The sequence below is a fragment of the Amycolatopsis sp. NPDC114504 genome, assembly GCF_055633595.1.
Genome location: NZ_JBVKDU010000004.1, coordinates 168,731 through 284,073, shown reverse-complemented (window position 1 = coordinate 284,073; position 115,343 = coordinate 168,731). Strand labels below are relative to the sequence as shown.

The window sequence follows — 115,343 nt, the reverse complement described above, 5'->3', positions numbered from 1 at the left end:
GGTGGCGGCCGGCAGCTGCAGCAGCTGCGGCAGCACCAGCGACATCGCGAACATCGCGAAGCCGAAGACCGCCGACGCGATGTTCGTCAGCAGCACCTGGCGCCGCACGCTCGTCCGCAGGTCGACCAGCGGCCGCGGGGTGCGCAGCTCCCACCGGCCCCACAGGCCCAGGACGACGACCGCCGCGGCGAGCAGGCCGAGCGTGGCCGCGCTGCCCCAGCCCCAGTCGGCACCCTTCGAGATCGCCAGCAGCAGGCAGACCAGGGCGATCGAAAGCCCGGCCGCGCCGAGGACGTCGAACCGGCCGCCGGTGCGCACCGGAGACTCCGGCACGAGCGCGACGACCAGCGCGGTGACCACCAGGCCGAGGCCGGCCGAGGTCCAGAAGAGCACGTGCCAGTCGGCGTTTTCGGCCAGCAGCGCCGCCGCGGGCAGACCGAGCGCGCCGCCGACGCCGAGGGACGCGCTCATCAGCGCCGTCGCCGAGCCGAGCCGTTCGGCGGGGAGCTCGTCGCGCATGATGCTGATCCCGAGCGGGATCACGCCGGCGGCCAGGCCCTGCAGCGTCCGCCCGGCGACCATCGGCACGAGGGAGTCGGAGAGCGCGCCGATCGCCGAGCCGACGACGAGTGCGCCGAGGCTGACCAGCAGCATCCGCCGCTTGCCGTACATGTCGCCGAGGCGGCCCATGGTCGGCGTCGCCACCGCCGCGGCGAGCAGGGTGGCGGTGATGGCCCAGGTGGCGTCGGCCGCGGAGGCGTGCAGCAGTCCGGGCAGGGCGGGGATCAGCGGGATGATCAGCGTCTGCATCAGCGAGACGGTGATGCCCGCGAGGGCGAGGACCGCGACGACGAGGTTCGCGCGCGGCGAGGCCTCTCTGGCGGGGGTGGCTGGGTCGAGCACGGGGCGGTCCTCCGGAGGTCCGAATTAAATCAGTCGCTTGACTTAGCGTAGCAGTCTTCGGTTGACTGCCGACGAACCGACGGCCACCGTGGAGGAACGATGACGGCCACCGAGATTCCCGAGTTCCCGATGCCCCGGGCCGCGGGCTGCCCGTTCGACCCGCCGCCCGCCGCCCGCGCGCTGCAGGAGGAGACCCCGCTCGCCCGGGTCCGGCTGTGGGACGGCAGCACGCCGTGGCTGGTGACCCGCTACGCCGACCAGCGGGCGCTGCTGGCGGATCCCCGGGTCAGCGCCGACATCACCCGGCCCGGGTACCCGAGCCCCGCGCCGTTGCCGAAGAACGGCACCGGATTCGGCTTCATCCTCATGGACAACCCGGAGCACGCGCGGCTGCGCAAGATGGTGACGGCGCCGTTCACGATCCGCCGGGTCGCCGCCATGCGCCCGGCCGTGCAGCGGATCGTCGACGACCTGATCGACGAGCTGCTGGCCGGCCCGAAGCCGGTGGACCTCGTCGAGGCGTTCGCGCTGCCGGTGCCGTCACTGGTGATCTGCGAGCTGCTCGGCGTCCCGTACGCCGACCACGGCTTCTTCCAGGAGAACAGCAAGGTCATCGTCCGCCGCGACGCGCATCCCGAGGAGCGGACGGCCGGGCTCCAGGCGCTGATCGGCTACCTCGACCGGCTGGTGGGGGCGAAGCTCGACAATCCGGCCGGCGACCTGCTTTCCGGGCTCGCCGCCCGGGTCGCGGCGGGCGAGCTGACCCGGGTCGAAGCGGCGCAGATGGGCTTCCTGCTGCTCGTCGCCGGCCACGAGACGACGGCGAACATGATCGCGCTCGGCACGCTGGCCCTGCTGGAGCACCCGGACCAGCTGGCGTTGCTGCGCGAGGGCGACGATCCGGCGCTGGTCGCGTCGGCGGTCGAAGAGCTGTTGCGCTACTTGAACATCACCCACAACGGGCGCCGGCGCGTCGCGCTGGAGGACATCGAAATCGCCGGGGAGACGATCCGCGCGGGCGAGGGCCTGATCATGGCGAGCGACATCGCCAACCGCGATCCGGCGGTCTTCCCCGACGGCGACCGGCTCGACCTCACCCGTGACGCGCACCGGCAGGTCGCGTTCGGCTTCGGCGTCCACCAGTGCCTCGGGCAGCCGCTGGCCCGGCTCGAGCTGCAGGTCGTCTACAGCACGCTGTACCGGCGGATCCCGACGCTGGCGCTGGCCACCGACCTCGAGCGGGTCCCGTTCAAGCACGACGGGTCCGTGTACGGCGTGTACGAGCTGCCGGTCACCTGGTGAAGCGGGTCAGACGCTCCGCAGCACCGACACGACCACGCCCAGGATCGCCGCCCGGTCGCCGTCGATGACGTCGTAGGCCGGGTTGCGCGGCTCGAGGTAGACGTGGCCGTCGCGGCGACGGTAGACCTTGACCGTCGCCTCCTCGTCGATCATCGCCGCGACGATCTGGCCCGAGTGCGCCTCGGTCTGCTGCTTGACCACGACGATGTCGCCGTCGCAGATGGCGGCGTCGATCATGGAGTCACCGCGCACGCGCAGGCCGAAGACGGTGCCCCGCCCGGTGAGGTCGCGCGGGAGCTTGAGGACGTCGTCGACGTGCTCCACGGCCGAGATCGGCGTGCCGGCGGCGATGTCGCCGACGACCGGCACCGGGACCGAGTCGGCGTCCTCCCGCGCTTCGCCGCCCTGCAGGAACGCGCGCACGTCCATCGGGCGCGACACCGTGGTGCCGCGGCGCAGGAAACCCTTGTCCTCCAGGCTCGCCAGGTGCTTCGACACCGACGACGTCGACTGCAGGCCGACGGCCTCGCCGATCTCGCGGGTGCTGGGGGAGTAGCCGTGGCGAACCACCGAGTCGCGGATCGCGACCAGGATCTTCTGCTGCCGCTCCGGCAGGGCCGAGGCGTCGAGGTGCTCGAACGTGTCGTCGTAGGTGGTCACCGACGGAATCCTAGAGGCAGGCGCCTCGCGGGGCGCGTCCTGGTCGCCCCGGCGGGTCCCGCTGACCGGAACATCGGGTGACGGTTGGCGTCTTACCAACATGCGTTCCGAGTTTGCCATCTCTTGACCTGTGTCCTGACCCGACGTATGGTCTAGACCACAATTTTCCTTCGCTCGAACCCCCTTCCCGACGCGGTGGGCGTGCCCGCCGCGACTTCGCCGTACCCGGCGGCGGGAAGCGAGCCTGTCCCCGAAGGAGCTGGTATGAACCGCAAACTGGCCGCGGCCGCGGCGGGTGCTCTCCTGGCCCCGGTCCTGGTGGTGGTGAGCCCCGCCGGCATCGCGAGCGCGCACGGCTACGTCAACGCCCCGGCGAGCCGCCAGGCGCAGTGCGCGCAGGGAACGGTGTCCTGCGGCGACATCAAGTACGAACCGCAGAGCGTCGAGGGGCCGAAGGGCCTGAAGTCCTGCGACGGCGGCAACGCGAAGTACGCCGAGCTCGACGACAACGGCAAGGGCTGGCAGGCGTCCCCGGTCGGCACGACGGCGACGTTCACGTGGACCTTCACCGCCCGCCACCGCACGACGAACTACGAGTACTGGATCGGCGGCGACAAGGTCGCGGACATCGGCGGCAACAACGAGCAGCCGCCGGAAACCGTTTCACACCAGGTGAACCTGAGTGGCCACCCCGGACGCCAGACGGTGCTGGCGGTGTGGAACATCGCCGACACGGCGAACGCGTTCTACTCCTGCATCGACCTGCAGGTGGGCTGAGCTCCGTCCACCCGGGAGCGCGCGGCTCCCGGGTGGACGGTCTCGCCCCGCACTCAACGCCAGTGTCCCGGCATCCCACCCGGCCAGCGCTCCGCCGCGGGATCGAACCGCGGGATCGGGTCGCGGCCGGCCCACCAGCCGGCCGCGACGACCGCCAGCAGGCTTCCGGCCGCGAGGATCAGGCCGAGGTCGACGGCGGAGTCGCGGTCCTGCGGATAGCCCACCGTCCAGCCCAGTACGGGGCCGGCGAACGCCAGTCCGGCCAGCACGGCCGCGGCGACGACCACCGCCGTGCGCGCCGGGCGCAGTACCTGCTGGGTGAACGCGAGACCGGCACCGGTGCCGACGAGGGACACCGCGATCGCCAGCCAGAGCCCGGTCGACCCCGAGCTGTCCGACAGGAAGGCCGCCACGCCGATGACCGGCAAGGCCACCACGACGAGAAGGGCCAGCAGCGCCACCGCCGTGAGCCCGTTCCCGCGCCGGACGCGGGCCCGGCCCGCCGCCACCGACATCCCGATCAGCAGCGCGAACAGGGTGATCAGGGTGGCGTCGGTGATGTCGTCGCCGATCGCCCGGCCGAACCCGGTGAGCGGGACCGGCCGGATGTCCAGCCCGGACGCGGTGACCACGACCGGCACCCGCCGCCACGTGCCGTCGGCACCGCGGACCGCCAGCCCCTCCACGCCGTTGGCCACGATCACCTCGTGTCCACCCGGGACGGCGCGGACCAGGACCGCCACACTGGCCACCTTGGACAGGCGCTTCACCCCGCCGGGGAACGGGTGCTGGCGCACCACGAACGGCCACCGGGCGGCCGGCACTTCCCAAGCGGTGCGCCAGGTCCGGCCGGCGTCGGTCGTTTCGTCGACGCCGAGCAGGCGGCCACCGCGCGGCAGCGTCTCGACCGGGTCGAGCGCACCACCGCCGCGCACCTTGTAGCAGTGCGCGGCGGCGCCGGGTTCGCAGGCTTCGGTCCGGCGCTCCGGTAGCGGCCCGGACGGCGGGACCTCCGCCAGGATCTTCCAGTCGTCGACGCCCGACGGCGAGCCGTAAAGCCGCCCGCCCACCTCGATCACCACCTGCGCGCCGGTCTCGCCCTCGTCCGGGCCGCGCACGGAGTCGACCGACGGGACGCTGTCGTCGGGCGCCGACGTCGCGGTGATCGCCAGGACCACGAACGGCACCGTCACCAGCGCCCGCAGCCGGAACGCCAGGCCGTCCGGCAGCGGCGGTGCCGTCGCCACCCGGCGCCAGGCCCACCAGGCGAGGCCCAGCGCGGGCAGGGCGACCAGGTCGCTCGGATCGGCCAGGATGACCGACGGCCCGTTGACCACCGACCACGCGGACGACGCGATCCCGGCACCCGCGGAGGTCAGCTTGACCACCGCGAACCCGGCGCCGGTCAGCACTACCGCGGCCGCGGCGGCGACCCGGCCGGTCAGGACCAGGCCGAGCAGCAGCCCGAGGGCCGGCGGGGCTGCCACCAGGCCGGCCACGTCACTGAGCTTGCCGGTGACGAGTCCCGGCCACGCCTGTTTGAGGACGTGGTCGTTGAGCAGCAGCACCGCCGTGGCCCCGACGGTCAGCGGATGCGCAAGCCAGCGCAGGAACACCCCAGTTCGCATGCGGTACAGCCTGGGGTGCGGTGATCACGGCCGTGACACGGTCCAGCCCCGGATCGATACGGCGTCGGTCAGGCGCAGGAAGCTCCGTTCAGGGTCGCCGACCGGAAGGGTGGTGTGCCGCCGGTGTAGTTCGCGTTGTAGCCGATCGTGGCGGTGGCGCCGGTGCCGAGGGTGCCGTTCCACGCCGCGTTGCCGACCTCGACGACGTCACCGGTGTCGGTCCAGCTTCCGTTCCAGCCCTGGGTGACGGTCACGCCGGGGGCCGAGAAGGCGAGCGTCCAGTGGTCGACCGGCGCTCCGCGGTTCTCGATGACGACTTCGCCGGTGTACCCGGTCGACCAGGTGCTGACCACGCGGTGCGTGACCTTGCAGCCGCCGGAGGGCTGCGTGGTCGTGCTGGTGGTGGGCGTCGTCGGAGTGGTGGTCGGCACCGGGCCCGCCGCGACGGCGAGGTCGTAGGCCCGTTGCGGCACGAACTGGCCGGCGCCGGCGATGCAGCCGTCCGCCTCGCCCGGCGGTTTGACCCAGAGGAAGGCGGCGATCCGGTCGTCCCCGGTCTGGTCGGTGCTCGGGGTGCCGATCGCGCGGCCGGCGGGGTCGCACCACTCGCTGCCCTGCGGGCCGTTGCCGTTGCGGCTGGTGTCGACCACGGCCTTCAGCCGCGAGTCGCCGAGCTGGCCGAGGACCGCTTTGTCGTAGGCGACTTCGTCGCCGGTCGCGCGGTAGTTGGACACGTTGGTGGAGATGCCGTCGGCGCTGTTCGAGACGTCCGCCGCTCGTAGCCGCGAGGCGGCGTCGCCGGGGGAGAGCCACGCGGAGTGGCCGATGTCGAAGTACACCTTCGCCTGGGACGAGGCGGCCCTGAGCCGTTTGCCCGCGTACGCGATCGACGCGGTGGTCTGCCCCTGCTGGTCGCCGCTCTGGCAGTTGGTCATGAGCGCGAGGACGTCGGGCTCGAGCACGATGGCCGCGGGCCGGCCGGCCAGGCCGGCCGCGACCTGGTCGATCCACGCCCGGTAGGCGTCGTGGGACGGCGCGCCGCCGCTGCTCGCGCCGCCGCAGTCGCGGTTGGGGATGTCGTAGACGACCAGGATCGGGATCTTCCCCGCGGCCGCTGCGGCCCCGGTGTAGGCGTCCACTTCGCCGCGCACGGTGGAGGTGTTCGTGGTGGTGAACCACCTCGCCTGCGGTACCGCGGCGACGCGGTCGCGGATGACCGCGGCGCGCGAGTCGCCGGGGTTCGCCGCGACCCACTTGGCCGCGTTGGTGCCGGGATCGGTGTAGAACGCCGATTCCGCGGCCTGCGCGCCCGTCCACGTGGTCGCGGCGACGACCCCGCTCACGGCCAGCGCTCCGGCTGCCACTGTCCTGCTTCGCATGCACCTTCTCCTTCGAACATCGCCGAACCGAAAGTGCTGGGAGCGCTCCCAATGGTTCAGCACTGTAGCCGGGCGGACTGAATCGGGAAAGGGCCACGGGTCTCGCGAACGGTGCTGTTGTCCGGGCGGACAACGCGAGGCCGCGTTCCGGGTGACCGGGAACATCGCGCGAGCGCGCACCCTGCAGCACCGTGAGACGGCAGCTCCCCCAACGGAAACGAGGCAGTCATGACCGCTCCCACCGTCGTCCTGGTCCACGGCGCGTTCGCCGACGCTTCCGGCTGGCAGGCCGTGGCCGCCGGCCTGCGTGACCGCGGATATCCGGTCCTGGCCCCGGCCAACCCGCTGCGCGGGGTCGTCGCCGACGCCGGGTACCTGAGGGACTTCGTGTCGACGATCGAGGGCGACGTCGTGCTCGTCGGCCACTCCTACGGCGGCTGCGTGATCACCAACGCGAGCACGGGCGCCCCGAACGTGCGAGCGCTGGTCTACGTCGCCGCGTTCGCACCGGACGAGGGCGAGACGTTGCTCGAGTCCATCGCGCTCGGCGACGGGACGACCGAGCTCGGCCAGCGCCTGGTTCAGCGTCCCTACCCGGGCGCGCCCGACGGTGACTTCGACGGCTACCTGGACCTCGAGTTCTTCCACCGGTTGTTCTGCGCCGACCTGGACGCCGAGCTCGCCGCCTTCATGGCCGTCGCCCAGCGTGGGTTCGCGCTTTCGTGCCTCTCCACGCCGTCCGGGGTGCCCGGCTGGCGGGCCATCCCGAGCTGGTACCTCGTGGCGGCCGACGACGCCACGATCCCGCCGGAAGCGGAGCGGGCCATGGCGAAGCGCGCCGGGGCGCACACGGTCGAGGTCACCAGCTCGCACGTCGCGATGATCAGCAAGCCGTCGGAGACGATCGAGCTGATCGTCGCCGCGGCGGGTGGCTGACGCGGACTAAGGTGACCGGGTGACGCGACGCGGGGCCACGGGCGGGCCGGATCCGGAGCTCGTGGCCCTCGCCGGGCGGCTGCTGGGCACCATCGACGAGTTCGCCGACGAAATCGCATCCGCGATCGAGGCGCGCGTCGCGTTCTACGCCACCCACGACGTCGTGCCGGCCGACGACCTGAGGCTGTCCGTGCGCGGCAACCTCGAGTACGTCCTCCGGTCGTTGCGCGACGACCGGTTCGCCGACGTCGCCGCCGCCCGGACGACCGGCGCCCTGCGGGCCGAGCAGGGGGTGCCGCTGTCGGTCGTCATGGCGGCGTTCCGCGTCCTGTTCAGCCGGATCTGGCACAGCCTCGTGCTGCATTCCCGTGCGCGGGAACAGGTTTCCGACCAGGCACTCGTGGACGCGGCCTCCGACCTCTGGTCCGCCCACGACACCTTCGCCGAGGAGATGGCCGCCGCGCACCGCGAGGCGACCATGGCGCTGGTGCTGCGGAACGAGGGGGAGCGGTCGGCCCTGGTCGGTGCGCTCCTGGAGGGACGGCCGCTGCACGAGACGTCCGTCTGGGACGTCGCGGACGTGCTGCGCCTGCCCAAGCGCGGGCCCTTCGTCGTGATCGCGGCCGAATCGGTGCAGCTGGCCCAGGAAGCGTTGCCCGGTATCGAAAACCGCTTGCGGGTGCAGCGCATCGGCTCGGCCTGGCGGCTGCTGCCGGACGCCCAGATCGGGATCGTGCGCTTCGAGGACGACGCCGACTTGGGTCCGCTCACGTCGACCCTGACGGCGTCGGCGCGCAGCCGGATCGGCATCAGCCCGCCGTACGCCGCGCTGACGGAGACGGCGGCCGCGCTGCGTTTCGCGCGCATCGCCATGGCGAGCACAGTCGCCGGCGTCCCGCACGTCACGATGTTCGACGACTTTCCCCTCGCCGTCGCGGCGGTCAGCGCGCCCGACGCGATGCGGCGGGTCCGGCAGGCCGTCCTCGGGCCGATCCTCGACCTGCCCGCCGAGCAGTCCAAGATCCTGCTCGAAACCCTGGCGGCGTGGCGGGACAGCGGCGGGTCGGCGGCGGACGCGGCCGGCGTATTGTTCTGCCACCCCAACACGGTTCGCCACCGCCTGCGCCGGATCGAGTCGGCGACCGGTCGTTCCCTCGGCGACCCGAAGGCCACCGCGGAGATCCTGGTCGCGCTCGAGGCCGCGCTGCTCGACGTCACGCACTGACGGACGGCCGCCGGGCCCGTGCTCGCCCCTAAGGAGACGGCTAGGGGTGGAGTTCTTACCGTACCGATCGGTATGTTTCCGGCGGATTCGGACTACACCACCCGGGGGTATGGGCATGGGGATTTCCGATGGTGTCGCGGTGGTCGGGATGTCCTGCCGGTTTCCGGGGGCACCCGATCCGGACGCGTTCTGGCGGTTGCTGCGGACCGGCACCGACGCGGTGACCGCGGTACCCGCCGATCGGGTGGATCCGGGCCTGGGCCGCGGTGGGTTCCTGGACCGCATCGGGGACTTCGATCCGGCGTTCTTCGGCATCTCGCCCCGCGAGGCGGCGGCGATGGACCCGCAGCAGCGGCTGATGCTGGAGCTGGGCTGGGAGGCCCTGGAAGACGCGGGCCTGCCGCCGGGCGGGAACGTGGGCGTCTTCGTCGGCGCGATCCGTGAGGACTACACGGATCTGCGCCGAACGCCGGACATCAGCGCGCATTCGATGACCGGCGTGCAGCGCGGGATGATCGCCAACCGTGTCTCCTACGCCTTGAGGCTGCGCGGGCCCAGCTTCGTGATCGACGCGGCACAGTCCTCTTCGCTGGTCGCCGTGCACACGGCCTGCGCGAACCTGCTGGCGGGCGAGTGCACGGTGGCTCTCGCGGGCGGCGTCACCCTCAACCTGAGCGCGGACAGCGCCCTGACCGCCGTGCGGTTCGGGGGGCTTTCCCCGGACAGCCGGTGTCAGGTGTTCGACGCGCGCGCCAACGGTTACGTCCGCGGCGAGGGCGGCGGGCTGGTCGTCCTCAAGCGGCTGGCCGACGCGGTCGCCGACGGCGACCTGATCCACTGCGTGATCCGCGGCAGCGCCGTGACCAACGACGGCGGCGGCAAGACCCTGACCGCGCCGGAGCGCGCCGCGCAGGAGGAATGCCTGCGGCTGGCCTACGAACGGGCCGGCGTCGACCCGGCCGCCGTGCGGTACGTCGAGCTGCACGGCACCGGCACCAAGCTCGGCGATCCGATCGAGGCCGCCGCCCTCGGCGCGGTGCTCGGCGAAGGCCGCGACGTCGGCCGGCCGCTGCTGGTGGGCTCGGTCAAGACCAACATCGGCCACCTGGAAGGCGCCGCCGGCGTCGCCGGTCTGCTCAAGACCGTCCTCAGCCTCAAGCACGGCGAGCTGCCGGCGAGCCTGCACTTCAGGACCCCGAACCCGGAAATTCCGTTGGACGCGCTGAAGATCCGCGTCCAGGACCGCACCGGTGCCTGGCCGGGGGACGGGCTCGCCGGCGTCAGCTCGTTCGGCATGGGTGGCACCAACTGTCACGTCGTGCTGGCGAAGTGGACCGGCGACACGGCGTCACGTGGGTCGGCTATTGCGCCGTGGGTGCTTTCGGCCAAGACCGGCCCGGCGTTGCGGGAGCAGGCTTCGCGGCTGCGGGAGCACCTCGAGACGCACCCGGAACTGGATCTGGCGGCCGCGGCGCGGTCGTCGGCCACGACCCGGTCGGCCTTCGACCACCGCGCGGTGCTGATCGCGCCGGACCTCGACCGGGTGCTCCCCGGGCTGACCGCGCTGGCCGACGGCCTGCCGTTTCCCGGGCTGACCACGGGAGTCGCGCGGCGCACGGGCAAGGTCGCCTTCGTCTTCCCCGGGCAAGGCACGCAATGGCCCGGAATGGCCGCGGCGTTGCTGGAGTCGTCGCCGGTCTTCGCCGGCCGGATGGACGAATGCGCCGACGCGCTGGCGCCGCACGTGGACTTCTCGCTCCTCGACGCGGTGCGCGGGGAAGTGCACGACATCGAGGTCATCCAGCCGACGTTGTTCGCCATGATGGTCTCGCTGGCCGCGCTGTGGCGGTCCCTCGGGATCGAGCCGGACGCCGTGGTGGGCCATTCCCAGGGGGAGATCGCGGCCGCGTGCGTGGCGGGCGCGTTGTCGCTCGAGGACGCGGCGAAGACCGTGGCGCTGCGCAGCCAGGCCTTCCGCGACCTGCTCGGCGAGGGGGCGATGGCCTCGGTGACCCTCCCGGAGCGGGAGGTGACACCCCGGTTGCCCGAGGGCGTGTGGATCTCCGCGGTGAACGGGCCGGACTCGACCGTGGTCGGCGGCGACGTCGCGGCGGTGGCGGAGTTCGTCGCCGCGTGCGAACGCGACGGGGTCCGGGTCCGCCGGGTGAACGTCCGGCACGCGTCGCACTCACCGATGATGGCGCCCCTGCGCGAACCGCTGCTCACGGCTCTGCACGACATCCGGCCGGTGGCCACGGACGTCACGTTCGTCTCGACGGTGACCGGCGGCGTGCTGGCCGGCTCGGAGCTGGACGCGTCGTACTGGTACCGGAACCTCTCGCAGCGCGTCGAGTTCGAGCGGGCGACCCGCTCGCTGACCGCGCTGGGCTGCGACATCTTCGTCGAGTCCAGCCCGCACCCCGTGCTCACCGCCCCGGTCCAGCAGGTCGCCGAGGGCGCGCTGGTGGTCGGCTCGCTGCGCCGGAAGGCGGGCGGGCTGGAGGAGGTCCTGGGGTCGGCCGCCCAGCTCCACGTGCGCGGGCGGGCCCCGGACTGGGGACGGGCGTTCGACGGCGGCCGGGTCCGGCTGCCCACCTACCCGTTCCAGCGCTCGCGGTACTGGTTCGGCGAGACCGCGCCCGAACCCGAGGCGCGCGAGGCGCCGCGGGACGTGCTGGGGCTCGTGCGGGCGCACACCGCGGCGGTGCTGGGACACCCGGCGCCGGACGCCGTCGCGGCCGACGCGGCGTTCCGGGACCTGGGGATCGACTCCCACCTCGCGGTCGAGCTGCGCAACCGGCTCGCCGCGGACACCGGCGAGGACCTGTCCGCCACGATCCTGTTCGACCACCCCACCTGCGCCGACCTGGCGGCCCACCTGACCGGCGTCCGCGGCGACAACGCGCCCGCGATCCGGTCGGCGCCGGACGACGACCCGGTGGTCGTGGTGGGAATGGCGTGCCGCTTCCCGGGTGGCGTCGCTTCGCCGGAGGACCTGTGGGACGTCGTGCTGGAAGGCCGGGACGTGGTGTCCTCGTTCCCGGCGGACCGGGGCTGGGGCACGGGCTCCGGCGGGTTCCTCGACGACGTCGCCGGGTTCGACGCGGACTTCTTCGGGATTTCGCCGCGCGAGGCATTGGGCATGGATCCTCAGCAGCGGCTGGTTTTGGAGTGCTCTTGGGAGGCGCTGGAACGGGCCGGGGTCGACCCGTCGACGGTGCGCGGCAGCGATCTCGGCGTCTTCGTCGGCGTGATGGGCGGGGAAGGCGCCGGGGTCACCGGCCGGGCCGCGAGCGTCGTGTCCGGGCGGGTCGCGTACGTGCTCGGCTCCGAAGGCCCGGCGCTGTCGGTGGACACGGCTTGCTCGTCCTCGCTGGTGGCGCTGCACCTCGCGGCCCGGTCCGTGCGCGACGGCGAGTGTGTGATGGCGCTGGCCGGCGGGGTGACCGTGGTGTCGTCGCCGGAGGTGTTCGAGGAGTTCGAGCGCAACGGCGGCTTGGCGGCCGACGGCCGGTGCAAGTCGTTCGCGGACGCCGCCGACGGCACCGGGTGGGCCGAGGGCGTGGGTCTGGTGGTGGTGGAGCGGCTGTCCGACGCCCGCCGCCACGGGCATCGGGTGCTGGCGGTGCTGCGGGGGAGCGCGGTCAACCAGGACGGCGCGTCCAACGGGCTGACCGCGCCGAGTGGTCGGGCGCAGCGGCGGGTGATCCGGCAGGCGCTGGCCAACGCGGGTCTCCAGCCCGCCGATGTGGATGTCGTGGAGGCGCACGGGACCGGGACGCGGCTGGGTGATCCGATCGAGGCGCAGGCGGTGCTGGCGACGTATGGCCAGGACCGGGTCCAGCCGGTGCTGTTGGGGTCGGTGAAGTCGAACATCGGGCACACGCAGGCGGCCGCGGGGGTGGCCGGTGTGGTGAAGATGATCTTGGCGATGCGGCACGGCGTGGTGCCGGCGAGCCTGCACCTCGACCGGCCGTCGTCCTTTGTGGACTGGGAGTCGGGCGCGGTGTCGCTGGCGCGGGAGTCGCGTTCGTGGCCCGAGGTGGGACGGCCACGGCGGGCGGGCGTGTCGTCCTTCGGGATCAGCGGGACGAACGCGCACGTGATCATCGAGCAGGCGCCGGACGTCGAGGTCGTTGATCGGCCGGAGAGTGGTCTGGTGCCGTGGGTGGTGTCCGCTCGGTCGGATGTCGCTTTGCGGGACCAGCTCCGGCGGCTGCCCGAGTGCCCGGAGACGGCGATCGATGTCGGCTACTCGCTGGTGACCGGTCGTGCCGCCTTCGAGCATCGCGCAGTGGTCCTGGGGGATCGGATCGTCGAGGGTGTTGCGCGGCCTTCGGGGAAGACGGTGTTCGTTTTCCCGGGTCAGGGTTCACAGTGGGTCGGGATGGCGGCGGAGTTGTGGGAGTCGTCGCCGGTGTTCGCGGAGTGGATGGATCGGTGTGCCGCCGCGCTGTCACCCCTCAATTTGCTGGACGCGCTGAATAGCGACCGGGTTGAGGTGGTTCAGCCGGCTTTGTGGGCGGTGATGGTGTCGCTGGCGGGCTTGTGGCGGTCGTTCGGTGTCGAGCCCGATGCGGTGGTGGGCCACTCGCAGGGTGAGATCGCCGCGGCTTGTGTGGCGGGTGCACTGTCGCTTGAGGACGGTGCTCGAATCGTAGTGGCTCGGAGCCGCATCATCGCGGAGAGGCTGTCGGGCTGGGGTGCGATGGCGTCAGTGACGCTTCCCGAGGGCCACGTGCTGGACGACCGGCTGTCGATTGCCGTGGTGAACAGCCCGACGTCGGTGGTGGTGTCCGGGGATCCCGAGGCCATCGAAGAGCTTCTGCGGATCGTTCCCGGTAAGCGGATCGCCGTGGACTATGCGTCGCATTCGGTGCACGTGGAGTCGGTGCGGGACGAGCTTCTCGCGGCGCTGGACGGGATCACGCCGAGTCGGCCGACGATCCCGTTCTGCTCGACGGTATTCGACGAGGCGACCTTCGATGCGGAGTACTGGTACCAGAACCTCCGTCAGACCGTGCAGTTCGAGCGGGCCGTCGAGTCGCTCGGTGATGGTGTGTTCCTGGAGATGAGCCCTCACCCGGTGCTGACGATGCACCTGCCCGGGATCGCCGTCGGGTCACTGCGCCGCGACGATGGTGGGCTCGAGCGGTTCCTGACCTCGCTGGCCGAGGCGTACGTGCAGGGCGTCGACGTCGACTGGACGCCCCTCGTGGCTGGCGGACGGCTGGTGGACCTGCCGACCTACCCCTTCCAGCACCGCCAGTACTGGCTCGACGCCCGGCCGACGACCGGTTCGGCACACCCGATCCTGGCGGCCACGGTCGAGCTGGCCGACGGCGCCGGATCACTGTCCACCGGCCGGATCTCGCTGCGCGCGCAACCCTGGCTCGCCGACCACGTCGTGGCGGGCAAGGTCCTGTTCCCCGGCACCGGCTTCCTCGAACTGGCGGGTCACGCGAGCGCCGGGCTTGTTCGGGAGCTCACGGTCGAGACGCCGCTCGAACTGTCCACTCAGGACGTCGTGGACGTGCAGGTGCTGGTGGGTGCGGTCGACGACACGGGGTGCCGGTCGGTGAGCGTGCACGCACGGTCGGCCGGCTCCGAGTGGTGCAGGCACGCCAGCGGATCGCTGGCCGCGGCCGAGCCGCCGGCCGGGTTCGACCAGGCGGTGTGGCCGCCGGAAGACGCGGTCCCGCTGGACGTCCGGTACGACGTGCTGGCCGAGACCGGCTTCGAGTACGGGCCCGCGTTCCGAGGTCTGCGTTCGGCCTGGCGGCGCGGCGAGGAGCTGTTCGCCGAGGTCGACCTCCTCCCCGAGTCGGACGGGTTCGCCCTGCACCCGGCGTTGCTCGACGCGGCGCTCCACCCGCTGCTGCTCGACGGTAGTGACCTGCGGGTGCCGTTCGCGTGGGCCGGAGTGCGTTACGCACTAACGGATGCGACTACCTTGCGGGTCCGGCTGACGCCGACGGGTGAAGGCGCCTTCGCCGTGGCCGCGACTGATGTCGACGGCAAGCCCGTGGCCACGATCGAATCCTTGACACTCCGCCCGGTGGGCCAGGTCCGCCGCACTCTGTACGAAGTGGACTGGAAGCCCGTCCCTCCGGCCGGGAAACCGGCGACGGCCACCGTTTTCGTGTGCCCGCAACCGGACAACGCCATCGGCTCGGCGGTCCGCGAGGTGCTGGCGCAGGTCCTCGACGTGACCCGGGACTGGCTGGCGAACGAGCACGCGCCGGACGAGCGGCTGGTCCTCGTGACCCGGAACGCGACGGGCACCGACCCCAACTTGGCCCACGCCCCGGTGTGGGGGCTGGTCCGCTCGGCGCAGGCTGAGCACCCCGGCCGGTTCGTCCTCGTCGACCTGGACGAGGACAGCTCCCTGCCGGACGTCGTGGGCCTGGACGAACCCCAGCTGGCTGTCCGCGACGGTGCGGTCCTGGTCCCGCGGCTCCGCAAGCTGACCGCCGAGCCTGGTCCCGCGCTGCACGGAACGGTGCTGGTGACCGGCGCGACCGGGACGCTGGGTCGCCTGCTGGCCCGGCACCTCGTGACCACGCACGGCGTCAAGCGGTTGCTGCTGGTGAGCCGGACCGCGACAGCCGAGCTGGGCGCCGACCTCGAGGCGACGGTCGACGTGGCCGCCTGCGACCTCACCGATCGCGACCAGGTGCGCCGGTTGCTCGCGGACCATCCGGTCGACGTCGTCGTCCACGCGGCGGGCGTCCTCGACGACGGCCTGATCGAGGCGATGACGCCGGAGCGGCTGGACGCGGTGCTGGCACCGAAGGTCGACGCCGCCTGGCACCTGCACGACCTGACGAAGGACGTGGCGCAGTTCGTGCTGTTCTCGTCGATGGCCGGCGTCGTCGGCACGGCGGGACAGGGCAACTACGCGGCGGCGAACGCGTTCCTCGACGCACTGGCGGCCCACCGGCGGGCCCGTGGCCTGCCCGCGGTGTCGATGGCGTGGGGCCTGTGGGACGAGCAGAGCGGCATGACCAGCGGCGTCGGCGAGCTCGAACGCCGGAGGCTGGCGGGCGACGGGATGGCGCCGCTGCCCACCGCGCAGGCACTGGAGCTGTTCGACGCCGCACTGGGCGCCGATCGGGCCGTGGTGGTCGCGACCAGGATCGATCCGCGCGCCGTGCGGGCCGACTCCACCCTGCTGCGCGACCTGGCCCAGCCCGCGACGGTGGACCGGGGCCGGGCGCTCGCGGACCTCCCCGAGGCCGAGCGGTACCCGGCCGCGCTCGACCTGGTCCGCACCCACGCGGCCGCGGTCCTCGGGCACGCGTCGGCGGCGGCGTTGGCCCCCGGACGTCCGTTCCGTGAGCTGGGCTTCGACTCGCTGACCGCGGTCGAGCTGCGGAACCGCATCGCGGCGGCCTGCGGGGTCGCGCTGCCCAGCACGCTGGTCTTCGACTGCCCGACGCCCGAGGCGATCGCCGACCGGCTGCTGGAACGGGCGCCGGCCGAGAAGCCCGCGGCCCGCCGGGTGTCCGATGAGGACCCGGTGGTGCTGGTGGGGATGGCGTGCCGGTTCCCGGGTGGCGTGGCTTCGCCGGAGGATCTGTGGGACGTCGTGGCCGGCGGCCGGGACGCGGTGTCGTCGTTCCCGGTGGACCGCGGCTGGGGGACCGGCTTCGGCGGGTTCGTCGACGACGTGGCGGGGTTCGACGCGGAGTTCTTCGGGATCTCGCCGCGGGAAGCACTGGGCATGGATCCTCAGCAGCGGCTGGTCCTGGAGTGCTCGTGGGAGGCGCTGGAACGAGCGGGTGTCGATCCGTCGTCCGTGCGGGGCAGCGATCTCGGCGTCTTCATCGGCGTGATGCGGGGCGACTACCGGATAGACGGCGACTACGGCTTGACGGGTAGCGCCGGGAGCGTGGTGTCCGGCCGGGTGGCGTACGCGCTGGGGACCGAGGGCCCGGCGATCTCGGTCGACACGGCGTGCTCGTCGTCGCTGGTCGCACTGCACCTGGCGGCCGAGTCGGTCCGGCGGGGCGAGAGCACGATGGCGCTGGCCGGCGGGGTGACCGCGATGGCGTCGCCGGTGCTGTTCGAGGAGTTCGCCCGGCAGGGCGGCCTGGCCGCGGACGGGCGCTGCAAGTCGTTCGCCGGTGCCGCCGACGGCACCGGGTGGGCCGAGGGCGTGGGTCTGGTGGTGGTGGAGCGGCTGTCGGACGCCACCCGCCACGGTCACCGCGTGCTGGCGGTCCTGCGCGGCAGCGCGGTCAACCAGGACGGCGCGTCCAACGGGCTGACCGCACCGCACGGACCGAGCCAGCAGTGGGTGATCCGGCGGGCCCTGGCCGACGCCGGTCTCCGGCCGGCCGACGTGGACGTCGTCGAAGGCCACGGCACCGGGACCCGGCTGGGTGATCCGATCGAGGCGCAGGCGGTGCTGGCGACGTACGGCCAGGACCGGACCGAGCCGCTGTGGCTGGGGTCGGTGAAGTCCAACATCGGGCACACGCAGGCCGCGTCCGGAATGGCCGGCTTGATGAAGATGGTCCTGGCGATGCGGCACGGAGTTGTCCCGTCCACCTTGCACGTGGACGAGCCGTCGCCGGTGGTGGACTGGGAGTCGGGCGCGGTGACGCTGGCGCGGGAGCCGGTGGCGTGGCCCGAGACCGACCGGCCGCGACGCGCGGGCGTGTCGTCCTTCGGGATCAGCGGGACGAACGCGCACGTGATCATCGAGCAGGGTCCTTCTCCCGAGTTGAGCGATCGGCCGGAGGGTGGTCTGGTGCCGTGGGTGGTGTCCGCTCGGTCGGAAGTTGCTTTGCGGGAGCAGGTTTCGCGGGTGCGGATGCATTCCGGATCGGCCGTTGATGTCGGGTATTCGCTGATGCGCGGTCGTGCCGCTTTGGAGCATCGAGCGGTGCTGCTGGGCGATCGGGTGGTCGACGGTGCTGTTCGGCCCTTGGGGAAGACGGTGTTCGTCTTTCCGGGCCAGGGTTCGCAGTGGGTCGGTATGGCGGCGGAGTTGTGGGAGTCGTCGCCGGTGTTCGCCGAATGGATGGATCGGTGTGCTGCCGCCTTGGCGCCTCTGGATTTGCGGGAGGCGCTGAATAGCGACCGGGTTGAGGTGGTTCAGCCGGCTTTGTGGGCGGTGATGGTGTCGCTGGCCGGGTTGTGGCGGTCTTTCGGTGTGGAGCCGGACGCGGTGGTGGGTCATTCGCAGGGTGAGATCGCGGCGGCCTGTGTGGCGGGTGCACTGTCGCTTGAGGACGGTGCTCGGGTCGTGGTGGCCCGGAGTCGAGTGATCGCGGAGAGGCTGTCCGGCCGGGGTGCGATGGCGTCGGTGACGCTTCCCGAAGGCCACGTGCTGGATGACCGGTTGTCGGTGGCGGTGGTGAACAGCCCGACGTCCGTGGTGGTGTCCGGGGATCCCGAGGCCATCGACGAGCTGACTTTTCCGAGTAAGCGGATAGCGGTGGATTATGCGTCGCATTCGGTGCACGTGGAGTCGGTGCGGGATGAGCTGCTGGCGGCGTTGGGTGAGATCACGCCGAGTCGGCCGAGCATTCCGTTCTGCTCGACGGTGTTCGATGAGGCGACTTTCGATGCGGAGTATTGGTATCAGAACCTCCGTCAGACCGTGCAGTTCGAGAAAGCCGTTCAGTCCCTGGGAGATGCGGTGTTCCTCGAAATGAGCCCGCATCCGGTGCTGACCATGCACCTGCCGGGGATCGCCGTCGGGTCACTGCGTCGCGGCGACGGTGGGCTCGAGCGTTTCCTGACCTCTCTCGCCGAGGCGTACGTGCAGGGCGTCGAGGTCGACTGGATGCCTCTGATGGCCGGCGGACGGCTCGTGGACCTGCCCACCTACGCCTTCCAGCACAAGCGGTACTGGCACCGGACGGAAGCGTCCACAATGGACGACTGGCGGTACCGGATCGCCTGGCGGCAGCTGCCCGAGACACAGCGGGCCCTGACCGGACACTGGCTCGCCGTGGTACCCGACGGCGGCACCGCAGACCTGGGCCCGGATGTGGAAGTCGTCGCGTTGAGTCAGCTGTCCGAGCGTCTGGGCGAGGCCGTCGGCGTGCTGTCGTTGCTCACGGTGGACGACACCCTGACGCTGGTCCGGCTGCTGGAGGACGCGGGGAGCGACGCGCCGCTGTGGCTGGTGACGTCCGGCGCCGTCGCGGCGGCACCGGGAGACGTCGTGCGCCGGCCGGACCAGGCCCAGATCTGGGGCCTCGGACTGACGATCGGGCTCGAACACCCACGACGCTGGGGTGGCCTGGTCGACCTGCCCGAGAACGTGGACGACCGGGTGCTCGGCAGGCTGGCCGCCGCGCTCGACGGCGACGAGGACCAGGTCGCGGTCCGGGCCGACGGGACCTACGCGCGACGTCTCGTCCGCGCACCGCGCACCCGGCCGGGGCGCGTCTGGCGGCCGCGGGGGACCGTCCTGGTCACCGGGGGAACCGGCGGACTCGGCGCGCACGTCGCCCGATGGCTGCTCCGGAACGACGCCGAGCACGTGGTGCTGGCCGGACGCCGGGGTCCCGACACCCCCGGCGCGGCCGAACTCGCGGCCGAACTGGGTGACCAGGTCACCTTCGTCGCCTGCGACGTCGCTGACTGGGACGCGGTCCGGGAGCTGCTCGCGTCGCTGCCGGATCTCACGGCCGTGGTGCACGCCGCCGGCGCGGGCCAGCACAGCACCCCCGTGACCGAGATCGACGACGCCGCCGAGGTCATGCGGGCGAAGGTCGCGGGTGCGGCGAACCTCGACGCCCTGCTCGACCACGACACCCTGGACGCCTTCGTGCTGTTCTCGTCCGGCGCGGGGGTGTGGGGCGGCGGCGGGCAAGGCGCCTACGCGGCGGCGAACGCCTACCTGGACGCGCTCGCCGAGCAACGCCGGGCCGCGGGCGGCAACGCGACCTCGATCGCCTGGGGCACCTGGGCGGGCGACGGCATGGCACGCGGCGGCGTCGGCGAGCGGTTCCGGCGGCTCGGACTGCGCGAAATGGACCCCCAGCTGGCCGTGCGCGCGCTCCAGGAGCTGGATGAGCCGGGCCTGGTCGTCGCCGACATCGACTGGCCGGTGTTCGGACCCGCCTACTCCGTCGCGCGCGAGCGGCCGTTGCTGGCCGAGGTGTTCGACGAGCCCGGCCTGGTCGTCGCCGGCATCGACGAGCCCGAACGGCCGCGCCCGGTCGTCGGCGATGCCCTCCCGCTGGTCCGTGCGCAGGTGGCCGCGGTGCTGGGGATGGACTCCGGGGACGCCGTCGACGTCCGGCGGGCGTTCCGGGAGCTGGGCTTCGACTCGGTCACCGCCGTCGAACTGCGCAACCGGCTGAACCGCGCCACCGGCGCGAACCTGCCGCCGACCGTCGTGTTCGACCACCCGAACTGCGCCGCGCTCGCCGCCTCCCTGACCGGGCCCGCGCCGGAGCCGGTGGTGGCCGCCGCGCCCGTCGGCGAGCCGATCGCGATCGTCGCGATGAGCTGCCGGTTCCCCGGCGGGGTCACCTCGCCCGAGGACCTGTGGCGGCTGGTCGCCGACGAGGCCGACGCCATCTCCGGGTTCCCGGCCGACCGCGGCTGGACCGTCACCGGCAGCGGCGGGTTCCTCTACGACGCCGCCGAGTTCGACGCGGGCTTCTTCGGGATCTCCCCGCGCGAGGCGACCGCGATGGACCCGCAGCAGCGGCTGATGCTGGAGTGCTCGTGGGAGGCCTTCGAACGGGCGGGCATCGATCCGACGTCGCTGCGCGGCAGCCGGACCGGCGTGTTCGTCGGCGCGCTGGCCCAGGACTACGGCCCGCGGATGCACCAGGCGCCGGCCGACTTCGCGGGATACCTGGCCACCGGCAGCACCGGCAGCGTGCTCTCGGGCCGGATCGCCTACACCTTCGGGCTGGAGGGTCAGGCCGTCACCATCGACACCGGCTGCTCGTCGGCGCTGGTGGCGTTGCACAACGCGTGCCAGTCGCTGCGGCAGGGCGAGTGCTCGATGGCGCTGGTCGGCGGCGTCACGGTGATGTCCAGCCCCGGCGCGTTCGCGGAGTTCGAACGGCTCGGCGGGATCGCCGCCGACGGCCGCTGCAAGCCGTTCGCGGACGCCGCTGACGGCACCGGCTGGAGCGAAGGCGCGGGCATGCTGCTCGTCGAGCCGTTGTCCGAGGCCCGCCGCAACGGCCACCCGGTACTCGCGGTGATCCGCGGCAGCGCGGTCAACCAGGACGGCGCGTCGAACGGCCTGACCGCGCCGAGCGGGTCCGCGCAGCAGCGCGTGATCCGGCAGAGCCTGGCCAACGCGGGCCTGGCACCGTCCGATGTGGACGTCGTGGAGGCGCACGGCACCGGGACGCGGCTGGGTGATCCGATCGAGGCGCAGGCGGTGCTGGCGACCTACGGCCAGGACCGGACCGAGCCGCTGTGGCTCGGGTCGGTCAAGTCCAACATCGGGCACACGCAGGCGGCCGCGGGGGTGGCCGGCGTGCTGAAGATGGTGCTGGCGATGCGGCACGGCGTGGTGCCGGCGAGCCTGCACATCGACGAGCCGTCGTCCTTTGTGGACTGGACGGCCGGCTCGGTGTCGCTCGCCAAGGAGTCGGTGGGGTGGCCCGAGGCCGACCGGCCGCGACGGGCCGGCGTCTCGTCGTTCGGGGTCGGCGGCACCAACGCGCACGTGATCATCGAGCAGGTCCCGGTGGCGGAGGTCGCCGACCGTCCGGACGGCGGTCTGGTGCCGTGGGTCGTGTCCGCTCATTCCGCGGAAGCGCTGCGGGAGCAGGTCCGACGGCTGCCCGAGGGCCCGGAGGCGGCGATCGACGTCGGCTACTCGCTGGTGCGTTCTCGTGCCGTCTTCGACCATCGCGCGGTGGTCCTGGGGGATCGGACGGTCGACGGTGTCGCCGGACCGGTGGCCAAGACGGTGTTCGTTTTCCCAGGGCAGGGTTCGCAGTGGGTGGGGATGGCGGCGGAGTTGTGGGAGTCGTCGCCGGTGTTCGCGGAGTGGATGGATCGGTGTGCGGCCGTGCTGGCGCCTCTCGACCTGCGGGACGCTCTGAATAGCGATCGCGTCGAGGTGGTTCAGCCTGCTTTGTGGGCGGTGATGGTGTCGCTGGCCGGGTTGTGGCGGTCGTTCGGTGTCGAGCCGGATGCGGTGGTGGGGCATTCGCAGGGCGAGATAGCCGCGGCCTGCGTCGCGGGCGCACTGTCGCTTGAGGACGGCGCGAAGGTTGTGGTGGAGCGCAGCCAGCTCATCGCGGAGAAGCTGTCCGGCCGAGGTGCGATGGCATCGGTGACGCTTCCGGACGGCTATGTGCTGGACGACCGGCTGTCGGTGGCGGTGGTCAACGGCCCGGCGTCCGTGGTCGTTTCCGGGGATCTCGAGGCAATTGATGAACTTTTGCTGACTGTTCCGGGCAAACGGATCGCGGTGGATTACGCGTCGCATTCGGCCCATGTGGAGTCGGTGCGACATGAGCTGCTGGCGGCGCTCAGTGAGATCACCCCGAAACCGCCGACGATTCCTTTCTGTTCCACGGTGTTCGACGAGGCGACCTTCGACGCGGAGTACTGGTACCAGAACCTCCGTCAGACCGTGCAGTTCGAGAAGGCCGTCCAGTCCCTGGGCGATGCGGTCTTCCTGGAGATGAGCCCGCACCCCGTGCTGACCATGCACATCGAGGGCACCGCCATCGGCTCGCTGCGTCGCGGGGACGGCGGACTCGAGCGGTTCCTGACGTCGCTGGCCGAGGCGTACGTCCAGGGCGTCGAGGTCGACTGGATGCCCCTGCTCGAGGGCGGCGGGTCCGTAGACCTGCCCACTTACCCCTTCCAGCGGCAGCGTTACTGGCTCAACGCCGACGACACGGACGCGACCCTGCACGACCACCCGTTCATCACCACGGTGACCACACTGGCGGACTCGGCCACGACGGTGTTCACCGGCCGGCTCGACCCGGACCGGATGCCCTGGCTCGCCGAGCACGCCGTCGGGGACACGGTCCTGTTGCCCGGCACGGCCTTCCTCGACCTCGCGCTGTGGGCCGGCGACCAGGTCGGCTCCCCGAGGGTGGCCGAGCTGACGCTCGAGTCCCCGCTGGCGCTGCCGGGTTCCGTCACGGTCCAGCTCACGGTCGACGCCCCGGACCAGTCCGGTCACCGGCCGGTGCGGGTGCACTCCCAGACGGCGGACGCGTCCTGGACCAGACACGCGTCCGGCGTCCTCGCCGCCGACGTCTACACGTCCGGCGAACCGGTGCCGTGGCCGCCCGCGGACGCGGAACCCATCGACGTGCCCGCCCTCTACGACAAGCTGGCCGACCTCGGCTACCGCTACGGGCCCGCGTTCGGCGGCCTGCGGTCGGCGTTCCGGGCAGGGACGGACCTCTATGCCGAAGTGGCGCTTCCCGAGCGGCTTCGGCCGGAAGCGCGCCGGTTCCGGCTGCACCCCGCGCTGCTCGACGCGGCCCTGCACGTCATCGGGTCCGACCGGACCAAGCCCGCCCTGCCGTTCTCGTGGAGCGGGGTCTCGCTCACCGCTCCCGGGGCGTCCGCGCTCCGGGTCCGGATCTCGCTGCGCGACCACGACGTCGTCTCGATGCGGCTCTCCGACGACCACGGCACCGAGATCGCGACGGTGGACGCGCTGGCGTTCCGCTCGGCCACCCCGCACGACCGGCTGTTCCGGGTGGACTGGAGCCCGGCCCCCGAAGGCGCGCCCGAGGGGTCGTACACGGTCGTCACGGACCTGGCCGAACTGCGGGACGTCCCCGCGACCGTCTTCCTGAACGTCCGGTACACCGGCGAAACCGTGCGGGAAGCCACCGTCGGGATGCTGGCGGTGGTGCAGGAGTGGCTGGACGACGGCCGGTTCAGCGCGTCGCGGCTGGCGGTCGTGACCCAGGGCGCGGATCTCGCCCGCGCGGCGGTCCAGGGCCTGGTGCGGTCGGCCTGCTCGGAGAACCCGGACCGGTTCGCCCTCGTCGACCTGCCCGACGGCGACCTCCCGGTGCACGCGGTCCTGGCGGCGCTGGCCGCCGGCGAGACGGAGTGCGGCGTCCGCGACGGGAGCGTCCGCGTTCCGCGGCTGACCCGGGTGACCGGCGAGCCCGGGATTCCGGTCTGGGACACCACGGGCACGGTGCTGATCACCGGCGGCACCGGCGTGCTGGGCGGGCTGGTGGCCCGGCACCTCGTCGCCGAGCACGGCGTCCGCAGCCTGGTCCTGGTCAGCCGGCAGGGGCACGCCGCCGGCCTGGTGGCGGACCTCGAGGCCGCCGGTGCGCTGGTGACGGTGGCCGCCTGCGACGTGTCCGACCGGGACGCGCTCGCTCGCGTCCTCGACGCCATTCCGGCCGGGTTCCCCCTGCGCGGGGTGGTGCACGCCGCCGGCGTCGTGGCCGACGGGATCATCGATTCCCTGACCCCGCAACGGATGGACGCCGTCCTGGCGCCCAAGGCCGACGCGGCGTGGCACCTGCACGAGCTGACGAAGGACCTCTCGCAGTTCGTGCTGTTCTCCTCGGCGGCCGGCGTGTTCGGCACGCCGGGACAGGGCAACTACGCGGCGGCGAACGGGTTCCTGGACGCGCTCGCGCGCCACCGCCGGGCCGCCGGACTGCCCGCGGTGTCCCTCGCGTGGGGCATGTGGGAGCAGCGCAGCGGGCTGACCGGCGGGCTGGGCGACACCGACGTGGCACGCATGGCCCACTGGGGCGTGCGCCCGCTGCCGGCGGCAGAAGGGCTCGCCTTGTTCGACGCCGCCTGCGCCCGGGACGAGCCGGTGCTGGTCCCGGTCCGGCTGGACGTCACCGCGGTCGGGGAGGTGCCCGGCCTGCTGCGGGGACTGGTCGCCGCGAAGGCACCGGTCCAGGTCGACGCCGGGCTCGCCCAGCGCCTGGCGTCGCTGCCGGAAGCCGGTCAGCACCGCGCGCTGCTCGACCTGGTGCGGGGACACGCGGCGGCGGTGCTCGGCCATCCCGCGCCGGACCTGGTCGAGACGACCCGCGGGTTCATGGACGCGGGTTTCGACTCGCTGACCGCGTTGGAGCTGCGCAACCGGCTGGCGGCGGCGACCGGCGTGCGGCTGCCCACCACGGCGCTGTTCGACCATCCGACGCCGGTCGCGCTGGCCCGGTGCCTGCACGGCGAGCTGGTGGGCGGCCCGTGGTCGCCGCTCGACGAACTGGACCGCCTGGAGGCCCGGTTGCGGGAGTCGGCCGACGACGACACGCGCCTGGCGGTGGCGGGCCGCCTGCGGTCACTGCTGGCGGGCCTCGGCGGCGGCGCGGACACCGCGCGCCTCGACTCCGCCACCGACGACGAACTGTTCGAGCTGGTCGACGACGATCTGGGGATCCTCTAGATGGACAACGAACAGAAACTGCGCGACTACCTCAAGCGGACCATCGCCGACCTGCAGCAGACCCGGAGCCAGCTGCGCGAGGCCCGATCGGAGGCGGCCGAGCCGATCGCGATCGTCGGCATGGGCTGCCGGCTGCCCGGCGGGGTGATGAGCCCGGCCGACCTGTGGAGGCTGGTCTCCCAGGGCGTGGACGCCGTCTCGGAGTTCCCCGCCGACCGCGGCTGGGACCTCGACGCCCTCTACGACGCCGATCCCGGTCACACCGGCACGAGCTACACGCGTCACGGCGGTTTCCTGCACGACGCCGCGCTGTTCGACCCCGGCCTGTTCGGCGTGTCCCCGCGCGAGGCGCTGGCGATGGACCCGCAGCAGCGGCTGATGCTGGAGACCACCTGGGAGGCCCTGGAAAACGCCGGGATCGACCCGCTTTCGGTGCGGGGCAGCGACACCGGCGTCTTCACCGGCGTGATGTACCAGGACTACGCCAGCCGCCTGCACCGGATCCCGGACGGCTTCGAGGGACAGCTCAGCATCGGCAGCTCGCCCAGCGTCGTCTCCGGCCGGGTGTCCTACACGTTCGGCCTCGAAGGCCCGGCCGTCACCGTGGACACCGCGTGCTCGTCGTCCCTGGTCGCCCTGCACCTGGCGAGCCAGTCGCTGCGACGCCGGGAGTGCTCGCTCGCCCTGACCGGCGGCGTCGCGGTGATGGCCACGCCCGGCACGTTCATCGACTTCAGCCGGCAGGGCGGGCTGGCCCCGGACGGCCGGTGCAAGGCGTTCGCGGCCGCGGCCGACGGCGCCGGGTTCGCCGAAGGCGCCGGCGTGCTGGTGCTCGAACGGCTGGCCGACGCCCGGCGCCACGGCCACCTGGTGCTCGCGCTGGTACGGGGGAGTGCCGTCAACCAGGACGGCGCGAGCAGCCGGCTGACCGCGCCGAGCGGGCCGGCGCAGCAACGCGTGATCCGGCAGGCCCTGGCCGACGCGCGGCTCACGCCCGCCGACGTCCACGCCGTCGAGGCGCACGGGACCGGCACCACCCTCGGCGACCCCATCGAGGCGCACGCCCTGCTGGCGACCTACGGCCAGGATCGCGCCGAGCCGCTGTGGCTGGGCTCGGTCAAGTCCAACATCGGGCACACGCAGGCCGCCGCCGGGGTGGCGGGCGTGATCAAGATGGTCTTGGCCATGCGGCACGGCACGCTGCCGAAGACCCTGCACGTGGACTCGCCGTCGGCGCAGATCGACTGGTCGGCGGGTGCGGTGGAGCTGCTGACCGACCAGCGCCCGTGGCCGGATCCGGTGCGCCGCGCCGCGGTCTCGTCGTTCGGCGCCAGCGGGACCAACGCGCACGCGATCCTGGAGCAGGCACCCCCACTGGAAGAAGAAGCCGGTGAGCGGTTCGCCGGGCCGGTGCCGTGCCTGCTGTCCGCCCACAGCGCGCCGGCGTTGCGCGCCCAGGCCGAACGGCTCTCGGCGCACCTGGCCGGGACCGACGTCGACGTGCTGGACGTGGCGCACACCCTGGCCGGCCGGGCGATGCTCGGCGAGCGGGCCTTCGTCGTCGCCGACGACCGGGACACCTTGATCACCGCCCTCGGCCGGGTCAGCAGCGAAGCGGCGGCGGACGGACGTGTTGCGTTCCTGTTCTCCGGTCAGGGTTCCCAGCGGGCGGGCATGGGGCGTGAGCTGGCTGCGACCTTCCCGGCGTTCGCCCGCGCGTGGGACGAGATCGGCACCCACCTCGACCTCCGGACGGACGCCGAGGCGCTGGAGCGGACCGGGTTCGCCCAGCCCGCCCTGTTCGCGCTCGAAGTCGCCCTGTTCCGGTTGCTGGAGTCCTGGGGGCTGCGCCCGGACGCGGTGCTGGGGCATTCGATCGGCGAGGTCGCGGCGGCGCACGTGGCCGGTGTTCTGTCCCTTGTGGACGCTTGCGCGCTGGTGTCCGCGCGGGGACGTCTGATGCAGGAGCTCCCCGCAGGCGGGGCGATGGTGGCGGTCCGGGCCACCGAGGAGGCGATCCGGCCGTTGCTGCGTGAGGGCGTCGACCTCGCGGCGGTCAACGGCCCGTCGTCGGTGGTGCTCTCCGGTGACGAGGACGCTGTGCTGGCCGTGGCCGCGCGGTTCGAGGAGTCGAAGCGGCTGCGGGTGAGCCACGCGTTCCACTCGGCGCGGATGGAGCCGATGCTCGCGGACTTCCGCCGCGTCGTCTCACGCCTTTCCTTTCAGCAGCCTGAAATCCGGATCGTGGCCGGTGACGTCACGGACCCGGAGTACTGGGTGCGCCAGGTCCGGGAGCCGGTCCGGTTCGCCGACGGGATGCGGACGCTGCTCGACCTCGGCGTCCGGTCCTTCGTGGAGGTCGGGCCGGACGGCGTGCTGTCGGCGATGGGCCAGGACTGCGTGGGGGAGTCGGACGCGGCCCTGGTGCCCGCCTTGCGCCGGGACCGTCCGGAGCCGCACTCGGTCGTCACCGCGGTGGCCCGGCTGCACGGGCGGGGCGTCCCGGTCGACTGGACGAAATACTTCGCGGACACCGGGGCGCGCACAGTCGAGCTGCCCACCTATGCGTTCCAGCGCAAGCGGTTCTGGCTCGACGCGCCCCGCGAGGCCGACGACGTCACGTCGGTCGACCTGGCCGGGGTCGACGGCCTGCTGCTCACCAAGAAGCTGTCGCTGCGGTCGCACCCCTGGCTGGCCGACCACGCCGTGCTGGGCTCGGTGCTCCTGCCGGGCACGGCGCTGCTGGAGCTGGCGGTGCAGGCCGGTGACCGCGTGGGCTGCGGCCGGGTCGCCGAACTCACCTTGCACGCTCCGATCGTCCTGCCCGCGACCGGCGAGATCGACCTGCAGCTGCGGGTCGACGAGCAGCGGGCGCTGACCATCCATTCCCGCGACGGCGGCGAGTGGGTGCACAACGCGAGCGGCCTGCTGTCCGAGGGCGCTCCCGAGACCTTCCGGCTCACCGAGTGGCCGCCGGCCGAGGCCGTGGCCGTCGAGGTGGCCGATCACTACGAACGGCTCGCCGACGCGGGGCTCCGCTACGGGCCGGCGTTCCGCGGGTTGCGGGCGGCCTGGCGTCGCGGCGACGAGGTGTTCGCCGAAGTCGCGCTGCAGGACGCCCACCTCCCGGCGGTGCTCGACGCGGCCCTGCACGCGATCGGGCTGGGACCCCTCGGCGACTCGGGTCTGGCGCAGCTGCCGTTCGCCTGGCACGACGTCGAGTTGTACGCCACCGGTGCGACGACGGTGCGGGTCCGGATCACCCCGGCCGGTCCTGTCGCCGTCACCCTCGAGATCGCCGACGGCACCGGGCTGCCGGTGGCCTCGATCGGCTCGCTGACGCTGCGACCGGCCACCAAGGACGCGAATCACGACAGCATGTACCGCGTCGAGTGGGTCCCGGTGCCGGCCGGCTCGCCCGCTACGGACGTGGTGCTGACCAGGTTCGACACCGCAGCCGACCTCCCCGAGGGCGGTGGGCAGGCGGCCCGCCGCGCCCTTGAGCAGGTGCAGCGGTGGCTCGCCGAAGAGCGGCCGGGACGGCTGGCGGTCGTCGCTGGGGGCGCAGGGGCCGTCGGTGCCGAGGACGTGGTGCTGACCAGGTTCGACACCGCCGCGGACCTCCCCGAGGGCGGTGGGCAGGCGGCCCGCCGCGCCCTTGAGCAGGTGCAGGAGTGGCTCACCGAAGAGCGACCGGAACGGCTCGCCTTCGTCACCCGGGGTGCCGTGGCCGTCGGCGCCGAGGACGTCACGGACCTGGCGAACGCCCCCGTGTGGGGCCTGCTGAGGTCCGCGCAGAACGAGCACCCGGACCGGTTCCTGCTCGTGGACCTCGACGACGACCCGGAGTCGGCGCGGCTCCTGCCGAACCTGCTCGGGGCCGGTGAACCGCAGCTGGCGGTCCGCGCCGGCTGCGGCTACGCACCCCGGCTCACCCGGTTCGCCACGGGCAGCAAGCGCCTGGACGTGGCCACGCCGGGCACCCTCGACGGCCTCGCCTGGGTCCCGGCACCGGAGGCGGAACGACCCCTCGGACCCGGCGAGGTGCGGGTCGAGATGCGCGCCGCAGGCGTGAACTTCCGCGATGTGATGGTCGCCCTCGGTCTGTACCCCGGAAAGGCGGCGATCGGCTGCGAAGGGGCCGGTGTGGTCACGGAAGCCGGTCCGGGCGTGACCCGCTTCCGGCCGGGCGACCGGGTTTTCGGCCTGTTCGGGGGTGCGTTCGGCACGCTCACCGTGACCGATCAGCGGCTGCTGGCGCCGATCCCGGCCGGCTGGACCGCCGAGCAGGCCGCTGCCGTGCCGCTCGTGTTCCTCACCGCCTACTACGGGCTGCACGACCTCGCCGGAGTCCGGGCCGGCGAGCGGGTGCTCGTGCACGCGGCGGCCGGTGGGGTCGGGATGGCGGCCGTTCAGCTTGCTCGGCACTTCGGTGCCGAGGTGTTCGGCACCGCCGGCCCTGGCAAGCAGGCAGCGTCCACTTTGGACGACGACCACTTCGCGTCGTCGCGGGAACTGGGCTTCGAGGAGAAGTTCCCGCAGGTCGACGTCGTACTCAACTCGCTGGCCCGGGAGTTCGTGGACGCCTCGCTGCGGCTGCTGGCACCCGGCGGCCGGTTCCTTGAGATGGGCAAGACCGACGTCCGCGAACCCGCCGAGGTCGGCTATCGGGCGTTCGACCTGTTCGAAGCCGGTACCGACCGGCTCGGGGAGATGCTCGGCGAGATCGTCACCCTGTTCGAGCGGGGCGTGCTCGGCCACCTGCCCGTGACCACCTGGCCGCTCGGCCGGGCCGAACAGGCGTTCCGGCACCTCGCCCAGGCCAAGCACGTCGGCAAGGTCGTGCTGACCGTGCCGAAACCCCTCGACCCCGACGGCACGGTCCTCATCACCGGCGGCACCGGCGCACTGGGCGGCCTCCTCGCCCGGCACCTGGTGACCCGGCACGGCATCCGGCACCTGGTGCTGGCGAGCCGCCGCGGCGAAGCCCCCGAGCTGTGCGCGGAACTGACCGCCCTCGGCGCCGACGTCACCGCCGTCGCCTGCGATCTGGCCGACCGCGCGGCCGTCGCGCGGATGCTGGCCGCGATCCCGCACCGGTTGACGGCGGTGGTGCACGCGGCCGGCGTGGTCGCCGACGCCACCGTCTCCGCCTTGACGCCGGACCGGCTCGACGAGGTGCTGCGGCCCAAGCTGGACGCCGCCTGGCACCTGCACGAACTGACCGCGGACCTCTCGGCGTTCGTGCTGTTCTCCTCGGCGGCCGGGATCCTCGGCGGGCCGGGCCAGGCCAACTACGCGGCCGGAAACGCCTTCCTCGACGCCCTCGCCCAGCATCGCCGCGCGAACGGCCTGCCCGGCGTCTCCCTGGCCTGGGGCGCTTGGGAACACGGCATGGCCGGTCAGCTGGACGAACGAGCCCGCGCCCGCATCACCGGGTCGGGCATCGCGGCCCTGTCCGACGAGGAGGGGCTGGCGCTGTTCGACGCCGCGCTCGGCGCGGAGGAGGCGGTGCTGGTCCCGGTCCGGTTCGACCCGGCCGCGCTGCGCTCGGAGTCGCCGTTGCTGCGGCGCCTGGTGCGCGGCCGGACCCGCCGGGTGGCCGAAGCCGCCGTTATATCCACTGTGGACACTTCGGAACCCGCGCTGCTGGACCTGGTGTGCGAGCACGCCGCGATGGTGCTCGGGTTCGGCTCGGCGGCGGAGATCGACCGCGGCCTGGCCTTCCGGGAGCTGGGCTTCGACTCGCTCACCTCGGTCGAGCTGCGCAACCGGCTGGGCGCCGCCACCGGGCTGCGGCTGCCGTCCACGCTGGTGTTCGACCAGCCGACCCCGGTCGCGCTGGCCGCCCTGCTGCACCGGGAACTGGCCGGCGGCCCGGTGGAGACCGCGCTCGCCGTCCGGGCCGCGGCCGCCGACGAGCCGATCGCCATCGTCTCGATGAGCTGCCGGTTGCCCGGCGGGGCGGACTCTCCCGAGGACCTGTGGGAGCTGGTCGCCGCCGGCCGGGACGCCATCGGGGCGTTCCCCGCCGACCGCGGCTGGGACATCGGCGGGCTGGGCCCCGCCGGCGGCGGGTTCCGCTACGACGCCGCCGAGTTCGACGCGGGCTTCTTCGGGATCTCCCCGCGCGAGGCGCTCGCGATGGACCCGCAGCAGCGAATGCTGCTGGAAGGGTCGTGGACGCTCTTCGAGCGGGCCGGGCTGGACCCCGCGTCGCTGCGCGGTGCGCCGGTCGGCGTCTACGTCGGTGCGATCAACAACGCCTACGCCGAAAGCATGGGCAGCGCCCGCGACAGCGTCGAGGGCTACCTGGTGACCGGCACGATGAACAGCGTCGCCTCGGGCCGGCTGGCCTACACGTACGGGTTCGAGGGCCCGGCGATCACCGTCGACACCGCGTGCTCGTCGTCCCTGGTGGCGGTCCACCTGGCGGCCCAGGCACTCCGCCAGGGCGAGTGTTCGCTGGCCGTGGCCGGTGGCGTGACCATCTCGGCGAACCCGGACATCTTCGTCGAGTTCGGCAAGCAGCAGGCGCTGTCCGCGGACGGCCGCTGCAAGGCGTTCTCGGCGGCCGCCGACGGGTTCGGCGTGGCCGACGGCCTCGGCCTGGTGCTGCTCGAGCGGCTCTCCGACGCCCGGCGCCACGGCCACCGGGTGCTGGCCGTGGTGCGCGGCTCGGCCGTCAACCAGGACGGCGCCTCCAACGGGCTGACCGCGCCGAGCGGGCCGGCCCAGCAGCGGGTGATCGGCCAGGCGCTGGCGAACGCGGGCCTGCGACCGTCCGATGTGGACGTCGTCGAGGCGCACGGGACGGGCACCCGCCTCGGTGACCTGATCGAGGCGCAGGCCCTGTCGGCCGCCTACGGGCCGGTCCGGGTGGGCTCGGTCAAGTCCAACATCGGGCACGCCCAGGCGGCCGCGGGTGTGGCCGGGCTGATCAAGATGGTGCAGGCGCTGCGCGCGGGCGTGCTGCCGAAGACCCTGCACGTCGAGACGCCGCTGCCGGAGCTGGCGGAGCTGCGGCTGCTGAGCGAGGCGGAGGACTGGCCGGAGACCGGCCGGCCGCGCCGGGCCGGGGTGTCGTCCTTCGGGATCAGCGGCACCAACGCGCACCTCGTGGTGGAGCAGGCGCCGGCCGACTCGGCGGTACCGTCCACTTCGGACGCATTGGTGCCGTGGGTGGTGTCGGCCCGCAGCGCACCGGCGCTGACGGCCCGGCTGGACGACCTGCGGTCGCACGTGCTGGCACACCCCGAGCTGAGTCCCGCCGACGTCGGCTTCAGCCTGGCGACCGGCCGGTCGCTGATGCGGTACCGGGCGGTGGCGATCGGCGAGACCCGTGAAGAGCTGCTCGCGCACCTCGGCGCGGTGACCGGCGACGCGCCGACGTCACCCGGGGCGGTCTTTGTGTTCCCGGGACAGGGTTCGCAGTGGACCGGGATGGCGACCGAGCTGCTGGAGTCTTCGCCCGTGTTCGCCGAGCGGATGCGGGAGTGCGCGACGGCCATCGGGTCCCTTTCGGACATCGACGTCCTCGCGGCGCTGCGGGACGCATCGGCGCTGGAGCGCGTCGAAGTCGTGCAGCCCACCCTGTTCGCGGTCATGGTGTCGCTGGCCGCGCTGTGGCAGTCCTACGGCGTGCGGCCGGCCGCGGTGATCGGCCACTCCCAAGGCGAGGTCGCGGCCGCCTGCGTCGCCGGAGCGTTGTCGCTGGCCGACGCGGCCCGGGTCGTCGTGACGCGCAGCCGGTTGTTCGCGGAAACCATGGCGGGCAAGGGAGCCGTGCTCGCGGTGGCCCGGCCGGCCGAGCAGGTCGCGCTGGCCCGGTGGGACGGCCGCCTGTCGGTGGCCGGGAGGAACGGGCCCGCGTCCTCGACCGTGGCCGGTGACCTCGACGCGTTGGCCGAGTTCGCCGCGGAATGCGCGGCGGCCGGGGTGCGGACCCGGCTGGTGCCGGGCACGATCGCGTCCCATTCGGCCCAGGTGGACGGGATCCGCGACCGGCTGCTGGCCGGGTTGGCCGAGGTGACGCCCCGGGCCGGCGACGTGCCGTTCTACTCCACGGTCACGGCGTCCCTGCTCGACCCGATGGTCCTGGACGCCGGATACTGGTACCGCAACGTCCGCGAGCCGGTCGACTTCGAAGGCGCCGTCCGGGCGGCCATGGCCGACGGGCACGCCGTGTTCGTCGAGTCCAGCGCGCACCCGGTGCTCACGATGAGCGTCGCCGACATCGGCGCCGTCGCGATCGGGTCGCTCCGCCGCGGCGAGGGGCACCTGCGGCGGTTCCTGACCTCGCTGGCCGAGGCCCACACCCACGGCGTCGACGTCGGCTGGGAGTTCCCGGCCGGCGCGCACCTCGTCGACCTCCCGACGTACCCCTTCCAGCGCGACCGGTACTGGCCGGACGGCGCCCGGTCCGCCGACGTGCGGTCGGCCGGGCTGGACGCCGCGGACCACCCGCTGCTCGGCGCGACCGTGACGCTCGCGGAGTCCGACAGCGTGGTGTGCACCGGACGGCTGTCCCCGGGAACCCAGCCGTGGCTGGCCGACCACGGGGTGAACGGCACGGTGCTGTTCCCCGGCACGGGTTTCGTCGAGCTGGCCCGGCACGCGGGCGACCAGGTCGGCTGCGGCACGCTCGACCAGCTGACCCTGACCACCCCACTCGCCTTGTCCGCCGAGGAAAGCGCGCAGGTGCAGGTCACGGTGAGCGCGCCGGACCCGTCCGGTGCCCGGCCGGTGACCGTCCACTCGCGACGGTCGGACGACGGCTCCTGGACCCGGCACGCCACCGGCCTGGTGACGTCCGAGCCGTCGCGGTACTTCGAGCTGACCCCGTGGCCGCCCGCCGACGGGGTCGCGCTGGACCTGGCCGGGCTCTACGAGCGGCTGGCCGAGGCCGGCCTGGTGTACGGCCCCGCGTTCCAGGGCCTGAGCGCGGCCTGGCAGCGCGGCGACGAGCTGTTCGCCGAGGTGTCCCTGCCCGCGGAGATCGGCGACGCCGGCCGCTACGGCCTGCACCCGGCGGTCTTGGACGCCGCACTGCACGTCCTGGGCATCGCCGGCCGGGGCATGCTGCTGCCGTTCGAGTGGTCCGGCGTGTCGTGGCACGTCACCGGGGCGTCGACGCTCCGGGTGCGGCTGGCACCGGCGGGCACCGACGCCTACTCGATCGAACTGGCCGATGCCACGGGTTCGCCGGTGGCGTCGGTGGAGTCGCTGTCGTTCCGGCCGGCCACCGGTGTGCGACCGGACTCGCTCTACCGGCTCGACTGGGCACCGGTGCGGGCCGCCGGTCCGGCGGCCGAAGTCGTGTTCGCCGAGCACTTCACCGGCACCGCGGACGCGCTCGGCCTGATGCAGGACTGGCTGACCCGGGACACCGGCGCCCGGCTGGTGTTCGTGACCAGGTCGGCGGTGGCGGCTCGTCCGGGCGACGACGTGACCGACTTGGCGAGGGCCGGAGTCTGGGGGCTGGTCAGGTCCGCGCAGTCGGAGCACCCGGACCGGTTCGGCCTCCTGGATGTGGACGGGGAACTGCCGGAACGCGCCGTCGCCGCGGCCTTCGGGGCCGGCGAGACGCAGCTGGCGGTCCGGGGCGGCGACCTGCTGGCGCCCCGGCTGGAACGGCTCGTCGACGAGGTGCGCCCACCGGACGGCTCCTGGCGGCTGCACAGCGGTGGCGGCGCCCTGCGAGACCTGGCGTTGGCCCCCGCGCCCGAGGCCGACCGGCCGCTGACCACTGGCCAGGTGCGGGTCGCGGTCCGGGCCACCGGGGTGAACTTCCGGGACGTCATGGTCTCGCTGGGCCTCGTGCCCGAGGGCGACCGGGCGATCGGCGCGGAAGCCGCGGGCGTGGTCGTCGAGATCGGCCCGGACGTCGCGGGTCTCGCACCGGGCGACGCCGTCCTGGGCCTGTTCTCCGGAGCGTTCGGCCCGGTGGCGGTCACCGACCACCGGATGCTGACGCGGATGCCGCGGGGCTGGTCCTACACCGACGCCGCCGCGACCCCGGTCGCGTTCCTGACCGCCTGCTACGCCCTTACCGACCTGGCCGATGTCCAATCCGGACAGTCGGTGCTGGTGCACGCCGCCGCGGGCGGGGTGGGCATGGCCGCCGTGCAGATCGCCAAGCAGCTGGGGGCGGAGGTGTACGCGACGGCGAGCCCGGGCAAGTGGGACACCCTGCGGGCGCTGGGACTGCCGGACGACCACATCGCCTCGTCCCGGGACCTCGAGTTCGAGACCCGGTTCGCCCAGGTTGACGTCGTGCTCAACTCGCTGGCGAACGAGTTCGTCGACGCGTCACTCCGGCTGCTGCGCCCGGGTGGCCGGTTCCTCGAGATGGGCAAGACCGACATCCGCGAACCCGCCGGTGTCGCCTACCAGGCGTTCGACCTGGCCGAAGCGGGGCCGGAGCGGATCGGCCGGATGCTCACCGACGTGCTGGCGATGTTCGCGACGGGCCGGCTGCGTCCGTTGCCCACCAAGCTGTGGGACGTCCGCCAGGCGCGGGAGGCGTTCCGGTTCATGGCGCAGGCCCGGCACGTGGGCAAGGTCGTGCTGACCGTGCCGCCGCCGCTCGACCCGAAGGGCACGGTGCTGATCACCGGCGGCACCGGCACCCTCGGGCGCCGGATCGCCGAGCACCTGGTGGCCGAACACGGCGTGCGGCACCTGCTGCTGACCGCGCGCCGCGAGGACCACCCACCGGTCGACGTGGACGCCGAAGTCGTCGTCTGCGACGTCGGCGACCGAGCCGACGTCGAGCGGCTGCTCGCGCGGATCCCCGCCGAGCGTCCGCTGACCGCGATCGTGCACGCCGCCGGAGTGCTCGACGACGGCGTCATCGAGTCGCTGACGCCGAGCCGGCTGGACCGGGTCTCCCGGCCGAAAGCCGACGCGGCCTGGCACCTGCACGAGCTCACCCGCGACCTGGACCTGGCCGCGTTCGTGCTGTTCTCCTCCAGTGCGGGCGTCCTCGGCTCCGCCGGCCAAGGCAACTACGCGGCGGCGAACACCTCCCTGGACGCGCTCGCGGCCCACCGGCAGGCGCGCGGACTGCCCGCCGTCTCGCTGGCCTGGGGCCTCTGGGCGGACGAAAGCGGGATGACCGCCACCGCGGACACCGCGCGACTGTCCCGGTCCGGGCTCAAGGGCCTGTCCACCGCGGAAGGGCTGGCACTGTTCGACGCCGCGCTGGCGGCCGGGCTGCCGATGGTGGTTCCGGCGAAGCTGGAGCGGAGGGCGCGCGTCCCGCGTCCGGTCGTCCGGTCCGATGTGGACGGTCTCACCCGCCGGCTCGCCGCCCTGCCCGCGGCCGAGCGGGAGAAGACCCTGGTGGACCTGGTGCGCGGCCACGCGGCCGCCGTGCTCGGCCACGCCGGGTTCGAGGCCGTGGCGCCCGGGCAGGCCTTCCTGGAGGTCGGGTTCGACTCGCTGACCGCGATGGAGCTGCGCAACAGCCTCAACGCGGCGACCGGCCTGCGGCTGCCCGCCAGCGCGGTGTTCGACCACCACACCCCGGCCGGGCTCGCCCGGCACCTGCTGGCCGAGCTCGGCACCGAAGCGCCCGCGACGACGGACCTCCTGGGCGACCTGTTCCGCCGGGCCGTCGCGGACGGCCGCGTCCCGGAGGGCCTGGAGCTGATCAAGGCGGCCGGTGGCTTGCGGCCCACCTTCACCTCGGCGGCGCGGCCCCCGCGGCAGGTACCCCTGTCCACCGGGCCGAACCCGACCGGCCTGCTCTGCTTCCCGTCCCCGATGGTGATGGGCGGCGTCCAGCAGTACGCCCGCCTCGCCGCGCACTGGCGTGACGTGCGCGAGGTGCGGGCCGTGCCGGTGCCGGGCTTCGCCGACGGCGAGCCCCTCCCGGCCACAGTGGACGCTCTGGCCGGCGTGCTCGCCGAGTCCGCGCTGAGCCAAGGTGATCCCGGCGGACAGGTGCTGGTGGGCTACTCCTGGGGCGGCGTGCTCGCGCTGGCCACCGCGGCGGCGCTGGAGCAGCGGGGCCGCCGGCCCGCGGGGGTCGTCCTGCTCGACACGCACCTCGGCGAGGTCGACGAGCTCTTCGAGCGCGTGCTGCACGGCCTGCTGGAAAGGGAAACCCTGTTCGGCCCGTTCACCGGCACCCGGCTGTCGGCGATGGGCCAGTACCTCCGGCTGCTCGGCGGCCACCCCGCGCCGGAGACCACCGCACCCGTGCTCTTCGTGCGGCCCGAGGGCTCGGCCGGTCTGCGGCCGGGCTGGCCCACGGTGCTGGACGTGCCCGGTGACCACTTCACGATGGTGCGGGAGCACGCCGGCGACACCGCGTACGCGATCGAGGAATGGTTGGGAGAGTTCGATGAAGGTTCTGTTCACGACGCTGGCGGCGAACGCGCACCTGTACAACCTGGTGCCGATGGCGTGGGCGCTGCGCGCGGCCGGGCATGACGTCCGGATCGCCGCCCAGCCGGATCTGACCGACGCCATCGTCCACACGGGACTGCCGGCGGTCGCGGTGGGTCCGGAGCTGGACCTGGCCGGGCTGAGCCGGAAAGCCCAGGAACGGCCGGCCGGCAAGACCGTGTTCGGCTCGGAGTTCGACGTCACTGAGACGCGCCCGGACCGGCTCACCCTGGACTACGTCCGCGGCGTGTTCACGACGTGGTGCTCGTTCGGGCTGGAACGGCTCGCCCAGGACGCCGTGCTCGACGACGTCGTCGGTTTCGCCCGGGCCTGGCGGCCGGACCTGGTCGTCTGGGACGCGCTGACGTACCTGGGCCCGATCGCCGCGCGGGCCAGCGGCGCGGCGCACGTCCGGATGCTGTTCGGGCTCGACCACTGGGCTCGCATGCGCGGCCTGTTCACCGAGCTGGGCGGCGCCGGGGGAGCGGACCCGATGGCGGAGTGGCTGTCGGCCAAGCTCGACCGGTACGGCTGCACGTTCGACGAGGACCTAGTACTCGGGCAGCGCACGCTCGACCCGCTGCCGCCGTGGACCCGGTTCCCGACCGGCGTCGACTACCTCCCGGTGCGCCACGTGCCGTACAACGGCCCGTCGGTGGTGCCGTCGTGGCTGTCCGAGCCGCCCGCCCGGCCCCGGGTCTGCGTCACCCTCGGCATGTCCCGGCGCGACCTGTGGGGCGAGGACCGCTTCTCGGTCGACGACCTGTTCGCCGCGGTGGCCGGCCTGGACATCGAGGTGGTCGCGACGCTGACCGCCCAGCAGGCTTCGACGGCCTCGGGGGTCCCCGATAACGTGAAGCTGTTCGACTTCGTCCCGCTGGACGCGCTGCTGCCGACGTGCGCGGCGGTGCTCCACCACGGCGGTGCGGGCACGACCGGCAACGCCGTGGCGCACGGGGTGCCGCAACTGGTGATCCCGGGCAACATGTGGGACAAGGCCGGGCTGGCGGACCGGCTGGCCGAGCAGGGGGCCGGTCTGGTGATGGAGCACGAGCAGGTCACCGCCGAGCAGCTGCGGGCGCAGCTGCTGCGGCTGCTGGACGATCCGTCGTTCGCCGTGTCGGCGGAGAAGGTGCGGGCGCAGGTGGAGGAGACTCCCGCGCCCGCGCAGGTGGTGGCGGAGCTGGAGCGGCTAGCGAGCGTCCAGGACTGAAGGTTGCCGCTCGGCGGCGGCCACGCCCCAGAACAGGGGCGGGGCGTCGTCGAGCAGCAGCCCCGCCGCCCAGCGCGGCTCGACCAGCAGGACGTCGCCGTCGCACTCGACCGTCCACTCCGGACAGCAGGCCAGCACGACGAGCAGGTCGCTGTCGACCTCCGGCACGACGTCCGGCTCGGTCACCAGTGCCACCGTCACCGTGGCCGCCAGCGGGTGCCGCATCCGCAGGGACAGGCCCGACGGGTGCGGGGAAAGGTCGAAGTCCAACCCCGAGTCCACGTCCCGTGCCTTGGTCAGCCACCGCGTCAGGGTGTCGCTCCAGTGCGAGCCGGAGGCGAACCGGGCCGGCTCGGACTCGGCCGCCAGCGGCACGGACAGCAGCGCCAGCACGTAGTCGCGGATCATGCGAGCAGGCCCGCGTCGAGAAACGCCTTCGCCACCGACGGTTCCTCGAACACCCCGTTGTCCCGGAGCATGCGCAGCGTCGGTGTCGCGTTGCGCAGCACGGCGTCACGAGTCCGGGGCGACGCGGACAGGTCGGCGACGATCCGCACCGGGTCGTCGAACTCGCCGGGCATGCTCCGCAGCACGCCGAGCAGCGCGGGTTCGTCCGGCCAGAGGAACGCGAAGATCACCCGGGGCAGCAGCTCGCCGATCTTGCGGCGCAGCGGCAGCGGCATCCGCGGCCACAGCAGTTCGAACAGCTGGCGGAAGAATGCGTGGTGCCGTCCCTCGTCCGCGGCGTGGTCCCGCGCGAGCTCGCGCACGGCCGGCTGCACGGACGGGTCCTTCGGCAGTTTGGTCAGGGTGCCGGTGATCAGGGTTTCCGAGACGATCGCGAAGAACAGCTTGACCAGCGGCCGGTAGGCGGGCAGCTCGGCCGAGTACAGCGCGGCGAGCTCGGTGAGGAACCGCGGGCGGTGGTCGATCGGGACCACCCCGGTCTCGGCCATGACCGCCGACTTGAGTGTGTTGGACATCTCCGCGTGGCCGGCTTCGTCGGTGTAGATCCGCAGCACGTCGTCCTTCATGCCGGCGGGCAGCCAGGGCAGGAAGTCCGGCGACCGCAGCAGTGCGCAGATCTCGTTGACCGGGCCCATTTCCAGCCGGATGGTGAACTCCAGGTGCAGGTAGAGGCTGTGGACGAGGATCGCCGAGCGGACGCGGTCCGGCGCCGCGAGCACCGGCGGGCACGCCGACAGCGGGCAGAGATCCGCCGAGAAGTAGTGCCCGCCCGCGGTGAACGGCGAGTCGCGGTGGGGCTTCGAGCGCACCCAGGACCGCTGGTCCCACTCGGTGAACCTCGACCGGTAGTCGCTTGCTGTCAACGGTTCCACCTCCGGCACCACTCCACCACGGGGGGCCGGGAGGCCCAACCCCTATGTTCGTTGTCGCTGCCCGCGAGCCTGGATACGCTCCACCGCAACGGAAGGAGCAAACATGTGCGGGGTTGCCGGCTGGGTGTCGTTCGACCGTGACCTGACCAAGGAACGGCCCGCCGTCGAGGCCATGACGCACAGCATGCGGCAGCGCGGCCCCGACGAGTGGGGGATCTGGACCGGGACGCACGCCGCCTTCGGCCACCGCCGGCTCTCGATCATCGACCTGCCCGGCGGAACCCAGCCGATGTCGGTCGACACCCCGGACGGCGAGGTCGTGCTCACCTACAGCGGCGAGACGTACAACTTCGTCGAGCTGCGTGACGAACTGCGCCGGCGCGGCCACCGGTTCCGCACCGCGAGCGACACCGAGGTGGTGCTGCGCGGGTACCTGGAGTGGGGCGCGGCGGTCGCCGAGCGGATGGTCGGCATGTGCGCGATCGGGGTGTGGGACGGCCGGACCGAGCGCCTGCTCCTCATCCGCGACCGCCTGGGCACCAAGCCGTTGCACTACTTCCGGACCCCGGACGGCGTCCTGTTCGGCTCCGAGCCGAAGGCGATCCTGGCGCACCCGCTGGCGGAGGCGGTGGTCGACACCGACGGCATCCGCCGGCTGCTGCTGGGGTTCCCGAGCACCGACGAAGGCGTCTGGTCGGGCGTGAAGGTCGTCCGCCCGGGCACGGTGATCACGGTGGACCGGTCCGGCCTGCGCGAGCACACCTACTGGCGCCTGACCGCCGAGCCGCACACCGAGGACCGGGAATCCACGGTCCGGACGGTCCAGGCGATGATCGAGGACAACGTCGCGCACGAGCTGGTGGCCGACGTGCCCCGGGGCGTGCTGCTGTCCGGCGGCCTGGACTCCAGCGTGCTCACGGGTCTGGCCGACCGCAGCCTGCGTCCCCGCGGTGAGATCGTCCGCACGTTCTCGGTGGACTTCCCCGACCAGACCGAGAACTTCAAGCCCGACACCATCCGGGGGAGTGCCGACGGCCCCTACATCGCCGACGTCGTGAAGCACGTCGGGACCGAGCACCACCAGCTCGTCCTGGACCACCGCGCGCTGTCCGACCCGGACGTGCGCCGCGAGGTCGTGGCCGCCTGGGACGCGCCCTACGGCATGGGTGACATGAACAGCTCGATCTTCCTGCTGTTCAAGGCACTCAAGGAACACGTCACGGTGGCGCTGAGCGGCGAGGCCGGCGACGAGATCTTCATGGGCCACCTCTGGCACCACGCCGAATCGGTCTACACGGGCGGCAACTTCCCCTGGTTCGTCGCCTGGCCCCAGCTGGACACGTCGTCGTACATGACCCGGGAGTTCATCGACCTGGTCGACCTCCCGGGGTTCACCCAGGACAGCTACCACGACGCGCTCACCGAGGTCCCCCACCTGGACGGCGAGGACACCCGCCGGCGCAAGCAACGCGAGATCGCCTACCTGGGCCTGACCCGCTTCATGCGCACCCTCGAAGACCGCCTGGACCGGATGGCGATGCGCGCGGGCGTGGAGACCCGGGTCCCGTTCTGCGACCACCGCCTGGTGCAGTACCTGTACAACGTCCCCTGGTCGATGCACACCTTCGACGGCAACGAGAAGAGCCTGCTCCGCGCGGCGGCCCGGGACGTGCTCCCCGACTCGGTCGCGGCCCGCCGCAAGAGCGGGTACCCCTCGACCCAGGACCTCCGGTACGTGGCCGCGCTCCAGCAGCAGGTGCGGGACGTCCTCGCCGAGTCGAACACCGACGCGTTGTTCATGTGCGACCCGAAGAAGGTGGCCGAGGCGGCCGGCCGGCACCCCGCCGACGTGGACCCGGCGGCCCGCTACACGTTCGAGCGGATCCTCGACGTCGCCGTCTGGCTCGACCTCACCAAACCCGCCCTCAAACTCTCCTGACCCGGCGACGACGGCCGCGATGCCGGCGACCGGCCCGGTCGCTATCATCCGGTCAGCGTCGTCGGGGGATGGGGAGCACGGTGTCGTTCCAGTACTACCTGTACGTCAGTGACAGCAAGGTCGACATGCTGCTCGCGCAGATGGACCCGGCCTTCACGCGCAAGCGCACCACCGAGGTCAGCGTCAACCTGAAGCTCTTCGGGGGCAAGCAGGCCACGGAGGCGCCCGCGGGCGGGGAGCGCACGGCGAAGCTGCAGCGGGTGGTCCGGTACCTGGAAGAGCACGGCGACCTCGGCACGGTCGACGAACCCGGCCAGTTCTTCTGGGGACTGCTGCCGATGAGCTGGGGACCGTTCCCCGCGGAGCCGACGCTCGCGTACTTCGGCGGGAGCACCGGGCGGACCGTCGTCGGGCTCGGCGGGTCCGGGCACCACATCCTCGGCGGCGGCCCCGCGGCCGGGGTGCCGCGCTCGGTGCTGCCGTCGCTGCTCGCCGGGCTGCGCAGCGACCCGGAGATCGGTGCGCTGACCGAGGCGATCAAGCGCGAGGACGACGGGGCGCACAAGGGGGCGCTGGCCGCCGTGCAGCGGGCCAACGAGGCCATGCCGGGGCCGGACCAGAACCTCGAGTTCGTCGCCAAGCGGCTGCTGACCGGGCCCAGCCCCACGGCCGACGGCGTGAACGTCGTGCTCGGCACCCCGCTCTACGTGGCGCAGGTGGACTAGGTGTGGTCCCCGGGGGACGTCGTGCTCGGGGTGTACGAGGTCCGTGACGTCGTCACGACCGGCGGCATGGGCCTGGTGTACCGCGTGTGGCACCGCCAGTGGGGGATGGAGCTGGCGGTCAAGACCCCGCGCCAGGAGCTGGTCGCGTCCCCGGCCGACGCCGAGCGGTTCGAGGCCGAGGCGGAGGCCTGGGTCGGCCTCGGCGCGCACCCGCACGTCGTGAGCTGCGCCTACGTCCGCCGCGTCGACGGCACACCCCGGGTGTTCGCCGAATGGGCCGGCGGCGGCAGCCTCGCCGAGGCCGTCCGCGACCGCGCGCTCTACGACGGCGGGCACCGCCCGGCCGTGCGCCGGATCCTCGACCTGGCGATCCAGACCGCCTGGGGTCTCGGGCACGCGCACGAGCGCGGCGTGGTCCACCAGGACGTCAAGCCCGCCAACGTCATGCTCGACGGCGACGGCGCGGCGAAGGTCACCGACTTCGGCCTGGCCAACGTCACCGGCGGCGAGGGCCTGACCCTGGAGTACTGCTCGCCCGAGCAGGCCAGGGGCGAGACGCTCGGCCCGGCGACCGACGTCTGGTCGTGGGCGGTGAGCGTGGTCGAGATGTTCGCGGGCGGGCCGCCGGCGATGTTCGGGCACGCGGCGGCGGGCGTCTTCGCGCAGTTCCTCGAGGCCGGTCCCGCCGACCCCGTCCTCCCGCCGGTGCCGCCGGGGGTCGCCGACCTGCTGCGACGCTGCTTCGCCGAGAACCCCGCGGCCCGGCCCGCGGGGTTCGGTGAACTCGCCGACGAGCTGGCGGAGCTCTACCGGTCCGCGGTCTTCGAGCCGTACCCGCGGCAGCGGCCGGACGAAGCCCCGCTGCTCGCCGACGCGCTGTCCAACCGCGCGCTGTCCCTGCTGGACCTCGGGCACGCCGAGCAGGCGGACGAGCTGTGGGAGGAGGCGCTGCGCGCCGACCCGCACCACCCGCACGCGACCTACAACCGCGGGCTGCGCCGGTGGCGGGCCGGCGCGCGGACCGACCGGCAGCTGATCGCCGAGCTGGACGCGGTGCGGCTCAGCTACGACGGCGACCGGACGGCCGACCACCTGCTCGCCGCCGTCCACATCGAGCGCGGGGACAAGGAGTCGGCGCTCCGGCTGCTCGACGACCTGCCCGACGTCCCGGACACCGCCACCGCCCGCGCCCTGCCGGACCGGGCGGTCACCGAGCGGCCCAGCCCGGTCTACGTCGACCGGGCGCACCCGATCGCGCTGAGCGCCGACGGCCGGGTGGCCGCGGTGACCTTCCGGGGCAAGGAGGCCGAAGTCTGGTCCCTGCCGGACGAGCGGGTGCGGTACAGCCTGGCCGGCCACGAAGACCGCCTCCGGTCGGTGTCGCTGAGCACCGACGGCCGGGTGCTGGCCTCCGCCGACGCGAGCGGGCAGGTGCGGGTCTGGGACACGACCACGGGGGAGTGCACCCGGGTCGCCGACCTGCCGGCGGGCACGGTGGAGGCCGTCGCGGTCAGCCCCGACGGGACCATGGTGGCCACCGTCGGCGGCGACGGGTCCGTGCGGGTACTGGGCGACGCCGTGACGCTCGTCCGCGCCGGGTCGGCGGAGTCGGAATCCGGCCGGGGCTGGGCGATCGCGGTGACCGCGGACAACGAGCGCCTGGTCGTGTTCGACGGCTTCGACTGGACGCTGCGGGTGCTGACCCGCTCCGGCGAGGAGCTGTGGCGGGTCGGCGGCCTGCGGCACAACTGCGCGATCAGCCCCACCGCCCGGTACGCGCTTTCGGCCACCCACGACGACCAGGTCGTCCGGGTGGACCTGGCGACCGCCGAGGTCACGGTCATCGGCAGCGCCCTGTTGTGGAACAAGGGTTTCAGCTGGCTGGCGGTCAGCGACGACGGCCGGACCGCGGTGAACACGTTCGACCTCCTGGTCCAGCGGTGGCAGCTCGACGAAGGCCGCTGCACGTTCACCACGACCGTCTCCTCGCGCGACCCGATGGAGATCGCCGCGGACGCCGGCGGCAGCGCCGTCCTGGTCCTGCTCGGCAGCCGCACCCCGCGGACCGTCCACACCACCGCCGTCGTCCACCTGCCCGAGCCGGGGCCCGCCGCGCCGTGGAGCTACGCCCGCCCGCAGCCGACCGACCGGATGGCCGGGGACGCGCTGATCGCCGCGGAAAACCTCGGCCTGGCCGCGGAGTTCCTCGACACCGGCCGCCTCGCCGACGCCCGGCGGCAGCTGGACATCCTGCGCGCGATGCCCGCCTACCGCAGGCACCCGGAGCTCCGGACCCTGTGGCGGCGGGTGGGCGCGGTCAGCGAGCGGATCGCCCTAGCGGGGGTGTGGCCGTCCCGCCGCTTCGACGCCGTCCTGCACGGCCGGACGGCGCTCACCCGGGACGTGCACTACGCCTTCGCCGACTTCTTCGGCCGGGGCGTCCAGGTCGTCGACCTGCGCACCGGCGAGGTGGCGGCCGCGCCGGAGCGGCACGAGCTGGACTTCGAGCACGCGACGGCCTGCGCGGACGACCGTCACGTGCTCGCGCTGGATTCGGACGGCGCCGAAGTGCTGTGGGACCTCAGGACGGCCCGCCGCGCCGGCGTCGTCGTGCGGGACGAGGTCGGGAACCCCGTGCTGAAGGACGAGAACCCCACGTTCGAGTTCATCCGCCGCGATGGTCTCGCCGTCCTGCGCAACCGGCTGACCGGCCGCCCGCTGCACGGGTGGTCGGTGCGGGCGGACGAGCGGGTGGTGCTGTCGGGGTCGGTCGCCGTCGTGGTCGAGAACGACGGGCGTGCCCGGGTGGTGGACGTCGGGAACTTCACGACCGTGCGCGAGGCGCGCGTCTACGCCGGCGAGTCGGTCGTGGTCGCGAGCGCCGACGGCCGGGTCCTCGCCGCCACCCGGCTCGCCTTCGACAACACCGGCGAGGTCGTGCTGTCCGTCGCGGGCTCGGCCGAAGCCGTGGCGAAGGTGGCCGACGACCGGGTGGTGTCCCTGGCCCTCAGCGCGGACGGCGACCTCCTGCTCACGGCGTCGCCTCGGCTGCTGCGCCTGTGGCACCTCCCGAGCGGCGGCCTGGTGACCGAGATCGAATGCGGTGAGGACGTCATCGCGGTCGAGCTGTCGCCCGACGGGTGCGCCGCGGTGGCCATCCTGGGGTACTACCACCTCCAGTGCTGGGAGCTGGACTGGGACTATCGCCCCTAGCCCAGCTCCCCGCAGGATCAGCCGACGGCCACCCGGCTGGGAAGCGCGGCCAGGATGTCCTGGACGCGGTCCTTGGCGTCGCCGAAGAGCATCTGGCTGTTGTCGCGGAAGAACAACGGGTTCTGCACCCCCGCGTAGCCGGTCGCCATCGAGCGCTTGAACACCACGACGTCGCCCGCTTCCCAGACCCGCAGCACCGGCATGCCCGCGATCGGGCTGGCCGGGTCCTCGGACGCGGCCGGGTTCACCGTGTCGTTGGCGCCGATGACCAGGACGACGTCGGTTTCGGCGAAGTCGTCGTTGATCTCGTCCATCTCCAGGACGATGTCGTAGGGCACCTTGGCCTCGGCGAGCAGCACGTTCATGTGCCCCGGCAGCCGCCCGGCGACCGGGTGCACCCCGAAGCGGACCTCGACGCCGCGGTCCCGCAGGCGCCGGGTCAGCTCCGCCACCGGTCCCTGCGCCTGGGCGACCGCCATGCCGTACCCGGGTGTGATGATCACGGAACGGGCGTCGGCGAGGAGCTCGGCCACGCCGGCGGCGTCGACCTCGCGGTGCTCGCCTTCGACCTCCGCCGACCCGGTCGCCGCGGGCGCGCCGAAGCCGCCGGCGATGACGGAGACGAAGGACCGGTTCATCGCCTTGCACATCACGTAGGACAGGTACGCACCCGAGGAGCCGACGAGCGCGCCGGTGATGATCAGCAGGTCGTTGCCCAGCAGGAAGCCCGACGCGGCCGCCGCCCAACCGGAGTAGCTGTTGAGCATCGAGACGACGACCGGCATGTCCCCGCCGCCGATCGAGGCGACCAGGTGGATGCCGAGCAGCAGCGCCAGCAGCGTGACCACCGCCAGCAGCCAGACGCCCGGGCTGACCACGAAGACCACGGTCAGCGCGGCGAAGGCCACCAGCGCGCCGAGGTTGAGCGCGTTCTTGCCGGGCAGCTGCAGCGGCTGGGACGCGATCCGCGCCGACAGCTTGAGGTAGGCGACGATCGACCCCGTGAAGGTCACGGCGCCGATGAACACGCCGATCACGACCTCGGCGTGGTGGATCCCCAGCAGCGACCCCGTCAGCTCGGTGGCCGTCGAGCCGGCTTCGACTTCGAGGAAGCCGTTCCAGCCGACGAGCACCGCGGCCAGGCCGACGAAGCTGTGCATCAGGGCGATCAGCTCGGGCATGCCGGTCATCTCGACCACGCGTGCCCGCCACAAGCCGATGGCCGCGCCGATCACGAGCGCCACGAGCAGCAGCGTGATGCCGAGCCCGGAGGCGGCCCCGAGGGCGGTGGCGGCGGTCGCGACCAGCGCGATCACCATGCCGGCGATGCCGAACCGGAGGCCGCGGCGGGACGTTTCGTGCTTGGCCAGCCCGGCGAGGCTGGCCACGAACAGCAGGGCGGCGATGAGGTAGGCCGCCGTCTTCCAGGTTTCCGCGTGCACGGGCTCAGCTCCTCGAGAACATCGACAGCATCCGGCGGGTCACCGCGAAGCCACCGACGACGTTGATGGCGGCCAGCAGCACCGCGGCGGTGGCCAGGACGGTGGTCAGCGCGCCGCCGCCGGTGATCTGCAGGATCGCGCCGACGACGATGATCCCGGAGATCGCGTTGGTGACCGACATCAGCGGCGTGTGCAGCGCGTGGTGCACGTTGCCGATCACGTAGAAGCCGATGACGATCGCGAGGACGAACACTGTCAGGTGCCCGGCCAGCTCGGGTGGCGCGAACGCCGACGCCAGGAACAGCGCCACGCCGCCCAGTCCGGCGCCCGCCACCCGCGGCCACGGCGACCGGGGCTTCGCGGGCTCCGGCTCCGGCCGCGCGGCGGGTGCGGCCTGCGGGGCCGCGCTCACCGACACCGGGGGCGGCGGCCACAGGACCTCGCCGTCGCGGACCACGGTCAGCCCGCGCTGCACGGCGTCGTCGAAGTCGAGGGTGAGGCGGCCGTCCTTGGCGGGGGTGAGCAGCTTCAGCAGGTTCACCACGTTCGTGCCGTAGAGCTGCGAGGCTTGCGCGGGCAGCCGGGCGGGCAGGTCGGTGTAGCCGACGATCGTCACGCCGTTGCCGGTGGTGACGACCTCGCCGGCCACGGTGCCCGCGACGTTGCCGCCCTGAGCGGCCGCCATGTCCACGATCACGCTGCCCGGCTTCATCGACGCGACCTGCTCGGCCGTCATCAGCTTCGGCGCCGGGCGGCCCGGGATGAGCGCGGTCGTGATGACGATGTCGACGTCGGCGGCCTGCTCGGAGTAGATCTCCGCCGCCCGCCGGTCGTAGGCCTCCGACGTCGCCTTGGCGTAGCCGTCGGTGCTCGCCTCCTGCTCGACCTCCACCGCGAGGTACTCGCCGCCGAGCGAGCGGACCTGGTCGGCCACCTCCGGCCGCGGGTCGGTCGCGCGCACGACGGCGCCCAGGCTGTTCGCGGCCGCGATCGCCGCCAGCCCGGCCACCCCGGCGCCCGCGACGAGCACCTTCGCCGGCGGGACCTTGCCCGCGGCGGTGACCTGACCGGTGAAGAACCGCCCGAACACGTGCGCCGCCTCGATCACCGCGCGGTACCCGGCGATGTTCGCCATCGAGCTGAGCACGTCCAGCGACTGCGCCCGCGAGATGCGGGGGACCGCGTCCATCGCGAGCGCCGTGACCCCGCGTGCGGCCAGCGCCGCCAGCCGATCCGGCTCGAGCGCGGGTGCCAGCATCGACACCAGGACCGTGCCTTCGCGCAGCCGGTCGATCTCCGCGGGCTCGGGTGCGTTGATCGTGACCACGACATCGGCGTCCCACACCGGATGCGGCGACACCTCGGCCCCCGCGGCGGCGTAGGCCTCGTCGTCGAACCCGGAGCGCACACCGGTCCCGTTCTCGATCACGACGGTGTAGCCCAGCCCGATCGCCTTGCGCACGGCGTCGGGGGTGAGGGCCACTCGTGTTTCGGCCTTCTTCGACTCCGCGACCAGCCCGATGCGCAGACCGGGGCCGGGCGGAGCAGTGAGGTCGCTCATGCACCTCTCCTCGGAGATCACCAATGGATTGACGTGCCAGTAGCCATCTTCCGAAACGGACACCCCGAGCACGAGGTGACAGTTATCTCTTGCCCGGCGACTGAACCCGTCTTGAACGATGCACCCAGGCAAGCGCGGGCGCCCGGATCACGCCCACTGTGGCGGGTGAGCCTTAAGTTTGTCCAAGACCGGCTCGGCTGTGACGGGAATTCACCGGGGGTGAGGGCGCCGCGCCGGCTGACGGCCGAAGCCCTGCCCCTCCGAGGAGGGGCAGGGCTTCGGACCTGGCCGCGCCGCCGGCGTCAGGGGAGCTGGGCCACCTCCGCGTCCGTCAACGCCTTGCCGGCCACGCGGACGTCGTCGACCGCGCCGCTCCAGAAGTCGACGTTCTGGCCGTTGTACTTGGCCCGGCCGACCGTGAACGCGCCCGTGCCGGCCACCGCCGGTCCGGCCGCGGCCGTCGCCACCTTCACGCCGTCCACGTAGAGCCTGATCTCGTTGCCGGCCCGGACGCCCGTCAGCTCGTACCAGCGGCCGATCTCCGGCACGACCTCGTACCGGGCCCGGTTGCCGCCCGGCGTGCTGAACGCGAACGCGCCCTGGCCGTACTGCAGGTAGAACGGGCTCTCCTGCCCCCGGCCGTCCTGGCTCACCGCCGTCGCGTAGTTGCCGGGCAGCTGGTCGAGCCGCACCTTCGCCGACACCGTGTAGTCACCGGTCGTGTCGACGACCGGGCCGTAGGTGTCGGCCGAGCCGCCGGTGAACTGCAGCGCGCCGTCCTTGAACGTCGCCCCGGCCGGGGTGAGCGTCAGCGGGTTGTTGCCGCCGCTCGAGTCCTTCGCGGTCGTTCCGCCGCGCTCGTCGAGGTTCCACGAGCCCTTCCCCGCGTACGGGTACGGCTTGCCCGCGTTGGCACCGGCCTCGATCACGCGCCGGTTGATCTCGCGGACCGGACCCGGGTCGACCTTGATGCGCTTGCGGTCGTAGGTCCAGAGCCCGTTGAGCTCGCCTTCCAGGTCCGTGACCTGCGTGTAGACCGACGCCGACAGCTCGGCGCGCGCCTGCCCGAGGTAGAACGTGCGGGTGTTGTCGACGTACTTCGCCGTCAGCGCCGCCTTGTCCTGCACGCCGCTGTAGATCGCGATCGGCGCACCCGGCCACTGGTGACCCGGCGTGCGCAGCGTGAAGCCGCCGTGCTCGCCGTCCATCGCGACCCGCCTGCCGTCCGAGGCGGCCGGGTCGGTGTTGTTGTAGTCGTGGTGGTCGATGACGTCACCCGCGCCCGAGTCGCCCTTGGACGCACAGCAGTTCACCCCGCTGTGGGCGTTGACGATCCGGCTCGGGTCGGCGGCCTTGACCTGGTCGGTGATCCGGCCGGTCGCGGCCTTGTCCCACTCGCCCCAGCCCTCGTTGAACACGATCCAGGCGTAGACGGACGGGTAGTTCTGCAGCTGGTGCATCTCCTCCAGGCCCTGGCTGAGCCACGCCTGCTGCGCCCCGGCGTTGTTGCCGTCGTCGAGGGACACGAAGTCCTGCCACACCAGCAGTCCCAGCTGGTCCGCGTGGTAGTACCAGCGGGCCGGCTCGACCTTGATGTGCTTGCGGACCGCGTTGAAGCCGAGGTCCTTCTGCGCCTTCAGGTCGAAGACGAGGGCGTCGTCGCTCGGCGCGGTGTTCAGGCCGTCCGGGTAGAAGCCCTGGTCCAGCTGCATCAGGGAGAAGAACGGCTTGCCGTTGAGCGTCAGCTTGGGGACACCGTTGACGTTCGTGATGCCGGTGGAGCGCATGCCGAAGTAGCTCTTGACCTTGTCGCCGCCCAGCTTGATCTCCAGCTGGTACAGGTACGGGTCGTCCGGCGTCCACAGGTGCGGGGTGGGCACCGCCAGCTTCAGGTTCGCGTTCGCCGGTCCGGTGACCGTGCCGACCTGACGGCCGCGCGCGTCCTTGGCGACCGCCGTGACGGTGGCGTTGCCCGCCGACTTGACGTTGAGGGCCAGCGAGTTGGTGGTGAGGTCGGGCGTCGTCTTGATCTCGTCGATGCCCTGGGCCGCCACCGGCTCCAGCCACACCGTCTGCCAGATGCCCGACGACGGCGTGTAGAAGATGCCGCCGGGGTTGGGCGACTGCTTGCCCTTGGGCTGGTACGGGCCGGTCGTGTCGGTGACCGCGACGACGATCTCCTGCTCGTCACCGCGCTTGAGCGCGTCGGTGATGTCGGCGCTGAACGCCGTGTAGCCGCCGGTGTGCTCCGCGACGAGCTTGCCGTTCACCCAGACCTTCGCCTGGTAGTCGACCGCGCCGAAGTTGAGCTTGAGACGCTGCCCGCCGCCGATCTTCCAGTCGCGCGGGACGCTGACCGTGCGGCGGTAGAACATGTGGTCCTCGTGCCGTTCGAGCCCGGAGAGCTGCGACTCGATCGGGTAGGGCACGATCACCTTCTCGGGCAGCCGCTTGCCGAACGTCGGCTGCTGGCCGTCCTTGGCCGCCGAGAACTCCCACGGGCCGTTGAGGTTGACCCACTTGTCGCGCTCGAGCTGCGGCCGCGGGTACTCCGGCAGCGGGTGGCGCGTGTCGACGTTCTCGCCCCACGGTGTCCGGAGCCGTTCGGTCGACGCGTTCGCGACGAGGCGCCCGGCCTTGCCGACCTTCGTGCCGTCGACCGCGAGCGCGCCCGCGCCGTCGTAGTAGAGCGTGATCCGCTGGCCCTTCAGGACCTCCTCGGCCAGCCGGATCGTGGCCCGGGTGCGGGTCGTCGTGATGGCCGAGATCGGCATCGGCGTCGCGTCGACCTCGATGCGCAGGTGGTCCTTCAGGTCGCTCGTGCCCGAGACGCGGCCGCCGAAGTCGGCCGTGAGCGTGCGGCCGTCCTGGGACACGTCCGCCGTGCGCGGCACGACCGCGAAGTCGGCCGGGGGAGTGAACGCCGACAGCGGCACGATCTGCTTCGCGATGGTCGCGCTCGACCAGCGCAGGAACATGTTCGCGCCGCCGGTGTCCTGGAACATCTCCAGCTTGAAGTCGTACTGCTTGCCGGCGGTCAGCGTGACCGGCGCGCTGGTCTGCTCCTTGTCCCAGTCGCCGACCCAGTGGTCGATCACCGGTGCGCCGTCGAGGAACAGCCGGAACCCGTTGTCGCCGATGGCGTAGAACGTGTAGTCGCCGGTCTGCGGCACGGCGAGCTGTCCGCTCCACCGGGCGGTGGTGTTCTCCGTGCGCCCGGCGACCAGCCCGAAGACCGAGGTCAGGTCCGCGTGGTCGACCTCCCCGTCGAGCGCGGTACCGGCCAGGTTCGCGAAGTCGTGCGCGCCCGGCGCCGACGGTGTGAAGTACTCGGCTTTCAGGCCGTGCACGGGCTCGGCGGCGCCTGCGGGCGGCGTGCCGGACGCCACGCCCAGCGCCACCAGCACGGCGACGAAGACGGAAGCGGCTCTTCTCATCGGCGAGGACCCTTCATTTTTACAACGTTGTAAAACGCTCTGGGGAGGATCCAATCAGACAACTCGGACCGCTATCTACCGCCGAATGGCGGTATCTGAGCGGCCGAGTGCCGAGGCCGTGGGTGCCGTCTTCCGTCATGTTCGCCGCATGAGGGTGATCGTGATTGGCGCCGGTCTCGGCGGGCCCCTGACACTGTCCGATGTGGACGGAGGGCTGACGCCGACGGCCGTGTTTCTTTTTGTCGGCGGATGACAAAGAATTCCGGTGATTGATTTTCAATTTCGGATAATGCCCGAAAGGGCAGACATCGGGGTGGGAACCGGGACAGTTTTGTTCACCCCTACAGCGGTGCTGCTTCCGCGGGTCTGCTGAAATTCTTGCCGTGGGGAAAGCGGGAGGGTCCGCATGACGAAGATCGAAACCGCGTTGCAGCACGCCGTGGCCGTTTGGCGATCCGAGGTCCGTCGTTCGGCGGAGACCCGGCAGGCCGGCGGCTCCGCGGAACCGGCGGCCGCGAATCGGCGGGTCACCGTGCTCGTACGGTACTCCGGTGACCTCGAGGCGCTGCGGCAGGCCGGTCTGGACCCCGGTTACGACCACGGTGGCCTGATCAGCGGGAGCATCGCGCTGGCGGACGTGGAACAGTTCGGCGAATTGCCCGAAGTCGAGTCCGTGGCCCTGGTGCGCCCGCCGGCGCCGGCGCTGGACAACACGGTCAAAGAAATGCGCGTCCCGTGGAAGGTGCCGCCGGATTCGCCGTGGCCGGGCAAGGGCGCCGGGGTGATCGTCGCGGTGGCCGACACCGGGATCGACGTCTTCCACGAGTCCTTCCGCAATTCCGACGCGACCAAGACGACCCGGATCCTGGAGCTCTGGGACCAGGGCGCCACGGCGGGCGGGGTGGCGCCGCCCGCAGGGTTCGCGCAGATCGGCCGGGTCTTCCGGGCCCCGGACATCAACGCCGCGCTGGCCGCCGGTCCGCCGTTCGCCAGCGTCGACGACGTCGGGCACGGCAACCACGTCGCCGGCATCGCCGCCGGTGACGGCAGCCAGGACGACCGGTGCAGCAAGCCCGGCAACTACACCGGCGTGGCGCCGGAGGCCGACCTCGTCGTGGTGAAGACGATCGGCGTGACCGGCGGCAACCCGCTGGACGCCATCACCTGGTGCGCCCAGGCGGGAACGAGGCTCGCGGCCGGGAACCCGCCGGTCGTCCGGCCGGTCGTGGTCAACTGCAGTTTCGGGCACCTGACCGGACCGCACGACGGAACGGACCCCTTGGACGTCGTGGTGGATCAGGTCCTCCGGCCCGCGGGGGGACCACCCGCGGGGATCGCCATCGTGGCGGCGGCGGGCAACGCGGCCGACGAGGAACTCCACGAGAGCGGGACGGTCCAGGCCGGTGCCGCGCCCGCGAACACCGTCACCGTCCCGTTCCGCGTCCCGGAGGGGTCGAAGAAGGTGGACATCCTCGACCTCTGGTACTCCGGCACCGCGACGCTGACCGTGGAACTCATCGCCCCACCGAATCCGGCCCGGCCCGGGCCGAACACAACGGGCCCGATCCCGCCCGGCGCCCCGGGCGCGCCCGGCACACCCGGCCAGTACAAGATCGGGGCGATGACGGTGGCCGCGAGCTCGTCCACCGCGCCGGAGGCCACGCACGGCGGCAAGAAGAACATCAACCTCACGATCACACCGCAGGCGGGCACGCAGGTCCGCGACGGGCAGTGGCAGCTGAAGCTGACCAACACCTCAGCCGTGGCCGCTGACTGGAACGCTTGGTTCTTCCAGGAGCAGGGCGACACCCACCCGACCTTCCGCCTGGAGTCGGACAAGGAACCGACCGAGCGCCGGCGGGTGAACACCATCCTCTCACCGGGTACCTCGCGGAACGCGATCACGGTCGCCGCCTACGACGACCGGGGTGGCGAGCTGGCCGAGTTCTCTTCGCGGGGTCTGCCGGCTCAAGCCGTCGCCCCGGCCGGGGAGATCAAGCCGACCCTCGCCGCGCCCGGGGTCGGGGTCGCCGCGCCGCGCAGCCGCGACGACAAGGACAGCAACTCCTCGTGCTGTGACCAGCTCGTCGTCGACAAGTCCGGCACCAGCATGGCGTCGCCGCACGTGGCCGGCCTGGTGGCGCTCATGTTCCAGAAGAACCACAACCTGACGTTCGAGCAGGTCCGCGCGCACCTGCAGCAGGCGTGCCGGATCGACGGGATCCCGGCCGCCGAGGTGCCGCCGGTGATCGAGCCGGCGACCGGGATCCGCGGCAACCACCTGTGGGGCTCCGGCAAGGTGAACGCCGCGGCGGCGCTGGCGGCGGTCCCGGCCGCGGTCACGGTCGCCGCTTCCGGAGGCGGGACGGCGACGCCGTTGCTCGCGTACGCGCCGGAGGAGATCGGCCTGGTGCCGCACACCTTCCGCTCCCGGCTGGCCGACCTGCAGCGGCGGTTCGGCGCCCGGCCCGGGCTGCAGCTGTTCGCCGCGCTGGTGAGCGAGCACGTCGACGAGGCGCTGCGGCTGGTGAACACGAACCGCCGCGTGCTGATCGCCTGGCGGCGGCTCGGCGGCCCGCAGGTGGTCCGCCGCCTGCTGCACGGCCCGCCGCCCCAGGACACCCTGCTGCCCGCGGTGGTGGACGGCCGGGACGTCGGCGAGCTGATCGCCGGGTTCGTCGCGGTGCTCGACCGGTTCGCCGGCCCGCGGCTGCACGCGGACATCGCCCGGTTCGCGGGCTTCGTCCGGCTGTGGCCGGGTGCCACCCTCGACCGGCTCGACCAGGCCGCGCTCGCGTACGGAGACGGCCGGTGAGCGCCGGCACGGTCGAGCTCCTGGCCCGGGAGATCGCCAAGGCGCTGGCGCCCCTGGAGCAGAACCTCGCCCCGGACAAGCGGGACGCGTTCTTCGCCGACCTCGGCTTCCGGTTGCCCGGCGGGCTCGGCGCGGCCGGCGACGCGCTCGGCACCGTCGCCCGCCAGGTCGGCGCCGCGGGCCCGATCGTCGTCCGGCTGACGCAGGCCGTCACCGCCGGCGACGAAGGCGCGATCGTCCAAGAAGGACTCGCGCTGCTGCGCGCCCTCGCCGAGACGTTCACCGCCCTCGACGCACTGGTGCCCGCCCTGAACACCGCGGTGACCGGCGCGACCGGCCTGACCGCGGCCCAGCGCACCCGGCTGCTGGCCGACGCGGCCCAGATGCCGCAGCGGCTCGTCGAGCTGGGGGTCATCGGCTACCTCGAGAGCAAGGGCCGCGCGGCGATCGAGCTGCTGACGCTGCTCGGCATCGTCGACGACAGCCCGGTGAACGACGCCGAGGACCCGGACGCGGCACCCGGCCGGCGCCGCCGGCTGCGCATCGACCGCTTCCTCGCCATCCTGACCGACCCGGTCCGCTGGCTGGGCGACACGTTCGGCTTCGGCAAGCCGGACTTCGACGGATCGCTGCTGTGGCCCCGGGTCGCCGCCGTGCTCGCCGGGCGGGACCGGGACTTCGTGCTCCTGACGCCGCCGGGCGCGCCGCCGGTGCTGGAGGCGTACTTCCTCCGGCTGAGCGTCGACCCGGCGGTGAGCCCGCCCGCGGCCACCGCCCGGCTGCGGGTGCCGGCCCAGCGGGACGTCCTGGTCACCCTGCCGCTCGGCTCGCTGTGGAAGCTGACGCTCGCGGTGGCCGGCAAGTTCGACTTCGGGCTGGAGGCGAAGATCCGGCCGCCGTTCGACGTCGAGCTCTCGCCGCCGACCGGCGAGCTGGAGCTGGACGTGCGGGCCGGCGCGGTCGCCGAGCAGGGTGGCACGCCCATCGTGCTGATCGGCCAGACCGGCTCGTCCCGCCTGGAGGTCAGCCGGTTCGCCCTGGAGCTCGGCCTGCGTGCGAGCGCGGACACCGGCGGCGACGTCTCGGTCGAGCCGTCCGCCCGGGTGGAGCTGGCGGGCGGGCACGTGCTGATCGACCTCGGCGGCGGCGACGGCTTCATCAGCACCGTCGCGGGCGGCGCGAAGATCGAGTCGGCCTTCGAGATCACCGGGAGCTGGTCGCCCTCGACCGGGCTGCGGCTGGAAGGCAGCGGCGGGCTCGACCTCGAACTGCCGCTGCACGTCACGCTGGGGCCGATCGAGATCACCACGCTGCACCTCGGGGCCGGGTTCGGCCCGGACGGCACGCTGCCCATCGAGGTCTCCGGCGGCTTCACCGCCACTCTCGGCCCGATCAGCGCGGCCGTCGAACGGGTCGGCGTCGTCGCCGAACTGTCCTTTCCGGACGGTGGCGGCAACCTCGGCGTCGCCGACCTCGCGTTCCGGTTCAAGCCGCCGACCGGGGTCGGCCTGGCGATCGACGCCGGGATCGTCGCGGGCGGCGGGTTCCTGTCCTTCGACGACGCGCGGGGCGAGTACGCGGGCGCGCTGGAGCTGGAGTTCGCCGGCTTCATCGACGTCAAGGCGATCGGCCTGATCACCACCCGGATGCCCGACGGCAGCCCCGGCTTCTCCCTGCTGATCGTGCTCACCGCCGAGTTCGGCCAGGCCGGCATCCAGCTCGGCTTCGGGTTCAAGCTGCTCGGCGTCGGCGGGATCCTCGGGCTCAACCGCCGGATGGACCTCGACGCGCTGGTCGAAGGCGTCGTCACCGGGTCGATCCAGTCGGTGATGTTCCCGGAGGACGTGGTGGCCAACGCCCCGCGGATCCTCAGCGACCTCCGGAAGTTCTTCCCGCCCGAGGAGGGCACGTTCCTGGTCGGGCCGATGGCGAAGATCGGCTGGGGCACGCCCACCCTGGTCAGCGTCTCGCTTGGGCTGATCATCGAGGTCCCGCCGGGCAACATCGCGATCCTCGGGCTGCTCGAATGCGTCCTGCCCAGCGAGGACGTCGCGCTGCTGGCGCTGCGGGTCAGCTTCGTCGGCGCGCTCGAGGTCGACAAGTCACGGCTGTGGTTCTTCGCGCAGCTCTTCGACTCCCGCGTCCTCACCATGACCATCGAAGGCGGGATGGGGCTGCTCGTCGCCTGGGGCGACAACCCGGACTTCGTGCTGTCGGTCGGCGGCTTCCACCCGTCGTTCACACCGCCGCCGCTGCCGTTCCCGGTGCCGCCGCGGATCTCGGTCGACATCCTGAACTCCCCGGGCCGGCTGATCCGGGTGTCCGGCTACTTCGCCGTCACCAGCAACTCCGTCCAGTTCGGCGCGAAAGCCGAACTGCGCCTCGGGTTCAGCGACTTCGGCATCGAAGGCCACCTCGGCTTCGACGCGCTGTTCCGGTTCTCGCCGTTCTCGTTCATCGTGCAGGTCTCCGCCGGGGTTTCGCTGAAGGCGTTCGGCGTCGGGCTGTTCGGCATCGACCTGGACTTCACGCTGGAGGGGCCCGCGCCGTGGCGGGCGCACGGCCGCGGGTCGATCTCCTTGCTGTTCTTCGAGATTTCGGCCGACTTCGACATCACGTGGGGCGAGGAGCGCACCACGACGCTGCCGCCGGTCGCCGTGCTCGCGCTGCTCGAGGCCGAGGTGACCAAGACCGAGGGCTGGCAGACGCGGCTGCCCGCGGGCGGGTTCAACCCGATGGTCACCCTGCGGCAGCTGCCCCCGGGCGACGACCTGGTGCTGCACCCGCTCGGCACGCTGTTCATCCACCAGCGGGTCATCCCGCTCGGCGTCCGGCTCGACCGGGTCGGCGCGCAGCGGCCCAGCGACGGCAAGCGCTTCACGATCGCCCCGCCGCAGAACAGCGGGCTGGTGCGCCGCTCACTCACCGGCGACAAGTTCGCGATGGCCCAGTTCCAGGACATGAGCGACGCGGCGAAGCTGTCGCGTCCCGCGTTCGAAACCCAGGACGCCGGGCTCGAGCTGGTCGCGGCCGGCGGCGCGATCGCGTCACCGCGCGTCGTGCGCCGCAGTGCCCGCTACGAGCTGCACATCATCGACAGCGAAGCCCCGTCGGAGCCCGCCGCCGTGCGCATCACCGCCGTCCGGGCGACCGCCCGGCCCGCCGCACGCCTGTACACCCCGCCGCCCGCGGTGTTCGGGCAGCTCCTGGCCGGCAGCAGCACGGCCCGTTCGGCCCTGTCGCAGCAGGACGCCCGGCAGCGGCAGCCGTTCCCGCCCGAGGAGACCGTGCAGGTCCCCGGCAGCCGGTACGTCGTCGCCTACCGGCGCAACAACCAGCAGGCGTTCCCGCCGGCCACCGCGAGCGCGACGACGTCGAGCTTCCGCAGCGCGGCGACCGCGGAAGACGCCATGGCCGACTGGATCGAGGCGGACCCGTCGCTGGCCGGGCAGCTGCACGTCCTGCGCCAGGCCGAAGTGCTCGGCGGGGTGCTCGCCGAGCCCGGCGTCTGGTCCGCGGCCGGCTCGCCGTCCGCCGCCGTCGCGGACGCCGACGCGGTCCGTCTCGACAATGGGCGGGTGCTCGTTGCCGGCGGCACCGGCGCCGACGGGAGCCCGGTCGCGACGGTGGCGTCGTTCGACCCGATCGCCGGGACCTGGTCCGCCGCGCCGTCACTGGCGAAGGCGCGACGGCGGCACACGACCACGCGCCTCGGCGACGGCCGGGTCGTCGTCGCCGGCGGGCTCGGCACCGACGGCACGGCGCTGGCCGGCACCGAGGTGTTCGCCGCCGATGCCTGGACGACGCCCGCGGCCGGGCTGGCCACCGCCCGGCACGGGCATTCGGCCACGCTCGCGGGCAAGGCGATCCTGGTCGCGGGCGGCACGAGCGCTCGCGGTGCCGCGCTCGCCTCGGCCGAACTGCTCGACCCGGCCACCCTGACCTGGACCGCGACCGGGTCGATGCTGGAGGCCCGCACCGGGCATGCGGCCGTTTCAGTCGGCGCGGGCAAGATCCTCGTCGTCGGCGGCGCGGTGGGGGAGCGGGCGCTGACGTCGTGCGAGCTGTACGACGTCACGGCCAAGACGTGGACCCCGACCGGCAGCCTTGCCGTGGCACGCAAGGGACATCAGGCGACGCTGCTGCCCGACGGCCGGGTGCTCGTCACCGGCGGCGACGCGGTCCCGGGCGTCCCGTATCGCATCGAAAGCCTTGCGACGGCTGAGGTGTACGACCCGAAGACCGGAGTTTGGACGCGCGTCGACGACCTGCCGGGCGGCGGTCGCACCGGGCATCGGTGCGTCCGCACCCCGCGAGGCGCGGTCGTGATCGGCGGCGTCGGCCGGCCTCGCGCGACGGCTGGATACCGGGACGTCGTCGCGTTCGAACCCGCGACTGGGGCTTGGACCCCGACCGGCGCGTTGGTGACTGGCCGGTCTGGCTTCTCCGCCGTCGACCTGGCGGACGGCCGTGTGCTCGTCGTCGGTGGCCGGGCGCTGACCGGGCCTGCCGCGCCGAGTGCTGATGAGTTGGCCACCACCGCTGAGACCTACCTGCCGTGATCGAGGGGATGACGCCATGACCACCGCTCTCGCCGCGCCGGACGCCGTGCAACTCGCCACTACTGCCGAGACCGACCTGGCCGGCCGCGTGCTCGTCGTCGGTGGTCGGGCACTGGCTGGGCTTGCCGCGCCGGGCGTCGGCGAGCTGGCCACTGCCGCCGAGACCGACCTGGCCGGCCGTGTGCCCGTCGTCGGTGGTCGGGCACTGGCTGGGCTTGCCGCGCCGGGCGTCGGCGAGCTGGCCACTGCCGCCGAGACCGACCTGGCCGGCCGCGTGCCCGTCGTCGGTGTCCGGGCACTGACCGGGCCTGCCGCGCCGGACGCCGTGCAACTCGCCGCTACCGCCGAGACCTGTCTGCCGTGACCGAGGGGACGACACCATGACCACCGCTCTCGCGGCCGACACCTGGTCGCCCGCACCCGACTACGCCACCGCCGCCTGCTGGCGCGGCCAGCACGACTCCGCCGTCGTCCTCGCGGGTGGCACCAAGATCCTCCTCGCCGGCGGTGCCGACGCCGCCGGAGCGAGCCTGCGCCAAAGCGCCGTCTACGACCTGGGCCAAGAGAAGTGGTCGACCCCCGCGCTGCTCGGGACCGCCCGGCAGCTGCACGCGCTGGCCGCGCTGCCCGATGGCAAGGTGCTCGTCTGCGGCGGTACCAACGGCGGTGCCGCCCTGCGCAGTGCCGAGATCTTCGATCCCACCGCGAACACCTGGACCCCGGCCGCGCACGACATGGCGGCCGTGCGGTTCGGGCACAGTGCCACCACGCTGTCGAACGGGCTCGTCCTCGTCGCCGGCGGCTCGGGTCCGCGCGCCGGCGGGGGGAGCGTCGCCCTGCGCTCGGCCGAGCTTTTCCACCCCGCCGACGGCACGTGGACCGCCGTCGAGGTCGACATGACCGATGCCCGCACCGGGCACACCGCGATCTCCTTGCAGGACGGGAAGAAGGTGCTCGTCTGCGGTGGCAGCGTGCCGGTCGGCGGCACCGACCGCGCGGACCTGGCCTTCTGCGAGCTGTACGACACGGTCACCGCGACCTGGGCCCCCACCGGCAGCATGCGGCTCCCGCGCAGCGCGCACTCCGCCGCCGCCCTGTCGGGCACGTCCGTCCTGGTCGCGGGCGGGCGCGCGCCGGGTGCGCGCGACGACGGCTTCGACCCGTTCGCCCGGGCCACCGCCGAGGTGTACGACCTCACCGCGGGCACCTGGCAGGACGCGGCCGCGATGCCCGCCGGGCGGGCTTTCCACCGCGCCGTCCCGTTCGGGGCGGGGAAGGCGCTGGTGCTCGGCGGTGCCGACCACGTCGACAACGAAACCGGCTACCGGGGAACCCTGCAGTTCGCGGGCGGGGCGTGGACGGCGTTCGCCGGCCTCGATGAAGGCCGGTGGGCGCTCGCGGCGGCGTCGTCCGGCACCAAGGTGCTCGTCGCCGGCGGTGTCACCCGCACCGGGCTGGCCGCCGCGACGACGGCCGTCGAGCTCACCGCGAGCGCCGAACGGAGCGGCACGTGACCGACGGCGCCTACTCCTTCCTGCCCTGGCTGCGGACCGGGCTCACGACCAGGATCACCGGCGCGCCCGGGCCGGGCCGGGCGACCATCCCGGTCCAGCTGGAGCTGACCGGCGACGCGCTCACCCCCGGCGGTCCGGCGCCGCACAAGCTGATCGAGCAGCCCGTGCAGCTCTACGGGCCCGGCGACGTGATCGGGATCGACTCGCGCGAGATCTCGAGAATGGAGCCGCCGCCGTTCACCACCAACTTCGAGCCGAACTACCTGGCGCACATCGAGTTCTACGAAGAGGACTTCGCGTGGCGCTACAGCCCGGCCGCGCCCGACACCGCCACGAGACGGCTCGCGCCGTGGCTCGCGTTGGTCGTGCTCGCCGCCGGCGATGACACGGGCCCGGCCGAGTTCGAGGAGGGCGGCGCGGGGGACGGGCCGCTGCCGTTCGTCACCGTCACCGCGCCGGACGCGCTGCAGACGCCCGCGGAACTGGGCGCCTTCGCACACGTCCACGTCAACGGCGAACTCGACGTGCCGGTCGAGGTGGACGACCGCACCGGCATGGGCACGGCGCTGGCGAACCTCTCGCGCGTCCTGCGCGACGCCCCGGACAGCGCCTGCTCGCGCATCCTCTGCCCGCGTCACCTCAAGCCGACCACGACCTACCACGCGTTCCTCGTGCCCGCGTTCGAAACCGGGCGGCGGGCCGGGCTCGGCATCGACCCGGGGCAGATCACGTCGACCACGCCGAGCTGGGGCGTCGCGGGCATGCCGGCGTCCGGCCGGCTCCCGTACTACCACCGCTGGCAGTTCGCCACGAGCCCGGCGGGCGACTTCGAGTTCCTGGTCCGGCTGCTCAAACCGTTGGAAGCCAAGGAACCCGTGGGCCTGCGGGACATGGACGCGCACCGGACGCCGGGGTTCGGGCTGCCCGGCCTGACCACCTCGACCGAGCCGGACGGGGTGCTGCGCCTCGGCGGCGCGCTGCAGCTGCCCGACTCCGACAAGGTCATCGACCGGTTCGAGAACTGGGACAACTACTACGGCCCGCAGAGCCCGGCCGATCCGCCCGCGCCGCCGTACCCCAACGAATGGCAGCGCGCGCTCGCCGGGCTGATCAACCTCGCCGAGGCCTACCAGCACCAGACCGCGGCCACCGCGAACACCGCGCTCGCGCCCCGGATCCCGGATCTCGCCGGCCAGGTCGACCCGGTGATCACGCCACCGCTCTACGGCCGCTGGCACGCGCTCACCCCGAAGCTGCTGACCACCCCCGAGGGCGCTCCGCTGCCCGACGCCGAGGTGCACGGCTGGCTGCACCGGCTCAACCTCGACCCGCGGTTCCGGGTCGCCGCGCACTTCGGCACCAAGGTCGTGCAGGCGCGGCAGGAGGAGCTGATGGCCGCGGCCTGGGAGCAGCTCGGCGAGGCCCGGCGGGCCAACGCCTGGATCCGTACCGCGCAGCTGGCCCGCGAGGTCGGCGACATCCTGCACGGTAAGCACATCCGGCCGCAGGCCGGTCCGGTCGCGCTCACCGCGGACGCGGAGCCGCTGCCCTCGGGCCGGGCGCTGACGATCACCGCGCCCGCCCACGCCAAGGTGCTCGACCGGCCCGTCGCGGGCTTCGCGGCCGCGGCGGGCGAGGTGTTCGCCGTCGGGTTCAAGGTGTCGCAGAGCCGGGTCGCGACGGCGCCGGTGTCGCCCGCCATGCGCCGCATCACGCGGCCGGGCAGCCGGCTGATGAAGACCCTGGACACCTCGCTGGGCACGCTGCTGGCCCGCATCGACGAGCAGGAGGTGGCCGCCGCGCCGCCGCTGGTCCCGCCGCCGGGACCGATCGGGGTGGCGGCCGGGCCCGAAGACCGGCCCCGGCTGAACGTCGCCGGTACCACCACCGCCGTCGTGACCGGGCTCGACGCGAACACGACCGTGCTCGAGAACATCGTCGCGGCGGTGAACCTGCCGGCGCGGCTCGCGCCGAAGGACGGCGAACTGACCGAGGTGATGGCGTACCCGAAGTTCGACATCCCGGCCTACACCGAGCTGCTGAAGATGTCGACGGACACCTTCGTGCCCAACCTCGGGCTGCTCCCGCCGAACTCGATCACCCTGCTCGAGGCGAACACCAAGTTCATCGAGTCCTACCTCGTCGGCCTCAACCACGAGCTGGCCCGCGAGCTGCTCTGGCGCGAATACCCGACCGACCAGCGCGGCACGCCGTTCCGCCAGTTCTGGGACCCGCGCACCGCGCCGCCGAAGCCGCGCGAGACGGCGGACGCGCGCCGCGAGCGGCTCTACGACATCCCGCCGATCCACCGGTGGGCCAAGACCGCGAAGCTCGGCGAGAACCCGAACCTGACCCCGGGGGAGCCGCCGCGCACCGCCAACCTGGTGCTGGTGATCCGCGGCGAGCTCCTGCGGAAGTACCCGACCGCGGCGATCTACGCCCACAAAGCCGAGTGGCCCGACAAGAAGAACGAGCCGGGCGTGCAGGACAAGAGCGGCGAGCGCACCCTCGCGAAGCTGCCGGAAGGCGTCGACCCGCCGCGCGGTCTGGTGCGGCTGCCCATGTACGAAGCCAAAGCCGACCCGGACATCTACCTGCTCGGCTTCGACCTCGACGCCGACACCGCGCGCGGGCCGGACGGCGACCTCGGCTGGTTCTTCGTGCTGAAGGAGCGGCCGGGCGACCCGCGGTTCGGGCTCGACGACGCCCCGCCCGGCGGGCCGGTGCCGGTCGAGGTGTGGAACGACCTGTCGTGGGCCGGGGTCGACCCGGCCGGGCAGGGCTTCATCCGGCTCGGCGGCGGTCCCACCGTCACCCTCGCCCACTTCAACCACGACGAGGACGACCAGGAAAAGACCGACCAGCGCGCCGACGACGACCACGTCCCGGCGTGGCAACCGGACGTCAGCGCCGCCGACGTCGCCTACATCCTCTTCCAGGCCCCCGTGCTGGTGGCCGTGCACGCCGAGGAGATGCTGCCGGATGCCCCAGCTCAGCCTTGACTTCCCGGTACTGCTGGGCCCGGTCCGGGTCGAGACGCGCTTCACGCTGACCGAGCTGCTGGTCCACGTGTTCCCCGACGAATGGTCGGTGACCAAGCTCGAGCCGCGCCCGACCGCGGCCGAGATCGCCGCGCTGGACGCCTATTGGGCCGCCCTGTGGGCCTCCGGCGGGTCACCGGCGGGGGAGCAGGCCGCCTGGCACGAGCTCGTCGCCCGGATCCCGGCCGGGCGCGCGGCCTGGCTGCTGAAGCAGCGGCAGCCCGCCAACCCCGGCGATCGCCCGCTGGGCGTGCCCGCCGGCACCGTCGTGCTGGTGGTCGTGAGCCCGGCCGCCGTCGCCGCCGGCGACAAGCAGCCGACGATCACGTACTGGACGGCCGTGTGGCAGGCGCACGGCGACCGCGCGAAGCTGCGCGCCGCCGAGATCGCCCTGCTCGCGGCCACCAGCGCCACCCGGGCCGCCGCGATCAAGGCCCGGCGTCCGTCCGGTGTGGACGGTGCGGCCGCCGCCCCGGGCGACGCCGTCACGGTCGCCTTCCTCGTGCTGCCCGCCGCGGCGGCCGGGCAGGTCGCGCCGCAGTCCTGGACGGTCGCGGCCACCGCGACGCTGCTGCCCGACCGGTTCACCGTGTCCGGGTACCGCGGCGGCGCGCTCGTGTTCACCGCGACCGGCCTGCCGGTGCGCCAGGGGCTGGCGGTGAGCCCGAACCCCAACGAGACGGCCGCGAACCAGCTGAAGATCGACGAGACGACCGGCAAGCTGTCCGTACCGCCCGCCCTGCGCTGGCTGACCGACTTCACCGAGGCCGTCAACGCCGGGATGGGCCTGCGGATCCCGCTGCAGGACGCCTTCCGCGACGGCCTCGACCGGCTCGTCGTGCTCGGCCTGCGCGAGCAGGCGGCGCCCGAGCAGACCGCGACGGCGCTGGGCGGCCTGTTCGCCGACCAGCTGCACAGCCCGTCCGGGTTCGGTTTCCTGCCGCAGGGCACGCCGACCAACAACTCCGAAGAACGCCCGGCCGGCCAGGACCCGGCGGCCGAAGCCGACGCCGCCCTCGCCACCGCGGCCGGGTTCGCCGCCGCCGTCCCGGACTGGACCACCAAGACCGACGGCGCCTGGTTCGCCGAACTGCTCGGTCTCGACCCGGCCCTGCTGGCCGGGGCGCCCAACGCCGACGGCACGGACCGGCGCGACGCGCGGGCCGCGGGCACGGCGCTGTGGGCGGCGACGGCGGGCTACCCGCTGCCGTCGCTGCTGACCGGCGAGCAGACGCGGCAGTTCTTCCTCGCGCACGTCTCCGGCCGCGGACCGCTGCCGGCGGTGAAGATCGGCCGCCAGCCCTACGGGATCCTGCCGACCACCGTGTTCTCCCGGCTCGCGTTCCCGACCGACGCGACCCACCGGATCGCGCTCGACGCCGCCCTCAAGCAGGTCGCGCCGCGCTGGCACGACGCGCTCGCGCACGTCGCCGACCTCGACGAGCCCGGCGCCGACCCGCACCAGACCCTGCTGGACATCCTCGCGCTGCACCCGGCTTCGGCCGAGTACCACCGCACCGCCGACCCGGCGCTGACCCTGGGGACCCCGGTGGCCGACGACCGGCCGCTGTCGGAGACGGCCCTGATCCGGCCCTACACCGCCGACGGCCACGACTACCTGACCTGGCTCGCCACCAGCGACCTGGCCACGATCGGCGGCGAACAGGGCTTCACCGACGACGTGCCGCCCGCGGCGCTGCTCTACCAACTCGCCCGCCAGGCTGTGCTGCGGACCGGATCCGTGCCGCCGGAGCTGGCGCAGGCGCTGACGATCCTGGCCGGGCTGCCCACCGCGAAGCTGGAACGGGTGTTCGCCGAACACCTCGACTGCGCCACGCACCGCCTCGACGCGTGGCGGCTCGGGCTGGTCAACGAGCGGCTGGCCGAGCTCCGGTACGGACCGACCGGCGCCGGGACCCCGGTGCGGGGCGTGCACCTCGGCGCGTACGGCTGGCTCGAACACCTCGCCCGCGACACCGACCCGGTGGACCAGGTCGACGTGCCGGCCGACCTGACGAGCGTGTTCGGTGCCGGCCCGATCCCGCACGACCGGGCCAACGCCGGGTACGTCCACACGCCCTCGCCCGCGCACGCCCGCACCGCGGCCGTCTTGCGGGCCGGGTACCTCGCGAACGCCGGCCGCGGCGCCGCCGACGTGTTCGCGGTGAACCTCAGCTCCGAGCGCGTCCGGCTGGCGCTGGGCATCGCCGACGGGATCCGGCAGGGCCAGTCGCCCGGCGCGCTGCTCGGGTACCGCTTCGAACGCGGGCTGCACGACCGCGGCGCCGGGCTCGACGCGTTCATCGCCGGGCTGCGCCTGAAGTTCCCGTTGCGGGCCAACAAGATCGACGAGACCGCGCTCACGCCCGAAGACCCCGGCGCGCCCACGAGCATCGAGCAGGTCGAAGCCCGCAACGTCATCGACGGGCTGACCCTGCTGCGCCGCGTGAACGCGTTGCGCGACACAGCCCCACCGGGCACCCCGCACCCCGACGACTACCCGTTCGGCTACGACGACCTGCCGCCGGCGGACGCGACGCAGACCGGCCTGATCCGGTCCGAAGTGGACGCCCTGCGCAACGCCTTGGACGCGCTGGCCGACGTGACCGTGGCCGAGAGCGCCCACCAGGCGTTGCAGGGCAACACCGAACGCGCGTCGGCGGCGCTCGACGCGTACGCCAAAGAAGCGCTCCCGCCCGCGCCGTCGGTGGTGGAGACCCCGCGCAGCGGGACCACGCTCACCCACCGGCTGGCCCTGCAGCTCACCCCCGGCCTCGACCCCGACCACGGCGCACCGATCCTCGGCCACAGCAAGCCGCGGGCGCAGGCCGAACCGGCGGTCGACGACTGGCTCCCGGCGGTGCTGCCGAAACCCGAGAACGTGGTCGCCCTGGTGACCTGGCAGGACGAGGACGGCGACCCGCACAGCCGCGTCGTCAGCCAGGCCGACGCCGGGCTGTCCCCGATCGACCTGCTGTGGGCGCTGCGCCCGGCCGACGAGGCCGCGATGACCGACCTCGACGACCGGATCCTCGGCGTCGTCATCGACGGCAGCAAGCCGCGCCCGGACTTCGAGCTGCGCATCGAGTACACCACCCGGGTCGACAAGAAGGTCACCTTCTTCGAGGTGTCGCCGGTGGTCGCGGCCGTGCGGACGTTGCTGACGACCGCCCGGCCGCTGCGCCAGAGCGACCTGGTGCCGGCGGCCGGGTCCGCCGCGGTGAACCGGGCCGCGGACGACGCGGTGTCGCTGCCCCGGAAGCGCCCGGCCGCGGTGCTGGCCTCCCTGGTCGACCTGATCGACGACGTCGCCGACTACACCGGCGACCTCGGCGCGCTCTACCCCGACGGCGCACCGCCCAAGCGGGCCGCCGTCCTCACCGGCATCGACACTTTCCTGACCCGGTACGCGAAACTGGTGGTGACGGCGAGCGGGTTCGGGCTGGTGCGCAGCGGCTGGGGCGAGCTCGCGCAGTGGCGGCGCGGGGTCTTCGCCGGCGTCTTGACCGCCGTCGCGACGCTGGCCGCCCGGATGGCCGCCGCGCTCGCCGCGGCGAACGCGCTGCTCGACCAGTACGAGCACCTGCCGAACTCGACGCCGAACGAACAGCGGTTCCAGCTCCTGGAGAAGGCCGAGCGGCTGCTCACGACCAAGCCGAAGCGCCGGGACGACACCCCGGCGAAGATGCGCACCCGGGTGCGGAACCTGCGCACCACGTTCACCACCAGCGTGAACGGGCTGACCCAGCTGGCCGGCACCAGCCGGACGACCTTGAGCGACCTGCTCAAGGACGTCGCCGCGAAGCTGCCGCCGGCCGACTTCGACCCGCAGGGCCTCGACCTGACCCCGTTCCAGGACCGTGTCGTCGCCTTCGGCGCGGAACTGCTGGCGCGGGCCCGGAAGCTCACGGACGAGCTCGCCGCCCGGCGCGCCGCGGCGAACCAGGCCCTGCAGCTCTACGACCAGGCCGTCGCCGGGCCGGAGAAGGTCCGCGCCGGCACCGACGCACTCAAAGCACTGCTCGGCGAGGACGTCCTCTCGGTGCCCGAGTTCGCCCCGCCCGCCGCGGTGCTGCAGCAGTGGCGCAAGGCCCGCGCCGACAGCGACGACCTCGTCGCGCACCTCAAGCCGGCCCGCGACTTCCCGGTCGACGACTGGCTGCACGGGATGGCGCGGGTGCGCGAGAAGCCCCGCCTGTGGGAAAAGACGGTCCTGCTGGCCGACGCGCTCCTCGGGCCGGGCGGACTGCTCGGCACCGGCATCCTCGGCTGGCCCGAGCCCCAGCTTTCGCCGGTCCAGCTGCCCTTCGTGGACGGCGACCACTGGCTCGGCATGGAGTTCGCGAAGGACCCGGACCTGCCCGGCCAGCTCGACGAAGACCGGCTGCTGTTCACCGCGCACTACGCGACCGGGCTGGGCAGCGACCAGCAGTGCGGGCTGCTGCTGGACGAGTGGACCGAGGTGATCCCCGCCGAACGCGAGACGACCGGGATCGCCGTGCACCACAACGGGCCCGATTCGGAGCCACCGCAGGCGATGCTGCTGGTCGTGCCGCCGGTGCGGGTGGCGGGCGGGCAGTGGGCGACGACCGACCTGGTCGACGCGATCACCGAGACCTTCGAACTGGCGAAGACCCGCGCGGTCGAGCCGGCACAGCTCGACACGACCGCGCACCTCGGGAGGGCCGACCGATGACCGATCCCGCCGCCGACCGGCTGGAAGGCCGGCCCCGCACGACCGAGTTCGACCGCGCGCTGCGCGCCGAGGTCCGCGACCCGCTGTGGCTGCTGACCCGGCAGTGGCAGCTCGGGGAGTTCCACGGCACCGACGGCGGCTCGCCGGTGACCGTGACGTACTCGGTCGCGCAGTCGCGGCCCAGCCGCTTCCGGCCGTTCGGCGGCCCGGTCGAGGACCTGCCGCCGGACCGTCCCCTCGAGACGGTCGCGGAACGCCGTCCGCTGACGTTCACCTACGGCCCCGAGAAGATCGCCTTCGACCTGCGCCTGGCGATCGGGCACCGCTGGTTCAAGCTGCTCGCCCGGCTCGGGCTGCTCGGCCACGTGCTCAAGTACGAGGAGCAGTACGCGAAGAAGTACCCGATCAAGCTGCCCGCCGCCACCGACGTCACGCAGCGGGCCAACCCGGCGGTCTGGGCGACGATGCAGGCGGCCGCCGGTCGCCGCATGGACGGGTACGAGCTGTACCTGCACGTCAAGGCGGGCGGCGACGCCGACGACGGCATCAACACCATCCCGCTGCTGCACCACACGCCGCTCGTCAACGCGGGCAAGCGGCTCGTCGCCTGGTTCGACGCCCTGATCGACCAGCCCGCCGGCCGGACGCCGTCGGACCCCGACGGCGACGCCACCTGGGACCCGCGCCGGCTGGAGCACCGGTTCTCGGTCGCGGCCTCCGCGCCGGGCGGCACGGAGAAGACCCTGTCGGCGCGCGAATACCCGGGCGGCGAGCTCGACTGGCACGCGTTCTCGGTCGACCCCGGCCCGGCGCTCGGCGGCGCGAAACCGCCGGAGCCGCCGCTGGCGAGGACGGTGTTCCCGGCGCCGGTCCGGTACTCCGGCATGCCGCTGCCGCGCTGGTGGGCCGTGGAGGACGGCAAGACCAACTTCGCCGCCGTCCGCCCGGACAGCACCGACCTGGCCCGGCTGGTGTTCCTGGAGTTCGCGCTGGTGTTCAGCAACGACTGGTACCAGGTGCCGTGCGACCTCCCGGCCGGCGTCGTCGCGCGCATCCGCGGTCTCGTGGTCACCGACGTCTTCGGCCACCGCGAGTGGGTCACCCCGGCGGGCGCCGGCTTCGACGAGGACTGGCAGCGCTGGTCGATGTTCACCCTCGACACGATCGGCAGCGACGACGTCCCCGCCGACACCGACCTGTTCCTGCCGCCGAGCGTGCCCAAGGTGGCCGAAGGCCCGCCGCTGGAGGAGGTCCTGCTGATCCGCGACGAGAACGCGAACCTGGTGTGGGGCATCGAGCAGACCGTCCGGCTGCCGACCGGCGAGCCGCACCGGGGCAGCGAGGCCGCGGCGGAGATCGTCGCCTACCGCCGCCGTCAGACGGCACCGCCGGTGCCGGACGCGCCGCGCGCGGCCCTGTCGTACGCGGCGATGAACACCATCCCGGAGCAGTGGATCCCGTTCATCCCGGTGCACGTGCCGGGCGACAACCGGGAGATCCAGCTCCAGCGCGCGGCGATGCCCGGTGCCGTCGACGGTCAGCCGGTGCGTCCCCGCACCACGTTGCTGCGGGAGGGGTTCGACCGCGGGCAGCAGTACTTCGTCAACGAGGAAGAGGTCACCCAGGCCGGCACCCGCCTGTCGGTGGCCTACAACCGCACCCGCTGGCGTGACGGCCGCGTGGTGGTCTGGCTGAGCGCGCAGCGGGGCGCGGGGAGGGGCGAAGGCTCGAGCGGTCTCGTGTTCGATCTCCTCACCAGCACGCCGACGCCCACCGAGTGACGTCGGCCGCGGCGTAACCTCGCCGGTATGAGAATCGGCGAGCTGTCCCGGCGCACGGGCGCGAGTTCGCGCTCACTGCGCTACTACGAAGCGCAGGGCCTGCTGACCAGCTCACGCTCCGACGCCGGGCAGCGGCACTATTCCGACGCCGAGGTCGAGCGCGTGTCGCTCATCCGGCAGCTGTTCGACGCGGGCCTGTCCAGCCGGGTGATCGCGGCGGTGCTGCCGTGCGTCGAAACCCCGAGCGACCCGGACGTCGTCGAGTCGGCGTTCGCCACGATGACGCGCGAGCGCGACCGGATCGACGCCGACATCGCGCGGCTGCGGGAATCCCGGGACGCGCTCGACGTGGTGATCGAGGCCAACCGGCGCCACCAGGCGGAGCTGGTGACCCAGCCGGCCTGACGCTGTGACCCGCGCCTCAGCCGGTTGCCCCTGACACCGGTGTGAACGGTGACGATGGCCGCAGGGCCCGGAAACACCGGGCCGGTCACCCGGAAGGCAGCGGAAAATGGGACAGGCATGGGGCTTCGGCGCGCACGGCGGACCCGAGGTGCAGGAATTCTTCGACCGTCCCGATCCCGTCCCGGGTCCGGGTGAGGTGCTGATCCGGGTCGACGTCGCCGGGGTCAACCCCCTCGACCACCTCCTGCGCGCGGGCCTGGTCCCCGGGCTCGACGGCGGCCGCCCGTTTCCCCGCGTGCTGGGCATGGAGGCCGCGGGGACCGTTCTCGCGCTGGGGGAGGACGTCGACGGGCTCGCCGTGGGCGACGCGGTCTTCGGCTTCGCGCTCACCGGCGGCGGCACCTACGCCGAGACGACGGTGCTCTCGGCGCCGAACACCGCCCGCGTCCCGGATGGACTGCCGGCCACCGTGGCGGCGACGCTGCCGATCGCGGGAACGACCGCGGTGGACGCGCTCGACCAGCTCGGCCTCCCGGCCGGCGCCACGATCCTGGTGAACGGGGTCGGCGGCGGCGTCGGCCTGGCGGTCGCCCGGCTGGCCGCCGCGCGCGGGCTGCGGGTGGTCGGCACCGGCAGTGCCGCCAAGCGCGAGCAGGCCGAGGCCGCCGGGGTGCGGTTCGTCGACTACACCGCGGGAGACGTGGTCGCCGCGGCCCGGGAGCTGCTGCCCGGCGGCTTCGACGGGATCGTCGACCTGGTCGGCGGCACCTCCCTGCGGGCGATCGCCCCGCTGGCACGCGAGCCGCACACCGTCATCGCGGTGGGCGACCAGTCCGTGACCGACATCGGCGGCCGCTTCGTCGACCGGCGCCTGGACCGCGAGAACCTGGAGCGCGCGGCCCGGCTGGCGCTCGAGGGAGTCCTCGCCCCGGTGATCACGGCGGTCCACCCGCTGTCCGACGCTCCGGCCGCCTTGGCCACCGTCGAGAACGGCCACCCGTCGGGCAAGGTCGTCATCAAGGTGACCTGAGCAGGCGGTGGACCCCGCCAACGACACGCCGTACCTCGCCCTGGAGCACGCCGCGGTTGGCGTCAGCCGACGACGTCCGACGCGAGGCGGTGCGCGCGGTCCAGCTCGGTGCCGTCGCCGAAGAGCTGGAAGCGCGTGGCGCCGGCGCGCAGGTACGCGTCGATCCGGAAGGCGTCGTCCGCCGGCTCGGCGGTGTCCGCAATGGACAGTTCGGTTTCCAGCAGGTGCAGCCATTCGCGGGTGAGCCGGCGGACCGCGTCGGCCACCGGGCCCTCCCGGTGGCCGTACTCGACCGACGTCGTGGCGATGAAGCAGCCGCCGGGGAAGACGCCGTCGCGCAGGTAGGTGACCCAGTTCGCGAGCACGGCCCGGAGGCGGAGCTTGCCTGGCTCGACGTCCCACGCCGGAGCGATCACGTGGTGCAGGTACAGGCGGCGGGCCTCGGCGACGGCGGCGAGCTGGATGGCTTCCCGGCTGGCGAACACGGTCAGGATCCCGCTCTTGCTGTGCCCGGTCCGCTCGGCGAGGGAGCCGACGGTGATGGAGTCCAGCCCGTGCACGGTCGCGGCCATGGCGGCCTGCCGGGCGACGTCCTGACGGGTCCGGTCACCGCGGGCGCGGCGCCCGTCCGCTCGCGGGGAGGGTGCGTCGGCCATGACGTGATTGTAGACGACCGATCGGTCGTGTAGATTGCCGACAACACGACCGATCGGTCGCATAGTGGAGGACGCCCGTGGATGTCGACGACGCCGTCCTGGACGGCTTCGCCCGGCGAGTCGTTTCGCTCGCCGGGAAGGAGAAGGTCGTTCACGTGGCCGGCGACGGCCCGGCGGTGGTCGTGCTGCCGGAGATGCCGGGGATCAGCCCCGACGTGGTGCGGTTCGGGCGCTGGGTGCGCGACGCCGGGTTCACGGTGTACCTGCCGTCCCTCTTCGGCGTCGACGGCGCGTACCCCACGGTCGAACTGGCCGAGCCGATCCTCCGGCGGGCCTGTGTCAGCAAGGAGTTCCGCGCGTTCGCCGGCGGGGGCACCAGCCCGGTCGCGGAGTGGCTGCGAGCTCTGGCGCGCACGGCGCACGCGGAATGCGGAGGTCCGGGCGTCGGTGCGGTGGGCATGTGCTTCACCGGCAACTTCGCGCTGACGATGGCGCTGGAGCCGGCCGTGATCGCGCCGGTGCCGAACCACCCGTCGCTGCCGTTGGACGACCCGGCCGGCCTCGAGCTCTCACCCGAGGACGCGGCCGCGATCCAGGAGCGCTTCGCCCGCGACGACCTGACGGCGCTGGCCTACCGTTTCGACAACGACAAGTGGTGCACCGGACAGCGTTTCGCGGCTTATGCGCGGCTGCTCGGCGATCGATTCGACGGCCGTGTCCTGCCGGGCGAATGCGCGAACCCCGCGCCGCCGCCCTTCTTCCGGGAGGTGGTGGGGACGCCGCACAGTGTCGTGACGGCCCACTTCACGGATGAGGACGGCCACCCGACAGTGCGAGCCCGTGACGAGATCCTCGCGTTCCTCCGCGCTCGTCTCATCGCTGCGTGAGCTGTGACCGGATGATCTGCTCGACGATGCCGTCGAGCGTCGCCGGGATGTCCCGGCCGGCGCCGAGGTAACGGCGCACGGCAGCGTAAGGCAGGTCGACGACGATGAGGAGGACCTCCGCCGTCGCGCGTCCGGTCGCCGCCTTGAGGTCGGTCACCAGGCGGCGGATGTGCTGGTCCCAGCGTGCTTGGTCGGCCTCGCGCGAGCTGCGGCTCTCCGCGGGCCAGGCGGTGGGTTCGAAGGAGCCGAGGCCGGCCAGCAGCACCCGTGCGTCAGCGGGGTTCGCGCGGCACCACGACACCGTCCGGCGCCCGAGGGCGGCGGCCGCGGCCACCGGCTCGTCGTCGAAGAGCGGGTACAGCTCGGCGTGGAAGCCCTGCACCGCCCGGTTCCAGACGGCGGCCAGCAGCGCCGCGCGGTTGGGGAACCGGTGGTAGACGGAGCCGCTGGACACCGCCGCTTCCCGGATGACGCCGGCGATGGTGATGGCGTCGGCGCTCCCGGTCGCGAGCAGCCGCACTGCCGCGTCGAGGATCGCCGAGGTGTCGTGGACGGGTCGTGGCATGGGTTGACGATAGCGAACGCCCTCTCTAGAGTCTTCTCTCTAGAGAGAATCGTCTAGTCGGTGTCGGGAGACCCATGCGAAGCCTCGTCCTCACCGGCCCCCGGAGCCTGCAGTGGCAAGACCGGCCGGCGCCCCGCGTGTCCGCGTCCGGCGACGCACTGGTGCGGCCCATCGCGTCCGCGGCCTGCGACCTCGACCGGCGGCTCGTGGTGTCGCCTTCGCCGTTCGAGACGCCGTTCGCGCTCGGCCACGAGGCGGTCGGCGAAGTCGTCGACCTCGCGGGCGACGAGCCGGAGCTCCGGATCGGCCAGCGGGTGGTCATCCCGTGGCACATCAGCTGCGGAACGTGCGAAAACTGCCGGCGCGACCTCCCGGGCGCGTGCGCTTCGGTGCCGGCGCTGGCGTCCTTCGGCACGAGCGTCGGCGGTCTGTGGGGTGGGTTGTTCGACGAGCTGGTGCGCGTTCCGTGGGCACGGCACAACCTCACGCCGCTGCCGTCGTCGATCGAGCCGTTCCTGGCCGCCTCGGCCAGCGACAACCTGACCGACGCCTTCCAGGCGGTCCGGCCGACGTTGGATGCTCAGCCGGAGGCCGAGGTGCTCGTGGTCGGGGGAACGGCCAGCCTCGGGTTGCTGACGGTCTTGAGCGCCATCGCACTGAGGGCCGCGAAGGTCACGTACTTCGACGTGGACGAAGGGCGGCGTGCGAAGGCCGCGGCCGCGGGCGCCGCGGTGGTGGCGGCCGACGCGTACCCCGACCGCCTCGACGGCCGTTTCGACCTGGTGGTGGACGCGTCGGCCGCGGCGGAGGGGTTCCGGTGCGCGCTGCTGTCCACCCGCCCCGGCGGCACGTGTGTGATCCGGTCTGTCTACTTCGGAGAGCCGCGTCTGCCGTACTTCGCTTTGTACGGCACGGGTATCAATCTTGTCGTGGGTCCGCCTCACGCGAGCCCGCACGTGCCGGACGTGCTGAAGCTGGTCGGCGACGGAACCTTGGACCCAGCACCGATCCTGGCCGGCCCGTTCGACTACGCCGACGCCGTCGAGGTACTGCTGGAGCCGCCGGCGGGCAAGCCGGTCTTCACCCGCCGGTGAGAATCAGATCCCATTCAGCGATAAATATCGCCGGTGCGAGGGTTTTGTCCGTTCTGGTCGGTCAAGCTGACTTTGACGTGATTGGCTCCACCCGGGACATCGGCTTTGAGAGGGATGTCCTCCCCGGTGTTGGAGTTGCAATGAGTGCTCGTGTTTCTGACGTCCAACTGAGTCGTGCCCGCGAGTGCGTAAGCGTAGAACCGTCGGCACCCGACTGCGTGAAATGTCGCCTGGACGCTGGCCGAACGGTTTGCGAAGAGCACGCTTCCGGTGATGTAGCTGCTTCCGTCCGCGCCGTAGACCAGGAAGTCATGGGAAGTCCCGGCCGGTGCGGCGGTGGCCGCGGGTGCTTCCATCAGAACCAGCCCGGCGATTGCGGCAGCCGTTGCCATCGCCGCGCGAGCCTTCCTCTTGGCCGTCGCCGGCCATTGTGACGTGAATCCGGAATTCATCCGCATGGGCTTTCCCCTCATCGTTCGCTCACAGTCCCTGGCGAGCCGGAATCCGTCCTATCACACAATCCCGCGCCGCGGGAGAAATAGCGTTCACCGCACCGACTTCCCGGACTGGTCGTGCGGCCGATCGGGTGAATCGATCGAGTGCGCGTAAACCGGGTGAGTGACCCGGGCGTTGGCCGTCGGTGCGTCCGGAACGACCGGGCGCGGCTGGTGAGGGGAGTACCGGATGATGTTCCGGACACGAGTGGCGCGAAGCTGGTCGATGGCGGCGGGGATGGTGCTCGCCGCGGTGATCACCTCCGCCTCGCCGGCGGCGGCGAACGCGGCGGTGAACGCGACTCCGACGGAGAGTTCGGCCGCGCAGGCGCCGGCCGCCGGCACGTCATTCCACTACACGGCGGTACCGGCCAGTGGCAGGGTTTCCTGCTACGGCTACTACGGCACGTTCAAACAGGGGTCCTTCGTCATGGTCGTCGACTGGATCCACACCAGCGACGAGTGCTTCGGCATCTCCACCGACCGCACGGTCTGGCACGCGTGGCCCAACTCCGGAGGCTGGAAGAAGATGGGCGGCAACGGGCTCGCCGACGACATCGCCTACGCCGTGGACGAGACCCCCAACGGATCCAAGGGGGTCGTGATCTGGGTGGCGGCCAGCAACAAGTACTGGGTTCAGCGCTACGCCCCGCCGCTGGGCTGGACCTCGGAGTGGACCCTGGCGTAGCGGCCGCCCCAGCGCCACCGGACCCACCCGATCGGGTCCGGTGGCGCGCGAGGCGACCGGGTGCTAGCGCTCGCCGGCCAGGAATTCGGCCGTCCACCGGAGAGCCGTCGAGCAGGCCTCGGCCTCGCTGCCGCGGAAGTGCTCGACGACGTCGCCGCCGGACCACAGCATGAGCGCGACGGTGCCGGGCCGGATCGGGGTGAGCCCGAGGAGCCGGCGCCGGCCGTCGCGCTCGAGGACGCGCTCGGCGGTGAGCCACTGCCCGGTCGTGCCGGTGCGGGTGATCACCCAGTCCGGGTCCGCGGCCAGTTCGGCCACGGACCGTGGTTCTTCGGTGTGTTCGGCGTGCACGCACACCAGCCTGACACAGCCGGCGTGCTCAGGTGATCAACGCGTGAATGCCGGGTGAAAAGTTGAGTCTCCGTCAGGGGGAGACCGCAGGCTGGGGGCATGGACGACGAGAACCTCCTCACGATCGGGGCTTTGGCCGCGCGGACCGGTCTGTCCGTCAAGAAGATCCGGTTCTACTCCGACAAGGGGATCGTTCCGGCGACCTGTCACAGCCCGGCCGGCTACCGCCTGTACGACGTCGCTGCCCTGGGCCGTCTGGAACTGGTCCGCACGCTCCGCGAGCTGGACATCGACCTGGCCACGATCCGGCGCGTGCTGACCGACGAGACTTCGCTGACCGACGAGACTTCGCTGACCGAGGTCGCTGCCGCGCACGCAGCCGCCCTCGACGTGCACATCCGGGTCCTGCGCCTGCGGCGTGCGGTGCTGGCCGCGGTCGCGAACCGGGAATCGACCCCTCAGGAGATGGCCACCCCCGACCATGTCGAGGCGTGGATGGAACTCGTGGAGCTGGTCCAGGACAACGACTTCCGGGCCGCGGTGCGGCGGATGGCCGAGTACCAGGCCGCCCAACGCGCCGACGGGGACACGACCGGCCTGCACCACGACCTGACCGAGACCGTGCGCGAGGACGTCGGCCGGGCGCTCGCCGCGGGCATCGCACCGGACTCGGAGCAGGCCGGCGGCATCGTCGGCACGCTCACCGCGTGTTACGCCGAGACCTTCGGCAAGGCCGATGACGACCAGCTGAAGCGATGGATCCTCGAACGGCTCGAGGTCGCCGACGATCCTCGCGTGACGCGGTACTGGCAGCTGGTGGCCACCATCAACGGCCGGCCTCCGCTCCCGGACCTGGAACCGGTGTTCACCTGGTTCGGCCAGGCACTGCGCACCCATCTCGGCGGCCGGTGCTGAAGCCGGCGGCGCCCGTGCCATCGTGGTCGCTCGATGTTCAGGCTCGACACGGGGGTGTGATCACGGTGCACGAACTGTCCGAGAAGGTCCGGCGCTGGGTGAGCGACGCGGCGGGAGGCAGCGCCCACCTGGCCACCGGCCTGCGACAGGGGGCCAATCCGTGGCTTGTGAAGTTCGAACCGGGCAGCCGCGTCGAGGCGGCCGTGCTGCGGCTCGGCGACCCCGCCGATCCCGACCACTGCGAGCGGTTCGCCACCGAGGTGGCGGCCCTGCGCGTCGCCGGCGACCACCGGCTGCCCGCGGCCAGGCTGATCGCCACGGATCTCGACGGTTCCGCGGCGGGCGTCCTGGCGGTGCTGACGACGGTCCTGCCCGGGCACAGCCGGATCCCCTCGGTCGCCTCCACCGAGCGCCTGCGGGGCTTGGGGGCCACAGCCGCCGCGCTGCAGGCGGTCCCGTTGGCGCCGCGGACCGCTCTGCCGGTGCGGACCCGCTCGATCGCGGACGTCGACTTCGCGGCCCAACGCCGGGAAAAGGGCACGACCGCGCTGCTGACCGCGGCCGAAGAACGCCTGCAACGGTTGCCCGCGCCCGGCGGCCCGACCGTCTTCGTGCACGGCGACCTGTGGTTCGGGAACACCCTCTGGTCCGGCGACCGCTGCACCGGCCTGGTCGACTGGGACTGCGCCGGAGCCGGATCGCCGGGAATCGACCTCGGCGGAGCGCGCTTCGACGCGGCGTTGATGTTCGGGCTGCCCGCCGCCGAGCAGGTCCTGGAGGGGTGGCAGCGGGCTGCCGGCCGACGAGCCGAGCAGGTCGCCTACTGGGACGTCGTCGCGGCATCAGTCACCTTGGCCGACATGGCGTTCTGCGTGCCGGCGCTCCACGACCAGGGCAGAACAGACCTCGACGCCGGCCTCCTCGGACAACGCCGGGACGCATTCCTCACCGCGGCACTGAGCCGCCTCGACGCCGACGACCAGTAGCCGGCGGCCGGGTCGGCGGCCTGGGGGAATGACAGGCCGATCGGCTCGGTCCTCGGTCATCCGGACGCGGCGGGGAGACGCACGCAGAACGCGTTGCCGTCCGGGTCCGCCAGTACGACGGTGCCGTCATCGCGGGCGTCGAGCCGAGCGGCGCCGAGGGCGATCAGCGCGTCCACCGCCGCCTCCTGATCGCCGTCGTCCGGGAGCAGCTCGAAGCGCTGCCGGTTCGGCGCCGCGGGCGCGCCATCCCAGGTGTCCCAGGCGAGTTTCGTGCCGCCGCGCGGTGACTGGATCGCGATCTGCTCGCCCCGGTCCCACACCAGGGGCCAGCCCAGCGCCTCACTCCAGAACCGGCCGGCCCGCCGGGTGCCGGCACAGGTGAGCTCGCCCAGCGGGCCACACCCGGCGAGGTAGCCGTTGCCGGGCTCGATCACACAGAACTCGTAGCCCGCCGGGTCGGCCAGGACGACGTGCCCTTCCTCGGGTCGCTGCCCGACGTCGAGGTGGCGGGCACCGAGCCTGATCGCCGTGGCCACCGTGCGCCGCTGGTCGTCGAGGTCGGCGCTGGTCAGGTGCAGGTGCATCCGGTTCGCGCCGGGTTGGCCGTCGCGCCCCGGTACGAACCGCAGGCCGAGCTGGGTGTCCCCGCCGGGGAGCAGGGCCCCGTCGATGACGTCCCGGCCGAGCAGCTCGGCCCAGAAGCGTGCCGGTTCAGCCGGGTTGTCCGCCTCGAAGGTCACCGCCAGCAGTCGCATCACCGGAACGTAGACACCACCCCGTGCGGCGGCAAGCCAATATGCCGCCAGCACCCGGGCGAGGCCGCTGACCTCGATCACCGTCGTCCCGGCGCGATAAGCCGCTCCTCGCCGGAGCCTGCCGGTGGATCCGGTGGTAACCCACCGCTTCCCGGTAGCGGAGGCGATCGCGGCCTTCGACCGCGCGAAGGCCTCGAAGGTCTTGCTCGACTTCACGAACCGTCGACCGGAACGGCCGCGCCCGCTCGGCAGCGTCTCCGCGACGCCCGGATCGCTACGACTCGTCGACCACGACGATCGGCTTCCCGCCACCCTGCCGTCCGGCACCGAACGCCTTAGGCACGTCGGCCAGTGAATGGCGCGTCCCGACCAGAACGCGCAGGCTGCCGTCGCGCACGAGCGTGGCCAACTGGGCGAGCTGGGCCCGGTCCGCTTCCACGACGAAGAAGACCGACCGCCCGTACCGCGGCTCGAACTCCGGCGGAGCGGCGATCGTGACCAGCGTGCCGCCCGCGCGCACCAGGCCGGCGGAGCGCACGCCGATCTCCTCGCCGAACACGTCGAGCACCAGGTCGACTTCGCCGACGTCTTCCAGCTTGTCGTTGTCCAGGTCGACGAACGCGTCGGCGCCCAGGTCGAGGGCGACGTCACGGTTGTGGGCGCGGCCCGTGCCGATCACGGTCGCCCCCGCTCGCTTCGCCAGCTGCACCGCGATCGAGCCGACTCCGCCGGCCGCGCCGTGGATCAGCACCGTCTGTCCCGCCTGGAGGCGGCCGTGGTCGAACAACGCCTGCCACGCGGTCAGTCCGGAGACCGGCAACGCGGCGGCGACGGCGTGCTCGATGTCGGCCGGCAGCGGTGCGAGGTTGCGGGCTTCGACGGCGGTGAACTCGGCGAGCGACCCGTCACGGGTCCAGTCGGCGAGCCCGAACACGCGCTGTCCCACGGTGAGGCCGGTCGTGCCGTAGCCGAGCTCGGTGACGACGCCCGACAGCTCGTGACCGGGCACGCTGGGCGTCCGGTCCCGGCCCGACCGGTCGGTCCACGTGCCGGGCCACTCCAGCTCGCCGGAGGTGAAGCCGGCCGCGTGCACCCGCACGATGACGTCGTTCCCCGCGGCGTGCGGGGCCGGGAGGTCGGTCAGGGTCAACCCGTCGACCCCGGCGTCGGGGTCCTTGACGATGATGGCTTTCATGCTGAGTCCTCGTGGTGAGCGGGCAACGGGGCGGCCGCGTCCTGTGCCGGCCTTTCCGCGAGGCTAGCTCCGGCCGGGGCCGGCACCTGGGTCCACTTGGGACGCGCGGGCGGGGACCACTCGGGTCACGTGAGCGCGCGGATCAGCGCGTCGAGCACGCCGGACCACCCGCTCGGCGAGGGTGCGGCGAACCCGATCACCACGCCGTCGCGGTCCGAGGCGGCGCCGGGATGCCGGAAGAAGTCCAGGGGCTCGACGGTCAGCTGCTCGGCGGCGATCCGGCGCACGAGTTCGCCGCCCGTGCGCCCGGGTTGTTCGAGCACGACGTGCAGTCCGGCGGCCATCCCCGCCGCTCGCACCTCCGGCGCGTGCCGGGCGAGCGTCTCGACCAGGTGCCGGCGCCGGCGGCGGTACTGCGCGCGCATCGCCCGGATGTGCCGGTCGTAGGAGCCCGACTCCACGAACTCGGTCATCGCCAGCTGGTTCACGAACCCGACGGTTTCCTCCGTTTCCCCCTTCTGGGCGACGATCGCGCCGACGAGGCGGTCCGGCAGCACGAGCCAGCCGAGGCGCAGGCCCGGCGCGAGCGACTTGCTCGCGGTGCCCAGGTACAGCACGTGCTCGGGGTCGAGGCCCTGCAGGGCGCCGACGGGGGACCGGTCGTAGCGGAACTCGCCGTCGTAGTCGTCTTCGATGACCAGCGCGCCGCGCCGGCGGGCCCACTCGACGACGGCCGCGCGCCGGTCGTAACGCAGTGCGACCCCCAGCGGGAACTGGTGCGACGGGGTGAGGAGGACGGCCCCGATCGACGGCAACCCGTCCAGCACCGCCGGGTCGACGCCGTCGGCATCGACGGCGAGGGGAACGGTTTCGAGCCCGGCGCCGGCCAGCGTGCGGTGCTGGGACGGCAGGCCGAACTCCTCGACCGCCACCCGCGTCACCCCGGCCGCCGCGAGCGCGGCCGCGACGAGTCGCAGCCCCTCCGCGGCGCCCCCGCACACGACGACGTTGCCGGCGTGCGCGCGCAGCCCGCGGGCCCGCGTGAGGTACCGGGCGAGGGTGTCGCGGAGTTCGCCGCGGCCGTGGGGATCCGTGTAGCCGAACGCCTCGAACGGCGTGGTGCCGACCGACTTCTTCACCGCGCGGATCCACTCGTCGCGCGGGAACGACGACAGGTCCGGGTGCCCGGGCCGCAGGTCGTGCCCCGGCCGCGAGCGGGTGTCGGCCGGCCGAGGTCGTTCGTCGACGAAGTCGGCCACCCGTTCGGCAACTTCGGTGCCGGAACCCTGCAGCCCGGTGAGCCAGCCCTCGTCGATGAGCTCGGAGTAGACCCGGACGACGGTGTTGCGGGCCACCTGCAGGTCGGCGGCGAGGGCACGGCTCGACGGCAGCCGGGTCCCGGGCGCGAGCCGGCCGGCGCGGATCGCCTCGCGGACGGCGTCCGTGAGGCTGGCCCGCACGTTCCCCTCGAGCCGCCCCAGGTGCAGGTCGAGACCCGTCGTCCGGGGACGGCGCTCGGCCGTTCGGTCGCTCACGGGTCAACGATAATGGCCGCTCACGATGCCGCTAGGCCACGCTCGGGTCCAGCCACGGGCCTTCGGGCAGCTCCGGAAGCGCGAACTGCTCGTCGAAGGAGCACAGGGGGAGCCGTTCGCCGAGGAACCGCAGCACGACCGACCCCAGGACCGCCGCACAGAGCGAACCGGCGAGGACGCCGACCTTGGCCTGCTGCTGAAGCCCGGGATCGGTGAACGCGAGATCCGTGATGAACAACGCGATCGTGAAGCCGATCCCGGCCAGCATCGCGCCACCGATGAGGTGGCTGTAGCGGACGCGGCCGGGCAACGTCGCGATGCCGGTCCGGAGTGCGATCCCCGCGCCCAGGGAAATACCGAGGGTGTTGCCGGCGACCAGGCCGACCGCGACGCCGAGGGTGACGGGGGAGGAAGCCGCCGCCCGCAAGGCGTCGCCGTCGAGGCGCACGCCGGCGTTGGCCAAACCGAACGCGGGGATGATCGCGAAGGCGCTGACCGGGTGCAGGATCGCCTGCAGGCGCTCGTTCGCCGAAAGGGTGGCTTTCATCGCGGTGGTGGCGAGCCGCACCCGCGTCGGGTCCGCGCGCTCGATCACGGCCCGCCCGTAGAGGCGGAGGCGTTCGCGGGCGTGACCGTCGACCGCGCCGGCCGGCACGAGCAGCCCGATGAGCACGCCGGCCAGGGTCGGGTGCACGCCGGACGCGTCGACCGCCACCCACAACGCGGCGCCGGCGACCAGGTACGGCGTCAGCCGCCACACGCCCAGTGCGCGCAGGGCGAGCAGCGCCAGGACCAGCACCGCCGCCGCGGCGAGCGCCACGACGGACACGTGGTGCGTGTAGAACACGGCCATCACCGCGATCGCCCCGATGTCGTCGCCGATCGCCAGCGTGAGCAGGAAGAGCCGCAGCTGGTCGGGGCAGCGGGGACCGAACAGCGCCAGGACGCCGATCAGGAACGCGGTGTCGCTCGACATCGGGATGCCCCAGCCGGCGGCAGCCGGGCCGGAACCGGCGAAAGCGAAGTAGATGATCGCGGGCAGGGCCAGCCCGCCGAGCGCGCCGCAGGCCGGGACGACGATCGAGCGCAGGTCGTGGAGCTCGCCGACGGACACCTCCCGGCTGATCTCCAAGCCCACCACGGCGAAGAACACGACCATGGCCACGTCGTTCACCCAGGCGCGAAGGTCCAGCGTGAAGTGCGCGCCGCCGGCTTCCACGCCCGCCTGGATCCCCCAGAACGCGTCGTAGTTCGCGCCCGCGGCGTTCGCCCAGACGAGTGCGGCCGCCGTCGCGGCGAGGAGCAGGACCGCGCTGCCGGCTTCGGTCAGCAGGAACCGGCGCAACCCGGCGGTGACGTACGGCAGCGGGGTGTTCACGCGGCGGGCCATGGCCGGCAGCTGGGGGAGGAGTCCTTCGGTGAACCGGCTCGAGTCGGGCTTCACAGGCCGAGTATGCCCGACGGGCCACCGGGTAACGTCGGGCGCGCACTGTCCCGAATGGACCCGTCGCGCGGAGGGATCGCCTGTGACGACACCGAGTGAGGTCGATCCGGACCGCCACGTGTACGGCGATCCCGCGGCTTCGGTGACCGTGGTGGAGTACGCGGACTTCGAGTGCCCGTACTGCGCCGCGGCGGCACCCGAGCTGCGCAGGCTGGTCGACGGCTCGGACGGCACGATCCGGTTGGTGTTCCGTCACTTCCCGATCTTCACGATCCACCCGTACGCGCTCACCGCGGCGCTCGCCGCGGAGGCGTCGGGGGAGCGGTTCTGGGAGATGCACGACTTGCTGCTCACCCACCAGAGTGAGCTGACGGACGTCCACCTGCGGGCCTACGCGGCGCGGACCGGGGCGGGCGAGGTCACCGGCGAGGCCGTGCAGCGGTTCCGGCCCGCCGTCGTGGCCGACTACACCTCCGGCGCCGAGCTGGGGGTCCGGGGCACCCCGGCGTTGTTCGTCGACGGCCGCGTCTACCGGGGCCGGGTCAGCTTCCCGGCCCTCCGCTCGGCGGTGCGGCCGCAGTCGTGACGGGGTTGTTCGTCCGGCAATGATGGACCGAGCAGTCCAGTAGTCATCTTGATATGCCCTACAGTGGCGGAGTCTGCATCCAAAAACTGGACTAAATAGTTCTCTTTGAGGCATGATGAGCGCCGGAGAACGAAGCCGCGCCGAGCGAAGGGCCATCACGGTGACCGAGCAGCTGGGTTTCGCGGCGAGGGCGGCGGCCTTGAAGCTGTCCTCGGCCGTCGTGACCACCGGCGGCGGCGATCCCCCGCCGCCGTGGGAACTCTCGATCAGCGCACAGGTGCTGGGCGAAACCGAGATCATGCTCGCCACGACCCACCGGCCGGGCGGGAACACGGCGGACGGCCACCGCGAGCTCCACGTCAACGCGGTCCTGCTGAGCATGATCCCGGACGTGATCCACCTTGCCGGCCGAGGTGCGCCCCGGACCGGGCCCTGCACCCTGACGTTGACCTTCTCCGAGGGCGACGCCGCCCGGAGCGAGTGGACCACGACGTTCGAAGTGCCGGGTTCCCCGCTCGAAGATTCCCCTGGCACCTCACCGTGCCGTTCGGCCGAACCGCCGAGAGAAGACCTCAGGAGAAGTGAAATGACCGCCGAGATGGACGTCCGACGCAACGGCGACACCGGATCGTACGAAGCCGTGGTCGACGGGCAGGTCGTCGGCATGATCGTCTACCACGTGCCGCGCGGTGGGCAGCGGGTGACGTTGAGCCACACGATCGTCGAACCCGGGTACCGAGGCCGGGGCATCGCGACGCGGCTCGTGAAGCACGCGTTGGACGATCTCCGCGCCCGAGACCAGAAGCTCACCAACTACTGCACGTTCGTCGCGGACTACATCGCCGACCACCCCGAATACGGGGACCTGGTCGACGGCCGCTTCCCCGGACGGGAGACGGTGCCCGAGCGCGCGCCACGAGTGCGGAGTTGACCGGGGCATCGCACGCGGTCGAAATCGACGGACCGCGGATCCGGACCGCTCGCCTGCTTCTGACCCCGTGGAGCACCTCCGACGCCGAAGCGGCCCTGGGCATCTTCGGTGACGGGGAAGTGGCCCGGTGGCTGGCGCCGGCCATGGCGCGGGTGCCGGACCTGGCCGCCATGCGGCGGCTTCTCGACGGCTGGGTCTCGGCCGGTCCGGCCGCCGAGCCGCCGGTCGGCCGCTGGAAGGTCGCCGAACGCGCCGGCGGGCGGGTGGTGGGCGCGGTCTCGCTGCTGCCGCTGCCGCCCGACGACATCGACCTCGAGATCGGCGTCCAGATCGCCCGGGGCCGGTGGGGCCACGGGTACGCCGGTGAAGCCGGCGACGCGGTCGCCCACTACGCGTTCGACGCCGGCGTGGACGAGATCTTCGCCGTCTCCCGCCCCGCGAACCGGCGCGCCGCGGCGGCCGTGCGCCGGATGGGCCTGGAGTGGGTCGGGCAGACCGGCAAGTACTACGACACGCGGCTCGACGTGTTCCGCCTGCGCCGGTACGACCTGGACGTGCCGGCGCGCCCGGGCGTGCTCACCGACAGCTGATCCACACCGACATCGACAGACCACGCGCCGAAAGAGAAACGACCATGCCCGGAACCCTTCCCGACCGATGCGGTACCTACGCGATCGGCGGCCACGAAATCACCCGGCTCGGGCTCGGTACCGCCCGGATGAGCGAGTCCGGCGTCTGGAGCCATCCCGAAGACGCCGCGGAAGCGAAGCGGGTGCTCCGGGAGGCGGTCGACCTCGGGGTGAACCTCATCGACGTCGCCGAGTCGTCCGGGCCCTTCGACTACGAGGAGCTCATCGCCCAGTCGCTGAGCCCGTTCCCCGACGACCTGCTGCTGATGATCAAAGGCGGGCTGCTCCGGACGCCGCAGGGGGAGTGGGAGCCGTTGCCGCGGCCTTCGTTCCTCCGCAAGCAGATCGAGACGCGGCTGTACTACCTGAAGCTGGACCGCATCCCGCTGTTCCAGCTGCACGGGTTCAGCCCGCACGCGCCGATCGCCGACCAGCTCGGCCTGCTCACCGAGCTGCACCACGAGGGGAAGATCGGGTGCATCGGGCTGGCGGAGGTGACGCTGGCCGAACTGCGGGAAGCCCGGGAACACGCCGACATCGCGACGGTCCAGGCCGAGTACAACCTCGTCGACCGCACGGCCGACCCGCTCGTGGACTACGCGGAGTCGGCGCACATCGGGTTCATCCCGTGGCTCCCGCTGGCGACCGGGGCACTGGCCGGCGAGGACGGCCCGGTGGCCGAAACGGCCCGGCGGCGCGGTGTCCCGCCGGCGCAGATCGCGCTGGCCTGGCTGCTGAACCGCTCACCGGCACTGCTCCCCACCCCCGGCACGCTGAGCGTCCGGCACCTGGAGGAGAACGTGGCCGCGGCCGACATCCGGCTGACCGCGGCCGAAGTCGCCGACCTCGACCGGATGGCGCCTCGGCCGTAACCAGGGTGTTCAGCGTGGCAGCCCCTGTGCCGCCTCGCCGCCTGGTGACGGTGCCGAAGATCGATCGTGGAGAGGGGAGACGGCATGACGTCAGGTGTGCTCCACGCCTCGGAGGTCGGCGGACGGGTCGTGGTCGACGGGCGGAGCTTCGACCCCGAGTCCGCCGCCTGGGTCCGGGAACTCGGTCCCGGCGGCCCGGACTTCGAAGCCGCCTGTCGCCGGCTGTACGCGATGCTCTTCAAGATCGCGCGGCGGGAGACCCTGCGCCGGTCGCCGATCCTGCGGCTGACCGGTCCGGAACTCGAGGACCTGGCCCACCAGGCCGCGGCCGACGCGCTCATGCGGATCACCCGCAAGATCGGCGAGTTCCGCGGGGACGCGCAGTTCAAGACCTGGGCGTTCAAGTTCGTCATCCTCGAGGTGTCGACGAAGGTCGGCCGGCACTTCTGGCGCGACCGCCGGGTGTTCCCCGACGGCGGCGAGACCGACCGGGCCCCGGCCGCCGCCGGCGACGAACCGCCGCACCAGGTGGAGGCCGGCGAGCTGCGGGCCGCCCTCGGCGAAGCCATCGAGAACGCGCTGACCCAGCGCCAGCGGACCGTGTTCGTGGCGCTGGCCATCGACAACGTCCCGATGGACGCCCTCGCGGCCGAGCTGGACACCAACCGCAACGCCATTTACAAGGCGATGTTCGACGCCCGGCGCAACATCCGCGCCCACCTGGTGGCGCACGACTTCCTGTCCTGACCGGATCCGCGCTCCCGCTACGGGCGCACGCGGATGATCGTCTTTCCCTTCCGTCGCTCGGCCGGGTTGAAGGCGGCGACGGCGTCGTCGAGGGACGCGATGGTCCCGACGTGGGGCCGCACTCGCCCGTCGCGCACCCGCCGCACGATTTCCCCCAGCTGGGTCCGGTCGGCCTCGACCACGAAGTCGACCGTGCGGCCGTCGGCGGGCCGGACCTCGGGCGGGCCGGCGATCGTGACCAGCGTTCCGCCGGTCCGGACCAGACGCGCCGAGCGCGCCCCGAGGTCGCCGCCGAACACGTCGAACACCAGGTCCACGGCGCCGGCCTCCTCGAGCCGGTCGTTCTCCAGGTCGACGAACTCGTTCGCCCCGAAGTCGCGCGCGGTCCGCTCGCCGGCCGCGCGCCCGGTGCCGACGACGTAGGCGCCCGCCTCCCGCGCGAGCTGCGTCGCCATCGAGCCGACGGCGCCGGCCGCACCGTGCACGAGGACACGTTGTCCCGCCTCCAGGCGGCCGTGCACGAACAGGCCTTGCCACGCGGTGAGGCCGGACATGACGATGCCCGCGCCGGTGGTGAAGTCGACGTCGCCGGGCAGCGGCGCCAGGTTGCGCGCCTCGACGACCGCGTACTCCGCCAGGGTTCCGTCGCGCGTCGAGTCCGTCAGGCCGAACACCCGCTGCCCGACCGACAGCCCGGCGGCGCCGTAGCTCAACGCGGAAACCACGCCGGCCACCTCGTGCCCGGGGATCGACGGCGTCCGGTCCCGGCCGCGCCGGTCGATCCACGTCGAGGGCCACGACAGCTCGTCCCAGGTGAACCCCGACGCGTGGACCTCGACGACCACATCGCCGTAGTTCGCTCCGGCGAGGTCGGCGAGCTTCGCCACGTCCGGCGCGGGGCGCTCAGCGAGCGTCATCCCCGCCCGGCCCGCGGCCTCGTCCGTCACCACGATCGCCTTCATGTGCAACCACTTCCCTTCGTGCGCGGTGTCTGCTGCAGCTTCCGTCCGTCCATGGTGTGCGGCTCCTTCGGACTCAGATGGCCAGCCCGGCGCCACCGGACACCACGATCTCCTGGCCGGTCACGTAGGCAGCCTCGTCCGAAGCCAGGAACGCGACGGTGCCGGCGATGTCCTCGGGCCGGGCGAGGCGGCCGAACGGGTTCTTCTCCGCCATCGCCGTCATCGTCCCCGCGACGTCGTCGGTCTGCGTGCCGAGCGCGGTGCGCGTCATCGGGGTGTCGGTGAACCCCGGGCTCACCGCGTTGATCCGGATGCGGCGCGGGGCGAGCTCGAGAGCGAGGGTCGGGAGCATGGCCAGCATCGCCCCGTGCGACCCGGCCGCGACGCTGTTGCCGGTGAGGCTGCGGGTGGCGCCGATGCCGACGGTGACGATGACGGAAGCACCGTCGGTCAGCAGCGGCAACGCCTTGGCGAGCGTGAAGAACTGGCCCTTGGTGTTGACGGCGAAAACCTCGTCGTACGCGGCTTCGTCGCAGTCGTCCAGGGTCATCGGAAGGCTGACGCCCGCGTTCAGGAACAGCGTGGTCAAGCTTCCGAACCGGGCGCCGACTTCGGCCACGACCTTGTCGGTGTCCGCGAGCGTGCGCGCGTCGGCCCGCAGGACCAGAACGTCCTCGGGCAGCTCCTCCCGGGCCCGCGCGACGCTTTCCGGACGTTGCCCGGTGACTGCGACGCGGTATCCGCGGCTGTGCAGGGCTTCGGCTGCTGCCTTGCCGATCCCGCTGGTGCCGCCCGTGATCAGGGCCGTCCGTGCCGACATGGTCATCGCTCCCGTGTGGTTGGTCGTCTTGTCGGCCAGTGTGCCGCAAAGAGGACTGTATAGTCCAACGTGAAACAGCGGAGACCGGTCCGGTGGAGAGGGGTTACCCGATGCGAGACGCGGTACCGAGAACCGGCGTCGCCCGGCGTGGTGGACGGCTTTCCTCGGCCTTTCCGGCCGGAGTGGTGTCGCTCGTGGCTGCGTTCGCCGCCGTGGGGTCCACGATCCCGCTGTTCAACGTCTACCGGGCCGAGGAAGGCTTCACCAACGCGGACATCTCGATCACCGTCGTCGCCTACTCCGCCGCCACCCTCGGCACGTTGCTGGTGCTGGGCCGGGTTTCCGGCCACCTGGGGCGGCGGCCCACCTCGATCGCGAGCCTCGGCCTGCTCCTGCTCGGCTGTGTGGTCCTGCTGGACGTGCACGACGTCGGCGTCCTGATCGCGGGACGGCTCCTGATGGGCTTCGGTGCCGGCCTGGCCAGCAGTAGTCTCACTTCCTACATCGTCGACGCCGCACCGGCCCGGCCGGCCTGGCTGGCTTCGGTCGCGTCGAGCCAGACGGTCATGCTCGGGCTCGCCGTCGGCGCCATCGGTTCCGGTGCGCTCGTGCAGTTCGGTCCCTGGCCGCGCGAGCTGATCTACCTCGCGGTGATCGGCCTGCTCCTGCTGTCCGCCGTGCTCGTCTTCGTCAGCCCGGAAACCGTGGCCCCGGCGCCGGGCCTCCGGCGCTCGCTGCGTCCCCGGGTCCGCGTCCCGGCCGGGGTCAGGCACCGGGTCCCCGTCGCGGCGGCGGTGTTGCTGGCGACCTGGGCGACCGGGGCGTTCTACCAGGCGTTCGTGCCGGCGCTCGTCGCCGACCAGCTCCACACGCGCAGCCCGCTCGCCCTCGGGCTGGTGTTCGCCGCCTACATGGGATCGAGCGCGCTCGGCGCGCCGCTCAGCGGCCGGTTCGCGCCCGCGGTGGCGCAGCGGGCCGGCATGCTCGGGTTCCTGGCCGGCATGATCGGCATCATCGCGGCGATCGCGACCGGCGCGCTGGTGCTGTTCTTCGCGGCGACCGTCGTCGCGGGGGCGAGCCAGGGCATCGCGATCAGCGCCGCCACCCGCGGCCTGCTGGCGGGCAGCGGCGTGGCCGACCGGGCCCCGATCTTCACGGTCGTCTACCTCTTCTCCTACTGCGGCGCGACGATTCCCGCCCTCGTCGCCGGCCGGCTTTCCCCGACGTTCTCCCTCCCGCAGATCGCCGTCGGGTACGGCGTGCTCGCTTTCGTCGCCACCGTGTACACCGTGGTCGCCGCCCGCGACCGTCAGCGGAACGGCCGTGCGCGCGGGGCCCGGTGACCGCGCCGCGGCGCGATGCGGGGCGTGAGCTCGAGAACGCGGACCACCCGGTACCGGTGCGGCCGCCACGGCCGGTAGAACGCTTCGACCTCCTCGTCGGCCAGTGGCCGGCCGGCCAGCGCCAGGCCGGTCATCCGGCCGAGGCCGAAGTCGCCGAGCGGCAGCGCATCGGCGTCACCGAGCGCGCGGTGCCCGACCTGCGCCGCGGTCCACACCCCGACACCCGGCATCGCCGACATCAGCCGGTAGGCGCGGGCCGGGTCGGCGGCGGCACGGTCGAGCTTGCCCGCGTGCCGGGCGGCGAGCACGACGGTTCTCGAGCGCAGCAGGTCGACTCCGGCGCGTCGCCAGTCCCAGATCGGGATCTCCGCCCACCCGCCGGGGGAGGGCACGACCCGCATCGCCGCGGGAGCGGGACCCGGCGCCGGCGTGCCGTGGGCGAAGACCAACCGGGCCCAGGCGGCCTGCGCGTCCAGGCTGACGACCCGCTGCTCCAGGACCGCGGGCACGAGCGCCTCGAACACCCGGCCCGTGCGGGGTACGCGCAGGCCCGGCAGCCGACGCCAGGCCCGTTCGAGCACGGGGTGGGCGGGCCGGAACTCCTCGGGGTGGTCGTGGGCACCGAGTTCGGCGGGGATGTGCTCGACGAGCTCGCCGGCGCCCGGGCCCGGCCGAACGTCCATGCTCTTCTCCTCGGTCTTACTGTGGACTATATAGTCCAGAGTAAGCCGTAAGAGCCGGCTCCGGCCCGACGCTCAAGACTCACACACCATCGGAGGGTGATCCACGTGTCACGGTTGGCTGTCCACCGGCCGGTGCGCGAACCAGAGCCCGTCGATCGGCGAACTGATCGCCGGCGCCAAGAACTGACGTATCCACCCATCACCCGAAAGAAAAGGCAGCTCGCCATGGATCTCGACAAGCTCATGAACCAGCATCTCACGAGGGCGTTCGACGGCATCCGGGCGTTCCAGGCCTGATCCCGGCCCCGGGGGTAAGACGGCGCGCGCAGCGGACGCAGAAGGAGTGTCCCACCCGGGACGGCCACCGGCCTCGGTGGCTCGCTGCTCGATGTGAGGCGGAGAATCGTGGTGCTTGCCGCTGGTGTGCGGGAAATCGGTGGCCGGGTCGAGCTGCTCGACCTGCCGGAGCCCGGCGGCCCCGGGCCGGGCGAAGTGGTGATCGAGGTCGTTGCGGCCGGTGTCGGCAACTGGGACGACATCGTCCGTTCGGGTGGGTGGGACGTCGGGCCGACCCCGCCGATGGCACTCGGTGTGGAGGTGGCCGGGACGGTGGTCGCGGTCGGTTCGGCCGTGACGGACTTCCGGCCGGGTGACGAGGTGTTCGGCCATCCGCTCCCGCTGCTTCACCAGGGCTGCTGGGCCGAGCGGGTGGTGGTCGACGCCGAACTGGTCGCGGCGAAACCGCCGGGCGTGCGGTGGGAGACGGCGGCGGCGTTCCCCGTGCCGGCCCTGACCGCCGAGCAGGCGCTCTCCGAATCCCTTCGCGTCGCGGAGAACGAGACGCTGCTCGTCCACGGTGCGGGCGGCGCGACCGGTGGGCTGGCCGTGCGGCTCGCGGCCCTGCGGGGCGCCCGGGTGATCGCCACCGCCGGACCCGCGAGCGCCGCCCGGGTGGCCCGGGCCGGCGCGGCCGAGGTCGTCGACTACCACGACCAGAGCTGGCCGGACCGGGTCCGCGAGTGGGCCGGTGGCGACGGCGTCGACACCGCCCTGAACGCCGTGGCCGGCGGCAGCGCCGACACCCTCCGGGCGGTGCGCGAAGGCGGCCGCCTGGCGACGATCACCGGCGACCCGCCACCCGCCGCGCGGGGCATCGGCGTCGCTAACGTCTACGTGCGCCCGGACGCCGCCCAGCTCGCGAAGCTGAGCGCGCTGCTCGGCGAGAGCAAGCTGACCCTGCCGGTGGGCACCACCCTGCCGCTGGCCGAGGCAGCGGCCGCGCTCGAGCGCGTGGTCCGGGGCGCCGGCGGCGGTCCGGTCGTCCTGGTCACGGACCGGTGGTCGTCGAAGTCCGTCGTGCTCTGAGCGGTGACAGGTCGATTCGTCCGGCCGGCTCATTCGGCACCGCCGTGCTCGTCCTCGGGGTGTGGGCTCTCGCGATCCGGCCCCATGCCGACCGGGCGGTCAACACTGTGCTGCCGTCGGCGGGAATCCTCGTCCTGGCCGACCCCGTGGTCCCGATCCCTCGTCTGGCGGCGGCCTTTCCGGCTCGAGGCGTAAGACCGGCTCCGCGCGCGACACCAATGCAGCATGAGCTCACCGACCACGCCGACCCGGGGCACCGGCGCGCTCGAACGACGCCTCGGGGAGGCCGCCGAGCCTCGCCGGACGTCGATCCAGTCCCTCGGCCGGCTCCCCGGGTGAGGCGAGCCGGCATGCGCGAGAAGCTGGAGAAACCATGAAGACCACCGCCCCCGGCCCCATCGTCACGCGGCCCTACCCCGTGCGCCGTTCCGTGAAGGGTTCGGCGTTGCTGCGGCTGATGCGCACGACGGACCACAAGCAGATCGGCGTGATGTACCTCGTCACGGCCTTCGCCTTCTTCATGGTCGGCGGGGCGATGGCGATGCTGCTCCGCTCCGAGCTCGCGCGGCCCGGCCTGCAGTTCCTGTCGCAGGAGCAGTACAACCAGCTGTTCACCATGCACGGCACGATCATGCTGCTGATGTACGCGACCCCGATCCTGTTCGGCTTCGCGAACTTCATCCTGCCGCTGCAGATCGGCTCGCCCGACGTCGCTTTTCCGCGGCTGAACGCGTTCTCGTACTGGCTCTACCTCTTCGGCAGCCTGACCGTCGTCTCGGGTTTCCTCACCCCCGGCGGCGCGGCGGAGTTCGGCTGGACCGGCTACACGCCGCTGTCGGAAGCCACGCACACCCCCGGCCCCGGCACCGACCTGTGGATCATGGGCCTGATCGTCAGCGGCCTCGGTACCATTCTCGGCGCGGTCAACATGGTCACCACCGTGATCTCGCTGCGCGCGCCCGGCATGACGATGTACCGGATGCCGATCTTCACCTGGAACATCCTGGTGACGTCGATCCTGATCCTCGTCGCGTTCCCCATCCTCACCGCGGCGCTCTTCGGGCTGGAGGCCGATCGCCGGCTGGGCGCGCACGTGTTCGACCCCGCCAACGGCGGCGTGATCCTCTGGCAGCACCTGTTCTGGTTCTTCGGCCACCCCGAGGTCTACATCATCGCGCTACCGTTCTTCGGGATCGTGTCGGAGATCTTTCCCGTGTTCAGCCGCAAACCGCTCTTCGGCTACAAAGGACTGGTCTTCGCGACGCTGGCCATCGCCGCGCTCTCGTTCTCCGTCTGGGCACACCACCTCTACGCCACCGGCGCCGTGCTGCTGCCGTTCTTCTCCTTCATGACCTTCCTGATCGCGGTCCCGACCGGCGTGAAGTTCTTCAACTGGATCGGCACGATGTGGAAGGGCCAGCTGTCCTTCGAGACGCCGATGATCTTCTCGATGGGCTTCATCGTCACGTTCCTCTTCGGCGGCCTGACCGGCATCATGCTGGCCGCGCCGGCGATCGACTTCCACGTCTCCGACAGCTACTTCGTCGTCGCGCACTTCCACTACGTGCTCTACGGCACCATCGCCTTCGCGACCTTCGCCGGTATCTACTTCTGGTTCCCGAAGATCACCGGCCGGATGATGGACGAGAAGCTGGGCAAGTGGCACTTCTGGACCACGTTCATCGGCTTCCACGGCACGTTCCTCGTCCAGCACTGGCTGGGTGCCGAGGGCATGCCGCGCCGGTACGCGGACTACCTGACCAGTGACGGCTTCACCACGCTGAACACGATCTCGACGATCGGTGCGTACATCCTCGGTGCCTCGACGCTGCCGTTCATCTGGAACGTCTTCAAGAGCTACCGGTACGGCGAGATCGTCACGGTGGACGACCCGTGGGGCTACGGCAACTCGCTCGAATGGGCGACGTCGTGCCCGCCGCCGCGGCACAACTTCACCGAGCTGCCCCGGATCCGGTCCGAGCGGCCGGCGTTCGAGCTGCACTACCCGCACATGATCGAGCGCATGCACAGCGAGGGCGAGATCGGCTTCTTCGGGAAGCAGCGACCTTAGGCGGGGAGCGCGTCGAGGGCGAGACGACACAGCGCCCCACGCGGCCCACCGGCGAGGAGCTACGGCCCGATTGGACGAGATGGTCCACTTCGAGTATCGTCCCGGTCAGGCGAACCGCGCCCCACCATCCCGACGACGAAACCGGAGTGCAGTTGGCAGACGTTGTGCGCGCGGTCGTGGACGAGCTGACGTCGGACCCCTCCAACGCGTGGGCCCGGGACCTCGGCTACCGGCCCGTGTGGGCCGGGTCGCCGTCCGCGCGGGTCGTGATCATCGGTCAGGCGCCGGGGTGGCGAGCCCAGGAAAGCGGGATCCCGTGGGACGACGCCAGCGGCGTGCGGCTGCGCTCGTGGCTCGGGGTCCGCGACGAGGAGTTCTACGATCCCGGGCTGTTCGCCATCGTGCCGATGGACTTCTACTTCCCGGGCAAGGGCAAGACGGGTGACCTGCCCCCGCGCCGGGACTTCGCGCCGCGGTGGCATCCGCGGATCCTGGCCGGGATGCCCGACGTCACCCTCCGCGTGCTCATCGGCACGTACGCGCAGCGGTTCCACCTCGCCGGCCGGGCCAAGGCGAACCTCACCGAGACCGTGCGGGCCTACGGCGAATACCTCCCCGCCGAGTTCCCGCTGGTGCACCCGTCACCGCTGAACCACCGCTGGCACGCCCGGAACCCGTGGTTCGAGGCCGAGGTCGTCCCCGCGCTGGCCGGCCGGGTCGCGCTCGCGCTGGGTCGCGGGTGACGGCGCCGGCAACTGGTCCGGAAGGTCCGTCTTCCGCCGCGCGAAGGCCGCCGATCCGCGCCGGTGCGATAATGTGGTGCCGTGGTGGAACCGGAGAGCGCTGTGAGGCCGGTCCGGCGGACGGCGCGTGGTGAGGCGACCAGGGCGCGGATTCTGCGGGCCGCGGTCGACCTGATGACGGTGAAAGGGGTGGCCGCCACCACGCTCGACGACGTCCGCGCGGCGAGCAGCACCAGCAAGTCGCAGCTCTACCACCACTACCCCGACAAGGACGCCCTGGTCCAGGACGTCATCGAGGTCCAGGCCGAAGAAGTGCTGACTCTCCAGGGGGAGCAGCTACGGCGGCTTAATTCGATCCGCGGGCTGGAGCGCTGGCGGGACGCGATCGTCCAGCGCAGTGCCCTCCGCAACGGGGCTCACGGTTGCCGCCTGGGTTCGCTGGCGAGTGAGCTTTCGGACCAGAACGAGCGGGCGCGGTCGGCGTTGGCGGGCCACTTCGAGACCTGGCAGGGTCTGCTCACCGACGGCCTGCGGCGGATGCGGGACGCCGGGAAGCTGCGGCCCGACACCGACCCCGAGCGGCTCGCCATCGGCCTGATGGGTGCCCTGCAGGGCGGGTACCTGCTCGCGCAGACCGAACACGACGTCAAGCCGATGCGCATCGCGCTCGACATGGCCATCGACCACATCCGCAGCTTCCAGCCCTGAACCCCGCGTCGCGGCGGGAGCTTCATGCCGCGGGGGAGCGCTCCACGGTGAGGGTCGCGCGGCCGACCCGCAGGATTCCGTCGTCGAGCGGGGCGCAGCGCACGCCGCCGTGCCCGCGCAGCCCGCGGAACGCGCCGGGCGCCAGCACCACATCCATCCAGGCGCACGGGTGGGCGGGGCGATAGGCCTGGAACCGGACTTCGCCCGCCCCGGAGTCGAGGCCGAACACCGCCCCGGTCCCGCCCCGCGGCGCGGCCAGCTCGTCGACGGGAAACCCGCGCACGACGATGTTGCGTCGCGGCAGGTGCGGGTCCGGCACCGCGGCGAGGCCGAGGTCCCGCGCGAGAACGTCGAGCGACTCCGCGGCGAAGAGGGTGACGGCGGCCCGCCGGTGGGCGGGCTGGTTGAAGTACCGGTCACCGACGAGCCCGAGCCCGGCGCGCATGGTCACCTCGTCGCGCGCGGGGGGTCCCGGGTCGGGCCGCGGGCCGTCCGCGGGACGGCCTTCGAAGGCGTGCGCGGGGGAGACCAGCAGCGCGACGATCTCCACCGGGGCCGAGATCGTGGCGGGCGGTTCCGGCATGGCTCTCCTCACTCGCCCCGGCGCGCGAACCGGAGTTCGCGCGCCGGCGACCTCACTTGCCGTCGGTGTCGCTCGTGAACAGGGTGCGGTAGTCGCCGTAGCCCGCCGCCTCCAGGTCGTCGAGGTGGATGAACCGCAACGACGCGGAGTTGATGCAGTAGCGCATTCCGCCCTTGTCCAGCGGGCCGTCGTCGAAGACGTGGCCGAGGTGGCTGTCCGCGTGCAGCGAACGGACCTCCGCCCGGATCATCCCGTGGCCGAAGTCTTCCCGTTCGACGACGTTCGCCTTGACGATCGGCTTGGTGAAGCTCGGCCACCCGGACCGGCTGTCGTACTTGTCGACCGAAGCGAACAGCGGCTCGCCGGACACGACGTCGACGTAGATGCCGGGCTCGTGGTTGTCCCAGTACGCGTTCGCGAACGGACGTTCCGTGCCGTCCTGCTGGGTCACGCGGTACTGCTCCGGATCCAGTCGCGTCACGGCTTCCGGGCTCTTGTGGTAGTCGGCCTGCTGAGGCACAGCTCTCCCTTCCTTGGACGTGCAGGGGTACAGACGTGCGGCGCACCCGCGCTATTCCGTCGGACGGCCGGTCGGCGCGGGCGTTCTTCTTTCGTAAGGACTGGCGCCGACGTCTCGTTCAATATGGACTAAATAGTCCAAGCAAGCTAGGGTCACCGGGAACGAAGCGGCGGACCGAATGCGAGAACCCATGAGTGACGACTCCGACGACTACGACGGCGGTTTCGACCTGGACAACGGTCTGCTGGAACCCGAGGACAGCCTCGTGGACCGCGGCGTGGTGGACGTGCTGGACGAGGGCTACAGGCCGCCGGACCACCCCATCGCGGTCTTCGACTGGGGCACGACGGCGCGCGAAGCCGCCGGCCACGAAGAGCTCGGCAAACGGCTCGCGCGCGAGCTGCCGGACGTCTTCGACGTCGCGGGCCGGGGCGACGGGCTCGGTGACGCGTCCGACACCGACGGCGAACCGTACGACGACCAGGTCGGCGTGACGCGGGCCGGACGGCTGGTCGAGAACCCGGACGCGGACGAGGCGTACCCCTACGTGTTCGCCTCCGACGTCGGCCTGGACGGCGCCGCGGCGTCCGCCGAAGAAGCGGCCGTCCACATCGTCCCGGAATGACCGCCGGAACACCGGAAAGGCACAGGCAGATGGTGATCACCAGAGGCTTCGTCGGGCGCGGGCGCGCCGGCCACGACCCCCGGCTGCCACCCGGGCAGTACGACGCGGGCGACGACTGGCCGGTCCTGCACGCGGAAGCGACGCCGTCGATCGACACCGCGACGTGGACCTTCACCGTCGACGGCCTCGTCGACACGCCGACCACCTGGACGTGGGACGAGATCCGAGCGCTCCCGGGTGACCGGTACGAGGGCGCGATCCACTGCGTCACGACGTGGTCGAAGTTCGGCATGAGGTTCGACGGCGTCTCCGTCGACACCCTGCTCGAAGTCACCGGGGTGCGCGACGACGCGGCCTACGTCCTGGCGCGGTCGCACACCGGCTACACGACCAACCTGCCGATCGAGGACGTGGTCGACGGCCGCGCCTGGGTGGTGTGGGACGTCGACGGCGCACCGCTGGACGACATCCACGGCGGCCCGGCCCGGCTGCTGGTGCCGCACCTGTACTTCTGGAAGAGCGCGAAATGGGTGTCCGGGTTGAACTTCATGGCCGAGGACCAGCAGGGCTTCTGGGAACGCAACGGCTACCACGACCACGGCGACCCGTGGCTCGAGCAGCGTTACCAGGGCGACTGATGGCCACGGCTTCGTCCTGGCAGACCGGCGTCGTGACCGCGATCGGCGAGGAGACCCCGCACGCGAGGACGTTCCGGCTGCGGCTCACCGAACCCCGGACGCACCGGCCCGGCCAGTTCTACGTCGTCCGGCTGACCGCCCCGGACGGCTACCACGCCCAGCGCGACTACTCGGTGGCCGGCGCGCCCGGCGGCGAGGACATCGAGCTCACGGTCGAGAAGCTGCCGGACGGCGAAGTGTCGGCGTTCCTGCACGACGTGGTCGAAGTCGGGGACACGCTGCAGGTCCGCGGCCCGATCGGCCGGTTCTTCTCCTGGGACGGCGACGCGCCGATCCTGGGCGTCGCCGGGGGTTCCGGGGTGGTCCCGCTCATGTCCATGCTGCGGCTGGCGCGTGAATCGGGCCGAGCCGGCCTGATGCGGCTGATCGTGTCCGTCCGGTCGCCCGAAGAGCTGTACTACGCGGACGAAATAACCGGACCGGAGACCACGGTCGTCTACACGCGCCGAGGTCCCGCGGGCGGTGCCCGGCCCGTGGGCCGCCTCACGGCCGACGACCTCCGGCCGCTGGCCGCCGCGGATCGCGATGTCTACGTCTGCGGTTCGCAAGGGTTCTGCGACGCGGCGACCGGTCTGCTCGCCGACGTCGGAGTCGAAGCGGAGCGGATCCGCGTGAGCCGGTTCGGGCCGACCGGCTGACCCGGTCGTCGTGGCGGTGACCCATCGATGCGGAAAGGTAAGGGATGAAGGCGATCGTGGTGACGGACCAGGCCGCGGGAACGGCCGGGATGACGGTGGCGGAGCGGTCGCGACCGGAGGCGGCGGGCAACGACGTCCTCGTCGAGGTGCACGCGTCGGGGTTCACCCCGGGTGAGCTGACGTGGCCCTCGGCCTGGGCCGACCGGCTCGGCCGCGACCGGACGCCGTCGGTGCCCGGGCACGAGCTGGCCGGCGTGGTCAGCGCGCTCGGGTACGGCACGCGGGGGTTGTCGGTGGGACAGCGGGTGTTCGGCCTGACCGACTGGACCCGCGACGGCACGCTGGCGGAGTACGCGGCCGTCGAGGCGCGGAACCTCGCGCCGTTGCCAGGGGACGTCGACTTCACGGTCGGGGCGAGCCTGCCGATCTCGGGCCTGACCGCGTGGCAGGGGCTGTTCGTGCACGGCCGCGTCGAGGCGGGGCAGAGCGTCCTGGTGCACGGGGCGGCCGGCGGGGTCGGTTCGATGGTGGCGCAGCTCGCGCGCGAGGCGGGCGCGTACGTCATCGGCACCGGGCGCGCCGCCGACCGTGAGGCGGCGCTCGACTTCGGGGCGCGGGAGTTCGTCGACCTCGAGCACGACTCGCTGGAGGAGGTCGGCGGAGTGGACCTCGTCTTCGACGTCTTCGGCGGGGACATCCAGAAGCGCTCGGCGGACCTGGTCCGGGCCGGGGGAACGCTGGTGACGATCGCCGGTCCGCCGGAGGCGCGGCCCGCCGACGGCTGGGCGGTCGACTTCGTCGTCGAAGCCGACCGCGGTCAGCTGGGCGAGATCGTCCGGCGGGTTCGGGAGGGCAGGCTGAAGCCGAACATCGGCCGGGTTGCCGCCATCGACGACGCCGTCGCCGCCTTCAACCCGGCGGAGCGGGTCAAGGGCAAGACGATCATCCGCATTCGTCCGTAGCGGTCATCCAGGGCATACCCCGAGGTTCGTGCACAGCTCCACCCCGGTCCCCGGCACGCTCACCGGACGGCGAACGTGCCGGGAACCCGCCCCCGCGCTAGTTCGCGCAGACCGTCACCCAGCCATCGCTGGTCGGGAGCCGGTGGGCTACCCCGTTCACCGTGACCTCCCCGTAGACGCGCGTGCAGTGGGTGTTCGCGCCGGAGACGTAGATGCCGCCCGCGTAGGTCGAATACGTCCCCGAGTCGTACCAGCGGGTCTGCCAGTCCGCCCGCTGGAGGATGATCTCGGTGTGGTGGTCGCCCGCGAGGTTGTCGAAGGTCTTCGCGCACCAGGTGCCGCTGCCGGACCGGTCGAGCCAGAGCTGGACGTAGCCGGGCGTCCCGGACAGCTGCAGGGGCGGGAGCGCCGCGCCGTTGCACGTCGCGTACGGCCCGGCGTACCCGGGTGGGGCGTCGGCCGGGTCGGTCGCCGACGCGGTGGCCGCCCCGCCGAGCACCGCGGTCGCCACGATCCCGGAGACCGCGATCGCCGACGCGAGCCGTCGCTTCAGTCTGTTCATCGTCATGCTCCCCTTCCGTGCCGGCTGGGGCCGGCATCGCCGATGATCGTGTCCGGGCGTTCGTCAGGATTTCTGCAGGCGAGCTTGTAACGCCTGGTCGGCTACCCTGGGACGGGGACTTGCCGAGGGGGGACGGCCCGTGGGCACGGTGGTGCGGTTGCTGGGCCAGGTCGACGTGCTCGTGAACGGGCGTCCGATCGACCTCGGCACCCCGCGGCAGCGATGCGTCCTCGCGGTGCTGGCACTCGAAGCGGGTCAGGTGGTGCGCGCGGACCGGCTGATCGAGCGCGTCTGGGGCGCCGGCGCGACGTCGCGGACACGGACCACCCTGCACGGCTACATCTCGCGGTTGCGGGCAGCGCTGGCCGGCGCCGACGGAGTCGCCCTCGCCCGCCGCTCCGGCGGCTACGTCCTGGTGACCGAGCCCGAAGTGTCCACAGTGGACCTACTCCGGTGTCGCGAGCTGCGGGCGAGTGCCCGCGCCGACGAGGAGCGCGCGACGGCGCTGCTGACGGAAGCAGTGGGCCTGTGGCAGGGAGAAGCGCTGATCGGGCTCGCGGGCGACTGGGCCGAAGCCGAACGCGAGCAGCTGGAACGGGAACGGCTGGCCACGGCGCGGGATCTCGCCGATGCCCAGCTCCGGCTGGGGCTGGGGGAGGACGTCGTGGACGAGCTGGCGGCGCGCGCCGAGGCGCACCCGCTGGACGAACGCATCGCGGGCCAGTTCCTGCTGGCGCTGCACCAGGCCGGGCGGACCGCCGAGGCGCTGGACCACTACCGGCGGGTGCGTGCCCGCCTCGTCGAGGAGCTGGGCGCCGACCCCGGCGCCGCGCTGCAGGAGCTGCACCGCCGGCTCCTGACCGCCGGGGCCGGCAAGCCGGGCCCACCGCCGCGCTCGGCGGTGCCGCGTGAGCTCCGGGCCGCGCCCGCGTCGTTCGTGGGCCGCGCCGGCGATCTTCACCGGCTCGACGCCACGCTGGACGCCGCGACGGCCGGCGGAACGATGATGCTCGCCGTCGTCCGGGGCACCGGTGGGCTCGGCAAGACCTGGCTGGTCCTGCACTGGGCGCACCGCCGGGCCGACCGGTTCCCGGACGGCCAGCTCTTCGCCGACCTCGGCGGCTTCGGCGCCGGCGCGCCGATGACCCCGGCCGCGGCGCTCTTCGGCTTCCTCACCGCGCTCGGAGTCGAGCCGGCGTCGATTCCGCCGGACCCGCACGGCCGGTCGGCGTTGTTCCGCACCTTGACCGCGGGCAAGCGGCTGCTGGTGGTGCTCGACAACGCCGCCGGCACCGACCAGGTCGTGCCGCTGCTGCCCGGAGGTGCGTCCTGCGCCGTGGTCGTGACCAGCCGCAACGGGCTCGCGGGCCTCGTCGCGGCGCACGACGCCCGCAGCGTCGCGCTGGGTGTCCTCCCCGCGGCGGACGCCCGCGAGCTGCTGGCCGCCCGGCTCGGCGCCGCCCGGGTCGACGCCGAGCGCGAGGCGGTCGACGACCTGGTGGGCGTCTGCGGTGGCCTGCCGCTGGCGTTGAGCGTGCTCGCCGGCCGGGCCGGGACGCGGCTGTCCGTCCTGGCCGGGGAGCTGCGGGAGTCGGGCCTCGACGGCCTGGCCGACGACGACCCGGCCGCGAGCCTGTCCGCGGTGCTGTCCTCGTCGTACGACGCGCTGACCGAGGACCAGGCCACCGCGTTCGGCTTGCTGGCCCTCGCGCCGGGACCGGACGCCGCCCTGGCCACCGCGGCGAACCTGACCGGGCTGCCGCCGGCACGCGCCCGGGCCGTGCTGCGCGGCCTCGAGCAGATGTCGCTGCTCGAGCACGACCCGGACGGCCGCTACCGGATGCACGACCTGGTCCGCGCCTACGCGGCCGAAATCGCGCGGAAGCTGCCCGAGGACGTCCGGGACGCCGCGGTGCGCCGGGTTCTCGACTTCTGTGCCCACACCGCCTACCACGCCGGTCTGGTGCTGGACACGCATCGCGGCGTCGTCGACCTCCCGCCGCCCGAGCCCGGTCCGCACATCCTCGAGGTGCCCGATGCCGAGGCCGCCATGGTGTGGTTCGAAGCCGAGCGCGCCACCCTGCTCGCGGCCCAGGACGCCGCCGCGAGCCGGGACCGGCACGAGATCGTGTGGTGGCTGGCCCTGTCGGCCGACACGGCCCGCCAGCGGCGAGGCCACCGCCACGATCGTCTCGCGGGATGGCGGGCGGCGGTCCACGCGGCGACGTCGCTGCCGGGCCGGGCTCCGGCGCTCGTCGCCCGCCGGCACCTCGGGCGCGCGTGCGCCGCGTCGGGACTGCGCGAGGAGGCGGCCCGGCAGCTGCGGCAGGCCATCGGCCTCGCCGGAGACCACGACGACCGCTACGAACTGGGCCACGTCCACCAGGCACTCGCCCGGACGTTGGAGCGGCACGACGACGAGCTGGCGCTGACCCACGCCCACCGCGCGTTGCGCCTGTTCGAGGACCTCGGCCTGCCGGTGTGCACGGCCCACGGGCACAACGCGGTCGGCCGGCACGCCGCCCGGCTCGGTGACCACGACGCCGCGCGCGACCACTTCGACGCCGCCCTGACCCTGCATCGCGACCACGACAACGCGGCGGGGGAGGCCGACAGCCTCGACCGGCTCGCCCGCCTCGAACAGGACGCGGGCAACCACGACGAGGCCATCCACCTCCACCGCCGGGCGCTCACCCTCCGACGCGGTCTCGGCCACCTCCCGGCGTCCGCCGAAACGCTCGACCACCTCGGCGTTTCCCACGCAGCCCTCGGCCGGACCGGCGAAGCGCGCGAAGCGTGGCAGGAAGCCCTGGAGCTGTACCGGGGTCAGGGCCGGGTCGAAGAGGGCGAACGGGTCGAGCGTCAGCTCGGCCGGCTGGGCGCCGCCCGCGCCGGGCGTACTCGAGTTTCCGCTGTTCACCACAAGGGGGAGAAATGAAGAAGATCCTCACGCTCGCCGGCCTCGCGGTCGTCGCGGCGGTCCTGGCGGTCGCCCCGGCGGCCGCGGCACAGCCGGCCGGGCCGGTGTCCCGGCCCGACTGCATCGGGTGCTGGGAGTAGCCCGGCCGCGGCCGTCGAACACGTGAGACCCCGGCCGGGCCGCGTCACCAGCTGATCGGCAAGGTGATCGGCCCGCGCAGCGCCATGCCGGTCCTCCACTCGATCTCGTCGTCGGGCACCGCCGTCCGCAGTCCGGGGAACCGTGCCAGCACCGCCGTCAACGCCACCTGGATGTCCATGCGCGCCAGCTGGGCCCCGATGCAGTGGTGCGGCCCGTGGCCGAAGGCCAGGTGTCCCTTGGCGTTCCTGGTCACGTCCAGCCGGTCGGGATCGGGGAAGTGGCGCGGGTCGCGGTTGGCCGCGTGCTTGGCCAGCAGCACGGGTTCACCCGCGCGCACGGTGCCGCCGCTCAGCTCCACGTCCTCCAGCGCGTACCGGGGGAGGATGTCGGAGACCTCCTGCGCCGGGATCCAGCGCAGCAGTTCCTCGACGGCGCCGGGCATCAGCTCGGGCCGGGAGCGCAGCAGCTCCAGCTGGTCGGGGAACTGCAGCAGGGCGTAGACGGAGTTCGCGATCTGGCTCGCCGTGGAGTCGTACCCGGCGCCGAGCAGCATCACCGTCAGCTGCACGAGCTCGTCGGCGGTGAGCCGGTCGCCGTCCTCCTGCGCCACCACGAGTGCGCTGATCAGGTCGTCTTCCTGGCGTTCGCGACGCAGGTCGGCGAGTCCGGCCAGATAGCCGCCGAGCTCACCCAGCCGCGCCATCTTCTCGTCGTCGGTCAGCGCCGTGACGGACATGAACGCCGCGGCCAGCTCCTGGAAGTGGTCACGGTCTTCGTACGGAACGCCGAGCAGTTCGCAGACCATGAGGCCGGGCAACGGGACCGCCAGCGCCGTCAGCAGATCGACGGGCGGACCGGTCTTCTCCATCTCGTCCACCAGCTCGCCCGCCAGGCGTTCCGCGCCCGCGCGCAGCTGTTCGACGCGGCGCACGGTGAACGCGTGCGCCAGCAGCCGCCGCAGCCGGGTGTGGTCCGGCGGGTCGAGGTCGGTCAGGATCGCGCCCATCCGCTGCGGGCCCAGCCGCGGGGTGTCCCGCACGGCCGCCTGGGCGAGGCTGAACCTGGTGTCGCCGAGCGCGAGGCGGACGTCGTCGTACCGGGTGAGCAACCAGCCCTCCTCACCGTGGGGGAGCTTCACACGGGCCAGCGGTTCGTCGTCGCGCAACCGGCCGTATGCCGGGTCGATCTCCAGCCCGGCCACCGGACCGAACGGGTAGGAACGCACGTTCATGGCACCCTCCAGGACGGACCGTACCGCCTGGAGGGGCTCGACTCCATCCTCGCGGGCACGACGTCCCGCCGCACCGGAGTCGGTCCACTTAGGACAGTGGCTGGGCGACGCTTGGGTGTACCGGGGGCGGTCAGGGCGAAACGGAGTCCCGGTGCAGGGTGAGGTAGACGGCGCGGACGGCGAGGGTGCGTTCGATTTCGTCGATGAGGGGGGCGAAGAACTGCTTGCGGTGCTCGGTGTCGCTCATCGAGGTGACCGCGAAGTACATGCTGCCGAACCCGGCGAGCAGGGTGGCGTTGCGCAGCAGGGCGACCGGGACGCCGGGCAGCAGCGGGGAGATCGCCGGTTTCGCGCCGATCCACTGCTCGGCGGCGGCGGGGGTCACGATGATCACGCCGAGGAGGACGAAGAAGGCGAACAGGGCGAGCCCGATGACCGCGGCCTGGACCAGCTGGCGGGTGGCGAGCACCAGCAGCAGGTTGCGCTTCTGGCGTCCGCTGAGGCTGACCGCGCGGATGGGCCCGTCGAGGGTGACGGCGGACAGCGGCGTGCCGGCGCAGGCGGCGGTCAGCATGGGCGGGCTGAAGTCCTGTTCGACGCGGCCGATCTCCTCGCGCAGGCGGGCGGCCGCGGCGAGGACGGTGACGGCGCCGAAGAGGGCGACGACGAGGGCGAGGCGCCACCAGTCGAGCTGGTTCATCAGCTGCCAGAGCTCGCCGGTGAAGAAGAGGAACAGGGTGACGAAGAGTAGGACGGGCAGGGCGCGCCCGAGGACTTGGACGCTGTTGCGGAGATCGGTGACGGCTTGCCGGATGGCTTGGCGCAGGAGGGTGCCGAAGCCGTAGGTGGTGCCGAGGTAGGTGGCGGCGAAGGCGGCGGCGAAGAAGACGAGGAAGGCGAGAACGCCGAGCGCGCGGGCGCCGGGAAGGGTGATGGCGCCGTCGAAGGCGAGCTGCAGCAGCGGGACGGCGACCGGCATCGCGGCGTAGGTGGTGAGGACGGCGATGGTCGCGGCGCGCGAGAAGCGGGGGAGGCGCCGGACGAACAGCGAGATCGTGACCCAGGCGGCGATGGTCACGGCGATGACGACGCCGAGCAGGACCCACCGGCCGGAGCCGGCGGTTTTGAGCGGCACGAGCCAGGCGAGGCTGGCGAGCATGACGAAGGCGAGTGCGGGCAGCATCCGCGGCAGGATGTGTTCGGCGAAGCCGTAGCCGGCGATCATCGTCGGGGTCCCGCGTCGGAGGAACCAGCGTTCGGTCCGCTGGACCCGCGCCCGCGGTGATGATGTCGGCATGGACAGATGATCCCCGGTGGCGGCGGCGTTGGCCCGATCGGGTCAGGTCGTCGCCATCGACGGTGAGGACGAACACCGGCCGTGCGTTTCCCGGATCCGAAACGCAGCCGTCGGCTATCGTCTGACATCGAACGCCTTTCCCTGGACGGTTTCCTGATGCTGACTCGCTTTGCGGTAGTACTCAAGAGTCTCGACGAGTGATGGCTGACCACGTGGTGCGGCAGGCTCGACCCGCTGATCGCGACCGCGTCTGGTCCTTGGTGCGGGAGTTCGCCACGTCGTTCCGGCCGGAACGCGCTGCCTTCGACGCGTCGTTCGGCATCCTGCTCACCACGCCGGGAAGCCTCGTTCTGGTCGCGGACACGCCGGGGACGGACGTGGCGGGGTACCTGCTCGCCCACAACCACACCACGCTGTTCGCGAACGGGCCGGTGGCCTGGGTCGAAGAACTCATGGTCGACGAACGGGCCCGAGGCGCCGGCGTCGGTCGTGAACTCATGCAACGGGCGGAGGCATGGGCCGCCGAGGCCGGCGCCGCCTACCTCGCCCTCGCGACCCGGCGCGCCGGCGACTTCTACCGCGCCCTCGGCTACGACGACTCGGCGGTCTTCTTCAAGAAGCCTCTTTCCCGCCCTGAGTAACGGCTTCGTCAGCGGACCAGGCGGGCACCACAACTACCATCGTAGTCCGAAATACAGTATTTGCTGTTAGGGGTACTACTATTGTAGTATCGCGGCATGGTCAACCGCCGTCAGCAGCTTCTCGATGCCGCGATCGCCGTACTCGGCGGCTCCGGGATCCACGGGCTCACCCACCGGGCCGTGGACGCCGCCGCCGGGCTGGCGGCGGGTTCCACCTCCAACCACTTCCGCAGCCGGGACGTGCTGCTGGAGGCCGTCACCGAACGGATCATGGAGCGGGAGCGGGCCATCTGGGAGGAGATCGCCACGACCACCGCGCCCACCACTCCGGCCAAGCTGGCCGAGACGCTGGTCGAGGCGGCCCGCGAAGCGGCCGGCCGGCACCGGGACCTGACCGTGGCGCGGTACGCGATCCTCCTCGAGGCGGCGAACCACCCGCCACTGCGACAGAAGCTCACCGACGGCGGCGCCCGTGTCCTCGCCTGGTTCCTGAACTGGATGCGCATCGCCGGCTCCACCGACCCGGAACGCGAGGCCCCGCTCATCATGAACCACTTCACCGGCCTGGTGCTGCACCAGCTCGCCAACCCGGACCCCGAGTTCGGCCCGACGGCGGAGATCACCGAACTCGTCCCCCGCGTCATCCGACCGCCGGGAACGGAGGAACGGTCATGACCCGCAAAGCTTCTGCCGGACTGGGCCACGAGCGGGTCTGGCAGGTCATCGGCGACCAACGGCGAAGTCTCGCCGGCCTGCTCGACGAGCTGTCCGACGAGCAGTGGCAGCACCCGTCGCTGTGTGCCGGGTGGACGGTGAAAGACGTGGCCGCACACCTGACCCTGCAACAGCTCGGCCCGCGCGACGTGCTTGGCACGATGATGCACTGGCGCGGCACGATGGACCGCACGATCCAGCACGCCGCCCGCCGGCGCGCCACCTCCTGGACCACCGGCCGGCTCACGGCGGAGCTCCGCACCATGGCCGGCTCACGCCGGAAGACCCTGGGCGTCACCGAGCTGGAACCGCTCACCGACGTCATGGTGCACAGCCAGGACATCGCCCTGCCGCTGGGCTTCCGGCTGGACATGCCCCCGGACGCCGCAGCGGCCTCGGCGGGACGCACACTGGCCATGCGCTGGCCGCCGCCGTTGCCGACGGTGCGGATCGTGCGCGGGTTCGGGCTGGTCGCCACGGACGTGGACTGGTCGGCGGGCACCGGTCCGCGGGTGACCGGACCGATCAGCGCCTTGCTGCTGATCGCCACCGGCCGCACCGCGGCGCTGCCGCAGCTGTCCGGCGAGGGGGTCCCGCACCTCGCCGCCGCCCTTTCCTGAACCCCGGCGGTCGATCGCCAGGAGCCATCCGGGCGTCAGCGTGACCGCCGGCGAGCTTCTCGCGTTACGCGAAGTGGTGTTCGCACCAGCAAATAGCTCCGTGTCGTTTCGCCGTGTCCGGCCTTACCTTCGGACGGTGGCGAACGAACTGACCATTCCGCTCCTGCCCTGTCCCTCCATCGACGAGATCGCATCGTTCTACGAAATGCTCGGCTTCGAGATCACCTACCGGCAGACGCGGCCGAACCCGCACGTCGCGCTGCGACGGGAAGACCTCAACCTGCACTTCTTCGGCATGGACGACTACGACCCGGCGCAGTCGTACAGCACGTGCCTGGTCGTCGTGGCCGACACCGGCGAGCTGTTCGAGGCCTTCGCGGCGGGAATGCGGTCCGTGCACGGAAAACTGCTCGTCTCCGGCATCCCGCGCATGACCCGGCCGCGGCTGCGCAACGACCGGTACACCGGGTTCACCGTCGTCGATCCGGGCGGCAACTGGATCCGGATCCACCAGGCCGCCCAGGAACCCGAGGCGCGGACCAAGCTCGCCAAAGCCATGGAGAACGCCGCGAGGCAGGCGGACGCCCGCGGCGACGAACGCCAGGGGCTGAAGATCCTGGAAGGCGCGTTGAAGCGGGCGACCGGCGACGAACCGGAGTTGCAGGCGGTGCGGGAGTACCGCGACGAGCTCGTCGAACGGATCAAGTGGTCCGAGCCGCGTCCAGGCGCTTGAGCGCGGCCCCGACCGCTTCGAGCCCGATCGTGCGCGTGCTCAGCTCTTCGGCGTGCGCGGCCGGAGGAACTCCTCCAGGTTGGCCCGGGCGACCTGCTTGAGGAACTGCCCGCGGTAGGAGGCGTCACCGGAGTCGTGCATCGTGTCGGTCATCGCGACCGCGGCTGCCTGGCGGTCCCAGACGTGGGTCAGGCAGGTGTCCGAGTAGCTCTCCAGCAGACTCGGATCGTCCTTCTCGACCTGGTGGACGACCGCGCGGGCGAGGACCTCGGCGTCGTGCAGCGCGAGGCTCATCCCCTCCGCGCTCATCGGGGAAATCAGGTGCGCCGCGTCCCCGAGGAGGTGGAGCCTGCCGTAGCCCATGGGGCTGAACACCACACCGCGCAGCGGCACGACCTGCTTGACGGTGATCGGCCCCTTCCGCACGGGTGCGCCGAACCGTGCTCCCAGTTCGCTCCAGATGCGGTCGTCCGGCCAGTCGTCGACGGTGTCGGTGACCGCGCACTGCAGGTAGACGCGGCTCGCGTCCGGTCCGCGGGTGATCTGTGCGGCGAAACCCCGGGAGTGCACCGCCATCACGGCCGGCGGGTCGGCCGGCACGGCCGTCATGACGGTCAGCCAGGCGTACCCGAACTCGTGGGTGTGGCAGGTGAGGAAGCCGTCGGGGATGGCCGTCCTGCTGACGCCCTGGTAGCCGTCGCTGCCGGCGACGAAGTCGCAGCCGATCACCCTGGCCGTGCCCGCGGCGTCCCGGTAGCGGACCTGGGGGTTCCCGGTGTCGAGGTCGTCCAGCGAAATGTCCCCGGCTTCGAAACGGAGGTCACCGCCGTCGCGGAGGAATGTCCTGATGAGATTGCGGACGAGGATCTGCTGGGGGATGAAAGCCCCTTCGGCGTCCTCGTAGTCGTCCATTTTCCATTCGCGCTTCTCGCCGTCGATGAACAGCGGCATCGCGGCGTCGGAGGAATCGTGGCCGGGTCCTTCGACGACCTCTCCTGCCCCCCATTCGTGCAGCATGCGCACCCCGCGGGCGTCGAGAGAGCCGGCCCGTTGCCGGTGCTCGACGTATTCGCGACTGTGTTTTTCCAAGATGACGCAACCGATTCCGCTGCGCAGGAGGAAGGTGCCGAGCGCGAGCCCGGCGACCCCGCCGCCCACGACGACCACGGTGGTGTTCTCGTCTGCCTGTGTCATTGTTTTCCCCGTGAAGAATGATCGTCGACGCGTGAAACTGTCGATCTCCACTGTGGACGTGCGGACGATTGCGGTCTACCGATAACCGGACGTTCGATGACGGAAACCCGCCAACCTGGTCCTACCGGCCTCGCTCGCGCAGATCGGCTTGGTAGCGCCCGGGGGTCTGCCCGATGACGGCGGTGAACGCTTCGATGAAGGTCGACGGGTTCGACCACCCGCAGGTGATCGCCGTGTCGGTGACGGACACACCCTCGGTGAGCCGGATCAGGGCGTGGTGGATGCGCAGGATGGTGCGCCAGCGGTGAAAGCTCATGTCGAGGTCGGTGTGGAACAGGCGGCTGAGGGTGCGTTCGCTCGCCCCGACGGCCCGCCCCAGCTCGGCCAGGGTCGTGTTCCGGCCGGGATCGGCGTGCAGGAGATCGGTGACGGCGCGCAGCCGGTCGTCGCGAGGCTCGGGCAGGTGCAGCGACTGCTCGGGAATCTCGCCGAGTTCGTCGACCACCACCGCCCGCAGCCGGCGGTCGGCGTCGGCGGATTTCGCCCGGCGACCCGTCAGCGCCAGAATGCCCTCCCGCAGCAGCGGCGACACCGCGAACACGCACGGGTATGCCACGAGGTCGTCGCACTCGCCGGACGGGACGGCGACGATGCGGGCGTCGGTCCGGCCGTAGAAACGGTGCGAGTGCTCGAAACCCGGCGGCGTCCACGTGACCCGGTCGGCGGGAGCCACCCACGTCCCGTACTCGGTCGTGGTGGCGAAGGCTCCGGCCGCCGCGTACACCAGCTGCCCATCGGGGTGGGAGTGGCTTTCCAGGTGATAGCCGTGCGGGAGCCAGCCTCCGCCCTGCGGTGTCGTCCCGGACGGGACGGAGTGGTGGCGGGTTTCCTGCATCGGGTGTCAACCGGCCTCGAGCACCGCGAGGTCGCGCACCGCGTAACGGTGGTGCTCGGCTTCTTCCTTCAGCACGACCTTGAGGCAGCGGCGCACGACGTACTCCTGCTCGGGATACGGGTCGGCGGGCTTGCGGCCGCACACCCGGTCGAGCTCGGCCGTGGTGAGCCCGTCGACGACGCGTCGCATCGCGGCCATGCGGGCGAGCCGCGGCGCGAGCACCTCGTCGAGTGTCGGGGTGGCTTCGAGGGTGAGGCCGAGCTTCGCTGCCTCTTCGGGCGGGGTCCCGCCGGCGGGGAAGCCCAGCGGGTGGTAGGGCGCGTCCTCCTCGAGCACGGAGTTGCCGAGCCAGGCGTCGCAGGCGAACAGCAGATGCCGTTGTGTCTCGACGAAGGACCACTCGCCGTCGACCCGCTCGTGGAGTTTGGCTTCGGGCAACAGCCTCGCCCGGTCGAGCGTCGCGCTCCACTGGGTCTCGATGGCGTCCAGGGCGGCCCGGTAGTCCTCGGGGGACGCCGCATCCCGTGCCAGCGCCCGTGCGGGGTGCCGGCGGTCGAGCTCGGCCTCGACGTAGGCGGTCACGTCGACGTCGTTGACGACGAGGCGCTCGAAGGCGCCACCCAGGTAGACGTCGCTGCCGTAGCAGTCGACGATCTTCAGGCCGGTCACTTCGCAATCGCGGATCTCGAGGCCGGTGAGGTCGCACAGGTGGATACGGGCACCGCGGAACTGCTCGCTCTGGACGTATTCGGAAGCCATCGAGGCAGTCTCGCGGACTTGTCCCGCACGCGCTACGTCGATCATCGAGCGTGCCGCACATCGCGTGTGAGCCCGTCCAGAAGAGCGACGAGGCCGTGCTCGAACTGGACCGTGAGCGGGTCCGCTGCCGCGATGTCGCTGGGTCGGTCGGTCCCTGACTGTTGCTGATAGAGAGCCGCCAGGCGCGGGAACTGCCCGGTGGCGAGCTGCTGCTGCCCGTAGGTGAGGGCGTCGGCGACCAGCCGGGGATTGTGCTCGGCCTGGGCCATGCGGGTGCGCGTCTCGATGGTGTGCAGGGCGCTGCCGAACACGTAGTCGTCCACGATCCCCCAGAGCGACAGCTTCGCCGCGGGGTCCAGCTCGAGCCGGTCGAGCGCGGCCAGCGACTGCTCGATGTGGCGCATGGCGTTCGGGCCGAACTGGGCGTCGTCGAGCGACGCGATGGACCACGGGTGGGCGAGCAGGACGTCACGGGTGCGCCGGGCGATGACGGTGACGGCGTCGCGCCAGTCCGCGGGCAGTTCGTCGTCGGGGATGAGGAGGTCGGCGAGGATCGAGTCCTGCATCAGTGCGACCAGGTCGGCCTTGGTGCGGATGTAGTAGTAGAGGCTCATCGTGCCCGCCCCGAGCTCGGCGGCGACGCGCTTCATCGTGACGGCCCCGAAGCCTTCGGCGTCCGCGACCCGCACCGCGGCGGCGGTGATCTGCTCGCGGGTGAACCGCGGCCGGCGCTCGTGGGGCTGCGGTCGCAGCCAGATCAAGTCGCTGCCGTCCGTCTTCGCCATTTTTCCTGTCCTCGCCTTGTTCGTGCGTGATACGATTATGCTGTTCGTACGTGATACGAACAAGCGATCACCAGGAGGACTTCATGTCGGCATCGATCACCGAACGGCTCCACGGGCACCTGCACCAGCTGCCGGGGATGCCCCCGCACTCCGAAGCGGACCGCCGGAACCGGCACCACCACGGCGGGCACCACCGGTCGCTGTCCACCCCGAACGGGCAGCACGCCCGACCGCCGCGGGTCCTGGTGGCGTGGCAGAACTGGATCGGCGGACTGTTCGCGCGGCGGGGTGATCAGCGGTGAAAGCGGCGGTCCTGCACGAGTTCGGGGCCGTGCCGCGGTACGAGGACTTCCCCGATCCGGTCGCGGGCGAAGGCGAGGTCGTGGTGGAGGTGGACGCCGTCGCGGTGGAGAACGTCGACAAGGCCGTCGCGGCGGGTACCCACTTCGCCGCTCGCCATTTCCTCCCCGAGCTTCCCGCGGTGGTCGCGTTCGACGGGATCGGCACCCTGCCCGACGGCACCCTGGTCGGGTTCAGCCAGCCGCGCCCGCCCTTCGGCGCGCTGGCCGAGCGCACCGTTGTCCCGGTAGGGAACACGACCCCGGCGCCCGAGGGGATCGACCCGGCCGTCGCGGTCGTGATCTCCTCCGCCGTGACCGGCTTCGCGATCAGGACCGCGGCCGGTTTCACCCCTGGCGAGACCGTCCTGGTCCAGGGCGCGACCGGCGTCGCGGGACGGCTTGCGGTGCAGGTCGCCCGGCTGCTCGGCGCGGGACGCGTCGTGGCGACCGGCCGCGACGACGACGCGCTGGCCGAGGTCATCGGCCTGGGTGCGGACGCGGTGATCAACACCGCGGTGGCCGACGACGAGCTCACGGACGCCTTCGCAGCTGAAGCCGGCGACGGCTACGACGTGGTGCTCGACTTCCTGTGGGGGCGCCCGACGGAACTGTTGCTCAAGGCGCTGGTGCCGAGCCGGATCGGCCGGCCGAAAGCCACTCGCCTCGTCCAGGCCGGGGAGTTGGCCGGAGCCCGGATCGCGCTCTCCGCCGACAGTGTCCGTACCTCGGGGGTAGAGGTCTACGGCGTCGGCAAGGGCCTGGACGGACAGGCCGTGGCCGATGCGTACGGCCAGATCGTGCGGTGGACGCGCGAGGGGGAACTCGTCGTCGGGATCGAGCGCGTCCCGCTCGGCGACATCGAGACAGCCTGGCAACGAACCGACCTGCGCGGCAGGAGGCTCGTCGTCACCGGATGAGACCGGGGCGATCGCCCGGGCCTACCGTCACCGCGTTCCCGCTGAGCTGGATGCGGCCACCGTGTCGAGCAGCTCGGTGGCCGTCGCGCAGGCCTCGTCGGTGATGATGTGGTCGGTGCCCGGGTCGATGCGCAGGTCCACCTCCGCTCCCGCCCGCCGCAGCTGCGCGGCCGTCTCCTCGACGCGGTGCCGGGGGACCCACGGGTCGTCCTCGATGCTCCGCAGCACCACGGGAACTCCGCGCAGGGACCGGTCGTCCGGCGCCGGCGGCGTCGTGCCGAGGTAGCCGCCGGTGAACAGGACGAGTCCGGCCACCGGCCGCGGGGCGCTCAGCACCAGGTGCGACAGCAGGCAGGCGCCCTGGGAAAAGCCCCACAGCGCAATACGTTCACTGCCGAAACCGGCCTCGGCGAGCCGGTCGAGGCACGCTTCCAGCACCCGCACCGACCGGTCCAGCGCCGGCTGGTTGCGCTCGACCGGCTCCAGGAACGACAGCGGGTACCACGTGTTGCCCTCGGCTTCCGGCGCGAAGAACCGCGCTGACGTCGTGCCGAGCCGCTCAGCCGTCGCCTGCATGAAGGCCGGGTCCTGGCCGCGGCCGTGCACGGCGAGAACGGCCAGCGCCGCCCGATCCGCCGGAGCGCCCCACTCGGTGAGCGAGGGGGTCACGGCGCTTCCTGGAGATCGAGGAACACCCACCGCGCGCCGGGTGCCAGGCCGCTGAGCAGCTTTCCGCAGTTCTGCAGCACGACCGGGCTGGACGTGATGTGCTGGGTGCCGGCGTGCAGGTCGCGGAAGAACCGTTGCAGGACACCGTGGCGCAGGGCCGCCGTCGCCGCCCACTTGTAGACGGTCTGGCCCACGGCGTGCACCGACCACGTGGTGTTGTTGAGCATCAGCCGCGTCAGCGTCTCCTGGTCGGTGTCCAGCGGTTCGCCGCGGTCCAGGGTGGCTTCGTTGTCCGCCCAGACCTCCGTCGCCCACGCCTGCGCCGCGCGCAGTTTCGCCTCGGCCTGGGCGTACTCGGCGTAGAACTGCTGCGTGTCGACCGACGCGCCCCGGCTGCCGGTCTTCTTGGCCACCAGCACCTTCATCTCGTCGAGCATCCGGCGGCCGACGCCGAGCGCCCAGCCCGTGTGGCAGACGCCGGCCATGTTCGCCAGTCCCATGCGGTAGATCGCGCCGCCGTGCCGGACGTCGGTGGTCGCGATGCCGTAGACGTGGCTCTCCGGCACGAAAACGTCCTCGCACACGTAGTCGTGGCTGCTGGT

General features: G+C 72.5%; 78 protein-coding genes (2 of these 78 running past the window's edge). 47 read left to right on the top strand and 31 right to left on the bottom strand.

Annotated features, from left to right (window positions below; genetic code table 11):
• Positions 1-903, bottom strand: the 5' portion of a protein-coding gene (locus ACZ7PG_RS31045; protein ID WP_470242675.1) for an MFS transporter. It extends 549 nt beyond the left edge of the window; the window shows 903 of its 1,452 coding nt (coding positions 1-903); the start codon lies at positions 901-903; the stop codon falls past the left edge of the window.
• Positions 904-1,002: 99 nt separating this feature from the next.
• On the opposite strand from ACZ7PG_RS31045, the gene ACZ7PG_RS31040 reads away from it, so the two are divergent.
• Positions 1,003-2,205: a cytochrome P450 gene (locus ACZ7PG_RS31040; protein ID WP_470242674.1), complete on the top strand. Its 1,203-nt coding sequence runs from the start codon at positions 1,003-1,005 to the stop codon at positions 2,203-2,205.
• Between the two features lie 6 nt (positions 2,206-2,211).
• Here ACZ7PG_RS31040 and lexA read toward each other — a convergent pair whose 3' ends face one another.
• Complete coding sequence (lexA, locus tag ACZ7PG_RS31035; RefSeq protein ID WP_470242673.1) at positions 2,212-2,865, bottom strand: transcriptional repressor LexA; 654 nt, start codon at positions 2,863-2,865, stop codon at positions 2,212-2,214.
• A gap of 264 nt (positions 2,866-3,129) precedes the next feature.
• Here lexA and ACZ7PG_RS31030 point away from each other — a divergent pair, with 264 nt between their 5' ends.
• A complete protein-coding gene (locus ACZ7PG_RS31030) occupies positions 3,130-3,642 on the top strand; it encodes a lytic polysaccharide monooxygenase auxiliary activity family 9 protein (RefSeq protein WP_470242672.1) in 513 nt (170 codons plus the stop codon).
• Between the two features lie 53 nt (positions 3,643-3,695).
• On the opposite strand, the gene ACZ7PG_RS31025 is transcribed toward ACZ7PG_RS31030, so the two are convergent.
• Together ACZ7PG_RS31025 and ACZ7PG_RS31020 are read right to left on the bottom strand one after the other, a co-directional pair.
• Positions 3,696-5,270: a hypothetical protein gene (locus ACZ7PG_RS31025; RefSeq protein WP_470242671.1), complete on the bottom strand. Its 1,575-nt coding sequence runs from the start codon at positions 5,268-5,270 to the stop codon at positions 3,696-3,698.
• A 68-nt stretch (positions 5,271-5,338) separates the two neighbouring features.
• Positions 5,339-6,634 carry a glycoside hydrolase family 6 protein gene (locus ACZ7PG_RS31020; RefSeq protein ID WP_470243649.1) on the bottom strand — a complete coding sequence of 432 codons (1,296 nt, stop codon included), beginning with the start codon at positions 6,632-6,634 and terminating at the stop codon, positions 5,339-5,341.
• A gap of 243 nt (positions 6,635-6,877) precedes the next feature.
• Here ACZ7PG_RS31020 and ACZ7PG_RS31015 point away from each other — a divergent pair, with 243 nt between their 5' ends.
• From ACZ7PG_RS31015 to ACZ7PG_RS30995, 5 genes are all read left to right on the top strand, one after another.
• Positions 6,878-7,585, top strand: coding sequence for an alpha/beta hydrolase (locus ACZ7PG_RS31015; RefSeq protein ID WP_470242670.1), 708 nt, complete (start codon positions 6,878-6,880; stop codon positions 7,583-7,585).
• A 19-nt stretch (positions 7,586-7,604) separates the two neighbouring features.
• Positions 7,605-8,810 (top strand): PucR family transcriptional regulator, encoded by a 1,206-nt coding sequence (locus ACZ7PG_RS31010; RefSeq protein WP_470242669.1) that lies wholly within the window; start codon positions 7,605-7,607, stop codon positions 8,808-8,810.
• Positions 8,811-8,925: 115 nt separating this feature from the next.
• Complete coding sequence (locus ACZ7PG_RS31005) at positions 8,926-25,161, top strand: SDR family NAD(P)-dependent oxidoreductase (RefSeq protein ID WP_470242668.1); 16,236 nt, start codon at positions 8,926-8,928, stop codon at positions 25,159-25,161.
• Positions 25,162-25,179: 18 nt separating this feature from the next.
• Positions 25,180-37,602, top strand: a complete 12,423-nt coding sequence (locus ACZ7PG_RS31000; RefSeq protein WP_470243648.1) for an SDR family NAD(P)-dependent oxidoreductase — start codon at positions 25,180-25,182, stop codon at positions 37,600-37,602.
• Entirely contained in the window at positions 37,514-38,770 is a 1,257-nt protein-coding gene (locus ACZ7PG_RS30995; RefSeq protein ID WP_470242667.1) for an activator-dependent family glycosyltransferase, read from the top strand. The genes ACZ7PG_RS31000 and ACZ7PG_RS30995 overlap by 89 nt, the downstream gene beginning before the upstream one ends.
• Here the strand turns inward: ACZ7PG_RS30995 and ACZ7PG_RS30990 are convergent.
• Both ACZ7PG_RS30990 and ACZ7PG_RS30985 read right to left on the bottom strand, forming a co-directional pair.
• Positions 38,750-39,178: a hypothetical protein gene (locus tag ACZ7PG_RS30990; protein ID WP_470242666.1), complete on the bottom strand. Its 429-nt coding sequence runs from the start codon at positions 39,176-39,178 to the stop codon at positions 38,750-38,752. The two genes, ACZ7PG_RS30995 and ACZ7PG_RS30990, sit on opposite strands and share 21 nt — an antisense overlap.
• Positions 39,175-40,101 (bottom strand): diiron oxygenase, encoded by a 927-nt coding sequence (locus ACZ7PG_RS30985; protein ID WP_470242665.1) that lies wholly within the window; start codon positions 40,099-40,101, stop codon positions 39,175-39,177. Before ACZ7PG_RS30985 ends, ACZ7PG_RS30990 begins: the two co-directional genes overlap by 4 nt.
• A gap of 112 nt (positions 40,102-40,213) precedes the next feature.
• Between ACZ7PG_RS30985 and asnB the strand changes: the two genes are divergently transcribed.
• The 3 genes from asnB (at position 40,214) to ACZ7PG_RS30970 (ending at position 45,987) form a co-directional block, all read left to right on the top strand.
• Positions 40,214-42,049, top strand: a complete 1,836-nt coding sequence (gene asnB / locus ACZ7PG_RS30980; protein WP_470242664.1) for an asparagine synthase (glutamine-hydrolyzing) — start codon at positions 40,214-40,216, stop codon at positions 42,047-42,049.
• Between the two features lie 68 nt (positions 42,050-42,117).
• Positions 42,118-42,774 (top strand): DUF7019 family protein, encoded by a 657-nt coding sequence (locus tag ACZ7PG_RS30975; RefSeq protein WP_470242663.1) that lies wholly within the window; start codon positions 42,118-42,120, stop codon positions 42,772-42,774.
• A complete protein-coding gene (locus ACZ7PG_RS30970) occupies positions 42,775-45,987 on the top strand; it encodes a WD40 repeat domain-containing serine/threonine protein kinase (protein WP_470242662.1) in 3,213 nt (1,070 codons plus the stop codon).
• Between the two features lie 17 nt (positions 45,988-46,004).
• On the opposite strand, the gene pntB is transcribed toward ACZ7PG_RS30970, so the two are convergent.
• The 3 genes from pntB to ACZ7PG_RS30955 all read right to left on the bottom strand — a co-directional run bounded on the left by pntB (position 46,005) and on the right by ACZ7PG_RS30955 (position 52,427).
• Entirely contained in the window at positions 46,005-47,429 is a 1,425-nt protein-coding gene (gene pntB, locus ACZ7PG_RS30965) for a Re/Si-specific NAD(P)(+) transhydrogenase subunit beta (protein WP_470242661.1), read from the bottom strand.
• A gap of 4 nt (positions 47,430-47,433) precedes the next feature.
• Complete coding sequence (locus tag ACZ7PG_RS30960; protein ID WP_470242660.1) at positions 47,434-48,990, bottom strand: Re/Si-specific NAD(P)(+) transhydrogenase subunit alpha; 1,557 nt, start codon at positions 48,988-48,990, stop codon at positions 47,434-47,436.
• A 302-nt stretch (positions 48,991-49,292) separates the two neighbouring features.
• Positions 49,293-52,427: a LamG-like jellyroll fold domain-containing protein gene (locus ACZ7PG_RS30955; protein WP_470242659.1), complete on the bottom strand. Its 3,135-nt coding sequence runs from the start codon at positions 52,425-52,427 to the stop codon at positions 49,293-49,295.
• Between the two features lie 406 nt (positions 52,428-52,833).
• On the opposite strand from ACZ7PG_RS30955, the gene ACZ7PG_RS30950 reads away from it, so the two are divergent.
• The 9 genes from ACZ7PG_RS30950 (at position 52,834) to ACZ7PG_RS30910 (ending at position 72,271) form a co-directional block, all read left to right on the top strand.
• On the top strand, positions 52,834-55,242 hold the full coding sequence (locus ACZ7PG_RS30950; RefSeq protein WP_470242658.1) for a S8 family serine peptidase: 2,409 nt from the start codon (positions 52,834-52,836) through the stop codon (positions 55,240-55,242).
• Positions 55,239-59,804 (top strand): DUF6603 domain-containing protein, encoded by a 4,566-nt coding sequence (locus ACZ7PG_RS30945; protein WP_470242657.1) that lies wholly within the window; start codon positions 55,239-55,241, stop codon positions 59,802-59,804. Before ACZ7PG_RS30950 ends, ACZ7PG_RS30945 begins: the two co-directional genes overlap by 4 nt.
• A 16-nt stretch (positions 59,805-59,820) precedes the next feature.
• Positions 59,821-60,168: a hypothetical protein gene (locus tag ACZ7PG_RS30940; RefSeq protein ID WP_470242656.1), complete on the top strand. Its 348-nt coding sequence runs from the start codon at positions 59,821-59,823 to the stop codon at positions 60,166-60,168.
• Positions 60,169-60,184: 16 nt separating this feature from the next.
• Complete coding sequence (locus tag ACZ7PG_RS30935) at positions 60,185-61,318, top strand: Kelch repeat-containing protein (protein ID WP_470242655.1); 1,134 nt, start codon at positions 60,185-60,187, stop codon at positions 61,316-61,318.
• Positions 61,315-64,320, top strand: coding sequence for a hypothetical protein (locus ACZ7PG_RS30930; RefSeq protein ID WP_470242654.1), 3,006 nt, complete (start codon positions 61,315-61,317; stop codon positions 64,318-64,320). Before ACZ7PG_RS30935 ends, ACZ7PG_RS30930 begins: the two co-directional genes overlap by 4 nt.
• Positions 64,301-69,055, top strand: coding sequence for a hypothetical protein (locus ACZ7PG_RS30925; protein WP_470242653.1), 4,755 nt, complete (start codon positions 64,301-64,303; stop codon positions 69,053-69,055). The genes ACZ7PG_RS30930 and ACZ7PG_RS30925 overlap by 20 nt, the downstream gene beginning before the upstream one ends.
• Positions 69,052-70,836 (top strand): hypothetical protein, encoded by a 1,785-nt coding sequence (locus tag ACZ7PG_RS30920; protein ID WP_470242652.1) that lies wholly within the window; start codon positions 69,052-69,054, stop codon positions 70,834-70,836. The genes ACZ7PG_RS30925 and ACZ7PG_RS30920 overlap by 4 nt, the downstream gene beginning before the upstream one ends.
• 27 nt (positions 70,837-70,863) lie before the next feature.
• Complete coding sequence (locus tag ACZ7PG_RS30915) at positions 70,864-71,241, top strand: MerR family transcriptional regulator (RefSeq protein WP_470242651.1); 378 nt, start codon at positions 70,864-70,866, stop codon at positions 71,239-71,241.
• Positions 71,242-71,347: 106 nt separating this feature from the next.
• Entirely contained in the window at positions 71,348-72,271 is a 924-nt protein-coding gene (locus ACZ7PG_RS30910) for a quinone oxidoreductase family protein (RefSeq protein WP_470242650.1), read from the top strand.
• A 62-nt stretch (positions 72,272-72,333) separates the two neighbouring features.
• Here the strand turns inward: ACZ7PG_RS30910 and ACZ7PG_RS30905 are convergent, their stop codons facing one another.
• On the bottom strand, positions 72,334-72,927 hold the full coding sequence (locus tag ACZ7PG_RS30905) for a TetR/AcrR family transcriptional regulator (RefSeq protein WP_470242649.1): 594 nt from the start codon (positions 72,925-72,927) through the stop codon (positions 72,334-72,336).
• Between the two features lie 77 nt (positions 72,928-73,004).
• Between ACZ7PG_RS30905 and ACZ7PG_RS30900 the strand changes: the two genes are divergently transcribed.
• Positions 73,005-73,814 carry a dienelactone hydrolase family protein gene (locus ACZ7PG_RS30900; RefSeq protein ID WP_470242648.1) on the top strand — a complete coding sequence of 270 codons (810 nt, stop codon included), beginning with the start codon at positions 73,005-73,007 and terminating at the stop codon, positions 73,812-73,814.
• Here the strand turns inward: ACZ7PG_RS30900 and ACZ7PG_RS30895 are convergent.
• Complete coding sequence (locus tag ACZ7PG_RS30895; protein ID WP_470242647.1) at positions 73,801-74,379, bottom strand: TetR/AcrR family transcriptional regulator; 579 nt, start codon at positions 74,377-74,379, stop codon at positions 73,801-73,803. The genes ACZ7PG_RS30900 and ACZ7PG_RS30895 overlap by 14 nt on opposite strands.
• A gap of 74 nt (positions 74,380-74,453) precedes the next feature.
• On the opposite strand from ACZ7PG_RS30895, the gene ACZ7PG_RS30890 reads away from it, so the two are divergent.
• A complete protein-coding gene (locus tag ACZ7PG_RS30890) occupies positions 74,454-75,473 on the top strand; it encodes a zinc-dependent alcohol dehydrogenase (protein WP_470242646.1) in 1,020 nt (339 codons plus the stop codon).
• Between the two features lie 14 nt (positions 75,474-75,487).
• On the opposite strand, the gene ACZ7PG_RS30885 is transcribed toward ACZ7PG_RS30890, so the two are convergent.
• Entirely contained in the window at positions 75,488-75,931 is a 444-nt protein-coding gene (locus ACZ7PG_RS30885; protein WP_470242645.1) for a hypothetical protein, read from the bottom strand.
• Positions 75,932-76,157: 226 nt separating this feature from the next.
• Here ACZ7PG_RS30885 and ACZ7PG_RS30880 point away from each other — a divergent pair, with 226 nt between their 5' ends.
• Positions 76,158-76,655, top strand: coding sequence for a hypothetical protein (locus ACZ7PG_RS30880; protein ID WP_470242644.1), 498 nt, complete (start codon positions 76,158-76,160; stop codon positions 76,653-76,655).
• Between the two features lie 63 nt (positions 76,656-76,718).
• On the opposite strand, the gene ACZ7PG_RS30875 is transcribed toward ACZ7PG_RS30880, so the two are convergent.
• On the bottom strand, positions 76,719-77,006 hold the full coding sequence (locus tag ACZ7PG_RS30875; protein ID WP_470242643.1) for a hypothetical protein: 288 nt from the start codon (positions 77,004-77,006) through the stop codon (positions 76,719-76,721).
• A gap of 99 nt (positions 77,007-77,105) precedes the next feature.
• On the opposite strand from ACZ7PG_RS30875, the gene ACZ7PG_RS30870 reads away from it, so the two are divergent.
• Together ACZ7PG_RS30870 and ACZ7PG_RS30865 are read left to right on the top strand one after the other, a co-directional pair.
• On the top strand, positions 77,106-77,921 hold the full coding sequence (locus ACZ7PG_RS30870; protein ID WP_470242642.1) for a MerR family transcriptional regulator: 816 nt from the start codon (positions 77,106-77,108) through the stop codon (positions 77,919-77,921).
• Between the two features lie 65 nt (positions 77,922-77,986).
• Complete coding sequence (locus ACZ7PG_RS30865) at positions 77,987-78,907, top strand: aminoglycoside phosphotransferase family protein (protein ID WP_470242641.1); 921 nt, start codon at positions 77,987-77,989, stop codon at positions 78,905-78,907.
• 56 nt (positions 78,908-78,963) lie between these two features.
• Here the strand turns inward: ACZ7PG_RS30865 and ACZ7PG_RS30860 are convergent, their stop codons facing one another.
• From ACZ7PG_RS30860 to nhaA, 4 genes are all read right to left on the bottom strand, one after another.
• Complete coding sequence (locus ACZ7PG_RS30860; protein WP_470242640.1) at positions 78,964-79,662, bottom strand: VOC family protein; 699 nt, start codon at positions 79,660-79,662, stop codon at positions 78,964-78,966.
• Positions 79,663-79,936: 274 nt separating this feature from the next.
• A complete protein-coding gene (locus tag ACZ7PG_RS30855; RefSeq protein ID WP_470242639.1) occupies positions 79,937-80,857 on the bottom strand; it encodes an NADP-dependent oxidoreductase in 921 nt (306 codons plus the stop codon).
• A 125-nt stretch (positions 80,858-80,982) separates the two neighbouring features.
• On the bottom strand, positions 80,983-82,392 hold the full coding sequence (gene pdxR, locus ACZ7PG_RS30850) for a MocR-like pyridoxine biosynthesis transcription factor PdxR (RefSeq protein ID WP_470242638.1): 1,410 nt from the start codon (positions 82,390-82,392) through the stop codon (positions 80,983-80,985).
• Between the two features lie 31 nt (positions 82,393-82,423).
• Positions 82,424-83,836: a Na+/H+ antiporter NhaA gene (gene nhaA / locus ACZ7PG_RS30845; protein WP_470242637.1), complete on the bottom strand. Its 1,413-nt coding sequence runs from the start codon at positions 83,834-83,836 to the stop codon at positions 82,424-82,426.
• Positions 83,837-83,918: 82 nt separating this feature from the next.
• Here nhaA and ACZ7PG_RS30840 point away from each other — a divergent pair, with 82 nt between their 5' ends.
• From ACZ7PG_RS30840 to ACZ7PG_RS30820, 5 genes are all read left to right on the top strand, one after another.
• Positions 83,919-84,422 (top strand): DsbA family protein, encoded by a 504-nt coding sequence (locus ACZ7PG_RS30840; protein ID WP_470242636.1) that lies wholly within the window; start codon positions 83,919-83,921, stop codon positions 84,420-84,422.
• Between the two features lie 160 nt (positions 84,423-84,582).
• Positions 84,583-85,353, top strand: coding sequence for a GNAT family N-acetyltransferase (locus ACZ7PG_RS30835; RefSeq protein WP_470242635.1), 771 nt, complete (start codon positions 84,583-84,585; stop codon positions 85,351-85,353).
• A complete protein-coding gene (locus ACZ7PG_RS30830; RefSeq protein WP_470242634.1) occupies positions 85,350-85,943 on the top strand; it encodes a GNAT family N-acetyltransferase in 594 nt (197 codons plus the stop codon). The genes ACZ7PG_RS30835 and ACZ7PG_RS30830 overlap by 4 nt, the downstream gene beginning before the upstream one ends.
• A gap of 44 nt (positions 85,944-85,987) precedes the next feature.
• Positions 85,988-86,854 (top strand): aldo/keto reductase, encoded by an 867-nt coding sequence (locus tag ACZ7PG_RS30825; protein ID WP_470242633.1) that lies wholly within the window; start codon positions 85,988-85,990, stop codon positions 86,852-86,854.
• Positions 86,855-86,938: 84 nt separating this feature from the next.
• Complete coding sequence (locus ACZ7PG_RS30820) at positions 86,939-87,601, top strand: RNA polymerase sigma factor (RefSeq protein ID WP_470242632.1); 663 nt, start codon at positions 86,939-86,941, stop codon at positions 87,599-87,601.
• Between the two features lie 17 nt (positions 87,602-87,618).
• Here the strand turns inward: ACZ7PG_RS30820 and ACZ7PG_RS30815 are convergent, their stop codons facing one another.
• Complete coding sequence (locus ACZ7PG_RS30815; RefSeq protein WP_470242631.1) at positions 87,619-88,563, bottom strand: NADP-dependent oxidoreductase; 945 nt, start codon at positions 88,561-88,563, stop codon at positions 87,619-87,621.
• A gap of 73 nt (positions 88,564-88,636) precedes the next feature.
• Positions 88,637-89,383, bottom strand: a complete 747-nt coding sequence (locus tag ACZ7PG_RS30810; protein ID WP_470242630.1) for an SDR family oxidoreductase — start codon at positions 89,381-89,383, stop codon at positions 88,637-88,639.
• A 194-nt stretch (positions 89,384-89,577) separates the two neighbouring features.
• On the opposite strand from ACZ7PG_RS30810, the gene ACZ7PG_RS30805 reads away from it, so the two are divergent.
• Positions 89,578-90,726, top strand: a complete 1,149-nt coding sequence (locus ACZ7PG_RS30805) for an MFS transporter (protein ID WP_470242629.1) — start codon at positions 89,578-89,580, stop codon at positions 90,724-90,726.
• Here ACZ7PG_RS30805 and ACZ7PG_RS30800 read toward each other — a convergent pair.
• The gene (locus ACZ7PG_RS30800; protein ID WP_470242628.1) at positions 90,693-91,409 is read right to left on the bottom strand and encodes a DNA-3-methyladenine glycosylase family protein; all 717 of its coding nucleotides are present in this window, start codon (positions 91,407-91,409) and stop codon (positions 90,693-90,695) included. The two genes, ACZ7PG_RS30805 and ACZ7PG_RS30800, sit on opposite strands and share 34 nt — an antisense overlap.
• Before the next feature lie 96 nt (positions 91,410-91,505).
• Between ACZ7PG_RS30800 and ACZ7PG_RS30795 the strand changes: the two genes are divergently transcribed.
• The 5 genes from ACZ7PG_RS30795 (at position 91,506) to ACZ7PG_RS30775 (ending at position 96,296) form a co-directional block, all read left to right on the top strand.
• Positions 91,506-91,706: a hypothetical protein gene (locus ACZ7PG_RS30795; RefSeq protein ID WP_470242627.1), complete on the top strand. Its 201-nt coding sequence runs from the start codon at positions 91,506-91,508 to the stop codon at positions 91,704-91,706.
• A gap of 111 nt (positions 91,707-91,817) precedes the next feature.
• Positions 91,818-92,774: an NADP-dependent oxidoreductase gene (locus ACZ7PG_RS30790; RefSeq protein ID WP_470242626.1), complete on the top strand. Its 957-nt coding sequence runs from the start codon at positions 91,818-91,820 to the stop codon at positions 92,772-92,774.
• A 373-nt stretch (positions 92,775-93,147) separates the two neighbouring features.
• The gene (gene ctaD, locus ACZ7PG_RS30785) at positions 93,148-94,845 is read left to right on the top strand and encodes an aa3-type cytochrome oxidase subunit I (RefSeq protein WP_470242625.1); all 1,698 of its coding nucleotides are present in this window, start codon (positions 93,148-93,150) and stop codon (positions 94,843-94,845) included.
• A 146-nt stretch (positions 94,846-94,991) separates the two neighbouring features.
• Positions 94,992-95,588, top strand: coding sequence for a uracil-DNA glycosylase family protein (locus tag ACZ7PG_RS30780; protein WP_470242624.1), 597 nt, complete (start codon positions 94,992-94,994; stop codon positions 95,586-95,588).
• Positions 95,589-95,669: 81 nt separating this feature from the next.
• Positions 95,670-96,296 (top strand): TetR/AcrR family transcriptional regulator, encoded by a 627-nt coding sequence (locus tag ACZ7PG_RS30775; protein ID WP_470242623.1) that lies wholly within the window; start codon positions 95,670-95,672, stop codon positions 96,294-96,296.
• Between the two features lie 22 nt (positions 96,297-96,318).
• Here ACZ7PG_RS30775 and ACZ7PG_RS30770 read toward each other — a convergent pair whose 3' ends face one another.
• Together ACZ7PG_RS30770 and msrB are read right to left on the bottom strand one after the other, a co-directional pair.
• On the bottom strand, positions 96,319-96,879 hold the full coding sequence (locus ACZ7PG_RS30770) for an MOSC domain-containing protein (protein ID WP_470242622.1): 561 nt from the start codon (positions 96,877-96,879) through the stop codon (positions 96,319-96,321).
• Between the two features lie 52 nt (positions 96,880-96,931).
• The gene (gene msrB / locus ACZ7PG_RS30765) at positions 96,932-97,399 is read right to left on the bottom strand and encodes a peptide-methionine (R)-S-oxide reductase MsrB (RefSeq protein WP_470242621.1); all 468 of its coding nucleotides are present in this window, start codon (positions 97,397-97,399) and stop codon (positions 96,932-96,934) included.
• 190 nt (positions 97,400-97,589) lie between these two features.
• Here msrB and ACZ7PG_RS30760 point away from each other — a divergent pair, with 190 nt between their 5' ends.
• Genes ACZ7PG_RS30760 through ACZ7PG_RS30745 form a run of 4 tightly spaced genes read left to right on the top strand, consistent with a single transcriptional unit; the run spans position 97,590 to position 100,322 of the window.
• Complete coding sequence (locus ACZ7PG_RS30760) at positions 97,590-98,024, top strand: DUF5709 domain-containing protein (protein WP_470242620.1); 435 nt, start codon at positions 97,590-97,592, stop codon at positions 98,022-98,024.
• Positions 98,025-98,053: 29 nt separating this feature from the next.
• The gene (locus tag ACZ7PG_RS30755) at positions 98,054-98,662 is read left to right on the top strand and encodes a sulfite oxidase-like oxidoreductase (RefSeq protein WP_470242619.1); all 609 of its coding nucleotides are present in this window, start codon (positions 98,054-98,056) and stop codon (positions 98,660-98,662) included.
• Positions 98,662-99,360 carry an FAD-binding oxidoreductase gene (locus tag ACZ7PG_RS30750; RefSeq protein WP_470242618.1) on the top strand — a complete coding sequence of 233 codons (699 nt, stop codon included), beginning with the start codon at positions 98,662-98,664 and terminating at the stop codon, positions 99,358-99,360. Before ACZ7PG_RS30755 ends, ACZ7PG_RS30750 begins: the two co-directional genes overlap by 1 nt.
• A gap of 44 nt (positions 99,361-99,404) precedes the next feature.
• A complete protein-coding gene (locus ACZ7PG_RS30745; RefSeq protein ID WP_470242617.1) occupies positions 99,405-100,322 on the top strand; it encodes an NADP-dependent oxidoreductase in 918 nt (305 codons plus the stop codon).
• 97 nt (positions 100,323-100,419) lie between these two features.
• Here the strand turns inward: ACZ7PG_RS30745 and ACZ7PG_RS30740 are convergent, their stop codons facing one another.
• Positions 100,420-100,884, bottom strand: coding sequence for a hypothetical protein (locus ACZ7PG_RS30740; RefSeq protein WP_470242616.1), 465 nt, complete (start codon positions 100,882-100,884; stop codon positions 100,420-100,422).
• A gap of 139 nt (positions 100,885-101,023) precedes the next feature.
• On the opposite strand from ACZ7PG_RS30740, the gene ACZ7PG_RS30735 reads away from it, so the two are divergent.
• Positions 101,024-103,822: an AfsR/SARP family transcriptional regulator gene (locus ACZ7PG_RS30735; RefSeq protein ID WP_470242615.1), complete on the top strand. Its 2,799-nt coding sequence runs from the start codon at positions 101,024-101,026 to the stop codon at positions 103,820-103,822.
• Positions 103,819-103,944 (top strand): hypothetical protein, encoded by a 126-nt coding sequence (locus ACZ7PG_RS30730; RefSeq protein ID WP_470242614.1) that lies wholly within the window; start codon positions 103,819-103,821, stop codon positions 103,942-103,944. The genes ACZ7PG_RS30735 and ACZ7PG_RS30730 overlap by 4 nt, the downstream gene beginning before the upstream one ends.
• A 44-nt stretch (positions 103,945-103,988) precedes the next feature.
• On the opposite strand, the gene ACZ7PG_RS30725 is transcribed toward ACZ7PG_RS30730, so the two are convergent.
• Positions 103,989-105,176: a cytochrome P450 gene (locus ACZ7PG_RS30725; RefSeq protein ID WP_470242613.1), complete on the bottom strand. Its 1,188-nt coding sequence runs from the start codon at positions 105,174-105,176 to the stop codon at positions 103,989-103,991.
• Between the two features lie 130 nt (positions 105,177-105,306).
• Positions 105,307-106,473, bottom strand: coding sequence for a hypothetical protein (locus tag ACZ7PG_RS30720; RefSeq protein WP_470242612.1), 1,167 nt, complete (start codon positions 106,471-106,473; stop codon positions 105,307-105,309).
• A 200-nt stretch (positions 106,474-106,673) separates the two neighbouring features.
• On the opposite strand from ACZ7PG_RS30720, the gene ACZ7PG_RS30715 reads away from it, so the two are divergent.
• The 4 genes from ACZ7PG_RS30715 (at position 106,674) to ACZ7PG_RS30700 (ending at position 109,181) form a co-directional block, all read left to right on the top strand.
• Entirely contained in the window at positions 106,674-107,114 is a 441-nt protein-coding gene (locus ACZ7PG_RS30715) for a GNAT family N-acetyltransferase (RefSeq protein ID WP_470242611.1), read from the top strand.
• Positions 107,115-107,210: 96 nt separating this feature from the next.
• Positions 107,211-107,789: a TetR/AcrR family transcriptional regulator gene (locus ACZ7PG_RS30710; RefSeq protein WP_470242610.1), complete on the top strand. Its 579-nt coding sequence runs from the start codon at positions 107,211-107,213 to the stop codon at positions 107,787-107,789.
• Positions 107,786-108,448, top strand: coding sequence for a maleylpyruvate isomerase family mycothiol-dependent enzyme (locus ACZ7PG_RS30705; protein ID WP_470242609.1), 663 nt, complete (start codon positions 107,786-107,788; stop codon positions 108,446-108,448). Before ACZ7PG_RS30710 ends, ACZ7PG_RS30705 begins: the two co-directional genes overlap by 4 nt.
• Before the next feature lie 136 nt (positions 108,449-108,584).
• Positions 108,585-109,181 carry a VOC family protein gene (locus ACZ7PG_RS30700; RefSeq protein WP_470242608.1) on the top strand — a complete coding sequence of 199 codons (597 nt, stop codon included), beginning with the start codon at positions 108,585-108,587 and terminating at the stop codon, positions 109,179-109,181.
• Between the two features lie 39 nt (positions 109,182-109,220).
• On the opposite strand, the gene ACZ7PG_RS30695 is transcribed toward ACZ7PG_RS30700, so the two are convergent.
• The 4 genes from ACZ7PG_RS30695 to ACZ7PG_RS30680 all read right to left on the bottom strand — a co-directional run bounded on the left by ACZ7PG_RS30695 (position 109,221) and on the right by ACZ7PG_RS30680 (position 112,814).
• Positions 109,221-110,375: a 4-hydroxybenzoate 3-monooxygenase gene (locus ACZ7PG_RS30695; protein WP_470242607.1), complete on the bottom strand. Its 1,155-nt coding sequence runs from the start codon at positions 110,373-110,375 to the stop codon at positions 109,221-109,223.
• A 121-nt stretch (positions 110,376-110,496) separates the two neighbouring features.
• Positions 110,497-111,270 (bottom strand): helix-turn-helix domain-containing protein, encoded by a 774-nt coding sequence (locus tag ACZ7PG_RS30690; RefSeq protein ID WP_470242606.1) that lies wholly within the window; start codon positions 111,268-111,270, stop codon positions 110,497-110,499.
• A gap of 6 nt (positions 111,271-111,276) precedes the next feature.
• Positions 111,277-112,029 carry a DinB family protein gene (locus ACZ7PG_RS30685; RefSeq protein ID WP_470242605.1) on the bottom strand — a complete coding sequence of 251 codons (753 nt, stop codon included), beginning with the start codon at positions 112,027-112,029 and terminating at the stop codon, positions 111,277-111,279.
• A 41-nt stretch (positions 112,030-112,070) separates the two neighbouring features.
• Positions 112,071-112,814, bottom strand: a complete 744-nt coding sequence (locus tag ACZ7PG_RS30680; RefSeq protein WP_470242604.1) for a TetR/AcrR family transcriptional regulator — start codon at positions 112,812-112,814, stop codon at positions 112,071-112,073.
• Positions 112,815-112,897: 83 nt separating this feature from the next.
• Here ACZ7PG_RS30680 and ACZ7PG_RS30675 point away from each other — a divergent pair, with 83 nt between their 5' ends.
• Positions 112,898-113,116 (top strand): hypothetical protein, encoded by a 219-nt coding sequence (locus ACZ7PG_RS30675; protein WP_470242603.1) that lies wholly within the window; start codon positions 112,898-112,900, stop codon positions 113,114-113,116.
• Positions 113,113-114,072: a zinc-binding dehydrogenase gene (locus ACZ7PG_RS30670; protein ID WP_470242602.1), complete on the top strand. Its 960-nt coding sequence runs from the start codon at positions 113,113-113,115 to the stop codon at positions 114,070-114,072. Before ACZ7PG_RS30675 ends, ACZ7PG_RS30670 begins: the two co-directional genes overlap by 4 nt.
• A gap of 27 nt (positions 114,073-114,099) precedes the next feature.
• On the opposite strand, the gene ACZ7PG_RS30665 is transcribed toward ACZ7PG_RS30670, so the two are convergent.
• On the bottom strand, positions 114,100-114,741 hold the full coding sequence (locus ACZ7PG_RS30665) for an alpha/beta hydrolase (RefSeq protein WP_470242601.1): 642 nt from the start codon (positions 114,739-114,741) through the stop codon (positions 114,100-114,102).
• Positions 114,738-115,343, bottom strand: the 3' portion of a protein-coding gene (locus ACZ7PG_RS30660) for an acyl-CoA dehydrogenase family protein (protein WP_470242600.1). Its footprint extends 573 nt past the window's final position; the window shows 606 of its 1,179 coding nt (coding positions 574-1,179); the start codon falls outside the window, past its right edge; its stop codon occupies positions 114,738-114,740. The genes ACZ7PG_RS30665 and ACZ7PG_RS30660 overlap by 4 nt, the downstream gene beginning before the upstream one ends.

Excerpts from the sequence above, each read along its gene's own strand:
- ACZ7PG_RS30890 (WP_470242646.1), top strand. The coding sequence starts at position 74,454 with ATGCGAAGCCTCGTCCTCACCGGCCCCCGGAGCCTGCAGTGGCAAGAC.
- ACZ7PG_RS30915 (WP_470242651.1), top strand. The coding sequence starts at position 70,864 with ATGAGAATCGGCGAGCTGTCCCGGCGCACGGGCGCGAGTTCGCGCTCA.
- ACZ7PG_RS30760 (WP_470242620.1), top strand. The coding sequence starts at position 97,590 with ATGAGTGACGACTCCGACGACTACGACGGCGGTTTCGACCTGGACAAC.
- ACZ7PG_RS30755 (WP_470242619.1), top strand. The coding sequence starts at position 98,054 with ATGGTGATCACCAGAGGCTTCGTCGGGCGCGGGCGCGCCGGCCACGAC.
- ACZ7PG_RS31025 (WP_470242671.1), bottom strand. The coding sequence starts at position 5,270 with ATGCGAACTGGGGTGTTCCTGCGCTGGCTTGCGCATCCGCTGACCGTC.
- ACZ7PG_RS30770 (WP_470242622.1), bottom strand. The coding sequence starts at position 96,879 with ATGCCGGAACCGCCCGCCACGATCTCGGCCCCGGTGGAGATCGTCGCG.
- ACZ7PG_RS30925 (WP_470242653.1), top strand. The coding sequence starts at position 64,301 with ATGCCCCAGCTCAGCCTTGACTTCCCGGTACTGCTGGGCCCGGTCCGG.
- ACZ7PG_RS30950 (WP_470242658.1), top strand. The coding sequence starts at position 52,834 with ATGACGAAGATCGAAACCGCGTTGCAGCACGCCGTGGCCGTTTGGCGA.
- ACZ7PG_RS30820 (WP_470242632.1), top strand. The coding sequence starts at position 86,939 with ATGACGTCAGGTGTGCTCCACGCCTCGGAGGTCGGCGGACGGGTCGTG.
- ACZ7PG_RS30880 (WP_470242644.1), top strand. The coding sequence starts at position 76,158 with ATGATGTTCCGGACACGAGTGGCGCGAAGCTGGTCGATGGCGGCGGGG.
- ACZ7PG_RS30725 (WP_470242613.1), bottom strand. The coding sequence starts at position 105,176 with ATGAACGTGCGTTCCTACCCGTTCGGTCCGGTGGCCGGGCTGGAGATC.
- ACZ7PG_RS30935 (WP_470242655.1), top strand. The coding sequence starts at position 60,185 with ATGACCACCGCTCTCGCGGCCGACACCTGGTCGCCCGCACCCGACTAC.
- ACZ7PG_RS31040 (WP_470242674.1), top strand. The coding sequence starts at position 1,003 with ATGACGGCCACCGAGATTCCCGAGTTCCCGATGCCCCGGGCCGCGGGC.
- ACZ7PG_RS30720 (WP_470242612.1), bottom strand. The coding sequence starts at position 106,473 with ATGCCGACATCATCACCGCGGGCGCGGGTCCAGCGGACCGAACGCTGG.
- asnB (WP_470242664.1), top strand. The coding sequence starts at position 40,214 with ATGTGCGGGGTTGCCGGCTGGGTGTCGTTCGACCGTGACCTGACCAAG.
- ACZ7PG_RS30910 (WP_470242650.1), top strand. The coding sequence starts at position 71,348 with ATGGGACAGGCATGGGGCTTCGGCGCGCACGGCGGACCCGAGGTGCAG.
- ACZ7PG_RS30740 (WP_470242616.1), bottom strand. The coding sequence starts at position 100,884 with ATGAACAGACTGAAGCGACGGCTCGCGTCGGCGATCGCGGTCTCCGGG.
- ACZ7PG_RS30955 (WP_470242659.1), bottom strand. The coding sequence starts at position 52,427 with ATGAGAAGAGCCGCTTCCGTCTTCGTCGCCGTGCTGGTGGCGCTGGGC.
- ACZ7PG_RS30990 (WP_470242666.1), bottom strand. The coding sequence starts at position 39,178 with ATGATCCGCGACTACGTGCTGGCGCTGCTGTCCGTGCCGCTGGCGGCC.
- ACZ7PG_RS30960 (WP_470242660.1), bottom strand. The coding sequence starts at position 48,990 with ATGAGCGACCTCACTGCTCCGCCCGGCCCCGGTCTGCGCATCGGGCTG.
- ACZ7PG_RS30815 (WP_470242631.1), bottom strand. The coding sequence starts at position 88,563 with ATGAAGGCGATCGTGGTGACGGACGAGGCCGCGGGCCGGGCGGGGATG.
- ACZ7PG_RS30675 (WP_470242603.1), top strand. The coding sequence starts at position 112,898 with ATGTCGGCATCGATCACCGAACGGCTCCACGGGCACCTGCACCAGCTG.
- ACZ7PG_RS30745 (WP_470242617.1), top strand. The coding sequence starts at position 99,405 with ATGAAGGCGATCGTGGTGACGGACCAGGCCGCGGGAACGGCCGGGATG.
- ACZ7PG_RS30690 (WP_470242606.1), bottom strand. The coding sequence starts at position 111,270 with ATGCAGGAAACCCGCCACCACTCCGTCCCGTCCGGGACGACACCGCAG.
- ctaD (WP_470242625.1), top strand. The coding sequence starts at position 93,148 with ATGAAGACCACCGCCCCCGGCCCCATCGTCACGCGGCCCTACCCCGTG.
- ACZ7PG_RS30870 (WP_470242642.1), top strand. The coding sequence starts at position 77,106 with ATGGACGACGAGAACCTCCTCACGATCGGGGCTTTGGCCGCGCGGACC.
- ACZ7PG_RS31015 (WP_470242670.1), top strand. The coding sequence starts at position 6,878 with ATGACCGCTCCCACCGTCGTCCTGGTCCACGGCGCGTTCGCCGACGCT.
- ACZ7PG_RS31030 (WP_470242672.1), top strand. The coding sequence starts at position 3,130 with ATGAACCGCAAACTGGCCGCGGCCGCGGCGGGTGCTCTCCTGGCCCCG.
- ACZ7PG_RS30860 (WP_470242640.1), bottom strand. The coding sequence starts at position 79,662 with ATGCGACTGCTGGCGGTGACCTTCGAGGCGGACAACCCGGCTGAACCG.
- ACZ7PG_RS30895 (WP_470242647.1), bottom strand. The coding sequence starts at position 74,379 with ATGCCACGACCCGTCCACGACACCTCGGCGATCCTCGACGCGGCAGTG.
- ACZ7PG_RS30750 (WP_470242618.1), top strand. The coding sequence starts at position 98,662 with ATGGCCACGGCTTCGTCCTGGCAGACCGGCGTCGTGACCGCGATCGGC.
- ACZ7PG_RS30905 (WP_470242649.1), bottom strand. The coding sequence starts at position 72,927 with ATGGCCGACGCACCCTCCCCGCGAGCGGACGGGCGCCGCGCCCGCGGT.
- ACZ7PG_RS30800 (WP_470242628.1), bottom strand. The coding sequence starts at position 91,409 with ATGGACGTTCGGCCGGGCCCGGGCGCCGGCGAGCTCGTCGAGCACATC.
- ACZ7PG_RS30940 (WP_470242656.1), top strand. The coding sequence starts at position 59,821 with ATGACCACCGCTCTCGCCGCGCCGGACGCCGTGCAACTCGCCACTACT.
- ACZ7PG_RS30855 (WP_470242639.1), bottom strand. The coding sequence starts at position 80,857 with ATGAAAGCCATCATCGTCAAGGACCCCGACGCCGGGGTCGACGGGTTG.
- ACZ7PG_RS30715 (WP_470242611.1), top strand. The coding sequence starts at position 106,674 with ATGGCTGACCACGTGGTGCGGCAGGCTCGACCCGCTGATCGCGACCGC.
- ACZ7PG_RS30995 (WP_470242667.1), top strand. The coding sequence starts at position 37,514 with ATGAAGGTTCTGTTCACGACGCTGGCGGCGAACGCGCACCTGTACAAC.
- ACZ7PG_RS31005 (WP_470242668.1), top strand. The coding sequence starts at position 8,926 with ATGGGGATTTCCGATGGTGTCGCGGTGGTCGGGATGTCCTGCCGGTTT.
- ACZ7PG_RS30975 (WP_470242663.1), top strand. The coding sequence starts at position 42,118 with ATGGGGAGCACGGTGTCGTTCCAGTACTACCTGTACGTCAGTGACAGC.
- ACZ7PG_RS30730 (WP_470242614.1), top strand. The coding sequence starts at position 103,819 with ATGAAGAAGATCCTCACGCTCGCCGGCCTCGCGGTCGTCGCGGCGGTC.
- ACZ7PG_RS30810 (WP_470242630.1), bottom strand. The coding sequence starts at position 89,383 with ATGTCGGCACGGACGGCCCTGATCACGGGCGGCACCAGCGGGATCGGC.
- ACZ7PG_RS30885 (WP_470242645.1), bottom strand. The coding sequence starts at position 75,931 with ATGCGGATGAATTCCGGATTCACGTCACAATGGCCGGCGACGGCCAAG.
- ACZ7PG_RS30685 (WP_470242605.1), bottom strand. The coding sequence starts at position 112,029 with ATGGCTTCCGAATACGTCCAGAGCGAGCAGTTCCGCGGTGCCCGTATC.
- ACZ7PG_RS30825 (WP_470242633.1), top strand. The coding sequence starts at position 85,988 with ATGCCCGGAACCCTTCCCGACCGATGCGGTACCTACGCGATCGGCGGC.
- ACZ7PG_RS30710 (WP_470242610.1), top strand. The coding sequence starts at position 107,211 with ATGGTCAACCGCCGTCAGCAGCTTCTCGATGCCGCGATCGCCGTACTC.
- ACZ7PG_RS30680 (WP_470242604.1), bottom strand. The coding sequence starts at position 112,814 with ATGGCGAAGACGGACGGCAGCGACTTGATCTGGCTGCGACCGCAGCCC.
- ACZ7PG_RS30920 (WP_470242652.1), top strand. The coding sequence starts at position 69,052 with ATGACCGATCCCGCCGCCGACCGGCTGGAAGGCCGGCCCCGCACGACC.
- ACZ7PG_RS30695 (WP_470242607.1), bottom strand. The coding sequence starts at position 110,375 with ATGACACAGGCAGACGAGAACACCACCGTGGTCGTCGTGGGCGGCGGG.
- ACZ7PG_RS30705 (WP_470242609.1), top strand. The coding sequence starts at position 107,786 with ATGACCCGCAAAGCTTCTGCCGGACTGGGCCACGAGCGGGTCTGGCAG.